A 115343-nucleotide genomic window follows, 5' to 3' on the forward strand; every position below is an offset into this window, starting at 1 on the left:
GGGCCGGGCGGGGGGATTTATCGTACCACGCAGGATTTTGAACAGGTGTTACGGGAGAAAGGCAATCGCGTCAGCTTCCATCCGTCATCCAGCGGCCATGACTATGCGGCCTGGTGTGAGGCGCTGATCCACGGAATGCGCGATTTCACTGGCTTACGACGCCAGTGAAAACCAACGGCGCCAGACGAAACGCAGGATAAAGAATTCGATGGCGCCAAGCACCAGGAACCACAGGCAGAAAAGGATGGTGTAGAGCTGGTTAAGATCGACCAGGCGGAAGGTCGCCATCATTTTCTGCGCCAGCACCAGCCCGAGCGAGGGCGCCGGTAACAGCAGGCAAGAGAGCAGAGCCATCAGCAAAATGCCCCCGGCGGTTAGCAGCGATTCTAACGGGTGTTTCATATTAATGTTAATCGTCAGTTAAAAAAGTTATTGTCGGGCATATTGTAGCGTAAAGCAATATAAACCCGATATTCACTTTTTGATAAAACCAGGGTCGTGTTTCGCTAATAAATAACCGAAACAGAATAATATTCTTAAGGCGATTAAACTAATATCGGGTTATGTAAATAAATGTCTTCCTCAGGCAAATAATTTTACAAATGTATATGTGCTATATCCAATTAACGTTGCAATAACAATGGCGGCGACAATATATAACGCCAGGCGGCGTCCGCGATAAATGCCAAACATGGTGGCTCCTTGTTTAGTTCTGGTTTAGAAATATTTTGTAAAAATCAGTTCATCGAAATAATTTTAATCAGTTTTGAATAACCTGGCAGTAATTATATTGCGATAGATCAATTTAAGCCGCAAGCCTTAAAAATGAATTTATTAAAGCCAGAAAGGAATTCAGGCTTCCGTCCACCGGATATTGAAGGATATGACGTAATGACCAAGATGATGAACTCGCAGAATATACCGCCCGCAGGCGGAAATGTGCAGGGTAAGCCCTACCAGCAAACGGTAGAGCAAGTACTTGCTCACAAGCAGACTCATGCAGACGGCCTTGACCGCGCAGAGGCGAAAGCCCGTCTGAACCAGTATGGCCCGAATGCGCTGCCGGAAAAAAAGGGTAAGCCTGCGTGGCTGCGTTTTCTGGCGCATTTTAATGATGTGCTGATATATGTTCTGCTGGCCGCTGCGGTACTCACCGCTGTCATGGGGCATTGGGTCGATACGCTGGTTATTTTAGGCGTGGCGGTCATTAATGCGCTGATTGGTCATATCCAGGAAAGTAACGCTGAAAAATCCCTGCAAAGTATTCGCAATATGCTTTCCAGCGATGCGCGGGTAATTCGTAATGGCAGCCATGAAACTATTCCTACAACTGAAATAGTCCCGGGCGATATTATTGTATTACGCGCGGGCGACCGTATTCCGGCCGATATGCGTCTGATTGAGGCCCATAATTTACGCGTTGAAGAAGCTATTTTAACGGGTGAATCAACGGTTGTGGATAAACACATTCTGCCACTCGAGGGTGAATTATCGCTGGGCGACCGCACCAACCTGGTGTTTTCCGGTACCACTGTCAGCGCGGGTGGTGGCGTGGGCGTGGTTATTGCCACCGGGCAGGATACAGAGCTTGGCCATATCAATCAGATGATGGCGGGCATTGAAAAGCACCGCACCCCGCTGCTGGTGCAAATGGACAAACTGGGTAAAGCCATTTTCGCCATTATTCTGGCGATGATGGCCGCGCTGTTTGTCTTCAGCCTGGTATTGCGCGATATCCCGATGGGGGAATTGCTGCTCTCGCTGATAAGCCTTGCAGTGGCTTCGGTACCGGAAGGTTTACCGGCGATTATCTCCATTATCCTTTCCCTGGGCGTACAGGCGATGGCTCGCAAACGCGCCATTATCCGTAAGCTGCCAACGGTAGAAACCCTGGGGGCGATGACCGTGGTCTGCTCGGATAAAACCGGTACGCTGACCATGAACGAAATGACCGTTAAAGCCATTATCACGGCGGACACTTGCTATCGCGTGGACGGCAACAGCTATGAGCCCGTGGGCAACATCTATCTTGAAGGCAGCGATGAGCCGGTACAAATCCAGCCGGGCACCGTGCTGGAACAGTACCTGCGCACCATCGACCTGTGTAACGACAGCCAGCTGATTCAGGATGAACGCGGTTTGTGGGGCATCACCGGTGGGCCAACCGAAGGTGCACTGAAAGTGCTGGCGGCGAAGGCAAATCTGGAGCCAGTGATGACCACGCTGGTTAATAAGATCCCGTTTGACTCTCAGTACAAATACATGAGCACGCACCACCAGATTGGTGGCGAGGAGCAGATCCTGGTCACCGGCGCGCCGGATGTGCTTTTCGCCCTGTGCGAGCAGCAGCAGACCCGAAATGGTACGGAAGCCTTTAACCGCGCGTACTGGGAATCAGAGATGGAGCGTTACGCACGCCAGGGACTGCGAATGGTTGCTGCTGCGTTCAAACCGGCGAACGGTGAGACCGCACTGACCCATGACGACCTGAACCACGGGCTGATTTTCCTCGGTATCGCCGGGATGATGGATCCGCCACGCCCGGAAGCTATCGATGCAATCCACGCCTGCCAGCAGGCCGGGATCCGCGTGAAGATGATCACCGGCGATCATCCGCAAACGGCGATGAGCATCGGCCAGATGCTGGGGATCACCAACAGCGTGCAGGCGGTGACAGGCTATCAGCTGGAGAAAATGGACGATCAGGAGCTGGCGAATGCGGCGGTGGAATATGACATCTTCGCTCGTACCAGCCCTGAGCATAAGCTGCGGCTGGTGAAAGCCTTGCAGGACAAGGGTGAAATCGTCGGCATGACCGGTGACGGAGTCAACGATGCGCCAGCCCTGCGTCAGGCTGATGTGGGTATCGCGATGGGAATTAAAGGCACCGAAGTCACCAAAGAAGCGGCAGATATGGTGCTGACGGATGACAACTTCGCCACCATCGCCAGCTCGGTGAAAGAGGGGCGACGCGTTTACGACAACCTGAAGAAAACCATTCTGTTCATCATGCCAACCAACCTGGCACAGGGGCTGTTGATTGTGATTGCACTGCTGGCGGGGAACATCATTCCGCTGACGCCGGTTCTGATTTTGTGGATGAACATGGCCACTTCCGCCACGCTCTCCTTCGGCCTGGCTTTTGAAGCCGCGGAGCGAAACATCATGAAGCGCCCACCGCGTCAGACCGGGCAGCACGTGATGGATGCCTTTGCCGTGTGGCGTGTGGCCTTTGTTGGCACCATGATCGCCATCGCTGCATTTGCGCTGGAAGCCTGGCTGGCACCACGCGGCCACAGCGCTGAGTTCACGCGTACCGTGCTGTTGCAGATGCTGGTGTGTGCGCAGTGGGTGTACATGATCAACTGCCGTAACGCCGACGGGTTCTCCCTCAACCGTGGTCTGCTGGCGAACAAAGGTATCTGGCTGGTAACGGGCGTGCTGTTACTGCTGCAACTGGCGATTATCTACCTGCCGTTTATGCAGATGCTGTTTGGCACCGAAGCCCTGCCGCTGCGCTACTGGGCTATCACCCTGGTGATTGCAGGCGCGATGTTCTTCATCGTTGAAATCGAGAAGCGTCTGACCCGCAGGTTCCGCAAGGCTGCATAACTCAAACCTTACCCCTCACCCTGCCCTCTCCCCATAGGGGAGAGGGTGTTCAAGTTCCCTCTCCCCTATGGGGAGAGGGTTAGGGTGAGGGGAAAATACTGAGGTACTCCCATGAAATTCCCACTCCTTCTTACATTCCTCGCCTGCACCCTGCAAACTGCATTTGCTGCCGCTATTCCGGTGCGCATTGCCACCGTAGAGCAAACCGCTCACGCCGCGGAACGCCAGATCCCAGGGCGTATCGAAGCCATCCACACCGTTGAGCTGCGCGCCCGCACGGAAGGCGTTATCACTCAAACCCATTTCCGCGACGGGCAGTATGTGAAAAAAGGTGATGTGCTGTTTGAACTGGACGATGCCGAACCGCGCGCCGCGGTGCGCCTGGCACAGGCCGAGGTGAAAAGCGCCAGCGCCACGTTGCGCCAGGCGCAGCAGCAGCTGACGCGCTTTGAAAGCCTGAAAAACAGCAATGCCATCAGCCGGAATGATGTGGATAACGCCCGGATGCAACGCGATGTGGCAAGTGCTGCGCTGGAACAGGCTCAGGCGCGCTTAGAGGCACGTAACGTCACGCTGAGCTACACCCGCATCACATCGCCCATCGATGGCCGCGTGGGGCATAGCCAGTTTCATCAGGGGAGTCTGGTAAACCCGGCAAGCGGTGTGCTGGTGGAAGTGGTTCAGCTCGATCCCATTCGCATCGCTTTCGCGCTGGAAGAGGGGGCATTTGCAACCAAAGCCGGACAACATGCGGATATCAGCGCCCTGAAACAGGCCTGGCAGGCGCAAATCGATAGCAACGACCAGCGTGCGAACGGTGAACTGACCTCGGTGGACAACCGTATCGACCCACGCACCGCCAGCGTGATGCTGCGCGCTGAGTTTGCAAACCCGCGTCATCAGCTGTTGCCGGGTGGCAACGTCAATGTCTGGCTTCGCCCCTCCAGCGAGCAGGATGTTATGACCCTGCCTGCCGCCGCAGTGCAGCAAAACGGTGACGGGTACTTTACCTGGGTGGTGAATAGCGATGGGAAAGCTGAAAAACGCCCGCTGAAAATCGCCGGGCAGATGGGGCAACAGTTCCGGATCGCCTCCGGTGTGAAGCCGGGTGAGCGGGCCATCGCTGAGGGTGCACAGCGCGTGCAGCCTGGCGCCGTTGTCCAGATACTGAATTAAGGAGCCATCATGCTGACGTTTTTCATCAAACGCCCGCGTTTCGCGATGGTCATTGCGCTGGTTATCACACTGCTTGGCGCGATTGCGCTCAAAATCATCCCCGTGGAGCAGTACCCGCAAATCACGCCTCCGGTGGTGAATGTGAGCGCCTCCTGGCCTGGCGCCAGCTCGGCTGACGTGGCCGAGGCCATCGCCACACCGCTGGAAACACAGCTAAACGGCGTGGATCACATGCTCTATATGGAGTCCACCAGTTCAGATGAAGGCGCTTACAGCCTGAACATCACTTTTGCCGCCGGGACCGACCCGGATCTGGCTGCCATCGACGTGCAAAACCGCGTGGCGCAGGCCGTTGCCCAGCTGCCCGCCGAGGCACAACAAAACGGCGTGCAGGTGCGAAAACGCGCCACCAACCTGATGATGGGGGTGAGCCTTTACTCACCGGATAAGACCCACTCGCCGCTGTTTGTGAGCAACTACGCCAGCATGCAGGTGCGTGAAGCACTGGCGCGCTTGCCGGGCGTGGGGCAGGTACAGATGTTCGGCGCGCGCGACTACAGTATGCGCATCTGGTTACGCCCGGATCGCATGAACGCGCTGAACGTGACGACTGACGATATTTCCCAGGCATTGCGCGAACAAAACGTCCAGGGCGCGGCAGGCCAGGTGGGAACGCCGCCGGTCTTTAACGGCCAGCAACAGACGTTAACCATCAATGGATTAGGGCGCCTCAACCAGGCCGGGGAGTTCGGTAACATCATTATTCGTACCGGAGAACACGGCCAGCTGGTGCGCCTTCAGGATGTCGCGACCATTGAACTGGGCTCACGCAGCTACAGTTCCGGGGCGCAGCTTAACGGACATGACTCCGCCTATCTGGGCATTTACCCAACACCGTCGGCCAATGCGCTTCGTGTGGCAGAGGCCGTGCGCAGCGAGCTGGAACACCTGGCGAAACGCTTCCCGAACGATCTCACTTATGAGGTGAAGTTCGACACCACGCAGTTTGTGGCGGCCACCATCAAAGAGATAGCCGTCTCGCTTGTGCTGACCCTGCTTGCCGTGGTGGTCGTGGTATCGCTGTTTTTGCAAAGCTGGCGCGCCACGCTTATCGTCGCCCTGGCGATCCCGGTATCCCTGATTGGTACCTTCGCGGTGCTCTATACGCTGGGGTATTCCGCGAATACGCTTAGCCTGTTCGCTATTATTCTGGCGCTCACCATGGTGGTGGATGACGCCATTGTGGTGGTGGAAAGCGTTGAATCGCTGATGGCGGAAGGGCAGGGCCGGACGGCGGCCACCGCGCTGGCCTTGCGCCAGATTGCCGGGCCGGTGATTGCCACAACCCTGGTGCTGCTGGCGGTGTTTGTACCGGTTGCGCTGCTGCCGGGCATTGTTGGGGAGTTGTACCGTCAGTTTGCGGTGACGCTCTCTACCGCGGTCACCCTTTCAAGCCTGGTGGCGCTGACGCTGACGCCAGCATTGTGCGCAATGCTGTTGCGCCCACGTCCGCAGCGCCCGGCGGCGCTCTTCCGTGGGTTTAACCGTGGGCTCGACAGCACCCGCCGCGGCTATACTCGCCTGGTAAGCGTGTTTAACCGCCGTCCGCTGCTGGCGCTGGCGGCGACCGTTGCGGCGGCTGTGGTGGTGGCGTTCAGTTTTGTCTCCATGCCAAAAGGCTTCCTGCCGCAGGAAGATCAGGGCTACTTCTTTGCCAGCGTTCAGTTGCCGGAAGCTGCCTCGCTGGAGCGTACCGAAGCCGTGATGGCTGCGGCGCGAGAGCTTATTGCAGCGAACCCGGCGGTGGAGGATGTGATTCAGGTCTCCGGGTTTAACATTCTCAACGGCACCAGCGCGTCGAACGGTGGGTTTATCTCGGTCATGCTGAAAGACTGGAGCGAGCGTCCGCCGCTGGATGAGGTAATGGGTACGTTGCAGCGCCAGCTGTTTGCCTTGCCGGAGGCGACCATCATGACGTTCGCGCCGCCAACCCTTCCGGGGCTGGGCAATGCATCGGGCTTTGACCTGCGTATTCAGGCGCAGGCGGGACAAAGCCCGGCAGAGCTGGAGCAAGTCACGCGCAGTGTTCTGCTGAAAGCGAACCAGCATCCTCAGCTCAATCGTGTCTTTACCACCTGGAGCAGCAACGTGCCGCAGCTGACGCTGAGCGTCGATCGCGAACGCGCCGCGCGTCTTGATGTACCGGTTTCACGCATCTTCAGTAGCCTGCAAACCGCGTTTGGCGGCACGCGTGCCGGGGATTTCAGCGTCAACAACCGGGTCTATCACGTGGTGATGCAAAACGAGATGCAGTGGCGTGAGCGTGCGGAGCAAATCAGCGATCTGTACGTGCGCAGCAACACCGGCGAGCGGGTACGCCTCAGTAACCTGGTCACCATTACCCCGACCGTGGGCGCTCCATTTTTACAGCAGTACAACCAGTTCCCGTCGGTGTCGGTGAGCGGTTCTGCGGCGGAAGGGGTGAGTAGCAGCACCGCGATGGCGGTGATGGGGAAACTGCTGGCAGAAAACCTGCCTGCCGGGTATGACTATGCCTGGAGCGGTATGTCTTATCAGGAGCAGCAGACCGGTAACCAGGCTATTTGGATCGTGCTCGCTGCCGTGGTGATGGCGTGGCTGTTCCTGGTGGCCCAGTACGAAAGCTGGACACTGCCCGCAAGCGTAATGCTGTCGGTACTCTTTGCAATCGGCGGGGCGCTGGTGTGGCTGTGGATTGCGGGTTATGCCAATGACGTGTACGTACAGATTGGCCTGGTGTTGTTGATAGCCCTTGCCGCCAAGAACGCGATCCTGATCGTCGAGTTTGCCCGCGCGAAACGTAACGAGGGCATGGCGATTGTCGATGCGGCGCGAGAGGGGGCGTCACGCCGTTTCCGTGCGGTTATGATGACGGCGGTGTCCTTTATTATTGGCGTATTGCCGATGATGCTGGCGACCGGGGCTGGGGCGCAGAGCCGCCGGATCATTGGTACAACGGTATTCAGTGGGATGCTGGTTGCGACCCTGATCGGGATTGTCTTTATCCCAGCCCTGTTTGTACTGTTCCAGCGTCTGCGCGAGTGGGGGCACCGGCTTACGGACTAGTTGCCCAGAGTTCGCAATGTTTTTGCACCAGCGAGGTCAGCGAACCGCCATCGTTGATGAAATCCCGCATCTGCTGCGCCTCGCTTTTGCCCTGTTTTAACAGCAGGGCAATCTCCGTGATGGCGCTGGTTGCGCCAAGTTTCCCGGCCGACGCCGCAACCTGCTCCAGTAGCCACGCGATATCCTCGGCAATGGTTTTTTGTTCTCCGGTATGCACGTCGGTCAATATTCCTTCCAGCCCATAGCGACAGGCCTGGAACCGGTTAAAGCGATATAGCAGAAAATCGCGCTCCTGATGCTGGTAGGGCCGGGTAGTCAGCAGCCAGTGTGCGGTAGCCTGGATAAGCCCGGCGATATTAATGGCGTGTGAAAGCGTGAGGGGGGTATCCATCACCCGGACTTCCACCGTGCCAAAGTGCGGGCTTGGGCGAATATCCCAGTGTAAATCTTTAATGCTGTCGACGATGCTGGTGGTACTCAGGCGACGAAACAGCCCCTCGAAGGCCTGCCAGTTGTTCACCCACGGCATCGGGCCGTTATCCGGGAACCCGGAAAAGATATTGAGCCGCGATGAGGCAAAGTGGGTATCGGTGCCCTGCATATAAGGCGATGCCGCCGCCAGGGCGATAAAGTGCGGCACAAAGCGTGACAGGCCGTGCAGCAGGTAAATGGCGTCATCTCCGGTCCGGCATCCGATATGTACGTGCTGGCCAAACACCGTGGCCTGCAAAATCAGATAACCAAATCGCTCCAGCGTGATGTTGTAGCGCTCATCATCGCACACCTCCTGACGCTGCCATTTTTGAAACGGATGCGTCCCGCCACCACAAATCTGAATACGCTGGTCTGCCGCCACGCGCAGGATGCTCTGCTGCATGGCAGAAAACTGCGCAGCGGCCTGGTTAATGTCCTTGCACACGCCTGTGGCGATTTCGAGCATACTCTCGGTGATGTCGTGCTTCACTTCACCGGCGTTGATCTCATTTTTTACGGCGGCAATCAGGGCGGATGAGTCCTGGCTGAGATCGTAACCCGGCGGGTTAACCACCTGGAGTTCCAGCTCTATGCCAAGGGTGAAAGGTTCCGAAGAGTTGAAGTCAGGTAAAGGCATGAGGTGCTCCGTTGACGGGGATACGTTGAGTATAGACAACGGTATTATTGGCCCTTCGCGATCCTCTTTCGGCTGAAACGCCGAGATCGGGCATTTACCCCAAATCCCTCGCCCCAAATCGCATTGTGTTTTACACTCCACGCTGCAAAAATTGAGTTAATGAACGATCAGACAGGCGGTAACAGCGATGAACGGTACAATCACAACGTGGTTTAAAGATAAAGGCTTTGGATTTATCAAAGATGAAAACGGTGACAACCGCTATTTTCATGTGATTAAGGTCGCGAACCCTGATCTGATTAAGAAAGATGCGGCGGTGACCTTTGAGCCCACCACCAACAACAAAGGCTTGTCCGCCTACGCGGTGAAGGTGATCCCGGAAAGCCAGTACATCTACATTGCGGGCGAGCGGCTGAAACTCACCTCGATTAAGTCTTTTGTGGTGTTCAGCGAGGAAGTACCAGCCGATACCAGCATTGATAAAGAAAATGCGGTGCTGTCGGTGGGGATCCTGATGAACAACATCAAACCCAAAACTGCGGCTAAGCCGGGTGAAATGCGCACGGTGAAGAAACTGGCCATCACCACCTTCCAGAAAACGACCCACATCTTCTCGGAAGATGAGATCGATATCGAAGCCACGGTAAAAATGCTGAAATAACGCAAAGCCGACATTCTGCGGAATGTCGGCTTTTTTGCCCACCTCAGCGGGCTGCCATGTCCGATTCCTGCACATATTCCGCCAGCAGCCAGACCATATCATGCAGTAGCCTGGTGAGTTCTTTTGCCACACTGGCTGGCAACGTCCCCCCTGCAATCGCGTGTACGAGTGCCTTCGCGTAGTCCACCTGTAATGAAGCATCATGCCAGCATTCCGGCACGCAGGCGTTAAGTTTTTCGCCCGCAACCATCTGTTCAACCAGGTACGAAGGCAGGCCATTTTCGCAGTGCGCCCGCAACTGATTGAGCCCATGCAGCAGGCGTTCGCAAAGCGCCGCATGGATTTCGCGATCGTCGGTTTCAACCAGCACGCTAACAAATGCGGTACAGGCTTTGGTCAGTTCAATGGGATCCGCCGAGTCGGGAAGCGACTGGCCGAGAAGATGGTGAATAACGTTTTCCTGAGATTGCGTGTTTATCAGGGTAGGGATTGTTGTCATGTGATTTTCCTTGTAAAAAAAGCTCCTGGCCACCTAAAACGTTCCTGTGCCGGTGAGGGGTAGCGCTGACGGAGGTAGGAATACCGCACACGACAAACGGTCAGCCTTTCGGCTACTCCACCAGCGCCACCATGTCTTTCAAAGGGGGAACGCTGTCGCGGCAATTTCATTGCCGTGCCATGAAAAACGGGTTCCTACGCCCGGTTGCGGATGCACCACAACGCAGGAACTTTACGACCATGAAAAAACAAATAACAGTCTTATCCCTTGATGAAACAGGGTTACTTTTTCAGTTTGCGAGGCTCCTTCCAGAAAGGTTATCGCCCCACGGTACTACCCCATCCGGTGCTCGCCCTTAAGCATCGCCTCACGATCAAACATCCGCTGGATCACTCCGTGCGCCATAAACGCCGCGCGGTCAGACATATGTGCAATCACATCTGCATCGTGGCTCACCAGCAGATAGGTCATCCCGTGCTGTTGTTTCAGACGGTTCAGCAGGTTGAGGATTTCCGCCTGCACGGACATGTCCAGCGCGGAGGTCGGTTCATCCAGCAGCAACAGCTGCGGACGTAACAGCAAAGCTCGGGCGATCGCCACGCGCTGCCGCTGCCCGCCGGAGAGCTGGTGCGGGTAGCGTTTACCCGCATCGGCAGACAACCCAACCTGCTGCAATGCATCCGCCACTTTTTCTGTAATCTGCGTTTCGCCGTGGATTTTTAACGGCTCTGAGAGCGTGCGCGCAATGGTGTGGTTTGGGTGCAACGACGCCCACGGATCCTGAAACACCATCTGCACGTTGCGCCTCAGTGCGCCTTCAAAGCGGCGGCCTGCCTTTAATTGCTCACCCAGCACGGCAATGCTGCCGTTCCAGTCACGTTGCAGCCCCGCGAGCACCCGCAAAATGGTGGATTTCCCGCAGCCGGATTCACCGATCAGGCTGAAGGTTTCGCCTTTCTCAATAGCAAAGCTGGCTGCGGATACCGCGGTTTTTTCCCCGAAAGTGACCTGGAGCTGATTAACTTCAACGAGTGCCATTGTTCGCCTCCTTCCATGGCTGAGTGCGATCGAGCGTAGGCAGCATCTGGCCGAACGTGCTGGCGTCAGGACGGCAGGTCCAGAGCGTGCGCGTATACGGGTGAGTGGCTTGCGGCAACTGATTTGCTGCCATCTCATCGACTTTTTCACCCTGATACATCACCAGCACGCGGTCGCAATGCTCTGCCACCAGCGGCAGGTCGTGGCTAATCAGTAGCATCGCCATCTGACGCTCTTCGCACTGCTGCACCAGAAGCTCGAGGATCTGGTTACGCAGGCGGGCGTCCAGCGCCGAGGTGGGTTCATCGGCAATCAGTACCTGCGGGTTGTTAATCAGCGCGATGGCAATCATCACGCGTTGCCCCATACCGCCCGAAAGCTCGCCGGGATAGCGCGTCAGCACATTGTCGGTTAGCCCGACGGCGTGAATAATGTCGTGGATGCGAGCCAGACGCTCCGCTCTCGGCAGAGACTGATGCAGGGTTAAGGCCTCTTCAAGCTGGGCGACCACGTTTTTCACCGGGTTAAGGGCGTAACGTGGATCCTGAAGCACCATCGCAATACGGTTACCGCGCAGCGCCTGCCAGCGTTTGTTATTCAGGGTCAACAGGTCGTTGCCAAGCACGTTAAGCTGGCTTGCGCTCACGATGCCCGGCTTACGCACCAGCCCCATCAGGGCACGGGCGGACATTGATTTTCCTGAACCCGATTCCCCGACCAGCGCCAGGCGTTCATTGCCAAGCGTAAAGCTCAGGTTGTTGACCACGCGCGCGGTGGGATAGTCGATATTCAGCGCATCGACGATGACGCGTTGTTCAGTCATGTTGCGGCTCCAGTACATCGCGCAGGCCATCGCCCAGCAGGTTAAATGCCAGGCTGGCAAACAGAATCGCACCGCCCGGAATGGCGGCAATCCACCACTGGTCAAAAATGACCTGCATCCCGTCGGCAATCATGGCTCCCCATTCCGCCATAGGTGGGCGTGCGCCCAGGCCGAGGAACCCAAGCCCGGCGGCGGCCAGAATAATCCCGGCCAGATCGAGTGCCAGACGCACAATCGCAGACGGCAAACACAGCGGCAGAATGTGGCCGAACAGCAGCCGGAACCCACTGATCCCCATCATCCCGGCAGCAGCCAGATAGTCGCTGTGACGCAGGCGCTGAATTTCACTGCGTGCCTGGCGCGCATAGGCAGGCCAGGTGGTCAAAGCCAGCGCCAGCGCCCCGTTCACCAGCCCCGGGCCAAGCATGGCGACAAACGCGAAGGCGAGGATCAGCCGTGGCATCGACATCACCACATCGGTAAAGCGCATCAGCACGCGCTCCAGCCAGCCGCCGTAAAACCCGGACAAAATTCCCACCAGCAGGCCAGCGGGCAGGGTGATGACGGTGACCAGCGCAACCAGCCCCAGCGCGGGGCGTGTGCCGTAAATCAGGCGTGAAAGCAGGTCGCGGCCATAGCTATCGGTTCCCAGCCAGTGCTGGGCGTTGGGAGCCTGTAAGCGTGCGGCGGCGTCCTGCCAGTTAGGATCACGCGGTGCAAGCCATGGAGCAAACAGCGCAACAGACACCAACAGTGCGATGGCGATAAGCCCGCAAAACGCAGCAGGAGAGCGGCGCAGGCGGCGTAAAAAGAGATAAAACGGCATTAGCGCACCCTGGGATCGGTTGCCCGCACAAGCAGGTCGGTAAGGTTATTGATCAGCACAAAACAGACGCCAATGAGCAACGTGCCGCCCATCACCGCTGTGGTATCGCCCGCAAACAGCGCGGTGGTGAGATAGCGCCCGATACCCGGCCAGGAGAAGACGGTTTCAGTTAATACCGCGCCTTCCAGCATACTGGTGTAGGCGAGGGCGATAACCGTCAGCAGGGTGCTGCGAATATTCGGCAGGACGTGGCGCAGCAGAATGGTCATCTCCCCGGCGCCTTTGGCACGGGCGAGCAGAATGTACTCTTTATTCATCTCGCTCAGGCAGGCTGAACGCGTCAGGCGGGTGATGCTCGCCAGTGAGTAATAGGCCAGCAAGAGCACCGGCAGCACCAGATGGCTGATGGCATTTCTGAAGGCCTCCCGGTCACCGGAAAGCCAGGTATCGAGAAGCGCAAATCCGGTACGTGGCTCAACGGTAAACTGCCAGACATCATCCAGCCGGCCGGGGCCTGCGCTCCACTGAAGCTTCGCGTAGAACAGCGCCAGCATCAGCAGGCCGAGCCAGAAAATCGGCACCGAGTTGCCGAGCAGGGTAAGCGTGCGGATCGTCAAATCGAGCGCTGAACCGGCGTAGCGGGCGCACAGCACGCCCGCGATCACACCGAGTAAGGCACCGATAATAAGCGCCAGGGTTGCCAGCTCCAGCGTGGCGGGGAACGTATGCAACAAATCCTGCAATACCGGTTGCCCGGTGGCACTGGCAGTGCCTAAATCGCCATGAGCGAGATTTTGCACGTAATGCCAGAACTGCACGGGCAGCGGTTGATCCAGACCGAGCTGGTGGCGTACCTGATCGTAAGTAGACTGGCTGGCGTGATCGCCGACGATCTGCAAGACGCGATCGACGGGGGAAAATGCGGAGAGCGCAAACGTGATGAGCAACAGCCCGAAGAGCGTGAGTACCAGGGTCAGCAAGCCCTGAAGCACGCGCGTCACGTGGGTGGAAAGATGTGGCATGGGAAATCTCTTCATGCCGGGTGGCGGCGTCGCCTTACCCGGCCTACAAAAACCGAGAACGTAGGCCGGGTAAGCACTGGCCACCCGGCAACAAGGGCAGATTACTTCGTGACGTTGTCGTACCAGACCATATCCGCGTTCAGCCCCTGCTGATAACCCTTCACGTTATCGCGCACCACAATCTGGGTTTTACCCTGATCGATGAACACGTACGGCGAGTTATGCTGCAACTCTTCCTGCATCTTCTTGTACAGATCCAGGCGCTTCGCCGGGTCAGGCTCGGCAACCGCGGCCAGCGTGGCTTTATTCAGCTCAGGGATTTTCCAGCCGTTCAGGCCCGCCACGGTGCTGGATTTACCGTCGTTCCACGCAAAGGCACTGGCGTTAGAGTGCGCATCGAAGTAGTCCGGGATCCACAGACGGATCGCCGCCTGATGCTGCTTAGCACGTACGCGGGCATAAACCTGGCTCCCCGCCGCTGGCAGCAGATCCACCTTCACGCCGCCCTGAGCAAAACTTGCCTGCATGGACTGGGCGATGGTGATAAACGGCGGCTTGTTCTCCACGTCCAGCGTGAAGTGCGCATCCTTGATGCCCGCTTTGGCGAGGATCTCTTTTGCTTTTGCCGGATCAAATTTAAATGGATTGTCTTCCAGCGCCCCCGGCAAACCAACCGGCAGGAAGCTCTGGTGAACAAAATACTGGCCTTTCAGCAGGTCTTTGGTAATACCCTCATAATCCACCAGCCAGCGAGAAGCTTCCCAGAAGGCCGGGTTGTTCAGCAGCGGGTTCGCGCTGTTGCCGGTGTTAAACACCAGATAGTTCTGCTCGGCAGACGGAATGCTCAGTACCTTCACGCCCGCTTTACCTTCCAGCGCGCTGATCTGGTCAGCGCCCAGATCGCGGGCGACATCCGCATCACCCTGCTGGATCAGCAGGCGGCGGGAAGCCGGGTCGGGAACGTTTTTAATGATGATACTTTTAAGCTTTGGCGCGCCGCCAGGGGCGGTTTCGTTGGCTTCCAGCACGATGGCCTGATGCGGCTGGTAGACACGCATTTTAAACGCGCCGCTGCCCGCAGAGTGCATTTTCAGCCAGGCGTTGCCGAAGTCGTTATCTTTCACATTCGCGGAAACCAGTTTCTGATCAACGATAGAGGCAATTGGCGTGGAGAGGATGTTCAGCGCCACGGACGGGCTGACGTCCGCCGTCCAGTGCAGGGTGAGCGTGTGGTCATCCACTTTCTTCAGCTGGCTTTCGATGTTGCTCGCATCCCAGCCCAGCACGTTAAGAATAAACGCCGGGGATTTGTTCAGGGTCACGGCGCGGGTATACGAGAAGATCACATCTTCCGGGCGCAGCGGGTTGCCGGAGGCGAATTTCGCATCAGGCTTAAGTTTGATGGTCAGGGTTTTTGCTGCCGCATCGGCCTGCCAGCTTTCGGCCAGAATCGGGGTGATTTTTTCCGGGTTAGTGCGGTCTGGCTGCACCAGGCGCTGATACAGGCTCGGTACGGTCTGGATGCTGGAAAGTTCGTTGGCTTCAGCCGGGTCGAGACTCACAATGTCATCAAGACCTTGTGCGACAACCAGCGTGTTAGGTGGTGTGGCGGCGTTGGCAGTGGCAGAGAGCACGGCCAGTACCAGTAACGGCAGCAGTTTTTTTGTCATAGCGATCCCTGGAAAGTTATTATTGTGATTGTTTTATGCTCCGCTACGTTAGGCTGACTGACGTTTTCCGCAAAGTTTAAATTCTGCTTTGCTTATGCCTTAAGGGTATAACGCATTCATATTGGCTATTAGCCCGAACGCTTTTCCGCCGCTTTTTAACCTGCTATAACAAAATCCTTACCTTTCAAGGAGTCATCCCTGTGCCGGAAATCAATCAACATGGTCAGACCGTTAACGATACTGTTCCCGACTGGAAAGGCGCGAGCATCCTGACCCGCTCGCCGCTGGTGGGGCGCTATTGCCGTCTTGAACCGCTGGATGCAGAGCGCCATGCCGCCGATCTCTTTGATGCTTACGCCCTCGGAGATGATAGTGACTGGACGTGGCTTGCCAGTACGCAGCCCGCAACGGTTGAAGCGACCGCGCACTGGGTGCTCGGAAAAGTACTGGATGATGCGCTGGTGCCCTACGCCGTTATCGACTCACGCACCGACCGCGCAGTGGGGCTGGTGAGCTATATGGCGATTGAACGGCTGATGGGGTCGGTGGAAATCGGCCACGTGACCTGGTCGCGAAAGATGAAAGGCTCCCGGATTGGCACCGAGACGGTGTGGCTGCTGCTGAAAAATGCCTTTGAGCACGGTTATCGCCGCCTGGAGTGGAAGTGCGATTCGATGAACGTGGCATCGCGCAACGCCGCAGAGCGTCTGGGCTTTGTCTGGGAAGGGCGGCTACGACAGAAGCTGGTGCGCAAGGGGCGTAACCGCGATAGCGACATGCTTTCTATTATTGATAGCGAATGGCCAGAGCGTGACGCACAGCTGCGCGCGTGGCTGGCGCCGGAGAATTTTGACGAGGAAGGACGGCAGGTGAAACGGCTGGACGCGTTTCGCGGGTGATTTTCAGCCTGAATCACGCTCCCTTATCCCGTTCACGTGTTCTGAACGAATTATTTTCTGCGGCTATTAAGGTGAACGGAAAACTCCACCGTGCTTAACTGACAGGCATTACAACCTCGGTTGCCGTTTCGTTTTTACTTTCTCGCCAGCGCCACGGCGTGCTGCCACGCCTGCCAGCGCTGCTGCAACCGTGCATGTCGCGCCATATCCGGCGTAAATGTCACGTGTTCCGGCAGATACTGGCTAAGCTGCGCCGTCGTCAGATTCATCAACGCCTTGCGCGCCAGCAGCGCCGCACCGGTGGCGGAAAGCTCTGCCACGTCGCTACGCATCACCGGGCAGCCAAGCAGGTCGGCCTGGTACTGCATCAGCCAGTCATTTTTGGTTGGCCCACCGTCTACCATCAGCGCACTGAGCGTGAAACCCTGATGGGCACGCATCGCGGTTATCACGTCGGCAATCTGGTAGGTAATGGACTCCAGCGCGGCGCGGATCAGGTGCGCACGTTTCACGCCGCGACTTAATCCGTGGATCAACCCGCGCGCATTTTCATCCCACCAGGGCGCGCCAAGCCCGGTCAGCGCCGGAACGAAAAACACCCCCAGGGTTGAATCGACTGTGCGGGGGAGGTCATTCAGTGCCTGCGCCAGCTCCTGCGGCGGAAGTTCGCTCAACCCCGTGCTGTCGGCCATCCACGCCACCGCGTCTCCGGTGTGCGGAATATTGCCCTCAAGGCCATACACCAGCGTGTTCCCGTCGTGCCAGGCCACCGTGGTGGCAAGTGATGTTACGTCGCAATCGGCAGACATCACCGGTGCCATCACGGACGATCCCGTTCCGTAAGTGGCTTTCACGCAGCCTTCAGCTCCCAGTCCGTGAGCGAACAGCGCGGCGTGGGAATCGCCAATCATCGCCAGCACCGGAATGCCGTCAGGAATGGATGTCCAGCCCGATGTCGTGCCAAACAGGCCGCTCGACGGTTTAATAGCAGGCAGGGCTTCGCGCGGGATGCCAAATAACGCGAGCATATCCGCATCCCAGTCACCCGTTTGCAGGTTCATTAGCTGCGTGCGCGCCGCGTTGGCGTGATCGCAGTAAAAACTCTCGCCCTGCGTGAGCTGCCACAGCAGCCAGCTGTCGACGGTGCCGAGACAAATCTCGCCTTGTTCAGCACGAGCCAAACCGTCAGCAGTGTTATCCAGCAACCAGCGCATTTTGGAGGCAGAAAACAGCGGTGCCACCGGCAGGCCGGTCACGGCTTTGATCTGCGGCTCGTGGCCTTTCTCGCGCAGTACGTGGCAAAACGCAGAGGTGCGTGAACACTGCCAGCTCAGGGCCGGGGCGATGGGCCGCCCGGTTTCCCGATACCAGCCCACCACGGTTTCACGCTGGTTGCTGATGGCTAACGCCGCCACGCGTTCTGCACCAACGGCCCCGATGGCACGAGAGATGACGTCAATCGATGCTGCAAGCAGCAGCTCTGCGGATTGCTCCACCCATCCCTCATGCGGGGTCTGGATCTCCAGCGCGCGTGAGAAACGGGCCACAATAGTGCCGTTGCCATCAAAGGCCACGGCTTTTGCGTTGGTCGTGCCCTCATCGAGGGCAATAATAATATCCTTGTTCACCGACATAGCGGCCTCCGGCCTTACTGGTGGAGATAGGTCGACACGCCAAGATAGCGGGTGAACGCTTCGTTGAGGATCTCTGCACTTGAGGAGTGGTTCATGGCAACGTGATGCTCAAACCCGTTGCGGCAGATCCACGACAGCAGATTTTCCAGATGCGGAACCTGAATCACCGCTCGGCACCCGACGGTATCCAGCGGATCGTCCACCGAACGGCCTTCGCCCACGTAGGCTTTGATTTCACCGGTCAGGTCGTCAGTGCTCAGGCGGAAGTAGGTCAGCGGGCCACTTTTCAGGCGGCCGTGTACCGCGCCGCAGGTGTTCTCTTTGCCCACGGTGGTGCCGATGATGTCAGCCGTGCCCATGTGCGGTGTTTCCAGGCTGGCGGCGGCGAAGTTACCGCAGTGGAACAGTACGCACTTGTCACGATCGTCGCCGAAGTTGTTGTTCCAGTCGGCAATGGAGGCCGGGTTCAGGTTGCTGCTGGCAAGGGCATACATGGAGAGTGCACCCATTACGTCTACTTCGCAGGCGCTTGGCATCAGTTGGCCGGACATCACGCTCATGATCGAGCAAACGTTAATTCCGAGGTTTTCCTGCAATGACGTCCAGCACTGAATCGCGGTGGTGTCGATGTCGTTGGCGACAATCCATTCGCTCAGCACCACAAACAGTTTTGCCATCGTGACCAGTTTGTCCGCCGGAATGCCGCTGGCATCGGCGTTATCGAGCAACAGTCGGCGTTTTTCATCGACGCGGATATCGTCATCACGCAGCAGTTTGATGCGGGTAAAGACTTCAGACAGGTCGAGCGTTTCCACGGCAATGCCCAGCCGTTCCAGCAACTTCTCGCTGTAGCGCACGGTGTTAAAGCCCGCCGGACGCGCACCAATGGCCCCGACACGCACACCCCGCATACTGCTTACCACACGGCAAACTTGCTCAAAACGACGGAGATCCTGTTCGAAGACTTCACCGCTAAGCGCGCAGACGTGCTGGGTTGTCAGGGTAAACGGGATGCCGTACTGACGCAGGTTATTGCACAGTGAGATCTTGCCGCAGAAGCTGTCGCGGCGGGTGGCCAGGCCCATTTTGTCGAGATTATCTTCTTCGGCCTGCACCAGCACCGGCACGTTCAGACCGGAAAGACGCAGGGTTTCGGCAATCGCTTTTTCGTCGCCAAAGTTAGGCAGCAGAACCACCACGCCGTGAATGGCATCGCGATGGGCGCGGAACAGGTCGGCGCAGGCTTTTGCGTCCTGACGGGTTTCAACCCCGCCAAGCTCCGTCTGGCTCGGGTCGAGCATAATGGTGTTGATGCCAAGACGGCCAAACAGCGCGATGGCCTGTTCACGCGCTTCTGCGACCAGGTAGCTTGGGAAAAATCCCCGGTTACCGATAATTACGCCCATGGTGAGTTGTTGAGGAATTCGGGACATTGCGTTCTCTCCAGTAAGATGTTGTTTTTATTTTTCAGGATGCCTGTTTTACGTGCAGTTCCCGGGCGTGTCTGATGACGCCTGCTGCATCTATTTCGTGGCGCGCGCGCGTGGAGGCGCGGTCGGCCGCAATCGCGTATTGCCCGTCAGGGATACCTAAACGGCGTAGCGGGATAGCGCACCCGGCTTCGGCCAGCACTTCCGCCACCAGGCTGCCAACGCCACCGTTCACGTTGTGCTCTTCCACCGTCACCACGGCTTTGCACGGTTTGATGGCCGCCAGCAGCGCTTTGGTATCACAAGGACGAATAGATGGGACACTGATAACACTGGCGTCAATACCTTCTGCGGCGAGTTGTGCGGCCGCTTCCACTATTTCATGTACGGTCGAGCCCATTGCAACCAGCGCTACATCGTGGCCTGCACGTAGCACGTCGATATTGCCCGGTGCAAAACGGTAGCTTTCGTCGTGCAGTTCTGGCAGCGCTTTACCGTCAAGACGGATATAGACCGGGCCGACGTGGTCCAGGGCGTAATCGATAATCTGACGACACTCTGCCGGGCTGGATGGGGCATAAATCTCGATGTTGCCAAAACCGCGCATGATGGCGATGTCGTCAATGCTGTGGTGGGTGCTGGCGAGAGGGCCGTAGCTGGCACCGGCATTCAGGCCAAACAGTTTGACGTTGGTATTGTTGTAGCAGATATCGACTTTGATCTGCTCGTTGGCGCGGGAAATCAAAAACGGCGCGGCGTTACAGGTGACTGCAATCTTGCCGCCAATCGCCAGCCCGGCGGCGGTGCCAACCAGGGTCTGCTCGGCGATCCCGACGTTCACCAGTCGGCCAGGGAATCGCTTGATAAATGGCGATATTTTGGCAGTAGAGGTGGAATCCGCCACCACGGGAACCAGATCCACTCCTCTGTCTACCGCATCGATAAAGGCATCTACCATCACGGTGGCGAGATGTTCGCTATTACTCATCTTTCAGTTCCTCCAGCGCCAGTTCAACTTCTTCGCCTTTTGGCACACGGTGGTGCCACTCCGGGCGACCCTGAATAAAGGAGATCCCGGCGCCCTTCGTTGTGTGGGCAATCACCACGTGCGGTTTCCCGTTTGGCTGTAATCCTTCCAGCGTCGCCACCACATCGGCCATGTTATTGCCGCTGCATTCGGTCACTTCCATACCAAACGCACGCCATTTTTCATCCAGCGGATCGGTGTTGAGGATCTCTTTGGTAGAGCCCGCGAGTTGCAGGTTGTTTTTGTCGTTAATGATGACCAGGTTATCCAGCTGATAGTGGGCGGCAACCAGCGCCGCCTCCCAGTTGCTGCCTTCCGCCAGCTCGCCGTCACCGGTCACCACAAAGACCCGGCGCTTGCTGTTATTGCGTTTTGCGGCCAGAGCGATGCCCACCGCAACCGGCAGGCCGTGGCCGAGCGCACCGGTATTGAGCTCAATGCCCGGGGTTTTGTGTTTCACCGGATGGCCTGGCAGGTGAGAATCCGCGTGCTGATAAGTGGCAAGCCACTCCAGCGGGATAAAGCCCGCTTCAGCGAGCACGCAATAGTAACCGCCCACCGCATGACCTTTGGACTGGATATAGATATCGCGTTCGTCGCTGTCCTTCAGCTGCGGTGAGCAGTGGAGGATACGGAAATAGAGCGCGGTGAGCAGCTCAACCTGAGAGAGATCTGCACCGGTGTGACCACCCGCGGGACTTTCTGCATTCAGCACGATGATCCGTCGACGAATCGAGCGTGCCTTTTTTTCGAGCTCCGCAACGGAGAGCGAAAACGGATTCATAAAACACCTCCTGAATTTATAATCTGTAATGAATAATTATTCCAGCAGGGTAAGAAAGAGCCCGTCAGACGCGGGATTTTTTACGTTATTGAATATATATTCAATGCTGATTTATTATTCATAATGATAAGATATGCCCGGATTCAGGGTTTGTCTACGCCCCGATCGGGCTCTTTGCAAAAAAAGCGAAAACGATCACATTCGGATCTCTTCGGGAAAGGAGCGTTCCCTTGTTATCTATTCATCAATGAATAAAAATACAGGTATGAAATCAGGGGGAATGCCATGTCAAAGCAGGATGAACAACGGTTGCTGGTGAAGATTGCCACGCTTTACTACAGCGAAAATAAAAAACAGTCCGAGATTGCCTCGCTGCTACACCTCTCACAATCTTTTGTATCACGTGCCTTAACGCGCTGCCAGAAAGAGGGGCTGGTCAAAATCACCGTCGTCCAGCCAACCAATATCTTTGTGTCGCTGGAGAAGGCGCTGGAAGATCAGTACGGCATTCGCCAGGCCATTGTGGTGGATGTGGGGGACAACCCGACAAATGCGCAGGTAAAACACGCGATTGGCAGCGCGGCGGCGCACTATGTTGAGACGCGCCTGCGCCCTGACGATCTGGTGGGGATCTCCTCCTGGAGCAGCACCATTCGTTGCATGGTGGACGAGATGCACCCGCAGAATATCCGCGCCGCAGGGGTTATTCAGCTTCTGGGGGGGGTCGGGCCAAACGGTAACGTACAGGCGACTATCCTGACGCAACAGCTGGCAGCGCATCTGGACTGCCCGGCATGGCTGCTACCGTCGCAGAGTATTGAGCACTCCGTTGAAGAGCGTGCCCGGCTGGTGGGCAGCCCGGACGTGGCGGCGGTGGTCAGTAAATTTGCCGAAGTGGATGTGGCGATTGTCGGTATCGGCGAGCTGGAACCGTCGCAGCTGCTGAAAAACTCCGGGAACTACTACAACGAGGATATGCTCAGGCTGCTGTCTGAGCGCGGCGCGGTAGGGGATATCTGCCTGCATTACTACGATGCGCAGGGCAAACAGGTGCTGAGCCACGAAGAAGATCCGGTGATTGGCATGGAGCTTTCCCAGATCCGCGCCTGCCCGCAGGTGATTGCCCTGGCGGGTGGGCCTGAGAAGCGCAACGCCATTCGCGGGGCGCTGGAAGGGGACTATATCGATGTGTTGATCACCGATTACCCGACGGCAAGGAGTTTGTTGAAAGCAGAGGCGTAAGTTTTGCCGGGTGGCGGCTGCGCCTTACCCGGCCTACACATTTAATCGCTATTTCCCTTCCATTACCGCCTTCTGCGCAACCACCGCCGCTTTCTGCTGCATCCGGTTTTGCATCTGGTCGATAATAACCGCCACGATAATCACAATCCCTTTAATCACCATTTGCCAGAACTCGCTCACGCCCATCATCACCAGCCCATCGGCGAGGAAGCCAATCACGAAGGCACCAATCAGCGTGCCGAGGATCGTCCCGCGTCCGCCCGCCAGCGACGTTCCGCCAAGCACCACTGCGGCGATGGCGTTCATCTCAAACGCGGTACCGTTCGCCGGGTGGCTAGCCAGAAGCTGAGCCGAAACCACAATCCCGGCAATGGCCGCGCACAGGCCAGAGAGGGTATAGACCAGCACTTTCACCTGTTTCACCTTCACGCCGGAAAGCTCTGCCGCGCGCTCGTTATCGCCAATGGCGTACACGTGGCGGCCAAACGGCAGGCGGCGGGCGATATAGGCAATCACCACGGCCAGCACGATCATCATCCAGATGGCCCACGGAATGCCGAGCAGCGTGCCCGCGCCAATCTCGTCAAAGCCGGTATTGCCCAGCTGCGGATTACCGGCCAGGCCGGGGAAGGTTTGCCCGTCGGAGGTTAGCATCGCCGTACCGCGCAGCACGTACATGGTGCCCAGGGTACAGATGAACGGCGCCACGTTGTAGCGGGTGATGATCCAGCCGTTCACCGCCCCAATCAGCGCCCCAATCAGCAGCACGATGGGAACAATCACCCAGACGCTTGGGAAGATGGCAATGCCAAACATCGGCAGAACAATGCCTTTGGTGATTAGCCAGCCGGCGACCATGCCGCACAGGCCAAGCGTGGCGCCAATCGACAGGTCAATCCCGGCGGTAATGATCACGAAGGTGATCCCCAGCGCCAGGAAGGCATTGATCGCAATGTGTTTAATCATGATCACCAGGCTGCCCGCAGAGAGGAAGCCTGGCACGGTAATAGTAAAGAAGCCGACAATCAGGAACAGCGCAATAAAGGTGCGCATTTTGAGCAGCAAAAGCAGGATATTTTCCCGGGAAAGCGCAGCCCCTTTTTGTGGTGCCAGCGCGACAGACTGTGTCGTTTTCATATCAGAACCCCTGAGCACTTGCCGTTACCAGTGCCGATTCTTCGGCCCGATCGCGTACGATATCGGCGGTGAGTTTGCCGCCGGACATCACCAGAATGCGGTCAGATACCGCCATAATTTCTTTTAAATCCGACGTGGAAAAGACCACCGCAATGCCACGTTTTGAAAGCTCCACCATCATGCGGAACACGTCGGCTTTCGCCCCGACGTCGATACCGCGTGTGGGTTCGTCCAGGAACAGCACTTTCGGATCCGTCAGCAGCGAGCGGCCAATCACCACTTTTTGCTGGTTACCGCCGCTCAGCGCCTGGATTTCAACTTCAGGTGAAGAGACTTTGATAGACAGATTGCCAATGGTGGAGGCCACCACAGCCTGTTCATCCTTTTGCGAAATGGTTAACCCGCGTTGCAGGCGTCGCCACAGGCTGGCAATGGTCAGGTTGCTGGCAACCGATGAGCCGGGGAAAATCCCGGTGCGTTTGCGGTCTTCTGGCACTAGGCTCATGCCCATGCGGATGCGGTCGGCAGTCGAGAGCCGCTGCGGCACGGGTTTGCTGTCCAGCCACAGCTTGCCGAGATAGTTCCGCTGGGTGCCTAACATGCACTCGAACAGCTCGGTGCGCCCTGCGCCCATCAGGCCATAAATCCCGACGATTTCCCCCGCGTGAACCTTAAAACTGACATCGTTCACCACCGAGTTACCCGCCGCGTTAACACAGGTGATGTGCTCGGCTTCCAGCACCGGTGCGCCAAACGTCCGTCCCGGCGAGAGGAAGTTGCTCACCGGGTCGCTGCCCAGCATTTCACGTACAATCCACGGCACGTCGATATCCTCCACCCGCGCTTCGGCCTGGAATTTGCCATCACGCAGAATGGTAATCACATCCCCAATTGCCATGAGCTCTTCCAGGCGGTGCGAGATATAGATGATGGAAACGCCCTGGCGGGTCAGCTCGCGGATCACGCGGAACAGAATATCGACTTCGGTTTTGCTGAGCGCCGATGTCGGTTCATCCAGGATCAGGATGTCGGCATCTTCCGCCAGCGCTTTGGCAATTTCGATAAGCTGCTGCTGCCCGACTTTCAGGTTGCCGACCAGTTCGCGTGGGGAAATCGGCTGATCGAGCCGTTTCAGCAATGTGGCGGCGTGCGCTTCCTGTTCGCTCTCCTGGATTGGCATCAGCCCCTTTTGCCGCTCGCGGCCAAGGAAAATGTTCTCTGCCACGTTCAGGTTTTCAAACAGGTTCAGCTCCTGGTGCACCATACCGATACCCTGTGCGGCGGCATCGCGGGTATTGGCAAAATGAACCTGCTTACCGTTAAGCCACATCTCGCCGAGGCTCGGCTGCTGAACGCCCGCGAGGATTTTCATCAATGTGGATTTTCCGGCACCGTTTTCACCAATGATGACGTTCACTTTGCCGCGCCAGACGCGATAGTCGACGTTATCCAGCGCAACGGTGCCGGGAAAAAGCATCGAAATGCCGCGTGTGCGCAGAATAATGTCGTCAGTCGGGATATCGCTCATCACGGCACCTCCTGTTTCAGTTCCAGCGCCGCGGCTTCGTCAGCGTTGCCTGCGGTTATGGTGGTGGCGAAGGTCACGCTGACGTTTTTACCGTTCCAGCTGTCATCCACTTTTGGCAGATGCGTCACCGCCTCGCGGTTAAAGGCGCGAGAAAGCTGAGCAAACTGAACCTGATTGGTGAACTCTTCAAAACGGAAACCGGCCGCATCGCGAATGGCATTGCCCCGCATCACCGGGCCGCTCTGGATCTCAAACGGCTGGCCGTTAACCATCATCACCAGTTTCTGCTCACGCTCATTGCTGTTATCCACGCGCTCAATCTTGCCGGTCAGCCGGACAAAGACACTTTGCGGCGTGGAAGAGGGTGTTTTCAGCTGCGTGCTCAGCGCACTGGCATCCAGTGCGTGTTGTGACGCGGTATTCAGTACCCGTGACTGCCAGGTTTGTTGCGCGATCTGCTGGGGTGTCTGGTTGTCGAAACTCGCTTTCGCGTTCGGATCGGCAGGCATAATCGGCTTGCCGTCCGCATCCAGATCCACCACCGTGCAGGCCGTCAGCAACAGGGCGGCGCACCCGGTCAGCACAGCGCCCCATTGTTTTAACGACATAATGCCTCCGCTTATTTGCTGAGATTGAACATGCTCAGCTTGCTGGCGTTGGTGTCATCAATCAGCACGCAATCCATCAGCTGTTTCTCTTCTTTCTGCGCTTTGCCGTTTTTCAGGTAGTAATCCGCCTGTTCAACGGCCATCTGCGCCTGTTGCCAGCCTGGCTGCAACACGGTGGCTTTGATGTTGCTGTTTTTGATGATGGAATCGCGGGTGTAGTCGCTGCCGTCGAAGCCGACGACGATAACGTTGTTTTTGCCAGCGGCTTTCAGAGCGGCTTCTGCGCCCAGCGCCATGGTGTCGTTACCGGAGATCACGCCCACGATGTCGGGGTTGGTCTGCAAAATGGCTTCCATACGGGTGAAGGCTTCGGTCTGGCTCCAGTTGGCGGTTTGCTGCGCCACCATTTTCATATCGGTGTAATCATCCAGCACGTCGTGGTAACCCTGCGAGCGGACGTGGGCGTTGGTGTCGGACTGGCGTCCCAGCAGCTCAACGTACTTACCTTTGCCGTTTAGTAGCTTCGCGAACTTCTCGGCTCCCAGCTGTGCGCCCTGATAGTTGTTCGACACGATCTGGGCGACGGCGACACCGGTTTTATTGATTTCGCGATCGATAAGGAACGCCGGTACGCCTGCGGATTTGGCTTTTTCCAGCGGGCCGACGGTGGCATCTGCCCCGGCGTTATCCAGAATGATGGCCTTGGCCTTACGGGCAATGGCGGTTTCAATCAGCTGGTTTTGTTTGTTCACGTCGTCATCATGGGATGCTACCAGCACGGTGTAGCCAAGCTCTTTTGCTTTCGCTGCCGCGCCGTCGGCTTCTGCCTTGAAGAACGGGTTGTCGTGAGAAGGGGTGATTATCGCGATAAGGCCGTTATCAGCAGCAAACAACGAACCGGAAGCGGCAATCATAGAAGCAAACAGGGCGGTTTTTACAAAGGTCATCTTCATGCTTTTTCTCCACATTGAATATTTATTCAATAATGATTTATTATTCAATTTAACGATAAAGCCGCCTTTCCGAACTGTCTACGGTTTAGGCAGCTAATTTCTTAAAAGGAGAAAAGGATCACGATCCTGACGGGAAAGAGGGCGATCGGGTAAAAAAAAGCACCTGCGCAGAGGCAGGTGCTTAAAGAGGGGCGAATTGTTGACGGTGCGATCAGGCCTGAAGCTCTTTACGCACCAGCTCTGCGCCCGCGCTTAAGGCATTGAGTTTGCCTTGGGCAACCTGGCGGGATAACGGTGCCATGCCACAGTTGGTGGACGGATAGAGCTTATCGGCATCGACAAACTGAAGCGCTTTTCGCAACGTACTGGCCACTTCTTCTGGCGTTTCAACGGTATTCGTTGCCACATCAATGGCGCCGACCATCACTTTTTTGCCGCGGATCAGTTCAAGCAGATCCATTGGCACGCGGGAGTTATGGCACTCCAGCGAGATAATATCGATATTCGACGTTTGCAGTTTAGGGAAGGCTTCTTCGTACTGTCGCCACTCTGAACCCAGCGTCTTTTTCCAGTCGGTATTGGCTTTGATGCCATATCCGTAACAGATATGTACCGCCGTTTCACACTTAAGCCCTTCAACGGCGCGCTCTAACGCGGCAATGCCCCAGTCATTCACCTCATCAAAGAACACGTTAAAGGCTGGTTCATCAAACTGGATAATATCAACGCCAGCAGCTTCAAGCTCTTTGGCTTCCTGGTTGAGTATTTTGGCGAATTCCCAGGCTAACTTTTCGCGGCTCTTGTAGTGGTCGTCATAGAGCGTATCGATCATCGTCATCGGGCCTGGCAGCGCCCATTTAATTGGCTTGTTGGTGAGCTTGCGTAAGTATTTGGCATCTTCAACAAAAACCGGTTTTTGACGGGCGACTGCACCCACTACCGTCGGGACACTCGCATCGTAGCGATTACGAATTCGGACCGTCTCGCGTTTTTCAAAATCAACGCCGCTGAGGTGTTCAATAAACGTGGTAACAAAATGCTGACGTGTCTGTTCGCCATCGCTGACAATATCGATGCCAGCACGCAGTTGATCATCCAGAGACAAACGCAGGGCATCCTTTTTCCCCAGCACTAATTCTTCATTTTGCAATTTCCACGGTGACCAGAGTGTTTCTGGTTGGGCAAGCCAGGACGGTTTAGGTAAGCTGCCCGCCGTCGACGTGGGAAGTAAAATTTTCATAATGGATGACCTTTTATATTTCGTTAATCAAAGAGAGTAATTAGCAGACCATTGCTCAAGAATTGTCTTGTAAGGTTTGATAAAGTTCTCTTCTGTATATTTTCCCTGTTCAATAGCCAACTGACTCCGCTCTTCCCGGTCATAAACAATTTTGGTTAATGAATGATCCTGGTGATTCAGGTCAGGCTGATAGCATTGGCCTGCCGCAGAGTTGGCATTGTAAATTTCAGGTCGGTAAATCTTCTGGAATGTCTCCATCGTGCTGATAGTGCTGATCAGCTCAAGGTTAGAATAATCACTCAGCAAATCACCCGCAAAGAAGAACGCCAGAGGCGCTGCGCTATTTTTCGGCATGAAATAGCGAACCTGTAACCCCATTTTATTGAAGTATTGTTCAGTCAAAGAGGTACCGTCTGGCTGGTACTCCAGGCCCAGAACAGGGTGCTGTACGCCCGTCTGATGATAGGTGTCTTTACTGGATACGCTAAGGCAGATAACCGGTGACTTTTTGAAGTTGGCTTTGTATTCACTGGAGTTGACGAAATGCCTGAAGATATTCCCGTGCAGTTCGCCAAAGTTTTCAGGAATGCTGAACTGTGCCTGGTTTTTATTATGTTCGGACAGCAATACGCTAAAGTCATAATCACGGACGTAAGAAGAAAAGTTATTCCCGACAATCCCCTCAATATGTTCGTTGGTTTTTTTATCGATAATGCTGGTTTTCAATATTTCAATCGCCGGGAAAACCGTGCTGTTATCTTCGCTGCCAATATTCATTTCAACAGAGATAATATCCAGTTCAACCGAGTAGCGATCGCTTTTCGGATTATCCCAGTGCGCCAGCGTATTAAAGCGATTGTTAATCATCACTAACGTGTTGCGCAAATTCTCCTGACGATTTTTTCCTCTGGCCAGATTAGCGAAGTTGGTCGTAATACGCGTGTTTTCAGAGGGGTTATAATTTTCATCGAATGAACTGCGTTTAATCGCAAATGTAAAATTATTATTCATCGTACTTTGCATCCTGGGCTCTGAGATGAAAACGGTCCGCTTTTCTGGCTATTCCTGCGTGGGCTGAGTTACTCAGTTGCCGTTTTCATGTTATGAATTAGTTAACATGGCATAATTTATGCCAGAGCCTGTGGATGAGGAAAAGCGACTTAATTTCACTACAACATGAGTCATCTTCATGATCGGGGGTGGGCAGGGCGAGGAAGTTGAGCTTTACTCAACCAGCAGCGTGCAGACCTGGGTGTTAATCATCTTCCAGGCGAGGGTGAACGGCTTACCTTTGCTGAACGGCCCTGCGTCTTTTGCCAGCGTCAGAACGAGGGTTTTGTTATCTAGCATGACCACGCGCGCGCAGTCAAAGCCCATGTATTCCTGAACCTGAGAAAAGAGGGCTTTAAACAGGCTCTCTTTGGCGCTGAAGGCGAGCGTCAGGGCAAGGGCGAAAGGTAAGCCTGAGTGGGAAAGCACGGCCTCTTCCTCTGTATCAATCACCCCGTCTTTGATTTCGTGAGCTTCGCTTTCGGGGAGGATGGCTTCGCAATCAATACCGATAAGGGCATGTGGGTTCCGGGTTGCAATCGCCATTGCCTGCGTGCCGCTGTGGGTGATGCTGCCTGACATTCCCGCAGGCCAGAGAGGTTCTCCGCTCGCACCGATGGCCGGGATGATGCGGTCATTCAGGGCGCTGAGCGCGTGCACGGCGGCGATCCGCCCTGCCAGATGGTCGGTTTTGCGCTTGCGTCCGGCATGAGTCAGTTGGGCGTGATGGGGGAGCCAGAGTAGATCGGCATCGGTGAAGGTGCTGGGATCGAAGGTGATATGATGGACGGTGTGGTGGGCGAGAAGGAATGTGGTATGAGAAGTTTTCATGTTATTCCTTTTGAGTTTGTGCGGCCTGATGCCCTCACCCTGTGGGTTGAGGGATCCCCACAAAAAATACGAGCACGGACGGCTCCCTCTCCCTTTTGGGGAGAGGGTTGGGGTGAGGGGAAACATACGGCTGTGGTGGTTATTCCGTTCACTTTATGTTCCTTGCTACTCTGTCACCACAATACCGGTGAACGTGCCAGGGTAGCTCACCGCCGCTACCCTGGCGACCCGGGCTCCCGGCAAGAAAATCGTCGCTTCGCGAATTGTTCGCCCCATCCCTGGGGCTCACCCCTTCGGGGCCAGCGCAAGCGCTGTCCAAAATTGCTCCTGGCAATTTTGTCCTCAGCGTTTGCTCCAGGCTAATCTGGGACGGGCGGATGAAACGTCCCTGTAAAGCCGCCCTCGCCGCGCATCCATGCGCGTCGCCCCGGCCTTCCGCAAACGCTTCGGCGATTTTCAGCCGGACCATGGAGCCGCTGTAAGTCTTTTATTTCAATGGCGTAATGTCATCGCTTAGCAAAAACAAAAAACGGCAACCTCGGTTGCCGTTTTGCTTTTACCTTGCTTAGAAGTGTGTATTCACACTCATATACCAGGTACGGCCAGGTTCATTATACGTGTACGCACCCGCACCGTACATATAGGCACCCGTCGTGGTGTTACCCGTGGTCTGGGCATTACCCGCACGCCACTGACGCTTGTCAAAGACGTTATCCACGCCGCCGGTCAGGCTGACGTTTTTGGTCACGTCCCAGGTCGCACTCAGGCCAACAATGCTGTACGGGCTGACTTCATCTTTCTCAGAGCCGGTAACAGGCTGACCTTTGTAGTTGTATTTCTTCGGCTGCTGCTTGCCGTACCAGGTGAAGGTCGATTGCAGCGACACATCCTGTTGTACCTGCCAGCTCAGGGTTGAGTTCAGCGTGTACTCAGGGATGATCGACAGACGATCGCCGGTTTCCTTGTTCTTGCTTTGCAGCATGTAGGTAATGTTGTTGGTCCAGTTGATCGTATCGCTTACCGGTACGTTCAGTGAGCCTTCCAGACCTTCCACCACGGCTTTAGGAACGTTTTCCCACTGGTAGATATCGGTCTGTACTTTACCGGAAGAGGTATGGCCAATTGGCGCATAACCCGCTTCAATCTTGTCGCGGTAGTCGTTGCGGAACCATGTCACGCCCGCCTGCCAGCCGTTGTGTTTCCACTCCAGACCAATCTCTTTGTTGATGCTGGTTTCAGCTTTCAGGTCGTCGTTACCCATCATGTAACAGCCCACGCCGTCAGAGCTTGCATAACAACCCTGGCCTTTGCTGTACAACAGGTAGTTCGGGTTAGTCTGGTACAGACTTGGCGCTTTATAGGCGCGTGCGATACCCATCTTCAGGGTGAATTCATCGCCCAGACCTTGCGACAGGTTCAGGGACGGGCTCCAGTTGTTGCCCACAATGGTGTGATGATCGAAGCGCAGCGCCGGGGTCAGCATGGTGCTGTCGGTCAGCTCCATGTTGTTTTCCGCGAACAGGGAGAAGATCTCAGCCGAGGAATACGGGCTACGATCGTCGCTCATGCCCGGGATCGTACCGCCTTGCTGAGTCTGGGTGTTAGAAGTGGAATCTTTCATCCGCTGCTGGTTCCACTCAGTACCCAGGGTCAGGTTCTGGTTGACCAGGAAATCAATCGGCAGGTTGATTTCACTGTGCAGCATCACGTCAGACAGGTCGGTGTCGGTGAACTTATTGCTGTTGAACAAGCCTTCCAGACCGCCCGCCAGCCCTTCGCCCAGACGGGAGTTACGGGTGTGTTCGTACTGCGCCCAGTTGCTGGTGGTGATACCGTTATCCCAGCCGCCGTTCCAGGTCACGGCAAAGTTCTGGCGATAAATACGGTTAGTCTCTTTACCGTAGTTTTTCTTCACCAGGCCGTTGGAGCTGTTGTCGTTGTTGGTGTTCTGCGTATCGCCCGCGTAGAGGTTGTTCTGGCGGCTGTAGCCCGCTTCAAACTCCAGTGACTGCATCGGGGCAAAGTCCCAACGCACTACGCCGTTAATGTCTTTGTTTTCTACCCCTTCACGGCCTGCTGGCAGCGTGTCGGCGTAGGCACCAGTACGTTCAGATTCATGACCCTGGTTGATATCCCGCGCATCGGCCTGGGTTTTATCCAGGTTACCGTACATGCGGAAGCTGAAATCACCGCCCAGTGGGCCGCTCAGGCTGAAGTTGGTACGCTTGGTTGAACCTTCGTCCTTATGCTCTGGCGCATTCAGGTAGGTGTTCCAGGAACCATGCCACTGGTCGTCAAAATTCTTGGTGATGATGTTCACCACACCACCAGCCGCACCGTTACCGTAACGCGCTGCTGCCGGGCCACGGATAACGTCGATACGCTCGATCATTTCCGGTGGAACCCAGCCGGTATCGCCACGGGTATCACGCTCGCCACGCCAGCCCAGACGGATGGAGTTACGGCTGGTAACCGGCTTACCGTCGATCAGGATCAGGGTGTTCTCAGGGCCCATACCGCGGATATCAATCTGACGGTTGTTACCGCGCTGACCGCTGGTGGAGTTACCGGTCAGGTTAACGCCAGGCATGGTACGGATGATTTCGGCAACGTCCCGGGCGGGAGGATTTTTACGGATTTGATCGGCCGTAATGGTCGACACACCGGGTGCCTGCAAGTTCTGCTGCGCGGCGGTGATAACCATCGTGTCTTCGTGCTGCGCAGTGGTGTTGGCGGTGGTGTCGTCTGCCATTGCTGGCAACGCGACGCCGTAAATCCCTAAGTTGACCAGCAAGGCCAGGGAGTGAATCTTCTTATTCATTGTACGTCCTGCTTTTCGCGCCGCATCCCCTGACTCCGTTCCCGAAAGGGAGAGGAGGCGGCATGTTGTCACCCGCATTTGCGTAAGCAGCCCTGTCCTCGAGCGCACACAACGCGTGGCATGGTTATTTTATGAGCGCGCTTCCCACAGCGCGGGCACTACGCTATTGCAAATGCAAATAGTTATCAATAATATTATCAATAAATTTTGTCTTGTAACAAAAAAAGACACGATAAACATGAGGTTAAAAGCGTGACGGCGGTAACAACGGGAAGTGATGCCTGGTGGCAGTCGAAAAACGGCCCTGAATGGGTGCGTGAAAAGGATATGTATCACGTCACATTCTGGTGGCGTGACCCGGCAGGAACGCAGGCATCTTCGGCGGTGAAGCGCGTCTGGCTCTACATCACCGGCGTCACCGATCACCACCAGAATGCCCGCCCGCAATCCCTCGAACGTCTTCCCGGAACCGACGTCTGGCAGTGGCAGGGTGAGTTCAGCCCGCAGTGGCGCGGCAGCTACTGTTTTATCCCTTCTGAAAACGAACATGATTTTGCCGATGCGGTATTTCATGGCGAACAACCTGACCGCATGGCGCTGCGTGAAGGCTGGCGCAAGCTGCTGCCCAACGCGGTGTGCGACCCGTTGAATCCGCAGAGCTGGCGAGGCGGGCGCGGGCATCCGGTATCGGCGCTGGAAATGCCCGAAGCACCGGTTCAGCCTGGCTGGGATCATCCTGACACCCCTTACCGACAGCCGCTCTGCATCGAATGGCACAGCGACCGGCTTCGCAATCGTCGTCGCGTGTGGATTTTTACCACTGGCGATGCCAGCCCGGACAGCCCGCTGGCGGTGTTGCTCGACGGGCAGTTCTGGGCCGAAAGCCTGCCGGTATGGCCGGCACTGGCGTCACTGACGGCTGAGCGCAAATTGCCGCCGGCGGTCTATCTCCTGATCGATGTTATCGATACCGCTCATCGCAGCGCTGAGCTGCCCTGCAACCCCGATTTCTGGCTGGCGGTGCAGGAAGAGCTTCTCCCGCTGGTGAAAACCACCACGCCATTCAGTGACCGCGCCGACCGCACGGTCGTGGCGGGGCAAAGTTTTGGCGGGCTCTCTTCTCTTTATGCTGGCCTTAACTGGCCGCAGCGTTTTGGCTGCGTGCTGAGCCAGTCAGGCTCCTACTGGTGGCCGCACCGTGGTGCGCAGCAGGAAGGGCTGCTTCTCGAACAACTTAAAGCGGGTGAAAAAACCGCACGCGGTCTGCGCATTGTCCTTGAGGCCGGGCGCAACGAGCCGCTTATTTTCCGCGCAAATCAGGCGATTTACGCCGAGCTACAACATACACAGCAACCGGTTATCTGGCGTCAGGTTGACGGCGGACACGATGCGCTTTGCTGGCGCGGTGGGCTGACTCAGGGGCTGATGACCCTCTGGCAGCCGCTTATTCAATAACGGAGTCTGTATGGAATTCAGTAATCCTTTCGATAATCCGCAGGGACAGTTCGCCATTTTGTGTAACGACCAGGCGGAATTCAGCCTGTGGCCGCAACAGTGCGCACTGCCTGCCGGCTGGCGTGTGGTGTGTGAACCGCAATCCCAGGAAGCGTGCCAGCAGTGGCTGGCTGAACACTGGCATACGCTTACGCCTTCCCATTTTGCGGGAGAACGCGCATGAGTAAACATCTTCCTCTCGTCGCCGCGCAGCCGGGGATCTGGATGGCGGAGCAACTTTCCACGTTGCCGAACGCCTGGAGTGTGGCGCATTACACCGAGCTGAAAGGCGATATTGACGCGCCATTGCTGGCGAAAGCGATTGTCGCAGGCATGATGCAGGCCGACACATTACGCACGCGCTTTACAGAAGATAACGGCGAGGTGTGGCAGTGGGTGGATGATGCGATGTCGTTGCCTGAACCCTCGATCGTAAAAGCCGATTCTCACGCCGCCGCTGTGGCGCTGATGGAGGCCGATCTTCACCAGAATCTGCGCGTGGACAGCGGTCAACCGCTGGCATTTCATCAGCTGATTCTGGTGGGGGAACGCCACTGGTACTGGTATCAGCGATATCATCATTTAGTGGTGGATGGCTTCAGTTTCCCGGCTATTACCCGCCAGATCGCTGCTATTTATACGGCCTGGAAAAAGGGCGAAACTCCGCCTGCATCACCCTTTACGCCGTTTGCTGAAGTGGTGGATGAGTACCAACGCTATCGCGACAGCGAGGCGTATCAGCGCGATGGCGCATTCTGGGCAGAGCAGCGTAAGCAGCTTCCTTCTCCTGTATCGCTTTCTTCCGCGCCGTTACCGGGGCGTGCAGCCACTACCGACATTCTGCGGCTAAAAGTGGTGGCCGATAGCCACGCCTTTAGCCAGCTTTCTCAGGCGGCAGGGCAGGTGCAGCGCACCGACCTGGCACTCGCGCTGGTGGCGCTGTGGCTTGGGCGTTTGACCGGACGGCTGGACTACGCCGCCGGGTTTATCTTTATGCGCCGCATGGGTTCAGCAGCGCTCACCGCAACCGGTCCGGTGCTTAACGTTCTGCCGATGGCGGTGAATATCGCCCCGCAGGAGAGCCTGCCGGAACTGGCGCTGCGTCTTGCGAATCAGCTGAAAAAAATGCGCCGCCATCAGCGTTATGACGCCGAACAGATTGTTCGTGACAGCGGGCGTGCGGCAGGGGATGAAGCCCTGTTTGGCCCGGTGCTCAACGTCAAAGTATTTGATTACCAGCTGGATATCGACGGCGTGGCGGCCACGACCCACACGCTGGCAACGGGGCCGGTGAACGATCTGGAGCTGGCGCTGTTCCCGGACGAGCAGGGTGGGCTGAGCATTGAGATCCTTGCCAATAAACAGCGTTACGACGAGGCAACGCTCACACGTCACGTGGCGCGCCTGAACGCGATGCTGACCCAGTTTGCCGCCAACCCGGATCTGCGCTGCGGTGAAGTGGAAACCGTCTCTGAAGCAGAATATCAGCAGCTCGCGCGCATCAATGATACCGGGCTGGCCTTACCCTCTGTCACGCTTGCCCATCTGGTGGCGGAACAAGCGAGTAAAACGCCGGATGCGCCCGCGCTGGCGGATGCCCATATTGAGCTGAACTACCGCCAGATGCGCGAGCAGGTGGTGGCGCTGGCAAACATGCTGCGTGAACGCGGCGTGAAGCCGGGCGACAGCGTGGCGGTGGCCTTGCCGCGCTCGGTGTTTCTGACCCTGGCGCTGCACGGTATTGTGGAAGCGGGGGCTGCCTGGCTGCCGCTGGATACTGGCTACCCGGACGACCGTCTGCGGATGATGCTGGAAGATGCGAAACCGTCTCTGCTTATCACCACCGACGAACAGCTTCCGCGCTTTAGCGATCTGCCGATAACGTCCTTTAGTTACAACACACTGCTGCCTGTCGCGGGCCACGAACCGCTGAACCTGGCGAAGCCGGAACAGACGGCGTACATCATCTTTACCTCTGGCTCTACTGGCCGCCCGAAAGGGGTGATGGTCGGACATACCGCCATCGTCAACCGTCTGATGTGGATGCAGGATCACTATCCGCTGGACGCGCGTGATGTGGTGGCGCAAAAAACGCCGTGTAGCTTTGACGTCTCGGTGTGGGAATTCTGGTGGCCGTTTATCGCTGGCGCGAAGCTGGTAATGGCCGAGCCAGAGGCGCACCGCGATCCGCAGGCGATGCAGAGTTTCTTCGCCCAGTATGGCGTCACCACCACTCACTTTGTGCCGTCGATGCTGGCGGCATTTGTGGCCTCGCTGACGCCGGAAAATGCCGACTGTTGCAAAACGTTGAAACAGGTGTTCTGTAGCGGAGAAGCGCTGCCAGCCGAACTGTGCCGCGAGTGGGAGCAGCTTACCTGTGCGCCGCTGCATAACCTGTATGGCCCAACGGAAGCGGCTGTGGACGTGAGCTGGTATCCGGCGTTTGGCCCTGAGCTGGCGGCGGTTGACGGCAACAGCGTGCCGATTGGTTTCCCGGTATGGAATACGGGGCTGCGCATTCTGGATGCGATGATGCGCCCGGTTCCGTTTGGCGTGGCGGGCGATCTGTATCTTACCGGTATTCAGCTGGCGCAGGGCTATCTGGGGCGTCCGGACCTGACGGCGAGCCGCTTTATTGCCGACCCGTTTGCGCCGGGCGAGCGTATGTATCGCACCGGGGATGTTGCCCGCTGGCTGGATAACGGCGCGGTGGAATATTTAGGCCGCAGCGACGATCAGCTGAAAATTCGTGGTCAGCGTATCGAGCTGGGTGAAATCGACCGGGCGATGCTCTCGCTGCCGGACGTGGCGCAGGCCGTGGCGCACGCATGTGTGTTCAACCAGGCGGCGGCAACCGGCGGTGATGCCCGTCAGCTGGTGGGGTACATCGTTTCGGAGTCCGGTTTGCCGCTGGACAGGGAGGCGCTGCTGGTCGCGCTGAAAGCACAGTTGCCGCCGCATATGGTGCCGGTGGTGTTGCTGCAAATCAGCGCGCTGCCGCTCTCGGCCAACGGTAAGCTCGACCGTAAGGCGCTGCCGCTACCGGAGCTGACCAGCAAAACCTCTGGCCGTGCGCCGGAAAGCAAAACCGAAGTGGCCGTGGCGCAGGCGTTTTCCGCCTTGCTGGGCTGCGAGGTGAATGATACTGAAGCCGACTTCTTTGCGCTTGGCGGGCACTCACTGCTGGCGATGCGCCTGGCGGCACAGCTTAGCCGTGCGTTCGGGCGCAAGGTGACGCCAGGGCAGATTATGGTGGCGTCGACGGTCAGTAAGCTTAGCAGTTTGCTTGATTCGCAGATGAGCGATGAACAGGCGCAGCGTCTGGGGTATGAAACCCTGTTGCCGCTGCGTGAAAGCCAGGGTCCAACGCTGTTCTGTTTCCATCCGGCATCGGGTTTTGCCTGGCAATTTAGCGTGCTGGCGCGCTACCTCAGCCCGCGCTGGTCGATAACGGGCATTCAGTCCCCGCGCCCGGACGGGCCGATGCAGCAGTGTGCCGATCTGGATGACGTGATTGGGCATCATCTGGTGACACTGCGTGCGCAGCAGCCGCACGGACCGTACTATTTGCTGGGTTATTCTCTTGGCGGCACGCTGGCGCAGGGGATTGCCGCGCGGCTGCGTGAGCAGGGGGAAACGGTCGCATTCCTCGGCCTGCTGGATACCTGGCCGCCGGAAACGCAAAACTGGGCGGAAAAAGAGGCAAACGGCCTTGATCCTGAAGTGCTGGCGGAAATTGAGCGCGAGCGTCAGGCGTTTATCGCCGCGCAGCAGGGGCAGGGTTCCAGTGAACTGTTTACCGCCATTGAAGGCAACTACGCTGATGCCGTGCGCTTGCTGACGACGGCGCACAGTTCACGCTTTGACGGCAAAGCGACGCTGTTTGTCGCCGAGCGCACGCGAACCCAGGACCCGCATCAGGCATGGGCACCGTGGGTGGGTGAGCTTGAGGTTTACAGCCAGGATTGTGCCCACGTGGATATCATTTCACCGCAGGCGTTTGAGAAGATTGGGCCGGTATTGAAGGATATACTGGGATAGTGCAAATCTTCCCCTCACTCTAACCCTCTCCCCATAGGGGCGAGGGGATGGTTTGCTCCCTCTCCCTGTGGGAGAGGGCCGGGGTGAGGGCATCAGCCCGCACGTTTCCCCAACGGCACGACCAGCGGCGTACCCGCCACGGGATCCGCAATAATCATGCAGCGCATTCCGTAGATGCGCTCGATAAGCTCCGGCGTCACAATCTCTTTCGGCGCGCCCTGCGCCACAATCTCGCCATCCCGCAGCGCAATCAGGTGCGTAGCGTAACGGCAGGCCTGATTTAAATCATGCAGCACCGCCGCCAGGGTATAACCTTGCGTGCGGTTCAGCTCGCTTAACAACTCCAGCAGATCAATCTGGTGGCTGATATCAAGCCAGGTCGTAGGCTCGTCCAGCAGCATAATCGACGTTTCCTGCGCCAGCACCATGGCTATCCACGCACGCTGACGCTGTCCCCCGGAAAGGGTATCCACACTTTGCTGAGCGAGTCCGGTGATGCCTGTCGCCTGCATGGCGCGGTTCACTGCATCATCGTCCTCTTTACGCCAGCGGGTGAACAGCGGCTGATGGGGATAACGACCACGTGCCACCAGCTCCTGCACCGTGATATCACCAGGCGTGGTGGCGTTTTGCGCCAGCAGCCCGATGCGGCGTGCTACCTCTTTGCTGGCAAAGCGCTGGATCTGCTCGCCATCGAGGTACACGCTGCCGTGAACCGGCGTCATCAGGCGGCTCAGCGTTCGCAGCAGGGTCGATTTACCGCAGCCGTTCGGTCCGATAATCGCTGTAAAATGGCCGTCCGGGATCGCCACGGTCAAATCCTTAGCAATGATTTTTTTACCGTAGCCAAGGGTTAAGTTGTCGCCGCGCAAGCGGGTTGCTGTCTCTGTCATTTCTTGCGTGACTCCTGAACTAACAAGATGATGAGGTAAATACCACCCAGACTCACGGTTACCACACCGACCGGAAGTTGATAAGGCATAAACAGTTGCTGGGCGCACAGATCGGCCGCCAGCAACAGCAGCGAACCGCACAGCGCGGCCTGGGTTAAGCCCCAGCGCGCGGTTCCGGAAAGCCGCCGGGCAATATGTGGCGCAACCAGTGCGATAAACGAAATCGGCCCGGCAATGGCGGTGGCCGCAGCGGTCAGTAACACGGCCACCAGCATCAGCATCAGACGTGAGCGCTCGACGCTCACCCCCAGCGCGCAGGCGCTGTCGTCGCCCATCTCCAGTAAACGCATCCTGCGAACCAGCAATAGCGCGCCGATAAACATCAGCAGGATCAGCGGTGCAGCTGGCCAGGTTTTAGCCCATGTCAGACCGTTCAACGAACCGGCATACCACAGTCCTGCGGAAAGCGCGGTTTCCAGAGAGGCCTGCAATAGCAACCAGGTGTTGAAGGCCATCAGCATGGCACGCACGCCAATGCCAATGATGATCAGGCGGAAGGTGTCGATGCCGTTACGCCAGGCCAACGCCCAGATAACCAGTGACGTCAAAATCCCCCCGGCCATCGCGGTAAAGGTAATGGCCGTGAGGTGCTGACCAAACAGCACCATCGCCACCAGCACGCCGCTCCAGGCACCGGTATTCAGGCCCATCACGTCCGGGCTGCCGAGCGGGTTGCGCATCAGTGACTGGAAAATGGCCCCGCTGACACCCAGCGCCGCACCCACCAGAATGGCCATCGCGACGCGCGGCAGCCGCCATTCGGTGACCACCATGGTGATATTGCGTGGTGCGCTGCCGGTCAGGGCGTTAAAGACCTGGGAAAAATCGAGCGTCACCGCACCGCTGCGCAGGCTCCAGACCGCCAGCAACACACTGACGATAATCAGCAGGAATACGCTGGTGAGTAAACGCCGGGATGGAGCCATCATGCGCCACCTCCGCGTTTACGTCGCACAAGGAAAATCAGCACCGGTGCACCTATAAACGCGCTCACCACCGACACGCGTAGCTCGCCGGGAACCAAAAGGCGACCCACAACATCGGCGAACAACAGCAGGGCAGGCGTGGCGAGCAGCGTGACGGGTAGCGACCAGCGGTGATCGGCACCCACCAGCCAGCGTGCCATATGCGGCATCATCAGACCGATAAAGGCAATCGGGCCAACCACAGCCGTTGCGCTGCCGCACAATACGGTGATCGCCAGAAGCCCGGTTAACTGCGTGCGTGCAACCCGGTTTCCGAGCGCGGTGGCAGTGTCGCTGCCAAGACTCAGGCTGTTGAGCGAGCGGCTCATAAACAGCGCCACGGCGGCGGCAAGTGTCACCGGGATGATGACGGCCTTCAGGGTTTGAAGCGTGCGGATATCCAGCGAACCGGCCTGCCAGAAACGCAGCTGATCGTAAACGTCCGGATTGAGCAGAGCGATGCCGTTGGTTAACCCTTCCAGCACCGCCGCAAGGGCAACGCCTGCCAGCGTCAACCGTACCGGGCTGAGCTGCCCTCCGCCCTGACTGCCGGTAAATGCCACCACCAGTGATGCCGCCAGTGCGCCGCAAAAAGCCATTACCAGTTGTTCAGAGGGGGAGGTTAAACCAAACAGGGCCGCACCAAGCACGATGGCAAAACTGGCGCCGGAGTTAACCCCCAGAATGCCTGGGTCGGCCAGTGGGTTACGGGTGAGCGTTTGCATCAGCGCCCCGGCAAGACCCAGCGCGCCACCGGCGAGCAATCCGGCCAGGGTGCGGGGCAGACGGGCGTCCAGCACGATGGTGCAGTCGGCACTCTGACAGGTGCCGGAGAGCGCATCGACAATTACGGAAGCCGGCAGCGATTTCGCGCCAACCAGCAAACTGAGTGCAATCGCAAGGATCAACAGCAGCAATAAAACGGGCACGGCAATGGCGCGCACCGCGGAAGAGGAAAACGACATAGCAACGTCCATGATTTGATAATGATAGTAATTATCGTTATCTATCTTATTTGGCTATGTTAGCATGTGCCGCCATGGAATTGGTATAAAAGAAACCAGACAAGGCCTTGTAATGACCCAAAAATCCTGGCTGCTCAACCTCAGCCTGCTCAAAACACATCCGGCGTTTCGCGCCGTCTTTATCGCCCGTTTTATCTCCATTTTATCCCTCGGCCTGCTCGGCGTGGCCGTGCCGGTACAAATCCAGGCGATGACGCACTCCAGCTGGCTGGTGGGGCTTTCCGTGACCTTAACCGGCGGGGCGATGTTTATTGGCCTGATGGTTGGTGGGGTACTGGCAGACAGGTACGAGCGCAAAAAGCTGATCCTGCTGGCGCGCGGCACCTGTGGGGTGGGGTTTATCGGGTTGTGTCTGAACGCCATGCTGCCGGAGCCGTCGCTGATTGCGATTTACGCGCTGGGGCTGTGGGACGGCTTTTTTGCCTCGATTGGGGTGACTGCACTGCTGGCGGCAACGCCTGCGCTGGTCGGGCGCGAGAACCTGATGCAGGCGGGGGCGATCACCATGCTGACCGTGCGCCTGGGGTCGGTGATTTCGCCGATGGTGGGTGGCCTGCTACTGGCAACGGGCAACGTGGCGTGGAACTATGGCCTGGCGGCGGCGGGGACGTTTATCACCACCTTAACGTTGCTGCGTTTACCGGTTCTGCCACCACCGCCGCAGCAGCGTGAACACCCGCTGAAATCGCTGATGGCCGCGATCCGTTTTCTGTTCAGTAATCCACTGATTGGCGGCATCGCCCTGCTGGGCGGTTTGCTGACAATGGCGAGTGCCGTGCGCGTGCTCTACCCGGCGCTGGCAGGCGAGTGGCAAATGAGTGCGTCCGAGATTGGTGTGCTGTATGCGGCTATCCCGCTGGGTGCGGCGTGCGGCGCGCTGACCAGTGGCAACCTGGCGCAGAGCGCGCGTCCGGGGCTCATTATGCTGATAGCGACGCTGGCTTCGTTTATCGCGATTGGCTTCTTCAGCCTGATGCCGGTGTGGGCGCTGGGCGTGATTTGTCTGGTGATCTTTGGCTGGCTGAGTGCTATCAGCTCGCTGTTGCAGTACACGCTGATCCAGACGCAGACACCGGAAGGGATGCTGGGGCGTATTAATGGCCTGTGGACGGCACAGAATGTCACGGGTGATGCGATTGGCGCGGCGATCCTCGGTGGGCTTGGCGCAATGATGACCCCGATGGCATCGGCGAGCAGCAGTGGTTTTGCGCTGGCGATGGTGGGGGTAATTTTGTTGGTGTGCCTGGTGGAGTTGAGACGGTTCCGGCAGGACGTTGTGTTGAATGACAGTGCGGCCTGATGCCCTCACCCTCTCCCTCCGGGCTGAGGGTTCCCCAGTAATGTTTGTCTTTATTTAGCGATGACATTTCGCCATTGAAATAAAAGACTTACCGCGGCGCCATGGTCCGGCTGAAAATCGCCGAAGCGTTTCCTGTAGGCCGGGGCGAGGCGCATGGATGCGCCGAGAGGGCGCGACTTGCATGGACGCTGCATCGCGCCCGACCCGAAAGCCGGAAGGAATAAGCTGAGGATCACCGCGAAGCGGCGATTTTCTTGCCGGGAGCCCGGGTCGCCAGGGTGGTGGCGGTGAGCCACCCTGGCACGTTCACGTGTTATGGGGTGACAGAGTAGCAAGGAACATAAAGTGAACGGAATGACCACTACAGCCGTATGTTCCCCCTCACCCCAGCCCTCTCCCACTGGGAGAGGGAGGGAAAATGCCTACTTAAACAATGCGTTTAATCTTTCTAACACCCGCATTGCGCTGTAGTAATCCAGGCGGAACGTCTCCGTTCCCAGTGCCCAGACGCGTTTATTCTGCACCGCTGGCAGGTGCGCCAGAAGCGGATTGGCATAAATCGCGTCCACATCTTTCTGGTCACCAGCAAACAGGAACAGGCCTTCGCCGTTCAGCCCGCTCGCCAGATTTTCACCGCCTAACTGAATGATGTCATGACGCTTGCCCTGACTTTTTGAGGTCTGCAATCCGGCAGGCAATTGTGCAAGAGTAAAGCCCAACTGGTGCAGCAACTTGCCCTGCGCCGATTCCGCCGTCCACAGGTTCGCGCTGTGCGCGGCGGCGGTATAGACAATGGCGTTCACCGGCTGCGGCGGCAGCTTCATCTGTTGTTTCACCTGGGTGAGCTGTTTATCAAATTCCGCAATGCGAGCCGCGGCCTGTTTTTCCTGCCCTGTAATGGTGCCGAGCTGTGTCAGCAGTTCTTGCCAGCTTTTATCGTCGTAGTTGATGACAAGCGTCGGCGCGATGGCAGAAAGCTGTTCATAGAGGGCGAGGGCTGAATCACCGCCGGTGGCGCTAATCAGGATCAGATCCGGCATCTGAGCGGCAACGGCTTCGGCACTCGGCTCGCCAATATACAAACGCGTGAGCTTACGCTGTTTCGCGATATCTCCCCACTGACGCAAAAAGCCCTGAGCATCCGCCACGCGATTATTTGGCGTGGTCGCACCGCTGGCGATAACCGGTGCATCAATCGCCAGCAGGGAACCGGTCAGGGTCACGCTGGTTGAAACAATGCGCGTGGGTTTGCTTTCAAGCGTGTGAACGCCGTGGCTGTCGGTCACCTGACGTGGCCAGTCGGCGGCGGTGGCTGAGGTTAGTCCTAAAACAAAAAGTCCTGTTAAAAGAAGGGCGTTACGGCAAACGGCAGGGAGTTTCACAACGTGGCATCCTGTTTTTATTGAGGTTAATGCTTCTCATTTTCATGATTGCAGCGAAGGGATGCAAGCGATAGTCGCACAAGTTGTTTGCTCTGCGGTTGACACCAGGGCGTTGTGCGATTAGGTTAGCCATCGAAAATATAAATGATAATCATTATTACTGCTTTTATCATTTTGAGGAGGATGATATGGATACGTCATTGGCTGAGGACATCCAGCACACCGCGACCACGCTGCAATCAGACAGCTTTTTCTTTATGTCGCCTTATCGCAGTTTTACCACGTCAGGCTGTTTTACCCGCTTATCTGAATCCGCCGTTGGCGGTGATGATCCGGCAGGTGCTTTCCAGCAAAAAGTCGCCCAGGCTTTCCAGAAAGCGAAAGCCAGCGGGATTGCTCACCCGATTATGGTAGGCGCTATCCCGTTTGATACGCGCGAACCGTCGTCCCTGTTTATTCCGCAAAGCTGGCAGACCTTCTCTCGCCCGGCGCGTCAGCAGTCTTCACGTTATTTCTCTGATGCACAGGCGCTGACAGTCAACACCCGCACTGAAATTCCACAGCAGCCGGTCTTTGAACAGATGGTTGCGCGTGCGGCTGCGCTGACCGCCACACCGCAGGTCAACAAAGTGGTGCTGTCGCGACTGATTGATATCTCAACCGAAGAGAAAATTGACAGCGGCGCGTTGCTGGAACGGCTCATCGCGCAGAACCCGGCCAGCTTTAACTTCCACGTCCCGCTGGAAGATGGCGGTGTGTTGCTGGGCGCGAGTCCTGAGCTGCTGCTGCGTAAAGAAGGCGCGCACTTTAGCTCGCTGCCGCTGGCAGGCTCGGCGCGTCGTCAGCCGGATGATGTGCTGGACAGAGAAGCAGGCAACAAGCTGCTGGCTTCGGAAAAAGATCGCCACGAGCACGACCTGGTGACCCAGGCGATGAAAACCATTCTGACCCCACGCAGCCACCATCTGAGTATGCCGGCATCCCCGCAGCTCATCACCACCCCGACGCTGTGGCACCTGGCCACGCCGGTGGAAGGGGAGGCGCGTGAAAACGAAAACGCACTGACGCTGGCGTGTCTGTTGCACCCGACGCCTGCATTAAGCGGTTTCCCGCATCAGGCGGCAAAACAGCTGATCGCAGAGTTGGAGCCGTTCGACCGTGAACTGTTTGGCGGCATCGTGGGCTGGTGTGACAGCGAAGGCAACGGCGAGTGGGTGGTGACCATCCGTTGCGCACGCATTCACGACAAGACCGTTCGCTTGTTTGCCGGGGCGGGCATTGTTCCTGCCTCATCACCGGTTGGTGAATGGCGTGAAACCGGAGTGAAGCTCTCCACCATGCTGAACGTTTTTGGTTTGCACTAAGGAACAATTATGACTGTCCCCTTTACCCGTTGGCCGGACGAGTTTGCCCGCCGCTATCGTGAAAAAGGCTACTGGCAGGATCTGCCTCTGACCCGCATTCTGACCCACCACGCCAATAATGACGCGGTGGCCATCATCGACGGTGAGCGCCGTTATACCTACCGCCAGTTTAATGAGGCGGTGGATAACCTTGCCAGTTCGTTACAGTCCCGGGGGCTGAAACGTGGCGATACCGCGCTGGTGCAGCTGGGAAATGTCGCTGAGTTTTACATTACCTTCTTTGCGCTGTTACAGGCGGGTGTTGCGCCCGTTAACGCGCTCTTCAGCCATCAGCGCAGCGAGCTGAATGCCTATGCGATGCAGATCAAACCAGCATTGCTGATTGCCGATCGCGATCACACGCTGTTTGCCGGCGATGAGTTCCTCACCGCATTTGTGAATGAGCACCGCTCGGTGCGCGTGGTGTTGCTGCGTGGCGATAACGGCGAGCACGCACTGGACGCGGCGATTGCCCGTCCGGCGGATAATTTCATCCCCAACCCGACACCTGCCGACGAAGTGGCTTTCTTCCAGCTTTCTGGCGGAAGCACCGGCACGCCGAAGCTGATCCCGCGTACTCACAACGATTACGACTACAGCATTCGTCGCAGTAACGAGATTTGCGGTATTACCGCAGACACTCGTTATCTGAACGCGCTGCCCGCTGCGCACAACTACGCCATGAGCTCGCCGGGATCGCTTGGCATCTTTACGGCTGGTGGCTGCGTGGTGCTGGCGAACGATCCGAGCGCCACGCTCTGTTTCCCGCTGATTGAAAAACACCAGATTAACGTGACCTCGCTGGTGCCGCCTGCGGTCAGCCTGTGGCTCCAGGCGATTGCCGAAGGCGCGGGCAACGCGCAGTTGCGCTCGCTGAAGCTGTTGCAGGTGGGGGGCGCTCGCCTTTCTGCAACGCTTGCCGCACGCATTCCGGCGGAGATTGGCTGCCAGCTCCAGCAGGTATTTGGTATGGCGGAAGGGCTGGTGAACTACACCGCGCTCGACGATTCCCCGGAACGCATCATGAACACCCAGGGCCGCCCGATGTGCCCGGATGACGAAGTGTGGGTAGCCGATGAGCATGGCAACCCGCTGCCGCGCGGTGAAGTGGGGCGGCTGATGACGCGCGGGCCATATACCTTCCGTGGGTATTTCAACAGCCCGGCGCACAACGCCAGCGCCTTTGATGCCAACGGCTTTTACTGCTCCGGCGATCTGATCGCCATTGACGAGCAGGGCTACATCACCGTACAGGGGCGCGAGAAAGATCAGATCAACCGTGGTGGCGAGAAGATCGCCGCAGAAGAGATCGAAAACCTGCTGCTGCGCCACGAGTCGGTGATCCACGCGGCGCTGGTAAGCATGGAAGACAGCCTGCTGGGCGAGAAAAGCTGCGCATATCTGGTGGTGAAACAGCCGCTGCGCGCGGTAGAGGTACGTCGCTTCCTGCGCGAACAGGGCGTTGCCGAATTCAAACTGCCGGACCGCGTGGAGAGCGTTGATGCGCTTCCGTTAACGCCTGTCGGCAAAGTCGATAAGAAACAGTTGCGCCTGTGGCTCGCTGAACGCGCCCAGGGCTGAGGAACACGAACATGGCCATTCCAAAATTAACCGCTTACGCACTGCCCACTGCCGCAGACCTGCCGAACAACAAAGTGAACTGGGCGTTTGAGCCAGAGCGTGCTGCGCTGTTAATCCACGACATGCAGGAGTATTTCCTGAATTTCTGGGGTGAAAACAGTCCAATGATGGCGCAAGTGGTGGCGAACATCGCCAAAATTCGCGCTTACTGCAAAGAACATAACATTCCGGTTTACTACACCGCCCAGCCGAAAGAGCAGAGCGATGAAGACCGTGCCCTGCTGAACGACATGTGGGGGCCGGGTCTGACCCGTTCGCCGGAGCAGCAGCGTATCGTGGCGGAGCTGGCGCCAGACGAAGCCGACACCGTACTGGTGAAATGGCGTTATAGCGCATTCCACCGCTCGCCGCTGGAATTGATGCTGAAAGAAACCGGGCGTAACCAACTGCTGATCACCGGGGTTTACGCCCATATCGGCTGCATGACCACCGCCACCGATGCATTTATGCGTGACATCAAACCGTTCTTTATCGCCGATGCGCTGGCCGATTTCACCCGTGAAGAACACCTGATGTCCCTGAACTACGTGGCAGGGCGTTCCGGCCGCGTACTGATGACCGAGGAACTGCTGCCATCCATTCCGGCCTCAAAAGAGGCGTTGCGTGCGATGATTCTGCCGCTGCTGGATGAGTCCGATGAGCCAATGGATGACGAAAACCTGATCGACTACGGTCTGGATTCCGTGCGCATGATGGCGCTGGCCGCACGCTGGCGCAAAGTGCATGGCGATATCGACTTTGTGATGCTGGCGAAAAACCCAACCCTCGATGCCTGGTGGGCGCTGCTCTCCCGCGAGGTGAAGTAATGGAAGGATTCGATTTTACCGGCAAAACCGTCTGGGTGACGGGGGCAGGTAAGGGCATTGGTTACGCAACGGCTCTGGCATTTGCCGGGGCGGGCGCACAGGTGATCGGGTTCGATTTGGCGTTTCCGCTGGGGGATTACCCCTTTGCCACTGAAACCCTTAACGTGGCGGACTCCGTGCAGGTGACTGAGGTGTGCGGGCGAGTGCTCGCCTCTGTTGATCGCCTTGACGTGCTGGTCAACGCCGCCGGGATCCTGCGTATGGGCGCAACGGATCAGCTTTCGCAGGAGGACTGGCAGCAGACCTTCGCCGTGAACGTTGGCGGGGCGTTTAACCTGTTCCAGCAGACAATGGGCCAGTTTCGCCGCCAGCAGGGCGGGGTGATTGTTACCGTTGCGTCTGACGCTGCGCATACCCCGCGTATCGGCATGAGCGCGTATGGCGCGTCAAAAGCGGCGCTGAAAAGCCTGGCGCTCACCGTCGGACTGGAGCTGGCGGGTAGCGGCGTGCGCTGTAATCTGGTGTCGCCGGGTTCAACCGATACCGATATGCAGCGCACGCTGTGGAAAAGTGACGATGCAGAACAGCTGCGTATTCGCGGTTTTGGCGAGCAGTTTAAGCTTGGTATTCCGCTGGGTAAAATCGCCCGTCCGCAGGAGATTGCCAACACCATTCTGTTCCTGGCCTCCGACTATGCCAGCCATATTACCTTGCAGGATATTGTGGTGGACGGCGGCTCCACGTTGGGGGCGTGATGATCTGGAAACGTCATTTATCGCTTGAAGCACTGAACGCGACCAGCCAGAACACCATGGTGGCGCATCTGGGCATTGTCTATACCAAAATCGGTGACGACACGCTGGAGGCCGAAATGCCGGTGGATGTGCGCACTCATCAGCCGTTTGGCCTGCTGCACGGCGGGGCGTCTGCCGCACTGGCCGAAACGCTTGGCTCAATGGCCGGTTTTCTGATGACCCGCGACGGGCAGAACGTGGTGGGCACAGAACTGAATGCCACGCACCATCGCGCGGTGTCCCAGGGCAAGGTGCGCGGTGTGTGTCAGCCGCTGCATCTGGGGCGTTCCAGCCAGAGCTGGGAGATTGTGGTGTTCGACGAACAGGGACGGCGCTGCTGTACCTGTCGGTTGAGTACCATGGTGCTGGGTTAGCGCTGTTGCCGGGTGGCGGCTGCGCCTTACCCGGCCTACAGGTTTCGTAGGCCCGGTAAGCGAAGCGCCACCGGGCACGTATTACATCATCGACACGATCCGCTTTAACAAACGAATTCTCGGCTCAATCGACGCCTTATCCAGCCACTCCGCCGGGCTGTGGAATCCTGCGCCAACCGGCCCTAAGCCGTCGAGCGTAGGGATGCCCAGCGCGGCGGTGTGGTTGGCATCGCTTCCGCCGCCGACCGCCTGCCAGGTGATGGCAATGCCTTCCGCTTTTCCCGCTGCTTCCACTTGCTGCATTAGTACCTGTGTCGCTTCACTGGTGGCCATCGCCGGCTTGTGATTGACCTGCGTCAGGGTGGTCGTCACCCCGTCTAAAAAGCCTTTTTCACATAATGCGTTAAGTGCTTGATTCACCCTGTCGTACTCGTCGTTTTCCCAGAAGCGAACATCCAGCTCAGCGACGGCTGTATCCGCCACCACGTTCGCCGCACTGCCGCCGTGGATCACCCCGACGTTGAGCGTGGTTCCACGATCCCAGTTGGTCAGCGCGTTGATGGTGATAACGCTGTTCGCCAGCGCCGTAATCGCCGAGCGGCCTTTCTCCGGGTCGTTACCCGCGTGTGCCGCCACACCGCTAAAGGTGAGGTGATAGCCCGCCATTCCTTTGCGCGCTTTGACCAGCGAGCCGTCGGCGCGTGCGGCTTCGCATACCAGCACGCAGCGAGAACGTTTTGCCAGCTCGCCAATCCACTGGTGAGAATGTACCGAACCGGTCTCTTCGTCCGGGTTCATCGCCACGGCAATGGACAGGCGATTTTTGTCCGCTGCGTCAAGCCCGCGCATCGCCCACAAAATATTCAGAAGTCCGCTCTTCATATCCGACACACCGGGGCCGTACAGGCGAGAATCGTCCTCGCTCATCGGGCGCTCGGCCACGGTACCTGGCCCAAACACGGTATCAAGATGGCCGACCAGCAGCACGTCGAAGTGCGTCGTCCGGGGTTTATTGGTCACGAATACACCCGGCCCGACCTGGTTGCCTAAATCCACCTGTTCGGTGTGCCAGCCTTCCTGCTGCCAGAGTGCTTCGATAATGCCTGCAACCGTTGCCACGCCCGTAAGAGTCTGGGTGCCGCAGTCTACGTTCACCAGCGTTTTCAGTTCTTCAATGTAATGATCCAGATTCATGATGATGTCCTGTTCAGAGAATAATGCGCATCAGCAGCATGGCTAAAAAAGCGTTGATGACCGAAATGGCAATCATCAGCGGAATACGTTTGGCGCGGGTGCCGATGACCCCCAAAATGCGGCCGAGATACTGCACCTGCGACCCCATCAGGTAGATGGCGGGAGCGAGGATCGCCAGGTGCTCCCCGCTGATAATGCCTTTATCAAACAAGCCAATGGCTACGCCAATACCGCCGCCCATCGACATCCAGCCGCCAATCAGCACGGCCGCAGCCTCACCTGGCAGACCAAAAAGACCCATCAGCGGAGCGAAGATCATGCCCAGCCCTTTTAGCGCGCCGGTGATTTCAAGCGCTTTAATGATGATAAAGGCCATCACTACGTTGGGCAGGGTGCTGCTGGTGGCAATGCTCCAGCCTTTACGCGCGCCTTCGACAAACACATCGGTGATAACGGGGTTAGATTGTGGGGCACTCATACGGTGTCTCCTTTTGCCGGTTGCTGCACCAGGGCTTCTTTGCCCGTAAACGTCAGGATCAGGCGCAGCAGATTTGCGCCGACAATCTTCATGATGAACATTACGGCAATACAGGCACCGATGGAGGTCGGAACCGCCGCCGTACCGTCAACGGCAATCAGCGTAAACAGGATCGCCCCGGAGGAGAAAAAGTTGGTGATCATTGCTCCGGCGGAGAACTGGAACATGGCAAAAACGTCTTTTTCTTTTTCGCTGATTTGCCCTTCGTCGGACAAGTTGCGGGTCAGAGATGCGCCCACGTCAGTACTTTGCAGGCTGCCAATCAGCGCCAGCCCGGTAGTGCCGGGGATACCCAATAAAGGGCGTAGCAGGGGAGTTAAGAGCTTACGTGCGGCACGCAGCGCGCCGTAATGCTCCAGCACGTTGATCATCCCAAGGGCAAACATCACTGCCGGAATTAACCCCAGCGCGAACAGAAATCCGTCCATCGCGCCGCTGCCGCCGGTGCCGCGAAAGGCGCTGCTGGCGGTCGTCAGGGTGCCATCGTCCAGGCTGGCCTTGCTGACCACCTTGCCAAATGCCCCGTTGAGAGTGGTGAAATCAAAGACGCCGTACCACTCCTTTCCGCCTAACAGGCCGGAGAAGAAAACGGCAGCGAAAGCCAGCGCAAAGTACGCGCCGGGCCCAACCTTATGTTCCTGAGGTAGTGAACTGTTCATATCCTTTTCCTTGTATGCGCGGAATGCGCAGATTCATTCTGGCGAGGCTATGACCTGAAAAGATGATGCAAATCATCCCGTAAGGCGGTGGCAGGAGGAAAAAGGCAAAAGTGTGACCGCTGACAGCGCGAAAGTGATCGGCTTAACAATGTGATGTAAATGTCTGGTTTGACCACACATTATTGCGTTTCAAAGTTGTTAAATTTTGGGCGTTGTTCTAGAAACAAAATGTAACATCTCACTGTTTCACAACAACGGACAACCACTATGAACAACTCAGGGAAATACCTTACATGGGCAGTGCTCTCCGTTGTGGGAGCATTTGCCCTGGGCTATATCGCCCTCAACCGGGGGGAACAGATCAATGCGCTCTGGATAGTTGTCGCCTCCGTCTGCATTTATCTGATCGCGTATCGTTTTTATGGCCGCTATATCGCCAAAAATGTGCTGGCGGTTGACGCCACGCGCATGACACCCGCGGTCCGTCATAATGACGGGCTGGACTATGTTCCCACCGATAAGAAAGTGTTGTTCGGCCACCACTTTGCCGCTATTGCCGGGGCAGGCCCGCTGGTGGGGCCGGTGCTGGCCGCTCAGATGGGGTATTTGCCGGGGATGATTTGGATCCTGGCGGGCGTTGTGCTGGCAGGGGCGGTGCAGGACTTTATGGTGTTGTTCGTCTCTACCCGCCGCGACGGGCGGTCGCTGGGTGAACTGGTGAAAGAGGAGATGGGTGCCACCGCCGGGGTGATTGCACTGGTGGCGACCTTTATGATTATGGTGATCATTCTGGCGGTGCTGGCAATGATTGTGGTGAAAGCGCTGACCCACAGCCCGTGGGGGACGTATACCGTCGCCTTTACCATTCCGCTGGCGCTGTTTATGGGCATTTACATCCGCTATCTGCGCCCGGGGCGTATTGGCGAGGTGTCGGTGATTGGCCTGGTGTTCCTGGTGTTCGCCATTATCTCTGGTGGCTGGGTGGCGGAAAGCCCGACCTGGGCGCCGTTCTTCGACTTTACCGGCGTGCAGCTGACCTGGATGCTGGTGGGCTACGGCTTTGTGGCGGCAGTTCTGCCCGTGTGGCTGCTGCTGGCCCCGCGTGATTACCTCTCGACCTTCCTGAAAATCGGCACCATTGTTGGGCTGGCTATCGGCATTCTGATTATGCGCCCGACGCTGACCATGCCTGCGTTGACCAAATTTATTGATGGTACTGGCCCGGTCTGGACCGGCAACCTGTTCCCGTTCCTGTTTATTACCATCGCCTGTGGTGCGGTGTCTGGCTTCCACGCGCTGATTGCCTCGGGTACCACACCGAAAATGCTCGCCAATGAAAATCAGGCCTGCCTGATTGGTTACGGCGGGATGCTGATGGAATCCTTCGTGGCGATTATGGCGCTGGTATCTGCCTGTATTATCGACCCGGGCGTGTACTTTGCGATGAACAGCCCGATGGCAGTGCTGGCTCCAGCCGGAACCGTTGACGTGGTGGCATCTGCCGCGCAGGTGGTGAGCGGCTGGGGCTTTGCCATTACGCCAGATACGCTGACCAGTATTGCTAATGAAGTGGGCGAGCAGTCGATTATTTCACGTGCGGGTGGTGCGCCTACGCTGGCGGTCGGGATGGCGTACATTCTGCATGGTGCGCTTGGCGGGCTGATGGATGTGTCGTTCTGGTATCACTTCGCCATTCTGTTTGAAGCCCTGTTTATCCTGACGGCGGTGGACGCGGGTACACGTGCGGCACGCTTTATGTTGCAGGATCTGCTGGGCGTTATCTCCCCGAACCTGAAACGGACAGATTCGTTACCTGCCAACCTGCTGGCAACGGCGCTGTGTGTCCTGGCGTGGGGTTATTTCCTGCATCAGGGGGTGGTGGATCCGCTGGGCGGAATTAACACCCTGTGGCCGCTGTTTGGTATTGCCAACCAGATGCTCGCCGGGATGGCGCTGATGCTCTGTGCGGTAGTGCTGTTCAAGATGAAGCGGCAGCGTTACGCCTGGGTGGCGTTACTGCCAACCGCGTGGCTGCTGATCTGTACGCTGACCGCGGGCTGGCAGAAAGCCTTCAGCCCGGATAACAAAGTGGGCTTCCTGGCGATCGCCAACAAGTTCCAGGCGATGATCGACAGCGGTAAGATCCCGGCACAATATACGGAGTCACAGCTGTCGCAGTTGGTGTTTAACAACCGTCTGGATGCCGGGTTGACCATCTTCTTTATGGTGGTGGTCGTGGTGCTGGCGTTGTATTCTCTTAAAACCGCGCTGGCGGCGCTGAAAGAAGACAAGCCGACGGCAAAAGAGACACCGTACGAGCCAATGCCAGAAAACCTGGAAGAGATTGTGACCCAGGCGAAAGGGGCGCATTGATCCCCCTCACCCTAACCCTCTCCCCAACGGGGAGAGGGGACAAAAACGAGAAACTGACTATGTTCGACACCCTCTCTAAAGCAGGCAAATACTTAGGCCAGGCCGCCAAAATGATGATTGGCGTGCCAGATTACGATAACTACGTCGAGCATATGCGCGTCAATCATCCCGACCAGACGCCGATGACCTACGAAGAATTTTTCCGCGATCGCCAGGATGCCCGTTACGGTGGTAAGGGCGGCGCGAAGTGTTGTTAACCCTCTTTCGGTAAATAGAGGCTTATCTGTTCCTGCTTACAGCCGTAGATCGCCGCCAGTTTTTCACGGGTACGTTTTTGCGGGCGAGAGTCAATGGCCTCAAGCTGCGACACTGCGGACTGGCTTATGCCGAGTTTCTCCGCCACCTCCTGCTGTGATAACCCGCAATGGATGCGCCATGCAGCCTGCAGGCTGACGTTCTGCCAGGTCATGATGCTGCACACTTCACCGGGCAATTCAACGTCATCCAGACTATCGTGTTCGACTTCAATATCCTCCAGATCGTCGTCGGTTTCGTCATCAATCTCAGCCATCTGCAAGCACATGCGGAAGTATTCGTGATAAGGAATAACCACGTACTGCGTTTTTCCGTTATCGTCCTTAATTAGCTGAACAGCCATAGGTGGCTTTCTCCTCGTGCAGGTAAGTTGTTGATGTTCTGCGCTTGATGGCCAGAACATAACAATGGTCATCGGGATCGTCCCGAAGCGTATAGATGATGCGGTAATCGCCAACGCGAAGCCGGAAATGATTTTCTGTTGTCGATATTTTTTTGATATCGGGCCGGGGAGCCGAGCGGTCATCCAGTTCGGTAAGCTTTACCTCAATGCGGCGCTGATACCGCTCGTCAATTCTGGAAAAAGCCTTTTTTGCACCATTAGACCAGACAATCTTCATCCGTACCTCCACTGTACGCCCACACAAAATATAAGGAAATAATAAGACTATTAGATAAATTCCGAATTTCCTATAGGGCACTGTAGAACGGACAAAAAGCGCGAGAAACAGGCAAAATGTAAACCGTCGAGGCAGCTCGAAAACACCTCTGCCGGGCGACAGAGGTGTACATGAAAAATGCGATCAGGCGTTCAGACCGCCATCCACGTCCAGACCGGTGCCGGAAATTTGCCCGGCGGCAGGACTGGCCAGGAAGGTGACGGCAGCGGCGATATCGTCTGGCTGACCATAATGACCCACGGCAATCATCTGACGCTGGGCTTCAGCCTGTTCGCCGTCTTCCGGGTTCATATCGCTGTTGGTTGGGCCGGGATGCACCAGATTAACGGTAATACCGCGCGGCCCCAGATCGCGGGCCAGCCCCCGGGTGAAGGAATTGAGGGCAGATTTGGTCATGGCGTAAACGGCGATACCGGGCATTGCCACGCGGTTAGCGAGGCAACTGCCGATATTGATAATGCGTCCGCCGTCGGACATATGCACCAGCGCTTCCTGGGTGGTAAGCACCACGCCACGGATGTTGACGTTAATCATCGCGTCAATATCTGCAATCGTCAGGGCTTCCAGCGGGCCGCCGCGTGCAATCCCGGCGTTGTTGACCAGGATATCCAGGCCTCCAAGGGTACGCGCTGCGTGACTCACGGCTTCCTGAATGGCCTCGGCGCTGGCGCTGTCGGCCTGAATTGCCTCGCAGTGCCGCCCAAGCGCCTTTATCTCACTGGCGACGGCCTGGGCTTTATCAGCGGATTTTTCATACGTAATAACCACATCGGCACCGGCGCGCGCCAGCGACAGTGCAATAGCACGACCCAATCCACGGCTGGCGCCGGTGACCAACGCCTTCTTACCTGTTAAATCGATCTGCATGATGACCTCGTTGTGGGAGTGGTGAGAATCATCATTAGGTATAGACGCTTCGGCTGATTAGCGGTTGAAGGATTCCACCTTCTCAAACGCAGCGCGCAGAATTTCAGGCGTGAGAGTAACCGGTAAATAGTGAATCGACTCCACCGGACGCAGGGTGTGGGTAATCACCTTGTCCAGGTCGCTGCGATTGTTGATATCGACGTCCAGCTCACGCAACGTAGTCGGCAGGTTAAAGCGCTGATATGCGGCCACCAGTTGCGCCAGCACATCGTCCTGGCCGAGCAGGGCGCTTTGCACCAGAATGCCGTACGCCACTTTGGTGCCGTGGAGATATTTTTCGGTTTGTGGCAACACGGTTAACCCGTTATGTACTGCATGAGCGGCCGCCACCCGGGTATAGCGTTCGCCCAGACCGCCCACCATGCCGCCACCGGCGATAATGGCATCCACCACGTCGCGGAATGCCTGCGTCTCTTCGCCACGCTGCTGGTCAGCCAGCGCCTCTTCACTGCGTTCCAGCAGCACATCACGGATTGCCAGCGCGCCGTTGATCCCCAGACGTACGGTCAGCGGCAGGTTTTCCGGCTGTGGAGCCAGTACGACTGCTTCGTACCATTTCGCGAGCGTATCGCCGATGCCCGCCAGCAGGTATTCCGCAGGGGCATTCAGGATGATTTGCGGCTCCACCAGCACCAGGAAGTTGGCATCATCGAAGATTTCGAACTGCAACGCCTGGCCCGCATCGTTATACCAGACGGAAAGCGGCGTCCAGGCCGCGCAGGTGGCGGCAATGGTCGGGATCGCCACCACCGGCACACCCAGACGGCGTGCCACGGCTTTGGCGGTATCGAGCAATGCCCCGCCGCCAACGCCAATCACCACGCTTCGGTCTTCACCGGCATCATTCACCAGATGGGTAACATCCCGCTCGCTACAGTGGCCTTTAAATAACAGATGCTTTGCACCCGCGGTGTTAAAGCTCTCTGGCAGGAAAGGAAGGGCACCCTCGATGGCGCGTTCGCCGTAAATCCACACCGCACGGGAAAGCTGCTCAGGGGTAAAGAAATCATTCAGATGCGCAAGGCTTCCTGGATGAGAGAAGTAGTTTGCAGGGCCGGAAACGACGCGGATATCGGTATTACTCATGGTGTTGTCCTTAATTTTAGGAAGCGCTAACTTGATGTTATGTCTGGACATCCAGATGGCTAATAATATTTTGCTTTATCTTATGCCTTTTCTGTCGTTGTCAGTCAACCGGAGCTGTGAAAAATTCAATAAATCAAAATATTAATGAAGGATTTAACGCGGATGGTTTCCAGTCGCCTTGAGATGCGCGGTATCAGCCTGGCCTTTTCTGGCTTTCAGGCGCTGTCGCGCGTGGATTTCACGCTGATCGGCGGAACCGTACACGCGCTGACCGGTGCTAATGGTGCAGGAAAATCGACGCTGATGGCGGTGCTGTGCGGGACGCACGATCATTATGAAGGCGAGATCTGCATAAACAACCAGCCGGTGACAATCCGCGAGCCGCTCGATGCCAAACAGCTGGGCATCCATCTGGTGCAGCAGGAAGTAGATGTGGCGCTGATCCCGGGCTTAAGCATTGCTGAAAACATTATGCTCGATCAGCTGGCGCAGCCGGGACATGGCTACAACTGGCGCGCAATTCGCCAGCAGGCACGCCAGGCACTGGCGCAGCTGGATGTGACGCTGGATGTGCGCCGCTCTATCGACAGCTGCACCCTTGCCGAAAAACAGCAAATTTTGCTGGCGCGGGCGCTGTCGCACCACTGCCGTTTTTTGATCCTCGACGAACCCACCGCCCCGCTGGATACCCATGAAAGCGAGCGCCTGTTCACAGTGGTCAAACGCCTGCAACAGCAGGGTATTGGCGTGGTGTTTATCTCCCACCGTATTCACGAACTGAAAGCCATCTGCGACACCTTAACGGTGCTGCGCGACGGCAAGCTGATTGAGTCGGGCCCGATGGCGATGCTCAGCGGCGAGGAAATAGTCGAGAAAATGCTTGGCCACGAGCTGAGCGATATCTACCCGCCAGCGCGCCCTCCGCACAGCGAGGAAACGCTGCTGCGGGTTGAAGGATTGCACGATGAAGCGCTGCTGAAAGATATCTCCCTGCATTTGCGTAAGGGAGAAATCCTTGGCATTGCGGGCCTGGCGGGGGCGGGGAAAACCGAACTCTGCAAAGCGCTTTTTGGAGCCAGCAAAAGCCGCGTGACGCGTGGTGAACTGAATCATCAGCCCTGGCAGCCGCGCAGCCCGGCGGATTCGGTGCAGCGTGGTCTGGCGCTGGTGCCGGAAGAGCGGCGTAAAGAGGGCATTTTTATTGATGAACCGGTAAGCATGAACCTGGCCGTGACGGCGGATAACTCGTTTTCACGCTGGAGCCTGTTTGGTCATCGCCAGGCGTGGCGCTGGGCGGAAGAGGTAATTGCCCGCGTGGGCGTTCGGGCGCGTGGGCCGGGTCAGGTGTTGCGTCGTCTTTCCGGCGGTAACCAGCAGAAAGTCGCCATCGGCAAATGGCTGCGCAACGATGCCAGCGTACTGATTTTTGATGAACCCACCAAAGGCGTGGACGTGAAAGCCAAAACCGATCTGTTCCAGCTCATTGATGGGCTGGCGCGTGAGGGTAAAGGGGTGATTTACGCCTCAGGCGAGTTTGCCGAACTGGTGGGATTATGCGATCGCATCTGCGTGTTGTGGGATGGTCGCGTTGTGGCGGAGATCGCCGGGGCCGAGGCCCGAGAAGAGACATTACTTTATTATTCAACCGGAGGAACGGCGTCGTGAGCAAGGCCCTTTCAGTGACTGCGGCGGCGTCTGGCCGTCAGCAAATTTTTGATTTTCTTTATAAATGGGGCATGTTGCTGACTGTCGTCGCGCTGGTGGCCGTTTTTGGCCTGGCATCGGACAACTTCCTCGATCCCAACAACATCATCAATATTCTGCGCTCCATCGCCATCGTGACGGTCATCGCCATCGGGGTGTCGATTTCGCTAACCATCGGCGGGTTTGATCTCTCGGTAGGCTCGACCGCATCGCTGGCTAACGCGCTGGTCATTTCGCTGTTCGTCTGGCACGGCTTTGGCACCACCGAGTCGATTCTGATCACGCTTGCACTCTGTACCCTGGTCGGGCTGTTCAATGCCTTCCTGATTGTCATCCTGCGTATTCCGGACATGCTGGCAACGCTTGCCAGTTTGTTTGTGATCCAGGGGGTGGCGATGACCTACAGCTATGGCGGGTCGATTACTGAAAACATGGTGCTGCCAAGCGGCGACATGGCGGAAGGGACTATTCCGGCGGCGTTCAGCCTGCTGGGGCAAGTGCCGACTATTGTCATCATCATGCTGGTGGTCACCATTCTGGCTCAACTGGGGCTGTCGCTGACCACCCACGGACGCCGCATGTACGCCATTGGCGGCAACCCGGAAGCGGCACGCCTGTCGGGCATCCGCACCACGCGCTACAAGGTGGCGGCCTACGTGATTGCCTCTTTGCTGGCCGGACTCGGCGGTATTTTGCTGGCCTCGCGTATTGGCTCATCGCAGGTGAATGCAGGTGGGGGCTACCTGATGGATGCGGTGGCAGCCGCGTGGATCGGTTTCTCGCTGGCAGGCTCTGGTAAATCGAACGCACTCGGTACGCTGGTCGGGGCGGTGATCCTCGGCGTGCTGTCGAATGGCCTGGTGATGCTCTCGGTGCCGTACTACGCCATGGACATTATAAAAGGGCTGGTGCTCGCAGTGGCACTGGCGATTACTTACATACAAAAACGCTAACGACTTATAACAACACAACGGGATAACAGATGAAAAAAATCGCACTCTCTTTGGTGGCATTAGGGTTATTGACTGCATTGCCAGGCTATGCGGCCACGCCAGCGCCAGTTCCGGCAGCCATTGCAAGCCACGAAGGCCCAATCCGTATTGCCGTGATCCGTAACCTCGGCTCTGACGACAACACCACTCAGTTTGTCGCCGGTGCCATTCAGGAAGGGAAAAAGCTCGGCTTTAAGGTCAGCACCTTTTTAAGCAACGGTGATGACGCCAAATTCCAGGACTTCGTGAACCAGGCGATTAGCCAGAAGTATGACGGGATTATCCTCTCTCAGGGTCGCGATCCGTATTCGACTGCGCTGGTGAAGAAAGCAGTGGATGCCGGAATTAAAGTTTCGGTGTTTGATACTGCCGTTAACGGTGAGATCCCTGGCGTGACCGTCACCCAGCAGGATGACGCTTCTCTGACCAATCTCTCTTTCGGCCAGCTGGCGAAAGATTTCAACGGCAAGGCGAACATCGTCAAGCTGTGGGTGGCAGGCTTCCCGCCGATGGAGCGCCGCCAGGCCGCGTATAAAGAGCTGCAAAAGCAGTATCCGGATATCAAAGAGCTGGAATCCATCGGCGCAGTGTCTTCTGACGTGCAGGGCGACACGGCGAATAAAGTGGGTGCGATCCTGGCGAAATACCCGAAAGGCAAAATCGACGCCATCTGGGGAACCTGGGACGCGTTCAGCCAGGGCGCGTATAAGGCTCTGAAAGAGAATGGTCGTACCGAAATCAAACTCTACAGCATCGACATTTCTAACCAGGATTTGCAGCTGATGCGTGAATCCGGTAGCCCGTGGAAAGTGAGCGTGGCCGTCGATCCGAAGCTGATTGGCGCGACAAACGTGCGTCTGATTGCCAACAAGATTGCCGGTGAGACCACGCCTGCAACATACGATTTCAAAGCCGCGGCGATCCCGCAGGCGCTGCTGACCGCGCAGCCAGGTGCGGTGAATGTGGCGTCACTGGGCAAAATTATCCCGGGTTGGGGCCAGACCGAAGATTTTATCGCGCCGTGGTTTGCGACGCTGGAAGCGAAGGCAAAATAATGCCCGGTGGCGTCAGGTGCGCCTGATGCCCTCACCCCATCCCTCTCCCACAGGGAGAGGGAGAAAACCAAAAGGAGCTCATGGTGACCCAATTACCGCCTCCAGAGTACAGCCGCAATATGCGGCTGATTGGCCATAGCGACCAGGGTGGTCGCCCGGACGGCGTGCAGCTGATGGTGCATCGCGGTTTTGCGTATGTTGGCCATATGGTGTCGCAGGGGTTTTCGATTGTGGACGTACGCGACCCGAAAAATCCAAAAGCGGCAGGCTATGTGCCTGCGCCGCCAGGCACCTGGAATGTGCATTTGCAGGCGCATGACGACCTGTTGCTGGTGATCAACGCCCGGGATCTGTTTGCCGATGCCCGTTTCGCGGATGAAAAGGTCTACTACACCCGCCAGGTGGGGGAAACCGTCAGCGATGTGCAGGATAAAGGCTGGAGCGCCGGGCTGCGGGTGTTTGATATCTCCACGCCGGATAAACCACGTGAAATCGGCTTTTTGTCGCTGAACGGCATCGGTATTCACCGTATCTGGTATGTGGGTGGACGCTGGGCGTACGTGTCAGCGCTGATCGACGGTTTCACCGATTACATCTTCCTGACCATTGACCTGGCCGATCCGCGCAAGCCCGAAGTGGCGGGGCGCTGGTGGCTGCCGGGGATGAACCAGGCAGATGGTGAGCAACCCAACTGGCCAGAAGGTAAACGTTACGCGCTGCACCACGCGATTATCGCCGGAGACACTGCCTACGGCAGCTGGCGCGATGGCGGTCTGACGCTGCTGGATGTGAAAGACAGAACCCAGCCGAAGCTGATTAGCCATCGAAACTGGAGCCCGCCATTTGGTGGTGGTACCCACACCGCACTGCCTTTACCGGATCGCGATCTGCTGGTGGTGCTGGACGAAGCGGTGCTTGATAACCAGCAAGATGGTGAAAAGTTGATCTGGCTGTTTGATATTCGCGAGCCGTCGAATCCGGTGAGTATTTCGACCTTCCCGCAGCCGGATGAAATTGACTACGTGGCGAAAGGGGCGCATTTCGGCCCGCATAACCTGCATGAAAACCGGCCGGGCAGCTTCGTCAGTTCAACGCTGATTTTCGCCACCTATCAGAATGCGGGCGTGCGGGCGTATGACATTTCTAATCCGTATCGCCCGGTTGAAACAGGTGCCCTTGTTCCTGCGGCACCGGCAAAGATGATGGATACGCGTCCGAATCGCCCGCAGGTGATCCAGTCGTGCGATGTGTTTGTGGACACCCAGGGGATTATCTACAGCACGGATTATAACGGCGGGTTGTCGGTGATTGAGTATTTGGGATGAGTGCGGTTTGATGCCCTCACCCCGACCCTCTCCCACGGGGAGAGGGAGGAAACCTAAGGCGAAGCTGCCACCCGGCAAAAGTAATCAGCTGTACTGACGCACTCGTGCCACCAGCTCTTCCACGTTGTCGATGCGGTCAGCAATCACAATCAATGCTCTGCCTAGCGTAATGGCATGACGCAGACATTCGTGGCGCATGGCTTCATCCTGAATGGTGTCGATATCGGCCACGTGCGAAAGCCCCACGCTGCGGCGAATCAGTTCGGTGCCGCAGAAGCCGATGGCATCTTTCCACACTTTTTTCAGGAACTCAGAAGCATAGCCTGGTGCGCTCAGCGCGGCATCGCGCGTTTTCTCATGTGCCAGCGCCTGGAAGCGTTCTGCGAACGTACTCCACAATTCCTGAATATCGGTAAGGCGCTGTTCACGGGCGGCGGCGGCATCACGAATGCCCAGATGGCCTGGCAAGCCGCAGAAGTTCAGCAGCAGATTGCCGATGGCCGTACCCACGTCGAAACCGATCGGGCCGTAATAGCCAAATTCCGCATCGATAGCTTTCAGGCTACCCTCAGCCACGAAAATAGAGCCGCTATGGATATCACCGTGCAGCAAGGCTTCGGCCTGGGAGAAGAAACGGTGCTTGAGTGAGGCCACCGCGATCTTTAACTGGGCGTCGTCACGCAGGGCGGCCACGTCGTTTTCCAGCGCAGTAGGGTAGTTGTTGCGCTCGTGGATCTGGTACGGATCGTTGAAGAACAGATCTTCGGTGATCTCGCACATCTCCGGGTTAATGAACTTCGCTACCTGCGCTTTTTTATCGTGCGGGTGCAGATAAAAGTCGCTGGTGTGGAACAGCGTGTGGGCGAGATATTCCCCCAGCTGGCGCGCGGCCTGCGGGTAGAAGGTGTTTTTAATCAGCTCGCCGCGCCAGATGTTATGGCTGGAGAGATCTTCCATCACCATCACCGCCAGCTCCGGGTCGAAGTGGTGAATTTTAACGGTGTGCTGCGGGCTATGCTGGTAATGCTCAACCAGGGTTTGCGCCTCCAGACGGGCGCGGTCCAGCGTTAGCGGCCAGGACTCGCCAACACAGCGGACGTAAGGCAGGGCTTGTTTCACGATAATGCGGCTCACGCCCTGCGTATCGAAAATTTTGAAAACCAGATTGAGGTTGCCGTCGCCCACTTCCTGCGCATCCACCAGTGATGATGGGTTATCAAGGCCGCCAAACTGCTTTGCATACTCCACGGCGTCCTGGGCGGTAAAGGTACGGTATTGCGACATTGCCTGTTCCTCACTGATTTTGGTAATAAAGACATTTAGACGTCTATACATCTGGATTTCATCCTGACACAATGTGATACATCAACGCAACAGAGAATTAACGACATGCAGACATTACAGACGACCAGCCTGCGGGTGGCGGAAAATCAGCTATTTATTCTCGATCAGCAGGCGCTTCCGCAGGAGAAACGCTGGCTGGATGCTTCCACCACCGAGGCGCTGGTGGGGCATATCCACGCCCTGCGCGTGCGTGGCGCACCGCTGATTGGGCTTTCTGCAAGCCTGTTGCTGGCCCTGCTGGCTGAAAACGGCAAAAGTCGTGACGAGTTGGCTCTGGCGCTGGAGACGTTGCGTGCCTCCCGCCCGACGGCGGTTAACCTGATGAATAACCTCGACCGCATGAAGCTGGCGCTGTGGCAGGAAGATTTCGTTCCGGCGCTGGTGGCGGAAGCGCTGCGCCTGATTGACGAAGATAAACAGCTTTGCGACGCCATTGCGAAAGCCGGTAGCGCGCTGGTGAAGCCCGGCAGCCGTCTGCTGACCCACTGCAACACCGGCGGGCTGGCAACGGCTGGGGTCGGTACGGCGCTTGGGGTGATTGCTCGTGCTCATCAGGAAGGCAATGTCAGCAACGTGTGGGTGGACGAAACGCGCCCTCTGTTGCAGGGCGGTAGACTGACCGCATGGGAGCTGGGTGAGCTGGGTGTGCCGTATCAGCTGATTACCGATTCAATGGCCGCCAGCCTGATGGCAAAAGGGCAGGTGGACGCCGTGTGGGTCGGTGCAGACCGCATTGCTGCTAACGGCGACGTGGCGAATAAAATTGGCACTTACTCGCTGGCGGTACTGGCGAAATTCCACGGTATTCCGTTCTACGTGGCTGCCCCGCAAACCACGCTCGACCCGGATTGCCCGAACGGTGAAGCGATCCCAATTGAACAACGCGCTGCCAGCGAAGTGACAGGTGTGGCGGGCAGCTTCGGCGCAGTGCAGTGGGCACCGGAAAATGCGCAGGTTTACAATCCGGCGTTTGACGTCACACCTGCGTCGCTTATCAGTGGGTGGGTGCTGGATACCGGCGTAGTGATACCAGAGGACGTGGCAAAGGGGAAATTTGCCTGAGCCGGACTATTCTTTAAGGGTTTACCTTAAAGAGGACCGTAACGTGACTCTTGATCCTGATACTGACCTAAAACTGGAACGCGTGGTGGATGCGCCACGCGATCTGCTGTGGCTCTGCTGGACCACACCGGAACATATCAAAAACTTCTTCATCCCCGTCCCTCATAAAGTGACCGAATGCGACCTCGACCTGCGCGTGGGTGGGCGGTTTAACACCGTCTTTGAGGTGGATGGACAACGGATGGACAACAAGGGCGTCTTTCTGGAGATTGACCCGGGCAGGAAACTGGTCTTTACCGATGGCTATACCGAAGACTGGAAACCGGCTGAAAAACCTTTTATGACAGCAATTCTGCTGCTGGAAGATGCAGGAGAAGGCAAAACCCGCTACACCGCGATTGCACGTCATCCAACGGCGGAAATCCGTGAACAGCATGAACAGATGGGCTTCCACGAAGGGTGGGGGATTGTGCTGGATCAGCTGGTTGAGTATGTGAAATCTCTTAGACCCCCTCTCACACAGAGCTGAGAGATCCCCAGTAATGTTTGTCTTTATTCAGCGATGACATTACGCCATTGAAATAAAAGACTTACCGCGGCGCCATGGTCCGGCTGAAAATTGCCGAAGCGTTTCCTGTAGGCCGGGGCGAGGCGCATGGATGCGCCGAGAGGGCGCGACTTGCATGGACGCTTCATCGCGCCCGACCCGAAAGCCGGAAGGAATAAGCTGAGGGTCACCGCGAAGCGGCGATTTTCTTGCCGGGAGCCCGGGTCGCCAGGGTGGTGGCGGTGAGCCACCCTGGCACGTTCACGTGTTATGGGGTGACAGAGTAGCAAGGAACGTAAAGTGAACGGAATGACCACCTGAGCTGTATGTTCCCGCTCACCCCAACCCTCTCCCACAGGGAGAGGGAGCCGTACGTGCTCGTATCTTTTGTGGGGAGCACTCAAAGAGGGAGCTTAAGCATTACGCGAGTTTCGGATACCCATCCGCAATATCATCACCGGTAAACTTCGCCACCCAGCCTTCCGGGTTATCGAAAATACGGATCGCCGTAAAGTTCGGCTCTGAACCCATATCAAACCAGTGCGGCGTGCCTGCCGGCACAGAAATCAGATCGTTTTTCTCGCACAGCACCTGATATACCTCGTTGCCAATGTGCAGGCAAAACAGCCCGGCACCTTCAACAAAGAATCGCACTTCGTCTTCACCGTGGGTGTGCTCGTTCAGGAACTTCGCGCGTAGCGCTTCTTTTTGCGGGTTATCGGCGCGCAGGCTGATCACATCCCAGCTCTGATAACCTTTCTCGGCCACCAGTTTGTCGATCGCGTGCTGATAGGCGTTGATCACCGTTTCCGGCGCAGGATCGCGGCCTAAATCACGGTCGGCGACCCAGCGTTCAAAACGCACGCCTTTCGCGTTGAGCTGTTGAGCGATCTCGTCGGCATCGGTGCTGTGCCAAAGGTATTCGCTCGCGTCTTTATCAGAATAAATGGTTAATGCGCTCATGAAGGGATCTGCTCCGGGTTAATCTCGTCAAACTGGTGAACCTGATGGTGGTGGCTTGCGCCATCATCATCACCACGAATCAGTTGCAGGGTACGAAAACCTGCCTGTTCGGCGGCGTCCAGCTCCTGATGAATATCCGACAGGAACAGGATCTGCGACGGGGCAATGCCCGTTTGCGCCGCAATATTCTGATATGACTGCACTTCTCGTTTGGCACCAATGTGGGTATCAAAATAGCCGCTGAACAGATGAGTAATATCACCTTCGTCGCTGTAGCCAAATAACAGTTTCTGCGCAGCAACCGAACCTGAGGAATAAACATACAGATCAATGCCTTGCGCTTTCCATTTTTCCAGCGCAGGCAACACGTCAGGGTAGAGATGGCCGGTAAAGTCGCCATTCACGTAGCCGTCATGCCAGATGATGCCCTGAAGGGCTTTCAGCGCCGTCGATTTACGGTCTTCATCCATAAACGCAAACAGCGCTTCGGTCAGTTCGCTGGCGCTGGCGTGCGGGTTGCTGATTTCATCACGCAGGTTGTCCAGAATGGATTTGACCGGCTCGGCGTACTGCTGAGCGGTCACAAAGGCCGCCAGACGCTCACGCGCATAGGGGAACAAAACATTATGGACAAAACGGATATCGCTGGTCGTCCCTTCAATATCCGTCACAATCGCGCGAATCATACTCTCTCCAGTTGTCGTAAACGCATTTCGCATTCAAATAAGAATTCAAGGCCTTCCAGATGGCGGCGGGCTTCTGCCACGTCACGTCCCCAGCAGGTTAAGCCATGACCGCGAAGAAGAAAACCATAATTAAGCATACGTTCTTGTGCGTAATGGGCGATTCGTGAGGCGAGGGCGTCAATATCCTGGTCATTATCGAATACCGGGATGACAACGGTATCCAGATGCGTGGTCTGGCCGCTGAGGGATTTTTGCATTTCAAAACCGCTGATGTGCAGCTCGGGCGCTTTCACCAGACGCGACAAGACTGTGGCGTTTACGGTATGGACATGCAGCACGGCATTAGCCTGCGGAAACAGGCGATAGATTAATGTATGTAGCCCGGTTTCTGCCGAAGGTTTACGCCCCGATGGCGCACGGTTAGTGGCGATCTCCACTTGCAGGAAATCATCTGTGGTAAGACTGCCTTTGTCTTTACCTGATTCACTCAGCCAGCAAAGTTCATGATCATGGCGAACGGACATGTTGCCGCCGGTTGCCGGAGCCCAGCCTTTTGCCCCAATCCAGCGGCAGGCGTCAACAAGGTGTGTGAGTTGCAGGTTGTCTGTCATGTTCCTTTACCCTCTGTCTGCCAGGAATAATTATATGATATAGACGTCTAAGCGTCTTGATTGCCAAAGACTAACATCGTGTTATAGTGGCAGCAACATAAGTATTACAAGCAGGCACGACACAATGAGCAATAACGTATTGATTCCGCAGAGTAAACTCCCCAACCTTGGCACGACAATCTTTACCCAGATGAGCGCACTGGCACAGCAGCACAATGCCATTAACCTGTCGCAGGGGTTCCCGGATTTTGATGGCCCGGCGTATTTACAGGAGCGCCTGGCGTATCACGTTGCACAGGGCGCAAACCAGTACGCCCCGATGACGGGCGCACCGGCATTGCGCGAAGCCATTGCGGATAAGACTGCGGAGTTATACGGCTACAAACCTGATGCTGGCAGCGAAATCACGGTAACGGCGGGGGCGACAGAGGCGCTGTATGCCGCTATTACGGCGCTGGTGCGTACGGGCGATGAGGTTATCTGTTTTGACCCAAGCTATGACAGCTACGCCCCGGCGGTTGAGCTGTCTGGCGGCGTGGTGAAACGTGTGGCGCTCCAGCCTCCGCATTTCCGCCCGGACTGGCAGGCTTTTGCCGGATTACTGAGTGAGAAAACCCGTCTGGTGATCCTCAATACCCCGCACAACCCGTCAGCAACAGTCTGGCAAAAAGCCGACTTTGCGGCGCTGTGGCAGGCGATTTCGGAACGTGAAATCTACGTGCTGAGTGATGAAGTTTACGAACACATCTGTTTTGCCAAAGAAGGCCACGCCAGCGTCCTTGCGCATCCTGAGCTGCGCCAGCGCGCCATTGCGGTGTCCTCGTTTGGTAAAACCTATCACATGACCGGCTGGAAAGTGGGTTACTGCGTGGCTCCCGCACCGATCAGCGCTGAGCTACGCAAGGTACATCAGTATCTGACATTTGCCGTAAATACCCCGGCACAGCTGGCGCTGGCGGATATGCTAAGAGCGGAGCCAGAGCACTACCGTGAGCTGCCGGAATTCTACCGTGCGCGCCGCGACCTGTTTGTGGATGCCCTGAGTGCCAGCCGTCTGGAGATTTTACCGAGCGAAGGGACTTACTTCCTGCTGGCAGATTACAGCGCGATATCCGACCTGGACGACGTGAGTTTTTGCCAGTGGCTGACCAAAGAAGCCGGCGTGGCGGCTATTCCGTTGTCAGTATTTTGCGCCGATCCCTTCCCGCATAAACTGATTCGTCTCTGTTTTGCGAAACAGGAATCGACGCTGCTGGCGGCAGCAGAGCGTCTGAATACGCTCTGATTATTTCACCGTCCACGCTTCTGAGTAGCGACGGTCTGCAAACAGTTCCAGCAGGCCGTTGATTTGCTTCAGGCGTAACACCTCGTCGTTATCCATTCCCAGTTCCTTGCCAATTTTTTTATCGTTCCAGCCCAGCAACGCCAGTTCGCTTACCAGTTCTGACATTGCATTAATCTGGTGGCGCCCACGCGCGCGGTTATGGCGAATGGTGGCCGCCATCCGGTCAAATTTTTGCTGACGTGTTTTACGCAGGCAAGTGACCGGTAGATAACCTTTTAGCTGACGCTTCATGGCGGCCCTGTTTTTACCGATCTCATGGCGATGAAAACCGTCCACAATCTCGTAATCCTGCGGGGCATTTTCCGTCACCACGATAGGCTGAGTGAAACCGTCGAGCTCCAGCGACGTGCTGAGCAGGCGCATTTCCGGTGGTGCAACGTTGTTAGGGTTGTAATCATTCGCGGTGATGCTGTCTTGTTTAACCCACAACACGCAGTCGATGGGTTGCTCGCGAAAAGGGCTATTGTTGTGAATGGCCTGACGAAATGCATTGATGGCATCGATACACTCCGCTTCCGGTAGCGATTGCAGATAGCTTTCCATTTCAGTGATCAATCGTTGTTGCATAAGATCCCCCATTTCTGACGTTTCGATTTTATCCGTTCGCTATAGCGCTGATAATGCTTGGGTTTGTTTGGGCTAAACGAGAGTGCCCGGCACCAGTAGTCGTTATTCAGAATGACTTTGCAGACGCGCCGCCAGGAGGGGATATCTTTTGCCCCAATGTCGCCTTCCTGGGTATCGGGGATATCCTCCATTCCTCTCTTTTGATACCAGTGCAGATAAATCGCGATTTTGTTGCGGTAATGCTCAGCCGTTTTTTGCGGCATACTGTCGAGCAGCAGCATGGCGTACTCTCGCCAGCAAAGGTGATCAGGTTTGAGGATTTTGCGGTGGCCGTAAAAGTGGTTATCCTGCCCGGCGTAGATACCTCCGCTACGCGCACCGCTGACCCGTTCGCACATGGCTGCCCAGCGTTCCGGCTCGACAACATGGTAGAGCCACAGTCCCTGGCGCTGCTCAGGACCAAAAGGTTCGCAAATACGCATATAGCGTGGCGGCACGCCCGCCTGAAACATCAGGTTGTAGAGTGGGTTATAGCTATTACCTGTTTTCGCAAACCACGTCCAGATATCCGCCGTTTTCCAGTCATAGAGCGGGTAGATATACCAGGCATGTCCACCTGGCGAGGTTGTGGTCCAGGGTTTATCGTCAGCAAAGCGCTTTTTACGCGCGTTAGCGATAGTCAGAAAACGGTTGTAGGATTCATCGGCGCGAATGCCAACCATCACCGCTGCGGGGCGATGTTGGGAAAACCAGTCGGAAAACCCACGAACAAAGGCTTCAAATGTCATCCCTGGCTGATAAAAGTCAAAGTAATCGGGGTCGGTAATGGCCTCTTCAGGTGGTTGTCGTACCCAGTTTATACCTGGCTCCCAGCACTGCCATTCAGGTTGAAACTGAGACAGGGCGTTTTGCGTTGTAAGCGGTAGTGCAACCCACCAGCATTTCTCAATAACATCGGCGTATTGCTGTTTCATGTTATTCACATGCTGAATGGTGCATGTGAACTGTGCCTCCCAGTCAATAAATAACAGATGAATTTTCTTGCCCTTTTTTCGGGCCTGCTGGGCCGTTAAATGGAGCATGATCGTGGAGTCCTTCCCGCCGGAAAATGAAACGCAGACTCTGGGTAAATTATCAAAAACCCAGTTAATACGGTCCAGAGCGGCTTCAAGGACATTTTTATCTAGTGGATATTTATACATTGACATATGCAAACTCCTCCTGGATATAAAAACCGGATAGGGCGTGTCAATACAGGAAGAGAGTAATAGTAGTGAAAAATTAAGACAGGTAAATGAAAAAAAGAATTGTTTTTATGATCTATAAATGACGGTTATATTTTGGCGAGATTGTAATAGCTGTGACAATCACAGCTATTTTCAGTTATTTCTCAGTGATTTTCTCAATGAACGCGGAGAATACCGAGCTGTTCAGTGCTGAACGGTTATAAATCATGAACACTTCTGTGATGGGAAGTGTGTAAGGACCATCAATTTTTTTTAGCCTTAATACGTCTTTGTATTTTTCATACAGAACCTCAGGTACATATCCGACTAAATGTGAAGCGCTGATCATGGTGATAATTGAGGAAAGTGAGTCGCAGCGAAAACTGATGGTTTTGTTGGCATATATATGCTCAATCTTAGACTGATACGTCTTGATGCCGGGTTCGTTACTCAGGAAAAACGTGAATTTTTCTTTCTGGAGTTCCTCCACCGTGGCGGTATCTTTGATGCGCGGATGATCCTGACTGCACACAAGAATGACTTTGTATTGTGCGTAGGGAACACAGACCATCGAGCGGTTGTTTACAGGTGCCATAGAGAAGATCAAGTCTGCTTTGCGGTAAGCGAGCAGGTCTTCCGCGGAGTTCGCGGAAAGCAGCATATCATGAAGCTCAATTTCATAATTATGCTCTCTCATCAACAACTTCAATGGATATAGAAAGTTATTTGAAGTCAGAGCCTGTGGGCAATAGACGATAAAATTCTTTTTCAACTCTGAGCCGTGCATAATGTTAATGGTTTGCTCAAGCTGGTTGAGGTTTTGCTCAAGATGATGATGCAGATTGGTTCCAACAGTGGTCGGTGTGATCCCTTTACCGGAACGAATAAACAGAGGGTCGTTGAGCTGAGTGCGCAGGCGCTGGAGCGACTGACTGACTGCCGAAGGAGTGATAAAGAGTGTTTCAGCCGCCTTGCTGATACTCAGGTGCTGGTAGATACACTCGAAAATAACCAACAGGTTAAGGTCGAATTTTTTAAGATCATAAAGATTTGCCATGTTTCATCCTGAGTGAGTTGCATTGCGTTATCACATCACCGATAACTATAGAACGAAGTTAACCATTTACCATCCGTGCGGTTAAATCGCTTAATCTAACTTGAACCAAGACTAAATATATCACGAAGACAGATTAATGAAATAAAACTTCAATCTTGATTAAGATGTTTTTATCTTTAAAAGTAAAAAACAAAATGAATAAAAATGGTTTCATTTATATGTTGATACTTAAATATCACTCGTTTTTATTTTCCCAGATCATAAGTTTCACCCTTTAAGAGACGAACTGTTCGATAAAACCTATCACAGCCATAGACCAGAATGCCTCTGCGATGCATTGCCCAAAGCGTAAACGGGTGTTGTAATCAGGACGCTGTTACGACCTTGAACTAAAGGTATGTAGAGCGCAACGCAACGCCAGTGTTTCTGGCACTGAAAGTTCCTGTGGGAAGTTCAGGTATCAGGGCCGCCCACCAGGGCGGCCTTTTTACTTTGGAGTTTTTAATCATTCAGTTCACATGGTTGGTTCGTCCGGGTTGTTAGGTATGGCTGATTGATTTGATAAAGCAAACGCATTAGCCCACTCGGTAAAAGTTGGTTACCTTACATCTCAACGAAAACACGGAGGAAATACAGATGTCCTTAATTAACACCAAGATTAAACCTTTTAAAAACCAGGCGTTCAAAAACGGTGAGTTCGTAGAAGTCACCGAGAAAGATACCGAAGGCCGCTGGAGCGTCTTCTTCTTCTATCCGGCTGACTTTACCTTCGTATGCCCGACTGAACTGGGTGACGTTGCAGATCACTACGACGAATTGCAGAAACTGGGCGTGGACGTTTACTCTGTATCAACTGACACCCACTTCACCCACAAAGCATGGCACGGCAGCTCTGAAACTATCGCGAAAATCAAATACGCGATGATCGGCGACCCGACTGGCGCCCTGACCCGTAACTTCGACAACATGCGTGAAGATGAAGGCCTGGCAGACCGCGCCACCTTCGTTGTTGACCCGCAAGGTATTATCCAGGCAATCGAAGTTACCGCTGAAGGTATCGGCCGTGATGCATCTGACCTGCTGCGTAAAGTGAAAGCGGCTCAGTATGTTGCCTCTCACCCAGGCGAAGTTTGCCCGGCAAAATGGAAAGAAGGCGAAGCAACGCTGGCTCCATCTTTAGATCTGGTTGGCAAGATTTGATTCTGTAACGCCTGGCGGCGCTGCGCTTGCACAGGCCTACAACAACCGTAGGCCGGGTAAACGAAGTGCCTCCCGGCAATCCATGGGCGCACCCCGCGCCCATTTCATTCCAGCACCATGATGCAAGTTGCATTCAGGCCGCCTGTATAAGGCAGCTTGCATGATGACGTTTTAAGAGAGGGAAGAACAATGCTCGACACTAACATGAAAACCCAGCTCAAGGCCTACCTTGAGAAACTGACTAAACCTGTTGAGCTGATTGCCACGCTGGATGACAGCGCTAAATCGGCAGAGATCAAGGAACTGCTGACAGAGATCGCCGAACTGTCAGCAAAAGTGACCTTCAAAGAAGATAACAGCCTGGCAGTACGTAAACCGTCTTTCCTGATAACTAACCCAGGTTCAGACCAGGGGCCGCGCTTTGCCGGTTCCCCACTGGGGCATGAATTTACCTCACTGGTGCTGGGACTGTTGTGGACCGGTGGCCATCCGTCGAAAGAAGCGCAGGCGCTGCTGGAGCAGATCCGCGATATCGATGGTGATTTCGAATTTGAAACCTATTACTCGCTCTCCTGCCACAACTGCCCGGACGTAGTGCAGGCGTTGAACCTGATGTCGGTATTGAACCCGCGTATTAAGCACACGGCGATTGACGGCGGTACCTTCCAGAATGAAATCACCGATCGCAACGTGATGGGTGTTCCGGCGGTATATATGAATGGTCAGGAGTTCGGCCAGGGCCGTATGACACTGACGGAAATCGTTGCCAAAGTGGATACCGGCGCAGAAAAACGTGCGGCAGACGAGCTGAACAAACGTGATGCTTACGATGTGCTGATTGTTGGATCCGGCCCGGCGGGTGCAGCGGCGGCAGTTTACTCCGCACGTAAAGGCATTCGCACCGGTCTGATGGGCGAACGCTTTGGCGGCCAGGTGCTGGATACCGTGGATATCGAAAACTATATCTCCGTACCGAAAACCGAAGGCCAGAAACTGGCGGGCGCCCTGAAGGCTCACGTCAGCGATTACGAAGTGGATGTGATCGATAGCCAGAGTGCCAGCAAGCTGGTTCCGGCGGCGGTTGAAGGCGGCTTACACCAGATTGAAACCGCCTCCGGCGCGGTGCTGAAAGCACGCAGTATTATCATTGCCACCGGCGCAAAATGGCGCAACATGAATGTGCCTGGCGAAGATCAGTATCGCACCAAAGGGGTGACCTACTGCCCGCACTGCGATGGCCCACTGTTTAAGGGTAAACGTGTTGCGGTAATTGGCGGCGGTAACTCCGGCGTGGAAGCGGCAATCGACCTGGCGGGCATTGTTGAGCATGTGACGCTGCTGGAGTTTGCGCCAGAGATGAAAGCGGACCAGGTGCTTCAGGATAAAGTGCGCAGCCTGAAAAACGTCGACATCGTGCTGAATGCGCAGACCACAGAAGTGAAGGGCGATGGCAGCAAAGTGACGGGGCTGGAATACCGCGACCGCGTAAGTGGTGATGTGCATAGCGTGGCGCTGTCGGGCATTTTTGTACAGATTGGCCTGCTGCCGAACACCACCTGGTTGGAAGGGGCAATTGAGCGTAACCGCATGGGTGAAATCATCATCGACGCGAAATGCGAAACCAGCGTGAAGGGCGTATTTGCGGCGGGCGACTGCACCACCGTACCGTACAAACAGATTATCATCGCTACCGGTGAAGGCGCGAAAGCCTCTCTGAGCTCGTTTGATTATCTGATCCGTACGAAGACAGCATAATAAAAGAAAGTAAGACGACACCTGCAATACTATAAGGCCACCGAAAGGTGGCCTTTTTTTATCTGACGACCAGCACCGGGATGTGGGTATGACGGATCACGCTGGAGGCATTCGAGCCCAGCAGGTGAGTGGTAATCGATGGATTTCGTGAGCCGATGACGACCATATCCGCTTTCAGTTCGTTCGCCAGCTCATTCACGGCATCACGCACGTTGCCAAACCTGACATGCGTTTTGATGCGGGCCGGATCGATGCTGAAATGCCCCACCATGGTTTGCAAACGCGTTTCGGCTTCGTGTTGCAAATGCTCTTCGAAACGCCGCACGTCGGCAGCAAAACGATGCAGACTCAGGCTGGCGGACCCCGGTAAAACATGTAAAAGATGAATAACTCCGTTCTGCTGCGCAAGGAACTCGGCGTGGCGTACGGCCTTATCGCTTAGCTCCATCTCAAAAACATCAACTGGCATTATGATTCTCTGATACATACCCGTTTCTCCTTGTTTATAAACGCTAAAACCATTCAAGCACAAAATAATAGTGGTTTCTGATAGCTGTCTGGCACTTTTTCATGCCATACATTTATTTACTGTTTGAGAGGTTAAGCAGAAAGAGGGGTTACCAGTGACGTTCAAGATAAAGCACGGCCATGACGATAATCGCCAATAAAAACAGGAAAAACAGTACGATAGCCAGTTCTTCGAGCATGACCGTCCCCGCGGCACCAAAACAGATTAAGCGTGGATTAAGGGGGTTTTGCACGATATAAGACAAATGGGTGAATTTCGGAAAGAGGATGCGCGGGCATCCTCCGGGCAAAGCGGTGAGTCGCTTGTTCAGAAGGGATTAACGAAGGTAATCGCCGGCCGCTTCCGGCTGGTAAAGCAGTTCGAGCACTTCAAGATGCGCAGAAGTACCGCCAGGTAACTCCCAGTGGATGGTGTCGCCGGTACGCAAACCAATTAACGCTGCACCCACAGGAGCCAGAACGGAAAGCTGCGTGCTGCTGTCGGTCATTTGCGCCGGGTAAACCAGGGTGCGGGTTCGCTCTTCACCGGTGGTCAGGTCGCGGAATTTCACCTGGCTGTTCATCGTCACCACGTTATGTGGCATCGACTCAGGCGTACACATTTGCGCCCGATCCAGCTCCGCATTGAGCGCATCGGCAATCGGCAATGCTGCAAATTCTGGCTTCTCAAGAAGCCTGTCGATACGTTCTGCGTCGAGTTCATTAATGATAATAGTGGGTCTGGACATTTATTACTCCATGTCGTTAATGCTGCGTGTAACGCAGAAACCAATCCAAAAGAAAACCCTCGCCGTCTGGCAGCGAGGGTTTAACTCTCCCGATGATACTCACTGAGCACGCAAGTTTGAAGTGATGAAGGTCACATTCATCGGTCATATGAATTTTTGGCGAAAAACGTGATCACTCGCAAATTTGCATTATCCTTTTTAAGCGCCCTTATCAGGCGACTATCCGCATTCAGTGTTCCGTTGAGGAGATCTCATGAGCGATTACGACAAACTTACCTTGAAAGACGGCAGTTATTTGCATTTTAAAGACTGGGGCAGTGGGCAACCCATTGTGTTCAGTCACGGCTGGCCGCTGACGGCTGATGCCTTTGAAGATCAAATGTTGTTTCTGGGGTCAAAAGGATTTCGTGTGATTGCGCATGACCGGCGTGGCCATGGCCGTTCGGCGCAGCCGTGGGACGGGCATAATATGGATCAGTATGCTGACGACCTGGCTGAACTGACGGCACATCTTAATCTGAAAGATGCGGTGCATGTGGGTCATTCAACAGGCGGTGGGGAAGTGGCGCGTTATATTGGCCGTCATGGCACACAGCGTGTCGCGAAAGCGGTGCTGATTGGCGCGGTTACGCCGATTATGATCAAAACCGATTTCAACCCAAATGGGGTGCCGAAAGAGGTGTTTGATGGTATTCGGGAAGGCGTGGTTAACGATCGTGCGGCATTCTTCTATGAACTGACCGCCGCGTTTTACGGCTATAACCGCCCGGGCGCGAAAGAGTCAAAAGCGGTACGTGAAAGCTTTGTGGAGCAGGGACTTCAGGGATCAATTAAAGCACTGTATGACTGTATCAAAGCTTTCTCGGAAACCGACCTGCGCGGCGATCTGAAAAAGATGACCATCCCGACGCTTGTGATCCACGGTGATGACGATCAAATCGTACCGATCGATACCTGTGGCCGCGTGGCGGCGGAGATCCTGCCAGACGCGCAGCTTAAGGTTTATGCGGGCGGCTCGCACGGCATCTGCACCACTCATAAGCACCAGATTAACGACGATTTGCTGAAATTTATTCAGTCTTAATTTCTGGCGGATTGCGTTACGCTGAGTGTCCTGAAACAGGGCAATGAGCGAAGCGTAATTCGTGTCTGCCCCACCAATGAGAGAGCAACATGTATTTCTACCAACCTTCTCAGGGGCACGGCCTGCCGCATGACCCGTTGAACGCCATTATCGGCCCACGCCCGATTGGCTGGATCTCCTCTTGCAGTAAAGAGGGTCAACTGAACCTCGCGCCTTATAGCTTCTTTAACTGCTTTAACTATCGTCCGCCGATCATCGGTTTTTCCAGCAATGGCTGGAAAGACAGCGTTCGAAATATTACTGAAACCGGCGAGTTTGTCTGGAACCTGGCAACGCGTGACCTTGCCGAAGCGATGAATGAAACGTCTGCCACGCTTCCCCACGGCGAAGATGAATTTACCTTTGCAGGATTAACCCCCGTTGCCAGCCAGCTGGTGAATGCGCCACGTGTGGCGGAAAGCCCGGTGAATTTTGAGTGTCGCCTGTCGCAGTGCATTCAGCTGACGGGAGCCGATGGCACGCCGGTGGACACCTGGCTGGTGTTGGGAGAGGTGGTCGGTATTCATATTGCCGAAACGCTGCTGGAAGAGGGCATTTACCAGACTGCGAAGGCGCAACCGATTCTGCGTGCGGGCGGACCGACGGCTTACTATTCCATAAGTGACAGCCACCGCTTTGACCTGGTGCGCCCTGATGCACGCAGGGGATAAGATGTCTGATAGCCGGCTTCCTGCCGATCAGCAGTTTTTTGCCGACCTGCTTAGCGGGCTGGTGCTGAACCCGCAGCAACTGGGACGTGTCTGGTTTGCGCACTCACCCGCTTCAGCCCCGGCCGGGAGTTTCCGTCTCGAATGGCCGCGGCTTGACGTGGTGCTGCGCGGTGTTTATGGCAATCCGCTGATCCCTGAGCAAAAAGCGATCCGTCAGGGAGAGATGCTGTTTATTCCTTCTCAGGCGGTAAATATGCCGCTGTTTGAAAAGCCGGTTATGCTGTTGAGCATTGTCTTTGCACCTTCCTGGCTGGGGCTGGCGTTTCAGGCTCCCCACAATGAACAGTCGCAGCGGAAAATGGAGCTCCCTTATCCTGAAAAAGGTGAGTGTGCGGCTATGCTGATGGCGCTCACGTACCTGAGCGCGTCACCGCAGGATCAGGACATCATTCAGCCTCTGGTACTCAGCCTGCTTCACTGGTGTCGTAAAGCCGTCTCTTCACGTCCTGAGCCTGGGCTCTCGCGGGGCGATTTTCTTTATCAGAGTATTTGTAACTGGCTGCAAGATAACTATGCAGAAGTGGTTTCGCGCGAAAGCGTTGCGGCGTTGTTTAACATTTCCCCTAACCATTTGTCGCGCTTGTTTTCACAGCAGGGGACGATGAGTTTTGTCGATTACGTTCGCTGGGTACGAATGGGGAAAGCGCGCACCATCCTGCAAAAATACCATCTGCCGGTAAGCGAGGTGGCGAAGCGCTGCGGTTATCCTGACAGCGATTATTTTTCCCGACTGTTCCGACGTCAGTTTGGACTGACGCCGGGGGAGTATCGCGCGCGTTTTCAGTAGCGGTCAGAAGCTGATTTCGGCGTTCAGCAATTCCAGGAGGCTATGCGGTGAATCCGCTGCGAACAGCGCCTCACGAAATGCTTTATTGACCAGCTTACGTGCCAGTTGGGAGAAGACTTTGACGTGGTTAATCCCTTCCTGGGTACCGAGCGTCAGCATGATAACCAGCCCGACGTCACCCATATCTGACTCCCAGTCAATTGGCTTTTCCAGGCGAACGATGCTAATGCTGGAGTGTCGGATCCACTGAGACTTGGTGTGCGGAATGGCCACCCCAAACCCGACGGCCGTCGTAACAATCTCTTCGCGCTGCCAGAGATCTTCCTCCAGCTCCAGCGGGTTTTCGGTGCGGCCCTGAATAGCCAGATTACCGCACAGAAACTGGAGCACCTGCTCTTTTGAGGTGAGCGGCTCGTTGAATACGATAGTCTCCAGCGCCAGTAACGGGCGCGAGGGTTCTTCCGGGGTAAAATCACCCAGTAACGTTTCGATTTCCTCGGCACTGCGACATTCACAGGCCTTCTCTGCGAGCTCCCGGCAGGCATCGTTTTCAAGCACGCGAAGCTGTGCTTTTACCGCCGGAATACGGGGCCTGCTCATGCTGAACTCATCAATGCCCAGCCCCAGAAGAAGAGGAAGATAACGGCGTTCGCCGCCAAGCTCGCCGCATATCCCGACCCATTTTCCATGGCGGTGTGCTGCGGTGACAATCTGGCGCACCATGCGTAAAAACGATGGGGTAATCGGATTATAGAGCGGGGAAACCCGCGGGTTGTTGCGATCGACCGCGTAAAGATACTGGGTCATATCGTTTGAACCAATGCTGAAAAAATCGACCTCCTCGCAGAAGTGGTCGATGATAAAACAGACGGACGGCACTTCGACCATAATCCCCAACGGCAGGTGTGAGGTATGCCGTAGCCCTTGCGATACCAGCTCCTCACGGACTTTTTGCAACTCTTGTTTAACCCACAAAATTTGATCAAGGCTGTGCACCATTGGGATCATTAACAATGCATTGCCGCTGGCACCTGCGCGTAAAATAGCGCGAAGCTGAGTGCGAAACAGATGAACAAACTCCGGATAAATGCGTACCGCGCGATAGCCGAGGAATGGATTCTCTTCCTGCGGAATATTGAGATACGGGATCTGCTTATCGCCGCCAATATCCATGGTGCGGAAGATGACCGGTTTACCCACCGCCGAGAGCAACACCTGCTGGTAGGCTTCAAATTGTTCCTGCTCGTCCGGAGCTTTATCGCGATCCATATAGAGCATTTCAGTACGAAACAGGCCAACACCCTGCGCACCGCAGGCAAATGCGCCGGGTGCTTCCAGGGCACTGCCGATATTCGCCGCGATATCTACCGGAACGTTATCCCGGGTAAGGGCTGGCAGCCCGGCGTCTTTGATTTGCTGCTGGTGGCGAATGTCGGCAAGGCGTTGCGCTACGCTGTAGTAGTGATGAACGGCCTCGTTGGGCTCCATTATCAGTACGCTACAGATCCCGTCCAGAATCACCGGTTTTCCTGTAAAGGGTTCCAGTGAGGCCACCGTCATGCCGCTCAGCACTGGAATCGAGGCGGCGCGGGCGAGAATTAAGGTGTGCGAGGTACGGCCCGTTTTTTCCAGTACCATCCCTTTCAGGTATCGGGTATCGAGGCTTAAAAACTGGCTGGGGGTTAAATCTTCCGCCACCAGAATGGTGGGCTCGTTCATGATAAAGGCAGATGCAGACTGAAGTTCAGGCCAGGTGATGCTCAGCAGTTGTTCAGTAATGTCGCGGATATCACTGACGCGCTCGCGAAGGTAGTCGCTTGCCGAGAGCGAAAGCTTATTGCAGATCTGCTCCATGTTACGAATGATCGCCTCAGCAAGGCTCAGGCGTTCTTCATTCATCAGACGGCGGATGTTGCCACCGAACTCGTCATCCTGAATCAGCGACAGATGGGCGCTGATAATCGTTTTACTTTCGCCGCCCAGCCCGCGCAGACGCTGGTTGAGTTGTTCCGCCAGCGTGGCCAGGCTGTGTTCCAGGCGCGTAATATCTTCCGGGGATGCCGGGTTCTGGCGATAACGTTGCAGGTTATCGCTCTGCCAGCCCCGCAATGTACCGGCGCCAATACCGCTGGCCAGCGTGATGGCGTGCTGAAGCTGCGGGTTGAGCCGCACGAGAGAGCGGGGAAGGGGATGCGCAACGTGCGGCGCATCGCCAGATGGGATACTGTCGCTGTCGATAAATGCCGAATTGACGTACATCTCAAGCGCGCGTCTTGCCTGCTCTTCGTCGCTACCGCTGATTTCCAGCACGCAGCTGTCGTTAAACAAGGTGCCTGTACTGATCAGCGCCAGCGAACTTTTGCCATCGGCGTGGGTGTTGAGCCGTTTATTGATAAACCGAATATCGCTGCGCCACGCGCTACACTGCTCTTTTAACGCCCAGGCCGGACGCGCGTGCAGGCCGTTAGGGAGTGGGCAGAAAAACTCAATCGAAAGCATACTTCCTCCTGACTGCGTGAGATCAGCATCTGAAATCCGTCAGATGAGCCACGGTCTCACGGTTCATACATGCCGCCAGCGCGACAAGCAATTGATGGGTGTGGTCTATGTCTTTTTCATCGGCAATGGATGCCGCGCAATGTCCATGTCGGGTTGGGGGGCCCAGCACCACGGTCGGCACGCCAGTGCCGGACAGGTGTACCGCACCGCCGTCGGTTCCTCCGTTGCTGAACATATCTTTTTGCAACGGGATCCCTAAGGGACGCGCCACCTTTTCAATGAACGCCGTCAGTTTTGGCGGCGCAATAAGCGTCTTGTCATACAGCACCAGCATCGGCCCTGCGCCAATCTGGCGGTGATTTGCGTTGCCATAATCGAAGTTTTTTGACCAGCAGGCGGTATCGAGCACCAGCGCGATATCGGGATGAACGGCCCGGGTAGCAGTCTGCCCGCCGCGCAAGCCCACCTCCTCACTGGAACTTGCTACCAGCCAGAGCTCACAGTCGAGCGGGGCCCGGTGCAGTTCGCGCAGAAGAGTCATTAACAAGTAACAGCCCAGACGGTCATCGAAGGCTTTGCCCATCACCCGGTTGTGGGGAAGGAGGTGAAAAGGCGTATCAAAGGTGACTGAGTCGCCGGCATCAATACCACAGGCAAATACCTCTTCCGCGGAGGTTGCGCCAATATCGACGCGCAGGTTTTCGACCGAACTGCCTTTCACATCCCCATCCAGCAGTCCAGGGATTTTGACGCCAGCGCGCGTGGTGATCCGTACCGGCTGAAGTGTGCGCGCCATCATGCGCACATTGCCAATTGGCAGAACATCAATAGCCCCTTCCCGGGATATGCTGCGCACCATAAAACCGACTTCATCCATATGGGCGCAAATCATCACCTTCGGCCCGTCGCTCTGGTTAACGCGAATCAGGACAGAACCCAGGCCGTCAAACTGCACCTCTTTGTGGTACTTATGCGCTTGTGCGATCAGGATGTTGCGCACCTCCTGCTCTGAGGCGGCAATGGCATCGGCTTCGCTTAACGCGCGCAGTAATTCTCTGTCCATCAGTGTTCCCCCGTCAGCATCAGTGTTTTGTCCATGGTGTAGAGCACCTCTGCGCCCGTTTCGGTCACCAGTACTACATCCTCAATGCGTACACCGCCAAGCCCTTCAAGATAGATGCCGGGTTCGACGGTCAGCAACATGCCGGGCCGCAGGAGTGTGATATCGGTTGGGGAGAAGCGCGGGTTTTCATGGACATCTATGCCGATGGCGTGCCCGGTATTGTGACCAAACTGCGGGCCATAACCGGCGCGCTCGATGACCGAGCGTGCCGCGCTATCAATCTGATAGCAGGGAACGCCCGGGCGAATCGCATGGATTGCGGCGAGTTGTGCCTCCAGCACGGTCTGGTAGAGGGCATAAAGCGGATGATCCTCTGGACTCTGGTTTAGACCGGCGACAAGGAACGTCCTCGTCATATCCGAGCAATATCCCTGGTGTTGGGCGCCAAAATCGAGGGTGACAAACTCTCCGGCCATCAGCACTTTGTCCGATGCTTTCCCGTGCGGTAACGCGCCGCGTGCCCCGCTGGCAACGATGGTGTCGAAAGAGGGTTTATCCGCCCCCTGTTGTTTCATAAACCACTCCAGCTCGGCGGCAACGTCGCGCTCGCGCATTCCCGGCTGGATAAAGCGCCGGATATGTTGCGCGGCGCTGTCGGCAATCCGGCACGCCGCACGGATATGCGTGATTTCTTCCGCGCTTTTTATTTGCCGCAAATCGTCGAGGGAGATACTGCAAAGCGTCGCATTAAGCGCATCTCGCCACTGGCAGCCCGTGTGCCAGCTGACGTGATCGCCTTCGAAGCCGATTCTGGCGAGGTGTTCATCGGCAATAAGACGATTTATCGTGATGCTAAACGGGTTAGCGGCATCGATCAGATGCATCTGGTAGCCCGCCGTACGCGATGCGATATCGTTGTAGTAGCGAAAATCCGTAAGGATATGCGCACTCGTTCGCGTTACCAGCACGTAACCTGACCCGGTTGAAATGCCCAGATGAGGCTGTTTGTTCTGACGCGAGGAGATCAGCACGCCATCCAGTTTTTCTGCTGCCAGGCAGTCGCGAAGCCTTGTCAGTAAATCCATCTCGTTAACTCCGTTACAGCGTATCGATGGCGAGTTTTCCGCGCTTATGCATGTTATTGCGGATAGCCACTACCAGCAGGGCAGTAATAACGGCCCCCACCAGGATGCTGAGCATGTAGGCGCCCAGATTCGTGACCAGCGGCCACGCCCAGATGGCGGATTCCGGGAACCACTGAACGGCACCGAGTGCAGTCGCAGTCATTGCCCCGGCGATAGCACCCGTCATGTAAGCAGGCAGCGTAGCGAGCGGGTTTTCCAGCAGGAACGGAATTGCCCCTTCGCTGATCCCCATAAATGCGAGGAACATGGCGGTTTTCCCTTGCGGATAGAGCTGCGGGCTGAACAGACGTTTGCCGGTCAGTCGGTGGTCGATAAGCGTAGCCAGACCCAGGCCAATCGGTGGGATGACGATGGCCACGGCGCGTGAGGTAATCGGCAGCACGTGATCGGTAGTTAACCCCAGGCCGACAAAACCGGCCGCCTTGTTGATTGGCCCGCCGAGGTCAATGGCGGTTGCGGCGGCCATGCCAATGGCATACATCATCGAACCTGCCTGGCCTGCGGCGAGCAGCAGAGCGCGCATTCCGGCATTTAACCAGCCGCCAATTGGGGTGATGACGTAGTACATCGCCAGCATCACGAACAGCGCGGACAGAATAGGGATCAGGAAGGTACTTTTGAATGCCAGCAGATACTGCGGCACATTAATACGGGTGTTCAGCCATTTCACCAGATAGCCTGCCGCAATCGCAATAATCAGCGCACCAATAAAGGTGGACGGCACGGGTTTGGTGGCAAGCCAGGTGAGTTTTTCAGGATCAAAGTTCAATACCAGCGTTGGCTGGGTGGCGACCAGGCCACCAATAAACCCGGCCGGGAAGGCCAGCTTACCGCCGATAGAGTTAGCGACAAACGCCGAGAACATCGGGATCGCAAAACTAAACAGCAGCCCGCCGAACGATTCTGTCAGATACCCGAATTTTAATACGGAGAGGTTAAAACCGGTGAATTTGCCTGAGTTCAGCGCATCCATAATGCCGGTATCCGGCGGGATTTCCAGCCAGACATAGGCGATAAGTTGTGAAATGGCGAGGATCACCCCGCCCATAATCAGCGTTGGCACCATGCGGGAAATTCCCGACATAATGTGCTGTGGAAGTTCTTTCCAGAAGGTATTGCCTGTTACCGTGGGCGTTGATTTGATGGCGAGTGTACCGCCTTCATGATTTTCCGGGCGAACCGCACTGCGTTTTTTAATTGCCATGACGAAAACCCCTGAGTGTGAAGATTATTATTGTTCTGCGGCAATCAGCTCTTCGATCTCTTTCAGGGTGCCTGGCGCATTTTTGATGGCATCCTGAAGCGTGATTTCGTAAACATCGCGCGTTTCAAAACGTTCGTTATCTTCCGGGGTGATAGCGATGGCATGGATGATGATGTCGGCTTCGGCAATATCTTGCGCCGTTAAGCGATTCTGAATACCGTCCGCGCCCTGGGTTTCAATTTTGACTTCATAACCCGCTTCTACCGCGGCTTCTTCCAGTGCCTGAGCGGCCATAAAGGTATGTGCCAGTCCCATTGGGCACGCGCACAATGCAATCAGTTTTTTAGCCATGTGAAATTCCTCCAGTTGATGTCGATCCGATTATGGCGGTGAGGTTTGACCGGTGTTTATCGGATAAATGATGCAATAGCTGGAGAAATGAAGCAGGTGCGCGGAAGTGTGACGTTTATCGTCATATAACGGAAATCAATGAAATACCGGGCGAATGTCCGCCCGGTAGAAGATCAGTAGCCGACTTTATCGATAACGAACTGTTTGCCACAGTTGCCCGGGTGAGGCTGCGGCGCAAAGGATGATGCAGAGAGAGGCGCATTGATGGTGCCGGCGTTCAGCGAGAGCTGTATTTCGGTGAGATAGGCCGGATTACCGTTGCAGGTCAGTTTGACGGCTTTGATACTCTCTTTCCCCCAGCCCTTGCCGACGGCATCATCAAAATTGCTACGGTTAACGGTCTTACCGTAGTTATCCGACAGAAATTGCCCCAGCGGGCTGCTTTTCACTTCCTGGTTCATCCGCACCATGGTGCCGAAATAGGCGTCGGGGTCGAAGCCAAAGCAGACGCCATGTTTGGCATATTCGTAGCGCTCAAGACAAGAATTACCGCCAGCTCCCGGCATCACGCTATTGAGCTTAGCTGCCCCCGACAGGGATAACCCGGTTTCGGCGGCGGAACATTTACGGCTGGCTTTTACTTCCGGCATGTTGGGAATTGGGCGCGTGGCGCAGCCATAACGCATCCAGCGGCGTTCATCCACTCCGCGCGAGGCAATGGATTTTGGCAGGCCCGGCCACAGACCGTGCACGGTCAGGAAATCGGTTTTGGTCTTGCTCTCTTTTTGCAGGCGACACTCGTCCGGTTCGTTACGGTTGCGCTCGACCATGCTCTGACAAAACCCGGTTTGCCAGGAGAGCGCCAGAACGTAGCGATCGAAATCCCCGTACTGTGTTGCCTTAAGAGGCTCAGCCTGTGTGGAGAAAACGCAGAGTGCAAGCGCCAGAGCGCCAGACGGAAAAACAATATCCTTCCTGAACATTTGAATTCCTGAATGATTGAAAACGGATTATTTCTGGAAGTTATTAAAGCACAAAAAGCGCCCGCAGGCGCTTTTTTGCGGGGGAAGAACTTATCCCACCGCCGTGCCTGGTACCAGCACTTCGGTGGCAATGATGACCACGATCAGGCCAACAAGGACGGGAACAGAGGTCCGTTTCACCACTTCAAACGGCGATATTTTTGCCATCCCGGCAACCGCAACCACCACACCGGAAACCGGGGAAATGGTGCGGCCCAGGTTGGACGCCTGCAACATCGGAATGGACAGATACGCCGGGTTGATTCCGGAGGAGTGCGCCAGTTTAGGGATCATCTCAACAAAGGCGTAGAACGGCGCATTACCGGAACCGGTGGTCATCGCGGCCAGCATGGTCAGGACCACCAGCACCAGCATCAGGATAATGCTTGCTGAGCCGAAGGAGGTTGCAATGGAGATCAGGCTCTGGATAAAGCCGATGGTGCTCAGCCCCTGGGCAAATACGCCAGCGGCAACCAGCAGCATTACTACGCCTGCAAAGGCATCCGCCATACCGCGGTAGGCCACTTCCAGCCCGGAAAACACTTTCTGTGTATTGAAGCCACGTACAAATTCCAGCACCGCCGCCAGCAGAATACAGATCACCAGGATCGTAATGATATGCAGCTGTGGGCCCCATTTGCCGTCAAAAATCAGCACGCCAATAATCGGTGTAAAAGGCAGGATGGCGTAGAAGGTTGGCGCGGTCGTGGTGATTTCAGCCACATCCAGCATTTCGTGGCTGATGTTCTCTTTTTTGTCGAGATAGCGCTGCCAGAAAAAGTGAGCAATCGCCATGGCGATAATGGCGGCAATCGAGATAGGCAGCGTGGTTTTAAACGCAAAATCGATCAGCGACATTTCGGCGGCTTTCGCAGCCAGCACCACATCACCGGAAGTTGGCGAAAGAATAATGGCTGCCGGAGAGGCGCAAATAGCGGCCGCTGCGCCACGGCTGATCCCCACGTTGACCATGATAGGGAACAGTGTTGCCATTAACAGCACGCCAAGACCGGTGGCAGAAGAGACGGCCAGTGACATCAGGCAGGCCAGAAAATACGCGGCGATCATCAGCAGGTAAGGGGAGTTGATGAATTTCAACGGTCGGGATGCCAGCTTAACGACCATATCATTCGCGCCGATGTGGGTCATAAATGCTGCAAAACCGCACAGCATCATGATCATCATACCCAGGTCGCCGCCACGGCTCATGAGCAGGATTTTGATGTATTCGACAATGTCGGTCGCGGTATAACCCGTGCTGGTTTCGCTGGCGGGTAAGACTTTATGGCCCATTAAGGCGCTAACAATGAGCAGCGTCAGGCCGCCGACAAATAAAACCCCTGTGGCTGAGTAGCCTTTAATGATGTAGCGGGCTACACCGACAATGACAACGACTCCGATAAGGAGCTCGATAAACGTAAGCATGGTTTCCCCTGTATCCCTGCTGCCCGAGAGCACAAATAATCAATAAAAAAGAAGGATGAAATGTGCCGAATTAATGGTCTGCCATTGCTGATTAAAATCAATAAATATACTACTAAAGGAGAGAGTAACGATATTTTGCCATTGCCCTAACATTTGCATCGTGGCGATATTGACTCATTGCATCATTATTATATGTCATGGAAATGATATTGAAGTGTTAATGTATTTGAGGCTATTTATCAGGGGGTTGATAAAGAACGTAAATCTCATTAAAAGCACTTTCTATTCCTTCTTTACCCTGCATATACTCTGAGCACTTTTTTCAACCTGATGACGCCGATATGCACGCCAGCTGGACTTATCGCCTGCGCTTTTTCAAAAAACATCTGCTGATGTTTTTGATAGCCTTTGGCTGGCTGTTGATCCAGAGTCAGGTTGCTGTTGCCTCTCACGATTGTTCTATCGACCTTCGGGGTAACGTCGCGGCAATTCAGCATATGGATATGATGGCTAAACCTGGCCCTGTTCATACTGCTGATGTCTCGCCGCTGTGCGAAAAGCACTGTGTGCCCGATCAGGCGCCAAAAGATCCCGCTCAGCCTCAACTGGTGGCACTACCTGCCGCCATGACCCTTACCCTGAATACGCCAGATTGCACGGTTGTACGTCAGTCTGCCTGGTCAGTCACCCCGCCCGCAGTGGGGCCACCGGCAACCATTCGGTTTTGCCGGTTCAGAGAATGAAAAACCTGTTAATTCGTTGATTTTATTTTAATTTACGTTTAACAGGAGCTTTATCATGCGTGCTTTATTCCTTTCCGCGCTGCTTGGCGCGTCCGTCTCTTTTTCTTCTTTTGCCGTCCAGGCGAATGAGGTGTCCACTCCGGCTGCACAACGCTGGCAAGGCCATGGCGTTGTTCAGGCGTTTTCTGCACAGTCCGTCACTCTCGAACATGACGCCATTCCTGAACTGAAATGGCCTGCCATGACGATGCCCTTCACCTTGTCATCCGGTGCTGCGCTCAATGGCGCGAAACCCGGCGACCGGGTGACGTTCATCCTTGAACGTTCAGGCGACGGATTCCAGATCGTCTCGCTGACGCCACAGCGCTAAGCGAGGACTTCATGAAACAACACACACTGGGCCTGTGGCTCGGTGGGGTGATGTTCGGGTTAATCAGCTCCGCCGTACAGGCGGAGCCGTGGACGCTCGACCAAACCCTGACCGAAGCGCAACGCTATTCCGCGGAGTTATCTGCCAGCCGTAATGAAGCACAGGCGCTGGATGCGATGGCGGATTCCGCGACTCAACTACCCGACCCCAAACTGAAGTTTGGAATTGAAAACGTACCGGTGCAGGGGAACAACGACAGGCGTCTGACGCGTGAAGGCATGACCATGCAAAAAATTGGCATCATGCAGAGCTATGTCAGTTCCGAAAAACGTGAACGTAAAGCGCAAACCTTCCAGGCACAGGCGCGAGGCGTGCTGGCCAAAGGAGAGGCTATTCGCGCAGCGCTTCAGCGCGATACCGCCCAGGCCTGGCTCGAACTGGCGTTAACGCAGCAGGCGCTGAAAAAAGCGAAAGCGCTGGTCAGTGAAACCGGGCGTCAGCGTGGTGTGCAAAAGGCAAGCGTGGGGGCGGGCAGTTCTACGCCAGACAGCGTACTGGCGCTGCAAATGACTCTGAGCGCAATGCGCGATAAAGAGACGCTTGCTCAGCGTGATGTGCAACTGGCGCAAAGCCGTCTGTTTCAGCTGACGGGGCAAACCATCACCGATGTGAGCGGGCCTTTGCCGCGTTACCAGCGGCTTCCCGCCGATGAAAAAACACTGGAGGAGGGAATAGTGCAGCACCCGGAAGTGGAAGCCGCCCGCCGGGAGGCCGACACCGCGAAAGCCCGCTCCGCGCAATCGGCCATTGCCGCCATACCTGACGTGGATGTTGAGGTGTTCTACGCCCATCGCGCGGAAGGCTATGACGATATGGCTGGGGTGATGTTCAGCGTTGATTTGCCGATTTTCCAGTCCAAAAGGCAGGACAAAGATTATGCCGCGGATGTCTCCCGGTCGATGCAGGCCGTAGACCAGCTCACGCTGATTAAACGTGAGCATATCGCGCAGGTGCAGTCGCTGGTGGCGCAGTATCAGGCGGCACAAACCTTATGGCAGCGTCAGAGTGAGGAGATCCTCCCGTTACAACGGCAACGGCTGGATGTGCTGACGGCGCAGTATCGTTCGGGACAGTCCGAACTACCTGCGTTACTGGAAGCACGCCGTAGCGTGCTGGATACGGAGCTCGCGGCGAATCAGGCGGAGCGTGAGATGGCGCGTAACTGGGCGGCGATCCAATGGCTGATCCCACAGGAGCTGGCAAAATGAAAACAACGACCTTAACCGCAGTCGCGATTGCGGTGTTAGTGGCAGCCGGGGGCGGCTATTTTGTGGGGCAAAAGCAGTCTCATCAACCTGAGGCGCAGCCGCAACCCACTGAGCGTAAAGTACTTTACTGGTACGATCCCATGATGCCCGGCCAGCGTTTTGATAAGCCTGGAAAATCCCCCTTTATGGATATGCAACTGGTAGCGCGCTATGCCGATGAGGAAAAGGCAGCGGCTGGCGTTGGGATCAGCGCGCAGCAGCAACAAAATCTGGGCATGAAGACAACGAAAGCCCAGTTGCACCAGCTGAATGTCCCGTTCTCCGCTTTCGCCACGGTATCAACGGATGAACGGGGAGTGACCGTGGTTTCAGCGCCCGCCAACGGCGTGGTGAAACGGTTGTATGTCAACGCCCCGCAGCAGCAGGTGAAAGCCGGTGAAGCGCTGACGCAGCTGTGGATCCCACAATGGACCACCGCACAACAGGAATATCTGGCGGTACGTCAGCTTGGCGATGCCGGGCTGACCCGCGCCGCACGTGAGCGACTGGCGCTGCAATTTATGCCAGAGGAGGTGATCCGGGCGCTGGAACGAAGCGGCAAACCGCAAACCACGCTGACGCTTAGGGCGGCGAAAGCAGGATATGTCGTTAAGCTGGATGTGCGTGAAGGCGCGCAAATTACAGCCACGGCGCCGCTGTTTGAAATCGCCAGTCTTGATCCAGTGTGGCTGGTTATTGATTACCCGCAAACGCAGGCGCAGTCCCTGAGCGTGGGCACTGAAGTGGTTGCCACGACGCAGAGCTGGCCGGGTGAGCAATTCCACGGCACGGTCAGTGAACTACTCCCGCAGATGGAAACCACCACGCGAACGCTGAAAGCGCGCATCGTGCTGAACAACGCCGGGCAGAAATTAAAACCCGGGATGTATCTCAGCGTATCGCGCGCCCAGACAGCAGAACGCCCGCCAGTGCTTGCTGTACCTGAAGAAGCGGTCATCAACAGCGGGGAATCCACACGCCTGCTGCTGGCTACCGGGGACGGCTATTTCCGCCCGGTCAATGTCAAAACAGGGTTGACTACCCAGGGCTGGACGGAGATCACATCAGGCCTGAAAGAGGGCGATGACGTTGTCACCTCAGGGCAGTTCCTGATTGATTCAGAGGCGAATCTGCGCAGCGTGATGCCGGAGGTGACCCAATGATTGCCGCGGTGATTCGTGCTTCATTACGTAACCGGCTGCTGGTGATCCTGGCGGCACTGATTATGGCCGGGTGGGGCTGGTGGGCGGTGCAACGTGCGCCGCTGGATGCGCTTCCCGATCTTTCTGATGTGCAGGTTATTGTCAAAGCCAGCTATCCCGGCAAAGCGCCACAGGTGATAGAGGATCAGGTGACCTGGCCGCTGACCACATCGATGCTCTCTGTGCCGGGGGCTAAAACGGTGCGCGGCTTTTCCATGTTTGGTGATGCCTATGTCTACGTGCTGTTTGAAGATGGCACGGACTTGTACTGGGCTCGCTCCCGCGTGCTGGAGTATTTAAGCCAGGTGCAGTCGCAATTTCCGGCGGGAGTGAAAGTCTCGCTGGGGCCAGACGCCACCGGAGTGGGCTGGATTTACGAGTACGCCCTTGTCGATCGCAGCGGAAAACACAGCCTGGCAGACCTGCGAGCTATTCAGGACTGGACGCTGAAGTTTGAGCTTAAAACCGTGCCGAACGTGTCGGAAGTCGCCAGCATTGGCGGGATGGTGCGTCAGTATCAGATTGTGGCCGATCCCGCCAGGATGCGTGCGCTGAACATTACGCATAGCCAGCTTTCCAGCGCAGTGCAGGCGGCCAACAAAGAGAGTGGCGGCGCATTGCTGGAAATGGGTGAGGCTGAGTATATGGTGCGCACCACCGGCTATTTGCGGTCGCTGGATGATTTTCGCAACGTGGTGATCGCCAGCCGGGACGGGGTGCCAGTGCTGCTAAAAGACGTCGCGACCATTGGATTTGGCCCGGAAATTCGCCGGGGTGTCGCAGAGCTAAATGGTGAGGGCGAGGTTGCCGGTGGCGTGGTCGTGATGCGCTATGGGCAGAATGCGCTGGACACCATTCACGCAGTGAAAGCAAAGCTCAGTGAATTGCAGAAAACGTTGCCAGAAGGGGTGGAAATTGTCCCGGTCTATGACCGCTCAACCCTGATTGAAGAGTCGGTTAAGACGCTGACACATAAGCTGCTGGAAGAGTTTGCGGTCGTGGTAGTGGTATGTGCGCTGTTTTTATTCCATTTCCGTTCGGCGCTGGTGGCCATCGTCTCTTTACCGTTGGGGATCCTGGGTGCATTTGTGGTGATGCACTATCAGGGGATCAACGCGAACATCATGTCGCTTGGCGGGATCGCTATTGCTATCGGGGCGATGGTCGACGCCGCGATTGTGATGATTGAAAACATGCACAAAGTGCTGGAGCAATGGCGGCATGATAACCCGGATAAAACACCGTCGTCCGGGGATTACTGGCACCTTGCGGAGCGCGCCGCCGTGGAAGTCGGTCCGGCTCTGTTTTGCAGCCTGCTTATCATCACCTTGTCGTTCATTCCGGTGTTTTCGCTCGAGGCGCAGGAAGGGCGAATGTTTTCCCCGCTGGCGTTTACCAAAACCTGGTCAATGGCGGTGGCGGCAGGGCTTGGCATTACCCTGGTGCCGGTGCTGATGGGCTATTTTATTCGCGGCCAAATCCCTGATGAAAAAGCCAACCCCATCAACCGGGTGCTGATCCGTCTGTATGAACCTTTGTTGGATAAGGTGCTTTCATTCCCGAAAACCACGCTGATGCTGGCGTTTGCGCTTTTGGTGGCGACACTCTGGCCGTTAAGCCGCCTGGGAAGTGAGTTTATGCCACCTCTGGATGAAGGGGATTTGCTGTATATGCCATCCACGCTGCCAGGCATTTCCGCCCGCGAGGCTTCGCGGTTGTTGCAGCAAACAGATCGCCTGATTAAAAGCGTACCGGAAGTGGAAAGCGTATTTGGTAAGGCCGGAAGGGCAGAATCGGCAACCGATCCGGCGCCGCTCACCATGCTGGAAACGACTATCCACTTTAAGCCGCGTGATCAGTGGCGCCCGGGAATGACAACGCAAAAACTGGTCGAGGAGCTGGATAAAACGGTGTCCGTCCCCGGCATTGCTAACGTGTGGGTTCCCCCTATTCGTAACCGACTGGATATGTTGGCCACCGGGATCAAAAGCCCGGTAGGCATTAAGGTGAACGGCAATAACATTGCGGATATCGAGCGGGTCGCCCAGCAGATTGAACAGGTGGTGAAGCAGGTGCCAGGCGTCACTTCGGCCCTGGCGGAACGTCTGGCGGGTGGGCGCTATGTGGATATTCGTATCGACAGGCAAAAGGCTGCGCGATACGGCGTGTCCGTTGATGAACTACAAAGCATGGTTTCTACCTTAGTGGGTGGCGATAACATTGGCGAAGTCATTCAGGGGCGTGAGCGTTATCCCATCAACCTGCGCTACCCGCGAGACCTTCGTGATAATGTGGATAAACTGCGCGTCTTACCCGTGATCGCCGCGAACGGCAGCCAGATTGCGCTTGGCGAGCTGGCGGATATCGTGGTGACGGAAGGCCCGCCAATGTTGAAAAGTGAAAATGCGCGACTGTCTAACTGGATTTATGTCGACCTGCGCGGGCGAGATCTGAAGTCAGCGGTAGATGAAATGCAAAAGCGGGTGGCGGAGCAGGTTGTTTTACCGCAGGGCGTGTCTCTCTCCTGGTCCGGACAATTCGAATATCTTGAGCGGGCCACGGCGAAGCTAAAAATAGTCCTGCCAGTGACTCTCATGATTATATTTATACTGCTTTGGTTAACCTTTAAACGCGTTTCAGATGTCCTGATAATAATGGGGACATTACCGTTTGCACTTATTGGGGGCGTGTGGTTGCTGTGGCTGCTTGAATATAATCTGTCGGTGGCGGGGGCGGTAGGATTTATCGCGCTTTCCGGTGTCGCGGCAGAATTTGGCGTAATAATGGTGCTCTATTTAAATCATGCGCTGGATAAGTACCGTCTGCGGGAACCTGACGGCGGAAGTGCAATGGTTATGCGTGCTATCCATGAAGGAGCTGTGCTTCGCGTTCGCCCGAAAGTAATGACTGTTGCCACCATCATGGCAGGGCTGCTGCCGATTATGTGGGGGGGAGGCAGCGGCTCGGAGGTGATGCAACGCATCGCGGCGCCAATGATAGGCGGGATGGTGACTGCGCCATTGCTGTCAATGCTGGTTATTCCTGCGCTGTATAAATTGTTACATCGACGTTAAATATGCATCCTGTATGCGCTTATTCAGGCATACAGGACGACTCAACTTAAGAATATTCCCAGAACGAGTGGTGTTAATTAGGAATAACGCTGATGTCGTTAAGTTATCATTCAACTATTCTATGGTAAACTTTGCCTCGAATACTAAGAATGGTAATTGCATTGTGATCGTACGAAATAAGTTTTACTTGATTTTATTGTTTATTTTTGGGCAGTTAACATTTTCTTCTGTTGCTATGGCAGAAGAAGGCGCAGCGGATAAAGGCTGGTTCTCAACTTTTACGGATAACGTCGCGCAAACCTGGAAGGAGCCAGAGCACTATGATCTGTATATTCCGGCAATAACGTGGCACGCGCGTTTTGCGTATGACAAAGAAAAGACTGACAAATACAACGAGCGCCCGTGGGGTGCTGGTTTTGGTCAGTCCCGCTGGGACGAAAAAGGGAACTGGCACGGCATCTACCTGATGGCCTTTAAAGATTCCTTTAACAAGTGGGAACCGATAGGTGGCTACGGTTGGGAGAAAACCTGGCGACCATTAGCAGACGATAACTTCCACGTGGGTCTGGGCTATACCGCAGGGGTTACCGCACGCGATAACTGGAAATACATTCCTATTCCGGTGATCTTGCCGCTGGCGTCCATTGGCTATGGTCCGGCAACGTTCCAGATGACGTATATTCCAGGGACTTACAACAACGGTAACGTTTACTTCGCGTGGATGCGTTTTCAGTTTTAACTGAAAAAACTTTACATGATGGCGAAAAAACGTACTGCCTTTGAATCATAAAGGATAAAAATCCGTCAGTGAAAATTAACGCGACTTTTGTCACTTTTTATCAAAGATCCGCTGGACAAAACGTCCCACAATTGTTGTACTGATACCCGACACAGCATTTGTGTCGTTTTTTAATGTAAAGGTAATTTTGATGTCTAAGATTAAAGGTAACGTTAAGTGGTTTAATGAGTCCAAAGGATTCGGTTTCATTACTCCAGAAGATGGCAGCAAAGACGTGTTCGTACACTTCTCTGCAATCCAGACTAATGGTTTCAAAACCCTGGCTGAAGGTCAGCGCGTTGAGTTTGAAATCACTAACGGTGCCAAAGGCCCTTCTGCTGCTAACGTAATCGCTCTGTAATTCAGACGCGTCAGCAAGAATTTCAAAACCCGCTCATTGAGCGGGTTTTTTTCGTTTTAAATCAGCCAAGAAAATAAATTTTCAGAAAGCTGGCGATGATCAGCACGCTCAGCAACACCATTCCTGCGCTCATCAAACTGTCTTTCATTTCGTCACCCTCGTTCAGTATTGCAACCAGAGTGACAGAGAAAAGTTAAGCCAACATTAACGCTCCCGACGTTATTGCGGGCTGGCGGAGGAAAATAACCAAAATGCGATTGCCGTCATCGCAAATGAACCCAGCATGTTGACCGCAATGTTGGTCAATGCCCAGGTGAATCGCCCTTCCTGGAACAGGAACACCACCTCAGCGGAGAAGGTAGAGAATGTTGTCAGGCCGCCACAGAAACCGGTGGTGATCAAAACCTTCCACATCGGGTCGATATTCGTCATTCGGTTGAACCAGGCCAGCCCCATACCAATGATAAATGCGCCAATCAGGTTAGCGGCAAGGGTGCCCATAGGGATTGCCTGATGCAGCGGATTAAACCGCATACTTAAGAACCACCGCGCAACGCTTCCTGTACCACCACCGATAAAAACGGCTAAAAGTAGTTGTAACACGCTAAATACCTGCTATTTGATGTGTAAGAGCATCGAGTTTAACGCTGATGATGAGTGAGGGACAAATATGTATGTTGCGGTAGGGCAGTTTGCGGTAACGCCGCGCTGGGAAGAAAATGCGCAAAAATGCGTGGCCCTGATGGCTCAGGCGCGGCAGAAGGGGGCATCGTTGCTGGTGCTGCCTGAAGCGCTGCTGGCACGTGATGATAACGACCCGGATATGTCGGTGAAATCAGCTCAGCCGCTGGATGGCGGTTTCTTGCAGCTGTTGCTTCATGAAAGCGCCGGTAATCAACTGACCACGGTGCTGACTATCCATGTTCCGTCTTCGCCGGGAAGGGCAGTGAACACCCTTGTAGCGATTCGTGACGGTGCGATTATCGCAAGCTACGCTAAATTACATCTCTACGATGCATTCAGTATTCAGGAGTCACGCCTGGTTGACCCTGGCGATGTCATGCCGCCATTGATTAACATCAGCGACCTGAACATCGGGTTGATGACCTGCTACGATTTACGTTTTCCTGAGATGGCATTGAGCCTGGCTCTTAAAGGTGCTGATGTGTTGGTATTGCCTGCTGCGTGGGTTAAAGGCCCGCTTAAAGAGCACCACTGGGCAACGCTGCTTGCCGCCCGTGCGCTCGACACCACATGTTACATGGTGGCTGCCGGAGAGTGCGGGAATAAGAATATTGGCCAGAGCCGGGTTGTTGATCCGCTGGGGGTAACGGTCGCCGCGGCTGCGGAAGCTCCGACCTTGCTGATGACTGAGATATTTTCAGCCCGAATAGCTCTTGCGCGCCAGCAATTACCTGTTCTGCAAAATCGCCGGTTTGCGCCACCGCAATTATTCTGATGTTTTTTTCAACAGTGCTTGATTCACCTTGTTACAGATTGTTATTGTGTGCGCGCGTCAAATGACCGTTAATAAGATCAGGTTTTTTGGCGCTGAATGCAGCCTGTTTTATGTAAAGAAGGTATCTATGGGTGAGATTAGTATTACCAAACTGCTGGTGGTTGCCGCACTGGTCGTCCTGCTGTTTGGTACCAAGAAGTTACGCACGCTGGGTGGTGACCTGGGTGCAGCAATTAAAGGCTTCAAGAAAGCGATGAATGACGATGATGCGGCTGCGAAGAAAAGCGCCGAGGATGACGTCCCTGCTGAGAAGCTTTCTCACAAAGAGTAAGAGCATTGCCTGAGGGCTTGCGAAAAAAAACCGGCTCAATGGCCGGTTTTTTTATGACGTAACTGTAAATAAATATTTCTATATTATTTAACTTCTTCGCCTTTCGCCTGCATATCAGCGTGGTATGACGAGCGAACAAACGGGCCGCAGGCTGCATGGGTAAAGCCCATTGCCATTGCTTCGGCTTTCATTTCATCGAACTCATCCGGGCTAACATAACGCTGCACTGGCAGGTGATGGCGGCTAGGTTGCAGATACTGGCCCAGCGTCAGCATGGTAACGCCATGACGGCGCAGATCGCGCATCACTTCGATGATCTCGGCATTGGTTTCACCGAGGCCAACCATCAGGCCTGACTTGGTTGGGATATGCGGGTGCGCTTCTTTAAAACGCTCCAGCAGCTTCAGGGACCAGTTGTAATCTGCACCAGGGCGAACCTGACGGTAGATACGCGGTACGTTTTCCAGGTTGTGGTTGAACACATCCGGCGGCGTTGCGGTCAGGATATCCAGCGCGCGATCCATACGTCCACGGAAGTCCGGTACCAGCGTTTCGATTTTAATGTTTGGACTTTTCTCACGGATAGCAGTGATACAGTCAGCAAAGTGCTGAGCACCGCCATCACGCAGATCGTCACGGTCAACAGAGGTAATGACCACATAGCGCAGCGCCATGTCAGCAATCGTCTGAGCCAGTTTTTGCGGTTCGTTAGCGTCAGGCGCAACAGGGCGGCCATGTGCTACGTCGCAGAACGGACAGCGGCGGGTACAAATTGCACCCAGGATCATAAAGGTCGCTGTGCCGTGGTTGAAACATTCAGCAAGGTTGGGGCAAGAGGCTTCTTCACAGACAGAGTGAAGGCCATTTTTACGCATCGCCGCTTTGATCCCCTGGATACGCGAAGAGTCTGCCGGAAGTTTGATTTTCATCCATTCCGGTTTTCTTAACAGCGCTTCGCGCTCTGTAGCCACGTTTTTAACCGGGATAAGGGCCATTTTATCGGCATCGCGGTATTTAACACCGCGTTCCATCACAATGGGTTTACTCATAGCGTGCGTGTTCCAGTTGCGAATATCGAAGGAAAGCGTTTCAATTCAAGGGAATGTTGTATTTATCAACTATTTTTGAACGAACGACAGGCAGTATATCATTGAAACGGTCGATAAAGCAGCCTGCCAGGTCGCCAAATTGTAAAATAGTTGTTGTTTTGTGCCTTTTGCCCCGCACCTGGCAGGGGCTTGTACTGAATGGGGTTGTCAGAAGGCCTGACGGATGACGTTAATGACAGTCTCGAGTACCGGATCGCGCAGGCTGAGTTTGTTGTAATGCAGAGAAATTTCAACAGATTCAGTGTTCAGCTGCGGTAAGGTGATGCTCTCCAGCGGCCAGCATTTGCACAGCAGGGAGAACAGTCGGGCAGGCATAACGCAAAGCATATCGCTGCTGCTAATCAGTGACGCCATCGTAAACATATTGTAACTGCTGAAGCTCACCTGACGTTCCGGGAAAATCTCGTCTAAGCGCTGACGCAGAACGTTCATGCTTTGCCCTTCGGTCATGAACGATGAATGCTCATAGCCGCGTAAGTTCTCCAGCGTCAGGGGGTGGCTGAGCACCGGGTGATGCTGGCGACACACCAGCGTCAGGCTGTCAGCATAGAGGACGTTCTGCCCCAGTGCTCTGGCGTTAAAATTATTGCTGTCGATAATCAGGTCGGTCTGGAATTGCGAGAGCTGAATTTCAGGCTCACTGACGGGAACATTACGCAGCAGTAGCTGTGGTGCGTGTTGTTTCACCGCCTGATAGATGATGGGCATGACCAGAACGCCAACAGAAGGGGATGTACCGATGGTAATCGTTCTCTGCTTATCGTAGCTTCCGGTCAGGTCCAGCGCGCCCAGAATCGATTCCAGCCCCTGGCTGATGTACTCATGCAGGTGGGTCGCATAGGCTGTAGGCGTCACGCCCTGGCCTTTACGGATAAATAAGGGATCGGGAAATATAGCGCGCAATTTCTGAATTGACTGGCTAATTGCAGAGGGCGTGAGATTAAGAATTTTCGCAGCGTTAACGATACCCTTGTGGACATATACTGCCTCAAAAATAGTCAGTAAATTGAGATCAATATTACGTAATGTCCGAAAAATTTGCGGTTTATCTTCACTACCGGGTTCATTCAGGCGTTTTGCTGGTAAATTATTATACTCCACGCTTTCACTCCGTATTCATTCACAATATGAATGATAGTTGAAATTATTTATTATGCCTGTAGAGATTCGTAAAGTGTTTTGTAGGCGCCACTTGTTTTTCAAAAACAAACAGTTGTGTGATTATCACGCAAGCTACATGAGCCTCTCAATCAGCTCTGGCTGTGGGCTAAATAATTTATAGCGCTAATATGTGGGCGCGTTCAGGCGCTTCGAAAATATAGAATCTGCGGATTATTGTAAAGCGTAAAAGCGGGAAATAAGTGATGGCTCGTCAAATAATCAAGCCATCATGTATGATATATTAAGCAGGGATATATTCGTGAGGTGGATTGTTAAGTAGTGCTAACAAGTTGCTCAACAGTACCGGTCTAATAATATCAGGTGTGGCTGTTTCGACCCACTGACGCATTTGCGTCATTTCCATTCCGGCATATCCACATGGGTTGATGCGTAAGAACGGTGCGAGATCCATATTAATATTTAACGCCAGCCCGTGGAACGAGCAGCCCTTACGGATCCGCAGACCCAGCGAGCAGATCTTCATTTCTCCAACGTATACGCCTGGCGCATCAGCCCGGGGATGGGCATCTATGCCATATTCCGCCAGTGTGTTCACTACGGTTTGTTCCAGCAGTGTGACCAGTTCACGTACGCCAAGTTTTCTGCGTTTCAGGTTCAGCAGGACATACATTACCTGCTGGCCTGGGCCGTGATAGGTGACTTGCCCACCGCGATCGCTCTGAATAACCGGAATGTCTCCAGTCGTCAGCAGATGTTCTGCTTTGCCAGCCTGTCCCTGAGTAAACACCGGCAGATGTTCCACCAGCCAGATTTCATCAGGTGTCGTTTCATCGCGAGAATCGGTGAAATCATGCATGGCCTGGGAGACAGGCTCGTAAGGTTGCAGCCCGAGTTGGCGGACAAGAATTTTATCCTGGTACAAAACTGTGTCTCCGAAGACAAGGGAGAAAAGGTGAGGGGATTATATCACAGCGGGGAGAGGGGTTACCCGGCAAACCGGGTAACCACAGAGGGACTACAGCACCATACGAACAATTTCGATATTGCCGAGCTCTTCGTACAGCGTCTCAACCTGCTCAATGTGCGTGGCAGTGATGGTAATAGAAACCGAGTGGTAGTTGCCCTTGCTGCTTGGTTTTACTGACGGAGAGTAGTCGCCCGGCGCATGGCGCTGTACCACTTCAACCACCTGATCAACCAGCTCAGGTTTCGCCAGACCCATTACTTTGTAAGTAAATGAGGTAGGGAATTCAAGCAGTTCGTTAAGTTTGGTTTTCATGTCAGCTCCGGCGTAACGTCAAAAAATAATAACTCCCACGTCAGGTGGGAGTTATCAGGATAGTTAGTATATGGGGATCAAAATCACACTTTCAAGTGTTCAATTTTTATCCAAACCAGTGATGGAACATCAATTTAATGTAATCAATGATTTTGCCGAAGAAATTGCCTTCCGGAATTTCTTGCAACACCACCAGTGGGCGCTGATCGATGGTTTTGCCATCCAGCTGGAAGTTAATGGTGCCCACAACCTGGTTTTTCTGAAGCGGAGCATGGAGCTCAGTGCTATTCAGCACGTAGCTGGCTTTCAGATCCTTCATGCGACCGCGTGGAATGGTCAGATACAGATCTTTGTCCACGCCCAGGGAGGCACGATCGTTGTCACCAAACCAGACAGGCTCAGAAGCAAATTCTTTACCTGCTTTCAGTGGGTTCACGGTTTCGAAGAAACGGAAGCCCCAGGTCAGCAGTTTTTTGCTTTCGGTTTCACGACCTTTAAAGGTGCGGCCACCCATAACGGCAGAAATCAGGCGCATCTGGCCTTCAGTGGCAGAGGCAACCAGGTTATAACCCGCTTTATCGGTGTGACCGGTCTTGATGCCGTCTACGTTCAGGCTGTTGTCCCACAGCAGACCGTTACGGTTGGTCTGGCGGATACCGTTGAAGGTAAACTCTTTTTCTTTATAGATGGAGTATTCGTTAGGCACGTCGCGGATCAGCGCCTGACCAATCAACGCCATATCACGCGCGGAGCTGTACTGGCCATCAGCATCCAGGCCGTGAACGGTCTGGAAGTGGCTGTTTTTCAGGCCCAGAGCGGTCACGTAGCTGTTCATCAGGCCAACAAACGCGTCCTGACTACCGGCAGCAAAGTCGGCCATTGCCACGCAGGCATCGTTACCGGATTGCAGGTTGATACCACGGATCAGCTGAGATACAGGAACCTGCATTCCAGGTTTCAGGAACATCAGCGATGAACCTTTGAACACCGGGTTACCGGTCGCCCAGGCATCGTTACCGATGGTCACCAGATCGCTTTCTTTGAACTTACCGGCTTTCATTGCCTGGCCGATAACGTAGCTGGTCATCATTTTGGTCAGACTGGCCGGATCGCGGCGGGCGTCGGCATTCTGTTCTGCCAGAACTTTGCCAGAGTTGTAATCGATCAGGATGTAGGATTCCGCGTCGATTTGCGGAACGCCAGGGATCATGGTCTTGATATTCAGGTCATCGGCGTGAGCGGCAGAGAGTGCAGCTGCGCAAAGGGCCGTGGTCAGCGCCATGCGCTGCACAAAACGAGCAGAAAAAGTGGTCTTCATGGTCAGAACTACGACATCCGTGATGGAATTAAAAAAAGTGCCTTACTATAGCAAATGCTATACAGGCAGGCATCCGACTTTCAGTGCGAGTTTGTGAATGTTAGTTACACAAACCGACAATTCGGATACCGCCGATGAGTTATTTCGCAACAGCGATAAACGATTGCAATTGCGCTTCGCTTTGCAGGCGTTGTTGCAGGGCGGACGCCTGAGATTTGCTGGCAAACGGCCCCATCTGGATACGCCAGACTGCACCATTTTGCTCAACGCGTCCTGGCACGCTGAATTGCTGACTCAAACGCTGTTGATACTGTTTTGCACGCGCCTGGTCACTTACTGCACCTACCTGTACGACAAAACCACCGCTGGCAGCCGCTGGTGCAGCGACTTCCGCGCTCTGGGTTGTCGCCGGAGCTGTCACCGGGGCGGGCTGTGTTACGGGCGCAGCAACGACCGGTGCGGGTGTTGGCTCGCTACCTTCCAGTACACCCGCCGCTAAGGTTGTCGGCGCACCGAGGAAACCGCTGCTCTTCACTGGCGCGCCAGTGCTGTCATCGCTCTGCAAGGTATCATTGCTGATTGCACGGACTTCACCCTGAGGTGCAGCAGGTTCAGCCGGAGAGGATGCGCCACCCATACCACCGCTTAAGTCCGGGCGTGAAGGAAGGGCATAGGTCTGCTTGGCAACGGTTGTACAGGCTGTACCCGGGCCAGACAGCGTACCATCCTGCGCCACGATGATTGGATCGATACGCACTTTGGTGTTGTTCGACGTGTTCAGACGGTCAGCGGCAGCACGTGACAGTGAAATCACCCGGTCGTTACCGTAAGGACCGCGATCGTTGATGCGCACGACGATCATACGACCATTCGCCAGGTTTGTGATACGGGCATAGCTTGGGATCGGCAGCGTCGGGTGTGCTGCGGTGATCTGCGCGGGATCGAACGTTTCGCCCGATGCCGTCAGGTTGCTACCTGGCTCTGCATCGTAGATGGCGGCAAAACCGGCCTGGCTAAAGCGCGACGGGTCTTGCACAATTTTGTAGCTCTTGCCATCGCGCTGATAATCCTGATTTGCCGTTGCGTTCAGCGGTTCATAACTCGGATCGGCGCCGCTGATTTCAACAATCGGGCCATTACAGACCGCAGGCTGCGGCGGCGCGACGGTCGCCTGCTGCTGACCATCATCACTTGAACAGGCTGCAAGCAAACTTGCTGCGATGCAGATACCCAGCCACTGCTTACGCATTGCGATCCCCTTATTTTTATACGCTTTTGGACAACATTTTTCTGTGGGTATGGATCGACATCACGATACCAAACCCGGCCATCAACACGATCAGTGCCGAGCCCCCGTAACTGACCAGCGGCAGCGGTACGCCTACAACCGGCAGAATACCACTCACCATACCAATATTTACGAAGACATAAACGAATAAAATCAACATCAACCCGCCGGCCATCACGCGGCCAAACGTGGTTTGCGCGCGTGCCGCAATCCAGAGCCCACGCATGATAAGCAGCACGTAGAGCGCCAGCAGGATTAAGATGCCAACCAGCCCCAGCTCTTCGGCCAGTACCGCAAAGATAAAGTCGGTGTGGCGCTCTGGTAAGAATTCAAGCTGTGATTGCGTACCGTGGAGCCAGCCTTTACCGCGCAGACCGCCGGAGCCAATCGCAATCTTCGACTGAATAATATGATAGCCCGCACCCAGCGGATCGGTTTCCGGGTCGAGAAGCATCATCACGCGCTGGCGCTGGTAATCATGCATCAGGAAGAACCAGAGGATCGGGATGAAGGCGGCAATCAGCACAACCGCGATACCAATCAAACGCCAGCTCAGCCCCGACAGGAACAGCACAAACAGACCGGACAGCGCGATAAGAATCGAGGTTCCAAGGTCAGGCTGTGCGGCAACCAGTAAGGTTGGCAGGAAAATCAGCACCAGCGCGATGGCGGTGTTTTTTAATGAAGGCGGGCAGACGTCGCGGTTGATAAAGCGCGCCACCATCAGAGGCACGGCGATTTTCGCTATCTCTGACGGCTGGAAGCGGACTATGCCCAGATCCAGCCAGCGCTGCGCACCTTTGGAAATCGCACCGAAGGCATCTACCGCCACTAGCAGGACAATACAGAAAATATACAGATAAGGCGCCCAGCCTTCATAGACGCGCGGCGGGATTTGCGCCATCACGACCATAATCACCAGACCCATTGCGATCTGGCCGATTTTGCGTTCCATCATGCCGATGTCCTGGCCGCTGGCGCTCCAGATAACCAGGGCGCTATAGACCAGCAGAGCCAGCAGGATCAGCAGCATGGCAGGGTCGATGTGGATTTTATCCCACAGCGATTTTTTATTTGGATTATCCGTCATGATTATTGGTCCTCCGCCGCAGCGGATGCCGGGTTTTCAGTCGGCAATTCAGTGTTGTTGTCACCCAGCATAATATGGTCGAGGATTTGGCGCATGATCGTACCAACAGCCGGGCCAGCGCCGCCGTTCTCCAGGATCATCGCCACCGCAACCTGCGGGTTATCATAGGGGGCAAACGCCGTCATGAGCTTGTGGTCACGCAGACGCTCAGCAATTCGGTGCGCGTTATAGGTTTCGTTCGCCTTCAGGCCAAATACCTGCGCGGTACCGGATTTAGCAGCCACTTTATACGGTGCACCGGCGAAGTATTTATGGGCCGTACCGTTCGGACGGTTGGCTACGCCGTACATACCGTCTTTCGCTATTTCCCAGAAACCAGAGTGAATATCCCCAACCGGCGTTTCATGTGGCTGGTTCCACGGCACTTTCTTACCGTCTTCCACCGTGCTCATAAGCAGGTGTGGCACTTTTACCACGCCATCGTTGATGAGGATCATCATCGCTTTGTTCATCTGCAACGGCGTTGCCGTCCAGTAGCCCTGGCCGATACCCACAGGAATGGTATCACCCTGATACCACGGCTTTTTAAAGCGCTTCAGCTTCCACTCACGGGTTGGCATGTTGCCAGAGCGCTCTTCCGACAGGTCAACACCGGTGTAATGTCCGTAGCCGAACTTACTCATCCACAGTGACAGACGGTCAATCCCCATGTCATAGGCGACCTGGTAGAAGAAAGTATCCGCCGACTCTTCCAGTGATTTCGTGACGTTCAGATGACCGTGGCCCCATTTTTTCCAGTCACGGTAGCGTTTATCGGAACCCGGCAACTGCCACCAGCCAGGGTCAAACAGGCTGGTATTACGGTTAATGACGCCCGCGCTCAGAGCCGAAACAGCCACATACGGTTTAACCGTTGAGGCCGGAGGGTAAACCCCCTGGGTCGCACGGTTGACCAACGGCGTGTTCGGGTCGTTCAGCAGGCCAGAGTAGTCTTTGCTGGAGATCCCATCGACAAACAGGTTCGGGTCGTAGCTTGGCATCGACACCATCGCCAGGATGCCGCCACTGCGAGGGTCGGTGACGACAACCGCGGCACGGCTGCCTGCCAGCAGGGTTTCGATATATTGTTGCAGTTTCAGATCGAGCGTCAGGTAAACGTCGTGTCCCGCCTGCGGAGGCACTTCTTTCAGCTGGCGGATCACGCGTCCACGGTTATTGACTTCAACTTCTTCATAACCGGTCTGGCCGTGCAGGACGTCTTCGTAATAGCGCTCAATCCCCAGCTTACCGATATCGTGCGTTGCGGCGTAGTTCGCCAGCTTGCCGTCTTTATCGAGTCTGTCGACGTCTTTATCGTTAATTTTGGATACGTAGCCAATAACGTGCGTCAGGGCCGAACCGAAAGGGTAGAAGCGGCGTTTATAGCCTTTAACTTCAACACCGGGGAAGCGATACTGGTTTACCGCAAAACGCGCAACCTGGACTTCCGTCAGGTTCGTTTTTACCGGAATGGAGGTGAAACGGTGTGAACGTGCGCGCTCTTTTTTGAACGCTGCGATATCGTCATCGTTAAGGTCGACAACGCTTTTTAGCGCATCCAGCGTATCCTGCACATTGTCCACTTTCTCCGGCATCATCTCGATTTGGTAGATGGTACGGTTAAGTGCAAGCGGCGTGCCGTTACGATCGTAAATAATGCCGCGGCTTGGGGCGATGGGAACCAGTTTGATACGGTTTTCGTTGGAACGCGTCTGGTAATCGGTAAAGCGGACAATTTGCAGATTATAAAGGTTGGCGATCAGCACGCCGGTAAGCAGCAAAATCCCCGTAAAGGCGACCAGCGCCCGGCGCACAAACAGCGCGGACTCAGCCGTATAGTCGCGAAAAGAATTCTGTAGTTTCATCCGCTGCTTAATCTACCCTGGTCAGTCACTACTCGCGGTGATATGGGTGGTTGGTAGTAATGCTCCACGCGCGATACAAGCTTTCTGCCACCAGTACCCGAACAAGCGGGTGGGGGAGAGTCAGCGCGGAGAGAGACCAACTTTGTTCTGCGGCCGCTTTACAGGCAGGGGATAACCCTTCTGGCCCGCCAATCAACAGACTGACGTCACGACCATCCTGCTTCCAGCGCTCCAGCTCGTGCGCCAGTTGCGGCGTATCCCAGGGTTTACCTGGAATATCGAGGGTGACGATGCGGTTTTTGCCTGCGGCAGCCAGCATCAGTTCTCCCTCTTTCTCGAGAATACGTTTGATATCTGCGTTCTTGCCGCGCTTTCCTGCTGGGATCTCCACCAGTTCGAACGGCATATCTTTCGGGAAACGACGCAGATATTCAGTAAAACCCGTTTGTACCCAGTCTGGCATTTTTGTGCCGACGGCTACTAGCTGCAACTTCACGCATTAACCCCAGAGTTTTTCCAGCTCATACAGGCGACGGCTCTCTTCCTGTAAAACATGGACAATAACATCGCCGAGATCGACAACAACCCAGTCAGCGGTGGCTTCGCCTTCAACACCAAACGGCAACAGGCCCGCCATACGCGATTCCTGAACCACATGGTTGGCAATTGACACCACATGGCGAGTCGATGTACCGGTGCAAATGATCATGCAATCGGTGATGCTGGATTTACCCTTAACGTCGATAGCGATGATGTCCTGACCTTTCAGGTCATCAATTTTGTCGATAACAAAATCCTGGAGTGCTTTACCCTGCAAGTTTTCCCCCTGGGTGAATGAGATTGTGCAACTATGAATTCGTGGCCAGACAGTATACCTGAACTGACGCCAGTGTCGGGACAAATGTCACCGGCCGGGCTTTTGAAGGCGGGTATCATCCCACCCTCCGCCTGAGATTGCATCGCCATTTTTGTAAAACAATTTCTGTAAAGCAATGATCGGCGGGAAAGTCTGGCAGCGGAGAATATCAGCATGGTCAGGCCTGTCAAGGCAGGATAGCGAATAACAGGCTTTTTCCTGCATCATGCTTATTCTTCGGTACTTTTCTGATACAGCCCGTGCTGGTGAATATATGCCAGCACAGCCGTTGGCAGCAGGTCATCACAGGCGAGCCCTTGTTGCAGGCGTTCGCGAATAATGGTGGCTGAAATATCAAACCAGGGTGTTTCTGCCAGATAAATCTTCCCGGCAGGCTGATTATGGAGATCTTCTACATTGTCTGTCAGGTGCGCTTCCAGCCACTGCTGATGTTGTTCTTCCCGCATGGTCAGCGGATAACCCGGACGGCGGCAAACCAGCAGGTGACTGTTTTGCAGAATGGTTTCGTACTTATGCCAGTTGGGGAAATTGAGCAGAGAATCCTGGCCAATAATAAACGCCAGCGGCTGTTGCGGCCCTTTTTCGGCGCGCCATTCCTGCAACGTCTGGGATGTCCAGGAGGGCGTGTCGCGGCGCAATTCCCGCTCATCAAGCGTAAACAGCGGTTTATCCGCTATCGCCAGCGCCAGCATTTCTTTGCGCTGTTCGCTTGTGGCTTCCGGCTGAGGACGATGTGGCGGAACGTTATTTGGCATGATTATCACACGCTGCAAGCCTATCTGATTCGCCAGTATTTCCACCGGTTTTAGATGCCCGTAATGAACCGGGTCGAAGGTGCCGCCATACAGTGCCTGAAGAGAATGCATATTATCCATCGATAAAAACGTCTGCCAGCGCCTTGTGGCAAAGCAGCAGAGAAAGACTTTCCAGCTCAGCCCAGACCGACTGGCCATAATCCTGTTTTAGCGTCAGCTCGGCGCGCATCAGCAATTGTATGGCCTGGCGAAGCTGTTCATGACTCAGGCGGTTTATTGCCTCTGTGGTCATGGCGCGGCGGTTTTGCCACACGCGGTGCTTGTCGAACAGGGAACGCAGCGGCGTATGCGCAGACTGACGTTTCAGGTTAATCAGCAGTAACAGCTCGCGCTGAACCGTCCGCAGCAGGATAACCGGCTCACTGCCTTCAAGACGCAACTGCTGCAAAATATGCAGGGCGCGTTTACTCTTCGCCGACAGCAGGGCATCAACCCAGTGGAAAGGGGTAAAGTGCGCAGCATCATTCACCGCTTGCTCAACGCGCGGCAGAGTCAGTTTGCCATCGGGCCACAGCAAGGAAAGTCTGTCCAGCGCCTGTGCCAGTGCCAGCAGGTTACCCTCGTAGCAGTAGCAAAGCAGCTGATTGGCTGCATCATCCAGATGGAGATTGTGCTGTTTTGCCCGCGCGGCAACCCATTTTGGCAGATGTGCCTGTTCGGGTGTCTGACAGGTGATCAGTACGGAGTGCGCCGCGAGTTGGGTAAACCATGCCGCGTTTTCCTGGGCTTTGGTCAGCTTATTGCCGCGCACAATCAGCAGCAGGTCGCTGTGTAATAAACTCACCAGCGTCGCCAGTTGTTCATTGATGGCCGCGTTAGGGCCATTATCCGGCAGCAGGATCTGAATCGTCTGGCGCGATGCGAACAGGCTCATCGCCTGGCAAAGTGAGAAGAGGGCATTCCAGTCTGTGTTGTTATCAAGCTGGAAGGTGTGGTGTTCATCAAAGCCCTGCGCCGCCGCAGCCTGTTTGACGGCATCAAGACTTTCCTGAAGCAATAACGGATCGTTTCCGAGCAGCAGATACGCCGCGCGCAGCCCTTCATTGAGCTGCGCGCGGAGTTGTTCAGGATACAACCTGATCATCAGTTACCCATCGAGGTAGAAACCGGCAGCGCATTGGCATCCGGTTTATCGATGATATCAGCACCTTCTTTAGAAGTTGCCTCAATGCTAGGCAGTTTACGGATCAGCTGTTCTGCTGCTTTGTCGTACATTTCGTTAATGATAATTTGCTGCTCGGCGTCTTTGGCCAGCGCAGTTTGTGGGTTATCAAAGAACGAACGGTAGACCTTCGTGCTGATTGGATAAATGTCTTTACCCGGGATCAGTACAGCAGCGTTAACCGACATCACCATCTGGTACTCAGCGGTACGGCCGTCCTGGAAGATTGACGCCGTGTCTTTGCTCAGGGTCATGCCCAGAACACGCAGAGACGGTACATCCTGGCGCAGCGTTCCTTTCTCGATAAGCTCAACACCGTTCAGGCGCAGCTGGCTGCGAATTGCCCGGCTAAGCGGACCGTTCGGATCACCGGAATCGAAGATCATCGTTTTCATCTGGGCAGGCACTGCCGTGGTATTGCGCAGATGCCAGCCACAACCAGCGGTGACAAGCACCGCCAGAGATAAGAGTATTGTTGCCAGTTGTCGCACGTTTCCTCCCGCGCTTAGCCAACGACCAGATTCAGCAGTTTACCTGGTACGTAGATAACCTTACGTACGGTAACGCCCTCAAGATACTTCGCAACCAGATGTTCCTGACCCGCGCGCTCGCGAACCTGTTCTTCGGTCGCATCAACAGCCACGGTAATTTTACCGCGTACTTTGCCGTTTACCTGCACCACCACAAGCGTGGTGTTTTCCACCATGGCTGATTCGTCAGCAACCGGCCATGGCGCGTTGTCGATATCGCCTTCGCCTTTCAGTTCATGCCACAGCGTGAAGCTTGCGTGTGGTGTAAACGGGTTCAGCATCCGCACCACGGCCAGCAACGCTTCACGCATCAACGCGCGATCCTGCTCGCCTTCCTGTGGTGCTTTCGCCAGCTTGTTCATCAGTTCCATAATAGCCGCAATTGCGGTGTTGAAGGTCTGACGACGACCAATATCATCGGTCACTTTGGCAATAGTTTTATGAACATCACGACGCAGTGCCTGCTGATCTTCTGACAGTGCTGCCGCGTTCAGCGCAGGTGCATCACCCTGAGAGGTGTGCTCGTAAACCAGTTTCCAGACACGTTTCAGGAAGCGGTTAGCGCCTTCTACGCCAGATTCCTGCCACTCCAGCGTCATGTCAGCCGGGGAAGCAAACATCATAAACAGACGCACGGTATCAGCGCCATAACGCTCTACCATTTCCTGCGGATCGATGCCGTTGTTTTTGGACTTGGACATCTTGCTCATGCCGGTATACACCAGTTCATGACCTTCGCCGTCTTTGGCCTTCACAATGCGGCCTTTCTCGTCACGCTCAACAATCGCGTCTTTCGGAGAAACCCAGTTACGCTCGCCGTTCACGCCAACATAGTAGAAGGCATCTGCCAATACCATGCCCTGACACAGCAGCTGTTTTGCTGGCTCATCAGAGTTCACCAGGCCCGCATCACGCATCAGCTTATGGAAGAAGCGGAAGTAGAGCAGGTGCATGATCGCGTGTTCAATACCACCGATGTAGATGTCAACCGGCAGCCAGTAGTTAGCGGCTTTCGAGTCCAGCATCCCGTCCTGATACTGCGGGCAGGTGTAGCGCGCGTAATACCAGGAAGATTCCATGAAGGTGTCAAAGGTGTCGGTTTCACGCAGCGCAGGCTGGCCGTTCACGGTGGTTTTCGCCCACTCAGGATCGGCTTTGATCGGGCTGGTGATACCGTCCATGACCACATCTTCTGGCAGGATAACCGGCAGTTGATCTTCTGGCGTTGGCAGCACAGTGCCATCTTCCAGGGTGACCATAGGAATTGGTGCACCCCAGTAACGCTGACGGGAAACGCCCCAGTCGCGCAGACGGAAGTTCACTTTGCGCTCGCCAACACCTTTCTCTGCCAGTTTGTCGGCAATGGCGTTGAAGCCGTCTTCAAAGCTCAGACCGCTGAATTCACCAGAGTTAAACAGGGTGCCTTTTTCGGTCAGTGCCTGTTCAGACAGGTCAGGTTCAGAACCGTCAGCCGCCAGAATGACAGGCTTGATGGCCAGACCATATTTGGATGCAAACTCGTAGTCGCGCTGATCGTGGCCCGGAACGGCCATCACTGCACCTGTGCCGTACTCCATCAGAACGAAGTTTGCCGCCCAGACCGGAATCGCTTCGCCAGTCAGTGGGTGAATTGCTTTAAAGCCGGTATCAACGCCTTTTTTCTCCATCGTCGCCATGTCGGCTTCGGCCACTTTGGTTGTGCGGCATTCGTCGATGAAGGTAGCCAGTACCGGGTTATTTTCGGCAGCTTTCTGCGCCAGAGGGTGACCTGCGGCAACCGCCAGGTAGGTCGCGCCCATGAAGGTGTCCGGGCGAGTGGTGTAGACGGTCAGCGTTTGATCGTAGTTTTCAACGTTGAAGGTGATTTCCACGCCTTCAGAACGGCCGATCCAGTTACGCTGCATGGTTTTAACGGTATCAGGCCAGTGATCCAGATTATCCAGATCATTCAGCAGCTCATCAGCGTAAGCGGTGATTTTGATAAACCACTGTGGGATCTCTTTACGCTCAACTTTGGTGTCACAACGCCAGCAGCAGCCATCGATAACCTGTTCGTTCGCCAGAACGGTCTGGTCGTTCGGGCACCAGTTAACGGCAGAGGTCTTCTTGTACACCAGGCCTTTTTTGTACAGCTCGGTGAAGAATTTTTGCTCCCAGCGGTAGTATTCCGGGGTGCAGGTGGCCAGCTCGCGGCTCCAGTCGTAACCAAAGCCCAGCATTTTGAGCTGGTTTTTCATGTAGGCGATGTTGTCGTAGGTCCACGGCGCTGGCGCAGTGTTGTTTTTGACCGCGGCGCCTTCAGCAGGCAGGCCGAATGCATCCCAGCCGATAGGTTGCAGAACGTTTTTGCCCAACATGCGCTGGTAGCGTGCAATCACATCACCGATGGTGTAGTTACGCACGTGGCCCATGTGTAGTCGACCAGAAGGATAGGGAAGCATCGACAGGCAGTAATACTTCTCTTTGCTCTCGTCTTCGGTGACTTCAAAAGTGCGCTTCTCGTCCCAGTGTTGCTGGACTTTAGATTCTATCTCTTCCGGGCGGTATTGCTCTTGCATGGCAGCCAGTGGTCCTGTTTTCAATACAGCTACAAATGTAGCCAATGGATGTGGTATTTCAGATCCGCATAGCATAGCCCAAACATCCGCGTCAAAACAGCCTTTCACGCAAATGCGCTTTGCAGGAATTTACCGGGTCTGTGCTGCACCTGGCAAAGCGGCGATGAAATAAGGTCTACTATTAGAGATAGTTACTTACCCGGGAGGCAAAATGATGAACAAGGTTGCTCAATTTTACCGCGAACTGGTCGCCACACTCACGGAACGCCTGCGTAATGGTGAAAGAGATATTGATGCGCTGGTTGAACAGGCGCGAGTAAGAGTGATGCAAACGGGTGAGTTAACGCGAACCGAAGTGGATGAGGTGACGCGTGCCGTTCGGCGCGATCTGGAAGAGTTTGCGCGCAGCTATGAAGAGAGTCAGGACGAAATCACCGACAGCGTTTTTATGCGCGTGATTAAAGAGAGCCTGTGGCAGGAGCTGGTTGATATTACCGACAAAACCCAGCTGGAGTGGCGCGAGGTGTTTCAGGATCTCAACCATCATGGTGTGTACCACAGTGGTGAAGTGGTGGGGCTGGGAAATCTGGTGTGTGAGAAGTGCCATCACCACATTGCGGTTTATACGCCTGATGTGCTGCCGCGTTGCCCAAAATGCGGGCACGATCAGTTCCAGCGCCGGCCGTTTGAGCCCTAGGTAATAGCAAACGGCAACACAGTTGCCGTTTTTAGTGTTTGCTCCCTTTACCTGTGGGTTGAGGGAGCTGTCAGTGCTCGTATTTCTCTGTGTGGGTCCCTCAGCCCATGGGCATCAGGCCTCACGATAATATTTAAGTCTTTCCGCCAGCAAATCCACAAACGCTTGTCTGTCGACATCCACCATCAATGTCGTATTAGGCTTATTTCCGGTCAGCGAATAGTAATCTACCACCGTCATTCCCTGGGTGTATTTCCCTGCGGTTTCCACGCCTACCCAGCGTTCCACAGTGGTGAACATCTCAGGCTTCAAAAGCCAGGCAATGGTGCATGGGTCATGCAGCGGTGCCCCCTGGAATCCCCATTTTTCGTCTTTGTGGTACTCAAGGAAGAAGTCGAGCAGCTCAGCCACGGTTGTGGCGACAGGGTTACCAATGGCACGAAAACGCTCTGTATCTTCTGACATGATTTGTGCCCGATGGGTAACGTCCAGCCCCGCCATCACAATCGGTAAACCCGACTGGAAGACAATCTCTGCCGCTTCCGGGTCGACAAAAATGTTGAACTCCGCCGCAGGCGTCCAGTTCCCAAGCCCCATAGCCCCACCCATGATCACGATGCGGGCGATTTTCTTATGCAGTTCCGGGTGGCTGTTTAAGAGCAGCGCAACGTTGGTTTGCGGGCCGGTTGCTACCAGCGTCACGGGTTCAGCACTTTCGCGCAGCACCTTCGCCATCAGCTCAACGGCCGTGCAGTTTTGCGGCGCAAATCCTGGTTCCGGCAGTGCCGGGCCGTCAAGCCCTGATTCACCGTGCACATTGTCGGCAATGATCAGCTCGCGCATCAGCGGCTTAATCGCACCGCCTGCCACCGGAATATCCGTACGTTTTAACAGCGTGAGCATCCGCAACACGTTGCGCAGGGTTTTATCCGGGGTCTGGTTTCCGGCTGACGAGGTGACAGCTTTTAAGTCCAGTTCAGGGGAGGCAAGAGCAAGGACGAGGGCGATCGCGTCATCATGACCTGGATCGCAATCGAGAATGATTGGCAGTGCCATAGAGTTCTCCATTTTTAGCGTTATTTTGTGACAAGGGTAACGCTGCAATGTGACGCCGACGAGAAGAAGAGATGTAAAGCGTGAAGCAGTGCGCAATCCGCAGATTGCGCACTGAGAGGATTAATGCAGGATTTTGGCGAGGAAGTCTTTTGCGCGCTCAGATTTCGGGTTGGCGAAGAACTCTTCTTTCGGCGAGTCTTCTACGATCTTGCCTTCATCCATAAAGATCACGCGGTTGGCCACTTTACGGGCGAAGCCCATTTCGTGTGTCACCACCATCATCGTCATCCCTTCGTGGGCCAGTTCTACCATGACATCCAGCACCTCGTTGATCATTTCTGGATCGAGCGCAGAGGTGGGTTCATCAAAGAGCATAGCTACCGGATCCATACACAGCGCGCGGGCGATCGCCACACGCTGCTGCTGGCCGCCGGAGAGCTGCGCCGGGAATTTATCGGCATGAGCGGAAAGCCCCACGCGCTCCAGTAACTTCAGCCCTTTTTCGCGCGCGAGTTTTTTATCACGCTTAAGCACTTTTACCTGCGCCAGGGTCAGGTTTTCGATAATGGAGAGGTGCGGGAACAGCTCAAAATGCTGGAACACCATCCCGACGTGGGAGCGCAGTTGGGCCAGGTTGGTTTTCTTATCATTAACTTTGGTGCCGTTAACGAGGATCTCGCCTTGCTGCACCGGCTCCAGGCCGTTGACGGTTTTGATAAGCGTGGATTTACCGGATCCGGACGGTCCGCACACCACCACCACATCGCCTTTTTTCACTTCGGTGGAGCAGTCGGTCAGCACCTGAAAGTGCCCATACCATTTAGAAACATTTTTCAGGGAAATCATTATACAGTCCTTTTCTTCAGCCAGCTGACCAACAGCGACGCGCTTAAACTAATCACAAAATAGACCCCACCTGCGAAGAGAACCATCTCGACCTGCGTACCATCACGCTCACCGATGGTGGAAGCGGTACGGAAGAAGTCTGCCAGGCTGAGTACGTATACCAGAGAGGTATCCTGGAACAGCACGATGCCCTGAGTCAGCAGGAGTGGAACCATGGCGCGAAACGCCTGCGGCAGAATGATGAGCTGCATCGACTGCCAGTGAGTCATCCCCAGCGCCAGTGCAGCACTGGATTGCCCACGCGAAATGCTCTGGATACCGGCACGGATAATCTCTGAGTAATACGCGGCCTCGAACATGGAGAACGCCACCATCGCCGAGATCAGGCGGATGTCGGTTTTCGGTGACAGCCCCAGTACGTTCTGCAAGAAGCCTGGAACAATCAGATAAAACCACAGCAGCACCATCACCAGTGGAATGGAGCGGAAGACGTTAACGTAGGCGGTAGCAAACCAGGCGAACGGTTTAAAGCTCGACAGGCGCATGACCGCCAGCAATGTTCCCCAGACAATACCAATGACGATGGCGATGACGGTGATTTTTAAGGTAATCACCAGGCCATCCAGCAGGTATGGCATGGAAGGAACGATGGAACTCCAGTCAAAATCGTACATTATTTGCCTCCCAGATTGCCCGGCAGGCGAATTTTGCGTTCAACCAGGTTCATCACCAGCATGATGAAAGCGTTAATCAGAACATACGCGAGCGTTATTGCGGTGAAGGATTCCCACGCATGGGCGGAGTAATCCAGCAGCTTGCCTGCCTGTGCCGCCATATCAACCAGACCGATGGTGGAGGCGATGGCCGAGTTTTTTACCAGGTTCATCATCTCTGAAGTCATCGGTGGAACGATCACGCGGTAGGCGTTAGGCAGCAGCACATAACGGTAGGTTTGTGGCAGCGTCAAGCCCATCGCCAGACCAGCGTTCTTTTGTCCGCGCGGCAGGGACTGAATGGCTGCACGTACCTGCTCGCACACGCGGGCCGCGGTAAAAAGCCCCAGGCACAGCATTGAGGAGACAAAGAACTGAATGTTCGGATCCAGTTCTGACTTAAACCACATGCCAATATTTTCAGGCAGCAGTTCCGGCACAACCAGATACCAGGTAAAGAATTGCACAATCAGCGGAACGTTACGGAACAGTTCCACATACAGGGTGCCGAGGGTTGAAAGAAAGCGGTTAGGGACGGTACGCAAAATACCGAACAGCGAGCCGACAAGAAACGCGATTATCCATGCCGTTATGGATAGCGCCACAGTGACCTGAAAGCCGCTCCATAACCA

General features: G+C 55.4%; 107 protein-coding genes (2 of these 107 running past the window's edge). 40 read left to right on the forward strand and 67 right to left on the reverse strand.

What is annotated here, in order from left to right:
• On the forward strand, positions 1-168 hold the 3' portion of the coding sequence (locus F3J30_RS11455) for an alpha/beta hydrolase-fold protein (protein ID WP_166717319.1). Its footprint begins 1401 nt before the window's first position; only the last 168 of its 1569 coding nucleotides appear in the window; its start codon lies beyond the left edge, outside the window; the stop codon is at positions 166-168.
• On the opposite strand, the gene F3J30_RS11460 is transcribed toward F3J30_RS11455, so the two are convergent.
• Positions 154-402 carry a DUF1158 domain-containing protein gene (locus tag F3J30_RS11460; RefSeq protein WP_166717320.1) on the reverse strand — a complete coding sequence of 83 codons (249 nt, stop codon included), beginning with the start codon at positions 400-402 and terminating at the stop codon, positions 154-156. The genes F3J30_RS11455 and F3J30_RS11460 overlap by 15 nt on opposite strands.
• Before the next feature lie 489 nt (positions 403-891).
• Here F3J30_RS11460 and F3J30_RS11465 point away from each other — a divergent pair, with 489 nt between their 5' ends.
• From F3J30_RS11465 to F3J30_RS11475, 3 genes are all read left to right on the forward strand, one after another.
• Positions 892-3612, forward strand: a complete 2721-nt coding sequence (locus F3J30_RS11465) for a cation-transporting P-type ATPase (protein ID WP_166717321.1) — start codon at positions 892-894, stop codon at positions 3610-3612.
• Between the two features lie 111 nt (positions 3613-3723).
• On the forward strand, positions 3724-4788 hold the full coding sequence (locus F3J30_RS11470) for an efflux RND transporter periplasmic adaptor subunit (RefSeq protein ID WP_166717322.1): 1065 nt from the start codon (positions 3724-3726) through the stop codon (positions 4786-4788).
• Positions 4789-4797: 9 nt separating this feature from the next.
• The gene (locus tag F3J30_RS11475) at positions 4798-7893 is read left to right on the forward strand and encodes an efflux RND transporter permease subunit (RefSeq protein ID WP_166717323.1); all 3096 of its coding nucleotides are present in this window, start codon (positions 4798-4800) and stop codon (positions 7891-7893) included.
• On the opposite strand, the gene F3J30_RS11480 is transcribed toward F3J30_RS11475, so the two are convergent.
• Positions 7883-9004, reverse strand: a complete 1122-nt coding sequence (locus F3J30_RS11480) for a YbdK family carboxylate-amine ligase (RefSeq protein ID WP_166717324.1) — start codon at positions 9002-9004, stop codon at positions 7883-7885. The two genes, F3J30_RS11475 and F3J30_RS11480, sit on opposite strands and share 11 nt — an antisense overlap.
• 187 nt (positions 9005-9191) lie before the next feature.
• Between F3J30_RS11480 and F3J30_RS11485 the strand changes: the two genes are divergently transcribed.
• Positions 9192-9665: a cold shock domain-containing protein gene (locus tag F3J30_RS11485; RefSeq protein ID WP_014069239.1), complete on the forward strand. Its 474-nt coding sequence runs from the start codon at positions 9192-9194 to the stop codon at positions 9663-9665.
• 43 nt (positions 9666-9708) lie between these two features.
• Here the strand turns inward: F3J30_RS11485 and F3J30_RS11490 are convergent, their stop codons facing one another.
• The 6 genes from F3J30_RS11490 to F3J30_RS11515 all read right to left on the reverse strand — a co-directional run bounded on the left by F3J30_RS11490 (position 9709) and on the right by F3J30_RS11515 (position 15543).
• Entirely contained in the window at positions 9709-10164 is a 456-nt protein-coding gene (locus tag F3J30_RS11490; RefSeq protein WP_166717325.1) for a hypothetical protein, read from the reverse strand.
• Positions 10165-10497: 333 nt separating this feature from the next.
• Positions 10498-11202, reverse strand: coding sequence for an ABC transporter ATP-binding protein (locus F3J30_RS11495; RefSeq protein ID WP_166717326.1), 705 nt, complete (start codon positions 11200-11202; stop codon positions 10498-10500).
• A complete protein-coding gene (locus F3J30_RS11500) occupies positions 11189-12025 on the reverse strand; it encodes an ABC transporter ATP-binding protein (RefSeq protein WP_166717327.1) in 837 nt (278 codons plus the stop codon). The genes F3J30_RS11495 and F3J30_RS11500 overlap by 14 nt, the downstream gene beginning before the upstream one ends.
• The gene (locus F3J30_RS11505) at positions 12018-12851 is read right to left on the reverse strand and encodes an ABC transporter permease (RefSeq protein ID WP_166717328.1); all 834 of its coding nucleotides are present in this window, start codon (positions 12849-12851) and stop codon (positions 12018-12020) included. Before F3J30_RS11505 ends, F3J30_RS11500 begins: the two co-directional genes overlap by 8 nt.
• Positions 12851-13873 (reverse strand): ABC transporter permease, encoded by a 1023-nt coding sequence (locus F3J30_RS11510; protein ID WP_166717329.1) that lies wholly within the window; start codon positions 13871-13873, stop codon positions 12851-12853. The genes F3J30_RS11505 and F3J30_RS11510 overlap by 1 nt, the downstream gene beginning before the upstream one ends.
• 101 nt (positions 13874-13974) lie before the next feature.
• A complete protein-coding gene (locus tag F3J30_RS11515) occupies positions 13975-15543 on the reverse strand; it encodes an ABC transporter substrate-binding protein (protein ID WP_166717330.1) in 1569 nt (522 codons plus the stop codon).
• Between the two features lie 200 nt (positions 15544-15743).
• On the opposite strand from F3J30_RS11515, the gene F3J30_RS11520 reads away from it, so the two are divergent.
• Positions 15744-16442, forward strand: coding sequence for a GNAT family protein (locus F3J30_RS11520; protein ID WP_166717331.1), 699 nt, complete (start codon positions 15744-15746; stop codon positions 16440-16442).
• Between the two features lie 134 nt (positions 16443-16576).
• Here the strand turns inward: F3J30_RS11520 and F3J30_RS11525 are convergent, their stop codons facing one another.
• Genes F3J30_RS11525 through F3J30_RS11540 form a run of 4 tightly spaced genes read right to left on the reverse strand, consistent with a single transcriptional unit; the run spans position 16577 to position 21317 of the window.
• On the reverse strand, positions 16577-18076 hold the full coding sequence (locus F3J30_RS11525; protein WP_166717332.1) for an FGGY-family carbohydrate kinase: 1500 nt from the start codon (positions 18074-18076) through the stop codon (positions 16577-16579).
• A 14-nt stretch (positions 18077-18090) separates the two neighbouring features.
• Complete coding sequence (locus F3J30_RS11530; protein ID WP_166717333.1) at positions 18091-19509, reverse strand: L-fucose/L-arabinose isomerase family protein; 1419 nt, start codon at positions 19507-19509, stop codon at positions 18091-18093.
• A 34-nt stretch (positions 19510-19543) separates the two neighbouring features.
• Positions 19544-20494 carry a transketolase C-terminal domain-containing protein gene (locus tag F3J30_RS11535; protein ID WP_166717334.1) on the reverse strand — a complete coding sequence of 317 codons (951 nt, stop codon included), beginning with the start codon at positions 20492-20494 and terminating at the stop codon, positions 19544-19546.
• On the reverse strand, positions 20487-21317 hold the full coding sequence (locus tag F3J30_RS11540; protein WP_014069250.1) for a transketolase: 831 nt from the start codon (positions 21315-21317) through the stop codon (positions 20487-20489). Before F3J30_RS11540 ends, F3J30_RS11535 begins: the two co-directional genes overlap by 8 nt.
• Positions 21318-21602: 285 nt before the next feature.
• Here F3J30_RS11540 and F3J30_RS11545 point away from each other — a divergent pair, with 285 nt between their 5' ends.
• Positions 21603-22559, forward strand: coding sequence for a sugar-binding transcriptional regulator (locus F3J30_RS11545; RefSeq protein WP_166717335.1), 957 nt, complete (start codon positions 21603-21605; stop codon positions 22557-22559).
• Between the two features lie 48 nt (positions 22560-22607).
• On the opposite strand, the gene F3J30_RS11550 is transcribed toward F3J30_RS11545, so the two are convergent.
• The 8 genes from F3J30_RS11550 to F3J30_RS11585 form a co-directional block, all read right to left on the reverse strand.
• A complete protein-coding gene (locus F3J30_RS11550) occupies positions 22608-23696 on the reverse strand; it encodes an ABC transporter permease (protein WP_014069252.1) in 1089 nt (362 codons plus the stop codon).
• A gap of 1 nt (position 23697) precedes the next feature.
• Positions 23698-25224, reverse strand: a complete 1527-nt coding sequence (locus tag F3J30_RS11555) for a sugar ABC transporter ATP-binding protein (protein ID WP_211053222.1) — start codon at positions 25222-25224, stop codon at positions 23698-23700.
• Positions 25224-25832: a DUF2291 family protein gene (locus F3J30_RS11560; RefSeq protein ID WP_166717336.1), complete on the reverse strand. Its 609-nt coding sequence runs from the start codon at positions 25830-25832 to the stop codon at positions 25224-25226. Before F3J30_RS11560 ends, F3J30_RS11555 begins: the two co-directional genes overlap by 1 nt.
• Before the next feature lie 11 nt (positions 25833-25843).
• Complete coding sequence (locus F3J30_RS11565) at positions 25844-26785, reverse strand: D-ribose ABC transporter substrate-binding protein (RefSeq protein ID WP_166717337.1); 942 nt, start codon at positions 26783-26785, stop codon at positions 25844-25846.
• A 211-nt stretch (positions 26786-26996) separates the two neighbouring features.
• Complete coding sequence (locus tag F3J30_RS11570; RefSeq protein WP_166717338.1) at positions 26997-28025, reverse strand: methionine synthase; 1029 nt, start codon at positions 28023-28025, stop codon at positions 26997-26999.
• Between the two features lie 27 nt (positions 28026-28052).
• On the reverse strand, positions 28053-29036 hold the full coding sequence (locus F3J30_RS11575) for a DUF1852 domain-containing protein (RefSeq protein ID WP_166717339.1): 984 nt from the start codon (positions 29034-29036) through the stop codon (positions 28053-28055).
• Between the two features lie 213 nt (positions 29037-29249).
• The gene (entD, locus tag F3J30_RS11580; RefSeq protein ID WP_166717340.1) at positions 29250-29906 is read right to left on the reverse strand and encodes an enterobactin synthase subunit EntD; all 657 of its coding nucleotides are present in this window, start codon (positions 29904-29906) and stop codon (positions 29250-29252) included.
• Positions 29907-30471: 565 nt separating this feature from the next.
• Positions 30472-32727, reverse strand: coding sequence for a TonB-dependent siderophore receptor (locus F3J30_RS11585; protein ID WP_014069261.1), 2256 nt, complete (start codon positions 32725-32727; stop codon positions 30472-30474).
• 207 nt (positions 32728-32934) lie between these two features.
• Here F3J30_RS11585 and fes point away from each other — a divergent pair, with 207 nt between their 5' ends.
• Genes fes through entF form a run of 3 tightly spaced genes read left to right on the forward strand, consistent with a single transcriptional unit; the run spans position 32935 to position 38262 of the window.
• The gene (fes, locus tag F3J30_RS11590) at positions 32935-34182 is read left to right on the forward strand and encodes an enterochelin esterase (RefSeq protein WP_166717341.1); all 1248 of its coding nucleotides are present in this window, start codon (positions 32935-32937) and stop codon (positions 34180-34182) included.
• A 10-nt stretch (positions 34183-34192) separates the two neighbouring features.
• The gene (locus F3J30_RS11595) at positions 34193-34405 is read left to right on the forward strand and encodes an MbtH family NRPS accessory protein (protein WP_014069263.1); all 213 of its coding nucleotides are present in this window, start codon (positions 34193-34195) and stop codon (positions 34403-34405) included.
• A complete protein-coding gene (entF, locus tag F3J30_RS11600; protein WP_166717342.1) occupies positions 34402-38262 on the forward strand; it encodes an enterobactin non-ribosomal peptide synthetase EntF in 3861 nt (1286 codons plus the stop codon). The genes F3J30_RS11595 and entF overlap by 4 nt, the downstream gene beginning before the upstream one ends.
• Before the next feature lie 92 nt (positions 38263-38354).
• On the opposite strand, the gene fepC is transcribed toward entF, so the two are convergent.
• From fepC to fepD, 3 genes are read right to left on the reverse strand one after another with little or no spacing between them, the layout of a single operon-like run.
• Positions 38355-39155: an iron-enterobactin ABC transporter ATP-binding protein gene (fepC, locus tag F3J30_RS11605; protein ID WP_166717343.1), complete on the reverse strand. Its 801-nt coding sequence runs from the start codon at positions 39153-39155 to the stop codon at positions 38355-38357.
• Positions 39152-40144 (reverse strand): iron-enterobactin ABC transporter permease, encoded by a 993-nt coding sequence (gene fepG, locus F3J30_RS11610; RefSeq protein WP_166717344.1) that lies wholly within the window; start codon positions 40142-40144, stop codon positions 39152-39154. Before fepG ends, fepC begins: the two co-directional genes overlap by 4 nt.
• Complete coding sequence (fepD, locus tag F3J30_RS11615) at positions 40141-41145, reverse strand: Fe(3+)-siderophore ABC transporter permease (RefSeq protein WP_211053223.1); 1005 nt, start codon at positions 41143-41145, stop codon at positions 40141-40143. Before fepD ends, fepG begins: the two co-directional genes overlap by 4 nt.
• Before the next feature lie 112 nt (positions 41146-41257).
• Between fepD and entS the strand changes: the two genes are divergently transcribed.
• The gene (gene entS / locus F3J30_RS11620) at positions 41258-42505 is read left to right on the forward strand and encodes an enterobactin transporter EntS (RefSeq protein ID WP_166717346.1); all 1248 of its coding nucleotides are present in this window, start codon (positions 41258-41260) and stop codon (positions 42503-42505) included.
• 422 nt (positions 42506-42927) lie between these two features.
• On the opposite strand, the gene fepB is transcribed toward entS, so the two are convergent.
• On the reverse strand, positions 42928-43887 hold the full coding sequence (gene fepB, locus F3J30_RS11625; RefSeq protein WP_166717347.1) for a Fe2+-enterobactin ABC transporter substrate-binding protein: 960 nt from the start codon (positions 43885-43887) through the stop codon (positions 42928-42930).
• A gap of 188 nt (positions 43888-44075) precedes the next feature.
• On the opposite strand from fepB, the gene entC reads away from it, so the two are divergent.
• From entC to entH, 5 genes are read left to right on the forward strand one after another with little or no spacing between them, the layout of a single operon-like run.
• Positions 44076-45251 carry an isochorismate synthase EntC gene (gene entC, locus F3J30_RS11630; protein WP_166717348.1) on the forward strand — a complete coding sequence of 392 codons (1176 nt, stop codon included), beginning with the start codon at positions 44076-44078 and terminating at the stop codon, positions 45249-45251.
• Positions 45252-45260: 9 nt separating this feature from the next.
• Positions 45261-46871 carry a (2,3-dihydroxybenzoyl)adenylate synthase EntE gene (entE, locus tag F3J30_RS11635; protein WP_166717349.1) on the forward strand — a complete coding sequence of 537 codons (1611 nt, stop codon included), beginning with the start codon at positions 45261-45263 and terminating at the stop codon, positions 46869-46871.
• An 11-nt stretch (positions 46872-46882) separates the two neighbouring features.
• Positions 46883-47737 (forward strand): isochorismatase, encoded by an 855-nt coding sequence (locus tag F3J30_RS11640; RefSeq protein ID WP_166717350.1) that lies wholly within the window; start codon positions 46883-46885, stop codon positions 47735-47737.
• Entirely contained in the window at positions 47737-48492 is a 756-nt protein-coding gene (gene entA, locus F3J30_RS11645; protein ID WP_166717351.1) for a 2,3-dihydro-2,3-dihydroxybenzoate dehydrogenase EntA, read from the forward strand. Before F3J30_RS11640 ends, entA begins: the two co-directional genes overlap by 1 nt.
• Positions 48492-48905: a proofreading thioesterase EntH gene (gene entH, locus F3J30_RS11650; protein ID WP_166717352.1), complete on the forward strand. Its 414-nt coding sequence runs from the start codon at positions 48492-48494 to the stop codon at positions 48903-48905. Before entA ends, entH begins: the two co-directional genes overlap by 1 nt.
• Before the next feature lie 81 nt (positions 48906-48986).
• Here entH and F3J30_RS11655 read toward each other — a convergent pair whose 3' ends face one another.
• From F3J30_RS11655 to F3J30_RS11665, 3 genes are read right to left on the reverse strand one after another with little or no spacing between them, the layout of a single operon-like run.
• Positions 48987-50099 carry a M20 family metallopeptidase gene (locus tag F3J30_RS11655; RefSeq protein WP_166717353.1) on the reverse strand — a complete coding sequence of 371 codons (1113 nt, stop codon included), beginning with the start codon at positions 50097-50099 and terminating at the stop codon, positions 48987-48989.
• Positions 50100-50112: 13 nt separating this feature from the next.
• Positions 50113-50577, reverse strand: coding sequence for a YjiG family protein (locus F3J30_RS11660; RefSeq protein ID WP_014069276.1), 465 nt, complete (start codon positions 50575-50577; stop codon positions 50113-50115).
• A complete protein-coding gene (locus tag F3J30_RS11665) occupies positions 50574-51296 on the reverse strand; it encodes a nucleoside recognition domain-containing protein (RefSeq protein WP_166717354.1) in 723 nt (240 codons plus the stop codon). Before F3J30_RS11665 ends, F3J30_RS11660 begins: the two co-directional genes overlap by 4 nt.
• A gap of 267 nt (positions 51297-51563) precedes the next feature.
• Between F3J30_RS11665 and cstA the strand changes: the two genes are divergently transcribed.
• Both cstA and F3J30_RS11675 read left to right on the forward strand, forming a co-directional pair.
• Complete coding sequence (gene cstA, locus F3J30_RS11670) at positions 51564-53669, forward strand: pyruvate/proton symporter CstA (protein WP_166717355.1); 2106 nt, start codon at positions 51564-51566, stop codon at positions 53667-53669.
• 59 nt (positions 53670-53728) lie between these two features.
• Positions 53729-53926 carry a YbdD/YjiX family protein gene (locus F3J30_RS11675; protein WP_006809671.1) on the forward strand — a complete coding sequence of 66 codons (198 nt, stop codon included), beginning with the start codon at positions 53729-53731 and terminating at the stop codon, positions 53924-53926.
• Here F3J30_RS11675 and F3J30_RS11680 read toward each other — a convergent pair.
• The 4 genes from F3J30_RS11680 to F3J30_RS11695 form a co-directional block, all read right to left on the reverse strand.
• Positions 53923-54327 carry a helix-turn-helix transcriptional regulator gene (locus F3J30_RS11680; RefSeq protein ID WP_014069279.1) on the reverse strand — a complete coding sequence of 135 codons (405 nt, stop codon included), beginning with the start codon at positions 54325-54327 and terminating at the stop codon, positions 53923-53925. The two genes, F3J30_RS11675 and F3J30_RS11680, sit on opposite strands and share 4 nt — an antisense overlap.
• On the reverse strand, positions 54308-54604 hold the full coding sequence (locus F3J30_RS11685; RefSeq protein ID WP_166717356.1) for a type II toxin-antitoxin system RelE/ParE family toxin: 297 nt from the start codon (positions 54602-54604) through the stop codon (positions 54308-54310). The genes F3J30_RS11680 and F3J30_RS11685 overlap by 20 nt, the downstream gene beginning before the upstream one ends.
• Before the next feature lie 183 nt (positions 54605-54787).
• Entirely contained in the window at positions 54788-55531 is a 744-nt protein-coding gene (locus tag F3J30_RS11690; RefSeq protein ID WP_166717357.1) for a 3-oxoacyl-ACP reductase family protein, read from the reverse strand.
• 57 nt (positions 55532-55588) lie between these two features.
• On the reverse strand, positions 55589-56677 hold the full coding sequence (locus F3J30_RS11695; protein WP_166717358.1) for an oxidoreductase: 1089 nt from the start codon (positions 56675-56677) through the stop codon (positions 55589-55591).
• Between the two features lie 162 nt (positions 56678-56839).
• Between F3J30_RS11695 and F3J30_RS11700 the strand changes: the two genes are divergently transcribed.
• The 4 genes from F3J30_RS11700 to F3J30_RS11715 all read left to right on the forward strand — a co-directional run bounded on the left by F3J30_RS11700 (position 56840) and on the right by F3J30_RS11715 (position 61753).
• A complete protein-coding gene (locus F3J30_RS11700) occupies positions 56840-58342 on the forward strand; it encodes a sugar ABC transporter ATP-binding protein (protein ID WP_166717359.1) in 1503 nt (500 codons plus the stop codon).
• Entirely contained in the window at positions 58339-59334 is a 996-nt protein-coding gene (locus F3J30_RS11705; protein WP_166717360.1) for an ABC transporter permease, read from the forward strand. The genes F3J30_RS11700 and F3J30_RS11705 overlap by 4 nt, the downstream gene beginning before the upstream one ends.
• 29 nt (positions 59335-59363) lie before the next feature.
• The gene (locus F3J30_RS11710; RefSeq protein WP_014069285.1) at positions 59364-60428 is read left to right on the forward strand and encodes a sugar ABC transporter substrate-binding protein; all 1065 of its coding nucleotides are present in this window, start codon (positions 59364-59366) and stop codon (positions 60426-60428) included.
• Between the two features lie 83 nt (positions 60429-60511).
• Positions 60512-61753 carry an LVIVD repeat-containing protein gene (locus F3J30_RS11715; RefSeq protein WP_348771117.1) on the forward strand — a complete coding sequence of 414 codons (1242 nt, stop codon included), beginning with the start codon at positions 60512-60514 and terminating at the stop codon, positions 61751-61753.
• Positions 61754-61837: 84 nt separating this feature from the next.
• On the opposite strand, the gene mtnK is transcribed toward F3J30_RS11715, so the two are convergent.
• Positions 61838-63037 carry an S-methyl-5-thioribose kinase gene (mtnK, locus tag F3J30_RS11720; RefSeq protein ID WP_166717476.1) on the reverse strand — a complete coding sequence of 400 codons (1200 nt, stop codon included), beginning with the start codon at positions 63035-63037 and terminating at the stop codon, positions 61838-61840.
• Positions 63038-63142: 105 nt separating this feature from the next.
• On the opposite strand from mtnK, the gene mtnA reads away from it, so the two are divergent.
• Entirely contained in the window at positions 63143-64159 is a 1017-nt protein-coding gene (mtnA, locus tag F3J30_RS11725) for an S-methyl-5-thioribose-1-phosphate isomerase (protein ID WP_166717362.1), read from the forward strand.
• A gap of 43 nt (positions 64160-64202) precedes the next feature.
• Positions 64203-64688 (forward strand): SRPBCC family protein, encoded by a 486-nt coding sequence (locus tag F3J30_RS11730; RefSeq protein WP_166717363.1) that lies wholly within the window; start codon positions 64203-64205, stop codon positions 64686-64688.
• 438 nt (positions 64689-65126) lie between these two features.
• On the opposite strand, the gene F3J30_RS11735 is transcribed toward F3J30_RS11730, so the two are convergent.
• The 3 genes from F3J30_RS11735 to F3J30_RS11745 are packed head-to-tail and all read right to left on the reverse strand — an operon-like array spanning position 65127 to position 66966.
• Positions 65127-65669 (reverse strand): acireductone dioxygenase, encoded by a 543-nt coding sequence (locus tag F3J30_RS11735; RefSeq protein ID WP_166717364.1) that lies wholly within the window; start codon positions 65667-65669, stop codon positions 65127-65129.
• Positions 65666-66355 carry an acireductone synthase gene (gene mtnC / locus F3J30_RS11740; RefSeq protein WP_014069291.1) on the reverse strand — a complete coding sequence of 230 codons (690 nt, stop codon included), beginning with the start codon at positions 66353-66355 and terminating at the stop codon, positions 65666-65668. The genes F3J30_RS11735 and mtnC overlap by 4 nt, the downstream gene beginning before the upstream one ends.
• Complete coding sequence (locus F3J30_RS11745) at positions 66352-66966, reverse strand: methylthioribulose 1-phosphate dehydratase (protein ID WP_166717365.1); 615 nt, start codon at positions 66964-66966, stop codon at positions 66352-66354. Before F3J30_RS11745 ends, mtnC begins: the two co-directional genes overlap by 4 nt.
• Before the next feature lie 124 nt (positions 66967-67090).
• Between F3J30_RS11745 and F3J30_RS11750 the strand changes: the two genes are divergently transcribed.
• On the forward strand, positions 67091-68251 hold the full coding sequence (locus F3J30_RS11750) for a pyridoxal phosphate-dependent aminotransferase (protein WP_166717366.1): 1161 nt from the start codon (positions 67091-67093) through the stop codon (positions 68249-68251).
• On the opposite strand, the gene F3J30_RS11755 is transcribed toward F3J30_RS11750, so the two are convergent.
• The 3 genes from F3J30_RS11755 to F3J30_RS11765 form a co-directional block, all read right to left on the reverse strand.
• Entirely contained in the window at positions 68252-68878 is a 627-nt protein-coding gene (locus F3J30_RS11755) for a ParB/RepB/Spo0J family partition protein (protein WP_166717367.1), read from the reverse strand. It lies immediately after the preceding gene.
• Entirely contained in the window at positions 68863-70086 is a 1224-nt protein-coding gene (locus F3J30_RS11760) for a phosphoadenosine phosphosulfate reductase (RefSeq protein WP_166717368.1), read from the reverse strand. Before F3J30_RS11760 ends, F3J30_RS11755 begins: the two co-directional genes overlap by 16 nt.
• A 175-nt stretch (positions 70087-70261) precedes the next feature.
• Positions 70262-71161: a LysR family transcriptional regulator gene (locus F3J30_RS11765; protein ID WP_166717369.1), complete on the reverse strand. Its 900-nt coding sequence runs from the start codon at positions 71159-71161 to the stop codon at positions 70262-70264.
• Between the two features lie 636 nt (positions 71162-71797).
• Between F3J30_RS11765 and ahpC the strand changes: the two genes are divergently transcribed.
• Positions 71798-72361: an alkyl hydroperoxide reductase subunit C gene (ahpC, locus tag F3J30_RS11770; protein WP_014069297.1), complete on the forward strand. Its 564-nt coding sequence runs from the start codon at positions 71798-71800 to the stop codon at positions 72359-72361.
• A gap of 189 nt (positions 72362-72550) precedes the next feature.
• A complete protein-coding gene (gene ahpF, locus F3J30_RS11775) occupies positions 72551-74116 on the forward strand; it encodes an alkyl hydroperoxide reductase subunit F (RefSeq protein WP_166717370.1) in 1566 nt (521 codons plus the stop codon).
• 58 nt (positions 74117-74174) lie between these two features.
• On the opposite strand, the gene uspG is transcribed toward ahpF, so the two are convergent.
• From uspG to rnk, 3 genes are all read right to left on the reverse strand, one after another.
• A complete protein-coding gene (gene uspG, locus F3J30_RS11780; protein WP_166717371.1) occupies positions 74175-74603 on the reverse strand; it encodes a universal stress protein UspG in 429 nt (142 codons plus the stop codon).
• A gap of 130 nt (positions 74604-74733) precedes the next feature.
• Positions 74734-74823, reverse strand: coding sequence for a small membrane protein YldA (gene yldA, locus F3J30_RS22705; protein ID WP_280960247.1), 90 nt, complete (start codon positions 74821-74823; stop codon positions 74734-74736).
• A gap of 138 nt (positions 74824-74961) precedes the next feature.
• Positions 74962-75372 (reverse strand): nucleoside diphosphate kinase regulator, encoded by a 411-nt coding sequence (rnk, locus tag F3J30_RS11785; RefSeq protein WP_014069300.1) that lies wholly within the window; start codon positions 75370-75372, stop codon positions 74962-74964.
• Positions 75373-75625: 253 nt separating this feature from the next.
• Here rnk and F3J30_RS11790 point away from each other — a divergent pair, with 253 nt between their 5' ends.
• From F3J30_RS11790 to F3J30_RS11800, 3 genes are all read left to right on the forward strand, one after another.
• Entirely contained in the window at positions 75626-76456 is an 831-nt protein-coding gene (locus F3J30_RS11790; RefSeq protein WP_014069301.1) for an alpha/beta hydrolase, read from the forward strand.
• A gap of 89 nt (positions 76457-76545) precedes the next feature.
• Complete coding sequence (locus tag F3J30_RS11795) at positions 76546-77166, forward strand: flavin reductase family protein (RefSeq protein ID WP_014069302.1); 621 nt, start codon at positions 76546-76548, stop codon at positions 77164-77166.
• Between the two features lies 1 nt (position 77167).
• Positions 77168-78013 carry an AraC family transcriptional regulator gene (locus F3J30_RS11800; protein ID WP_247650557.1) on the forward strand — a complete coding sequence of 282 codons (846 nt, stop codon included), beginning with the start codon at positions 77168-77170 and terminating at the stop codon, positions 78011-78013.
• Positions 78014-78016: 3 nt separating this feature from the next.
• On the opposite strand, the gene ptsP is transcribed toward F3J30_RS11800, so the two are convergent.
• From ptsP to dcuC, 7 genes are all read right to left on the reverse strand, one after another.
• Entirely contained in the window at positions 78017-80512 is a 2496-nt protein-coding gene (gene ptsP, locus F3J30_RS11805) for a phosphoenolpyruvate--protein phosphotransferase (RefSeq protein WP_166717373.1), read from the reverse strand.
• A 22-nt stretch (positions 80513-80534) separates the two neighbouring features.
• Positions 80535-81575, reverse strand: a complete 1041-nt coding sequence (gene ypdE / locus F3J30_RS11810) for an aminopeptidase (protein WP_166717374.1) — start codon at positions 81573-81575, stop codon at positions 80535-80537.
• Positions 81575-82660, reverse strand: a complete 1086-nt coding sequence (gene ypdF / locus F3J30_RS11815; RefSeq protein WP_166717375.1) for an aminopeptidase — start codon at positions 82658-82660, stop codon at positions 81575-81577. Before ypdF ends, ypdE begins: the two co-directional genes overlap by 1 nt.
• 13 nt (positions 82661-82673) lie before the next feature.
• Entirely contained in the window at positions 82674-83924 is a 1251-nt protein-coding gene (locus tag F3J30_RS11820) for a PTS fructose transporter subunit IIC (protein WP_014069307.1), read from the reverse strand.
• Between the two features lie 27 nt (positions 83925-83951).
• On the reverse strand, positions 83952-84275 hold the full coding sequence (locus tag F3J30_RS11825; protein WP_014069308.1) for a fructose PTS transporter subunit IIB: 324 nt from the start codon (positions 84273-84275) through the stop codon (positions 83952-83954).
• A gap of 173 nt (positions 84276-84448) precedes the next feature.
• Positions 84449-85258 (reverse strand): ribonuclease I, encoded by an 810-nt coding sequence (gene rna / locus F3J30_RS11830; protein WP_166717376.1) that lies wholly within the window; start codon positions 85256-85258, stop codon positions 84449-84451.
• Positions 85259-85348: 90 nt separating this feature from the next.
• On the reverse strand, positions 85349-86722 hold the full coding sequence (gene dcuC, locus F3J30_RS11835) for an anaerobic C4-dicarboxylate transporter DcuC (protein WP_014069310.1): 1374 nt from the start codon (positions 86720-86722) through the stop codon (positions 85349-85351).
• A gap of 341 nt (positions 86723-87063) precedes the next feature.
• Between dcuC and F3J30_RS11840 the strand changes: the two genes are divergently transcribed.
• The 7 genes from F3J30_RS11840 (at position 87064) to cspE (ending at position 94557) form a co-directional block, all read left to right on the forward strand.
• Positions 87064-87465, forward strand: coding sequence for a hypothetical protein (locus tag F3J30_RS11840; RefSeq protein WP_014069311.1), 402 nt, complete (start codon positions 87064-87066; stop codon positions 87463-87465).
• A gap of 55 nt (positions 87466-87520) precedes the next feature.
• Complete coding sequence (locus F3J30_RS11845) at positions 87521-87835, forward strand: copper-binding protein (protein ID WP_166717377.1); 315 nt, start codon at positions 87521-87523, stop codon at positions 87833-87835.
• 11 nt (positions 87836-87846) lie between these two features.
• Entirely contained in the window at positions 87847-89103 is a 1257-nt protein-coding gene (locus tag F3J30_RS11850; RefSeq protein WP_014069313.1) for a TolC family protein, read from the forward strand.
• Positions 89100-90305, forward strand: a complete 1206-nt coding sequence (locus tag F3J30_RS11855; protein ID WP_166717378.1) for an efflux RND transporter periplasmic adaptor subunit — start codon at positions 89100-89102, stop codon at positions 90303-90305. The genes F3J30_RS11850 and F3J30_RS11855 overlap by 4 nt, the downstream gene beginning before the upstream one ends.
• Complete coding sequence (locus F3J30_RS11860; protein WP_166717379.1) at positions 90302-93418, forward strand: efflux RND transporter permease subunit; 3117 nt, start codon at positions 90302-90304, stop codon at positions 93416-93418. Before F3J30_RS11855 ends, F3J30_RS11860 begins: the two co-directional genes overlap by 4 nt.
• Positions 93419-93581: 163 nt before the next feature.
• Positions 93582-94157 (forward strand): lipid IV(A) palmitoyltransferase PagP, encoded by a 576-nt coding sequence (gene pagP, locus F3J30_RS11865; protein ID WP_348771116.1) that lies wholly within the window; start codon positions 93582-93584, stop codon positions 94155-94157.
• A 190-nt stretch (positions 94158-94347) separates the two neighbouring features.
• Positions 94348-94557 (forward strand): transcription antiterminator/RNA stability regulator CspE, encoded by a 210-nt coding sequence (cspE, locus tag F3J30_RS11870; RefSeq protein WP_000034825.1) that lies wholly within the window; start codon positions 94348-94350, stop codon positions 94555-94557.
• Positions 94558-94776: 219 nt separating this feature from the next.
• Here cspE and crcB read toward each other — a convergent pair whose 3' ends face one another.
• Positions 94777-95160, reverse strand: a complete 384-nt coding sequence (crcB, locus tag F3J30_RS11875; protein WP_014069318.1) for a fluoride efflux transporter CrcB — start codon at positions 95158-95160, stop codon at positions 94777-94779.
• Positions 95161-95227: 67 nt separating this feature from the next.
• Here crcB and F3J30_RS11880 point away from each other — a divergent pair, with 67 nt between their 5' ends.
• A complete protein-coding gene (locus F3J30_RS11880; RefSeq protein WP_166717381.1) occupies positions 95228-96016 on the forward strand; it encodes a deaminated glutathione amidase in 789 nt (262 codons plus the stop codon).
• A 127-nt stretch (positions 96017-96143) separates the two neighbouring features.
• Positions 96144-96347 (forward strand): twin-arginine translocase subunit TatE, encoded by a 204-nt coding sequence (gene tatE, locus F3J30_RS11885; protein WP_014069320.1) that lies wholly within the window; start codon positions 96144-96146, stop codon positions 96345-96347.
• Between the two features lie 83 nt (positions 96348-96430).
• Here tatE and lipA read toward each other — a convergent pair whose 3' ends face one another.
• From lipA to leuS, 14 genes are all read right to left on the reverse strand, one after another.
• Positions 96431-97396: a lipoyl synthase gene (gene lipA, locus F3J30_RS11890; RefSeq protein WP_006809637.1), complete on the reverse strand. Its 966-nt coding sequence runs from the start codon at positions 97394-97396 to the stop codon at positions 96431-96433.
• A gap of 207 nt (positions 97397-97603) precedes the next feature.
• Complete coding sequence (locus F3J30_RS11895; RefSeq protein ID WP_014069321.1) at positions 97604-98557, reverse strand: YbeF family transcriptional regulator; 954 nt, start codon at positions 98555-98557, stop codon at positions 97604-97606.
• Positions 98558-98858: 301 nt separating this feature from the next.
• Positions 98859-99500 (reverse strand): lipoyl(octanoyl) transferase LipB, encoded by a 642-nt coding sequence (gene lipB / locus F3J30_RS11900; protein WP_166717382.1) that lies wholly within the window; start codon positions 99498-99500, stop codon positions 98859-98861.
• A gap of 93 nt (positions 99501-99593) precedes the next feature.
• Positions 99594-99857, reverse strand: a complete 264-nt coding sequence (gene ybeD / locus F3J30_RS11905) for a DUF493 family protein YbeD (RefSeq protein WP_006177135.1) — start codon at positions 99855-99857, stop codon at positions 99594-99596.
• Positions 99858-99963: 106 nt separating this feature from the next.
• Positions 99964-101175 carry a D-alanyl-D-alanine carboxypeptidase DacA gene (dacA, locus tag F3J30_RS11910; protein WP_014069323.1) on the reverse strand — a complete coding sequence of 404 codons (1212 nt, stop codon included), beginning with the start codon at positions 101173-101175 and terminating at the stop codon, positions 99964-99966.
• 139 nt (positions 101176-101314) lie between these two features.
• Positions 101315-102424 carry an endolytic peptidoglycan transglycosylase RlpA gene (gene rlpA, locus F3J30_RS11915; protein ID WP_166717383.1) on the reverse strand — a complete coding sequence of 370 codons (1110 nt, stop codon included), beginning with the start codon at positions 102422-102424 and terminating at the stop codon, positions 101315-101317.
• A 16-nt stretch (positions 102425-102440) separates the two neighbouring features.
• Positions 102441-103553, reverse strand: coding sequence for a peptidoglycan glycosyltransferase MrdB (gene mrdB / locus F3J30_RS11920; protein ID WP_014069325.1), 1113 nt, complete (start codon positions 103551-103553; stop codon positions 102441-102443).
• Between the two features lie 2 nt (positions 103554-103555).
• Positions 103556-105457 (reverse strand): peptidoglycan DD-transpeptidase MrdA, encoded by a 1902-nt coding sequence (mrdA, locus tag F3J30_RS11925; RefSeq protein ID WP_014069326.1) that lies wholly within the window; start codon positions 105455-105457, stop codon positions 103556-103558.
• A gap of 28 nt (positions 105458-105485) precedes the next feature.
• On the reverse strand, positions 105486-105953 hold the full coding sequence (gene rlmH, locus F3J30_RS11930) for a 23S rRNA (pseudouridine(1915)-N(3))-methyltransferase RlmH (RefSeq protein ID WP_014069327.1): 468 nt from the start codon (positions 105951-105953) through the stop codon (positions 105486-105488).
• A 3-nt stretch (positions 105954-105956) separates the two neighbouring features.
• Positions 105957-106274, reverse strand: a complete 318-nt coding sequence (rsfS, locus tag F3J30_RS11935) for a ribosome silencing factor (protein WP_166717384.1) — start codon at positions 106272-106274, stop codon at positions 105957-105959.
• A 269-nt stretch (positions 106275-106543) separates the two neighbouring features.
• On the reverse strand, positions 106544-107209 hold the full coding sequence (gene nadD / locus F3J30_RS11940; RefSeq protein ID WP_166717385.1) for a nicotinate-nucleotide adenylyltransferase: 666 nt from the start codon (positions 107207-107209) through the stop codon (positions 106544-106546).
• Complete coding sequence (holA, locus tag F3J30_RS11945; RefSeq protein WP_166717386.1) at positions 107202-108233, reverse strand: DNA polymerase III subunit delta; 1032 nt, start codon at positions 108231-108233, stop codon at positions 107202-107204. The genes nadD and holA overlap by 8 nt, the downstream gene beginning before the upstream one ends.
• Positions 108233-108802, reverse strand: coding sequence for an LPS assembly lipoprotein LptE (gene lptE, locus F3J30_RS11950; RefSeq protein ID WP_014069331.1), 570 nt, complete (start codon positions 108800-108802; stop codon positions 108233-108235). The genes holA and lptE overlap by 1 nt, the downstream gene beginning before the upstream one ends.
• 14 nt (positions 108803-108816) lie before the next feature.
• On the reverse strand, positions 108817-111399 hold the full coding sequence (gene leuS / locus F3J30_RS11955) for a leucine--tRNA ligase (RefSeq protein ID WP_166717387.1): 2583 nt from the start codon (positions 111397-111399) through the stop codon (positions 108817-108819).
• A gap of 214 nt (positions 111400-111613) precedes the next feature.
• On the opposite strand from leuS, the gene F3J30_RS11960 reads away from it, so the two are divergent.
• Complete coding sequence (locus F3J30_RS11960) at positions 111614-112096, forward strand: zinc ribbon-containing protein (protein ID WP_041162199.1); 483 nt, start codon at positions 111614-111616, stop codon at positions 112094-112096.
• 114 nt (positions 112097-112210) lie between these two features.
• Here F3J30_RS11960 and rihA read toward each other — a convergent pair whose 3' ends face one another.
• The 4 genes from rihA to F3J30_RS11980 form a co-directional block, all read right to left on the reverse strand.
• Positions 112211-113152, reverse strand: coding sequence for a pyrimidine-specific ribonucleoside hydrolase RihA (gene rihA / locus F3J30_RS11965; RefSeq protein WP_166717388.1), 942 nt, complete (start codon positions 113150-113152; stop codon positions 112211-112213).
• Positions 113153-113272: 120 nt separating this feature from the next.
• Positions 113273-113998, reverse strand: coding sequence for an amino acid ABC transporter ATP-binding protein (locus tag F3J30_RS11970; protein WP_014069335.1), 726 nt, complete (start codon positions 113996-113998; stop codon positions 113273-113275).
• Entirely contained in the window at positions 113998-114672 is a 675-nt protein-coding gene (gene gltK, locus F3J30_RS11975) for a glutamate/aspartate ABC transporter permease GltK (protein WP_014069336.1), read from the reverse strand. Before gltK ends, F3J30_RS11970 begins: the two co-directional genes overlap by 1 nt.
• A protein-coding gene (locus tag F3J30_RS11980) for an amino acid ABC transporter permease (RefSeq protein ID WP_014069337.1) crosses the window boundary here: on the reverse strand, positions 114672-115343 show its 3' portion. Its footprint extends 69 nt past the window's final position; the window shows 672 of its 741 coding nt (coding positions 70-741); its start codon lies off the right edge, out of view; its stop codon occupies positions 114672-114674. The genes gltK and F3J30_RS11980 overlap by 1 nt, the downstream gene beginning before the upstream one ends.

The sequence above is a fragment of the Enterobacter sp. Tr-810 genome (genome assembly GCF_011752765.1).
In the GTDB taxonomy this organism is placed as follows: Bacteria; Pseudomonadota; Gammaproteobacteria; order Enterobacterales; family Enterobacteriaceae; genus Enterobacter; species Enterobacter soli.

Coding starts and splice junctions, on each gene's coding strand:
- F3J30_RS11460 (WP_166717320.1), bottom strand. CDS start 402: ATGAAACACCCGTTAGAATCGCTGCTAACCGCCGGGGGCATTTTGCTG.
- F3J30_RS11465 (WP_166717321.1), top strand. CDS start 892: ATGACCAAGATGATGAACTCGCAGAATATACCGCCCGCAGGCGGAAAT.
- F3J30_RS11470 (WP_166717322.1), top strand. CDS start 3,724: ATGAAATTCCCACTCCTTCTTACATTCCTCGCCTGCACCCTGCAAACT.
- F3J30_RS11475 (WP_166717323.1), top strand. CDS start 4,798: ATGCTGACGTTTTTCATCAAACGCCCGCGTTTCGCGATGGTCATTGCG.
- F3J30_RS11480 (WP_166717324.1), bottom strand. CDS start 9,004: ATGCCTTTACCTGACTTCAACTCTTCGGAACCTTTCACCCTTGGCATA.
- F3J30_RS11485 (WP_014069239.1), top strand. CDS start 9,192: ATGAACGGTACAATCACAACGTGGTTTAAAGATAAAGGCTTTGGATTT.
- F3J30_RS11490 (WP_166717325.1), bottom strand. CDS start 10,164: ATGACAACAATCCCTACCCTGATAAACACGCAATCTCAGGAAAACGTT.
- F3J30_RS11495 (WP_166717326.1), bottom strand. CDS start 11,202: ATGGCACTCGTTGAAGTTAATCAGCTCCAGGTCACTTTCGGGGAAAAA.
- F3J30_RS11500 (WP_166717327.1), bottom strand. CDS start 12,025: ATGACTGAACAACGCGTCATCGTCGATGCGCTGAATATCGACTATCCC.
- F3J30_RS11505 (WP_166717328.1), bottom strand. CDS start 12,851: ATGCCGTTTTATCTCTTTTTACGCCGCCTGCGCCGCTCTCCTGCTGCG.
- F3J30_RS11510 (WP_166717329.1), bottom strand. CDS start 13,873: ATGCCACATCTTTCCACCCACGTGACGCGCGTGCTTCAGGGCTTGCTG.
- F3J30_RS11515 (WP_166717330.1), bottom strand. CDS start 15,543: ATGACAAAAAAACTGCTGCCGTTACTGGTACTGGCCGTGCTCTCTGCC.
- F3J30_RS11525 (WP_166717332.1), bottom strand. CDS start 18,076: ATGTCGGTGAACAAGGATATTATTATTGCCCTCGATGAGGGCACGACC.
- F3J30_RS11530 (WP_166717333.1), bottom strand. CDS start 19,509: ATGTCCCGAATTCCTCAACAACTCACCATGGGCGTAATTATCGGTAAC.
- F3J30_RS11535 (WP_166717334.1), bottom strand. CDS start 20,494: ATGAGTAATAGCGAACATCTCGCCACCGTGATGGTAGATGCCTTTATC.
- F3J30_RS11540 (WP_014069250.1), bottom strand. CDS start 21,317: ATGAATCCGTTTTCGCTCTCCGTTGCGGAGCTCGAAAAAAAGGCACGC.
- F3J30_RS11545 (WP_166717335.1), top strand. CDS start 21,603: ATGTCAAAGCAGGATGAACAACGGTTGCTGGTGAAGATTGCCACGCTT.
- F3J30_RS11550 (WP_014069252.1), bottom strand. CDS start 23,696: ATGAAAACGACACAGTCTGTCGCGCTGGCACCACAAAAAGGGGCTGCG.
- F3J30_RS11555 (WP_211053222.1), bottom strand. CDS start 25,224: ATGAGCGATATCCCGACTGACGACATTATTCTGCGCACACGCGGCATT.
- F3J30_RS11560 (WP_166717336.1), bottom strand. CDS start 25,832: ATGTCGTTAAAACAATGGGGCGCTGTGCTGACCGGGTGCGCCGCCCTG.
- F3J30_RS11565 (WP_166717337.1), bottom strand. CDS start 26,785: ATGAAGATGACCTTTGTAAAAACCGCCCTGTTTGCTTCTATGATTGCC.
- F3J30_RS11570 (WP_166717338.1), bottom strand. CDS start 28,025: ATGAAAATTTTACTTCCCACGTCGACGGCGGGCAGCTTACCTAAACCG.
- F3J30_RS11575 (WP_166717339.1), bottom strand. CDS start 29,036: ATGAATAATAATTTTACATTTGCGATTAAACGCAGTTCATTCGATGAA.
- entD (WP_166717340.1), bottom strand. CDS start 29,906: ATGAAAACTTCTCATACCACATTCCTTCTCGCCCACCACACCGTCCAT.
- F3J30_RS11585 (WP_014069261.1), bottom strand. CDS start 32,727: ATGAATAAGAAGATTCACTCCCTGGCCTTGCTGGTCAACTTAGGGATT.
- F3J30_RS11595 (WP_014069263.1), top strand. CDS start 34,193: ATGGAATTCAGTAATCCTTTCGATAATCCGCAGGGACAGTTCGCCATT.
- entF (WP_166717342.1), top strand. CDS start 34,402: ATGAGTAAACATCTTCCTCTCGTCGCCGCGCAGCCGGGGATCTGGATG.
- fepC (WP_166717343.1), bottom strand. CDS start 39,155: ATGACAGAGACAGCAACCCGCTTGCGCGGCGACAACTTAACCCTTGGC.
- fepG (WP_166717344.1), bottom strand. CDS start 40,144: ATGATGGCTCCATCCCGGCGTTTACTCACCAGCGTATTCCTGCTGATT.
- fepD (WP_211053223.1), bottom strand. CDS start 41,145: ATGTCGTTTTCCTCTTCCGCGGTGCGCGCCATTGCCGTGCCCGTTTTA.
- entS (WP_166717346.1), top strand. CDS start 41,258: ATGACCCAAAAATCCTGGCTGCTCAACCTCAGCCTGCTCAAAACACAT.
- entC (WP_166717348.1), top strand. CDS start 44,076: ATGGATACGTCATTGGCTGAGGACATCCAGCACACCGCGACCACGCTG.
- entE (WP_166717349.1), top strand. CDS start 45,261: ATGACTGTCCCCTTTACCCGTTGGCCGGACGAGTTTGCCCGCCGCTAT.
- F3J30_RS11640 (WP_166717350.1), top strand. CDS start 46,883: ATGGCCATTCCAAAATTAACCGCTTACGCACTGCCCACTGCCGCAGAC.
- entA (WP_166717351.1), top strand. CDS start 47,737: ATGGAAGGATTCGATTTTACCGGCAAAACCGTCTGGGTGACGGGGGCA.
- entH (WP_166717352.1), top strand. CDS start 48,492: ATGATCTGGAAACGTCATTTATCGCTTGAAGCACTGAACGCGACCAGC.
- F3J30_RS11655 (WP_166717353.1), bottom strand. CDS start 50,099: ATGAATCTGGATCATTACATTGAAGAACTGAAAACGCTGGTGAACGTA.
- F3J30_RS11660 (WP_014069276.1), bottom strand. CDS start 50,577: ATGAGTGCCCCACAATCTAACCCCGTTATCACCGATGTGTTTGTCGAA.
- F3J30_RS11665 (WP_166717354.1), bottom strand. CDS start 51,296: ATGAACAGTTCACTACCTCAGGAACATAAGGTTGGGCCCGGCGCGTAC.
- cstA (WP_166717355.1), top strand. CDS start 51,564: ATGAACAACTCAGGGAAATACCTTACATGGGCAGTGCTCTCCGTTGTG.
- F3J30_RS11675 (WP_006809671.1), top strand. CDS start 53,729: ATGTTCGACACCCTCTCTAAAGCAGGCAAATACTTAGGCCAGGCCGCC.
- F3J30_RS11680 (WP_014069279.1), bottom strand. CDS start 54,327: ATGGCTGTTCAGCTAATTAAGGACGATAACGGAAAAACGCAGTACGTG.
- F3J30_RS11685 (WP_166717356.1), bottom strand. CDS start 54,604: ATGAAGATTGTCTGGTCTAATGGTGCAAAAAAGGCTTTTTCCAGAATT.
- F3J30_RS11690 (WP_166717357.1), bottom strand. CDS start 55,531: ATGCAGATCGATTTAACAGGTAAGAAGGCGTTGGTCACCGGCGCCAGC.
- F3J30_RS11695 (WP_166717358.1), bottom strand. CDS start 56,677: ATGAGTAATACCGATATCCGCGTCGTTTCCGGCCCTGCAAACTACTTC.
- F3J30_RS11700 (WP_166717359.1), top strand. CDS start 56,840: ATGGTTTCCAGTCGCCTTGAGATGCGCGGTATCAGCCTGGCCTTTTCT.
- F3J30_RS11710 (WP_014069285.1), top strand. CDS start 59,364: ATGAAAAAAATCGCACTCTCTTTGGTGGCATTAGGGTTATTGACTGCA.
- mtnK (WP_166717476.1), bottom strand. CDS start 63,037: ATGTCGCAATACCGTACCTTTACCGCCCAGGACGCCGTGGAGTATGCA.
- mtnA (WP_166717362.1), top strand. CDS start 63,143: ATGCAGACATTACAGACGACCAGCCTGCGGGTGGCGGAAAATCAGCTA.
- F3J30_RS11735 (WP_166717364.1), bottom strand. CDS start 65,669: ATGAGCGCATTAACCATTTATTCTGATAAAGACGCGAGCGAATACCTT.
- mtnC (WP_014069291.1), bottom strand. CDS start 66,355: ATGATTCGCGCGATTGTGACGGATATTGAAGGGACGACCAGCGATATC.
- F3J30_RS11745 (WP_166717365.1), bottom strand. CDS start 66,966: ATGACAGACAACCTGCAACTCACACACCTTGTTGACGCCTGCCGCTGG.
- F3J30_RS11750 (WP_166717366.1), top strand. CDS start 67,091: ATGAGCAATAACGTATTGATTCCGCAGAGTAAACTCCCCAACCTTGGC.
- F3J30_RS11755 (WP_166717367.1), bottom strand. CDS start 68,878: ATGCAACAACGATTGATCACTGAAATGGAAAGCTATCTGCAATCGCTA.
- F3J30_RS11760 (WP_166717368.1), bottom strand. CDS start 70,086: ATGTCAATGTATAAATATCCACTAGATAAAAATGTCCTTGAAGCCGCT.
- F3J30_RS11765 (WP_166717369.1), bottom strand. CDS start 71,161: ATGGCAAATCTTTATGATCTTAAAAAATTCGACCTTAACCTGTTGGTT.
- ahpC (WP_014069297.1), top strand. CDS start 71,798: ATGTCCTTAATTAACACCAAGATTAAACCTTTTAAAAACCAGGCGTTC.
- ahpF (WP_166717370.1), top strand. CDS start 72,551: ATGCTCGACACTAACATGAAAACCCAGCTCAAGGCCTACCTTGAGAAA.
- uspG (WP_166717371.1), bottom strand. CDS start 74,603: ATGTATCAGAGAATCATAATGCCAGTTGATGTTTTTGAGATGGAGCTA.
- yldA (WP_280960247.1), bottom strand. CDS start 74,823: ATGCTCGAAGAACTGGCTATCGTACTGTTTTTCCTGTTTTTATTGGCG.
- rnk (WP_014069300.1), bottom strand. CDS start 75,372: ATGTCCAGACCCACTATTATCATTAATGAACTCGACGCAGAACGTATC.
- F3J30_RS11790 (WP_014069301.1), top strand. CDS start 75,626: ATGAGCGATTACGACAAACTTACCTTGAAAGACGGCAGTTATTTGCAT.
- F3J30_RS11795 (WP_014069302.1), top strand. CDS start 76,546: ATGTATTTCTACCAACCTTCTCAGGGGCACGGCCTGCCGCATGACCCG.
- F3J30_RS11800 (WP_247650557.1), top strand. CDS start 77,168: ATGTCTGATAGCCGGCTTCCTGCCGATCAGCAGTTTTTTGCCGACCTG.
- ptsP (WP_166717373.1), bottom strand. CDS start 80,512: ATGCTTTCGATTGAGTTTTTCTGCCCACTCCCTAACGGCCTGCACGCG.
- ypdE (WP_166717374.1), bottom strand. CDS start 81,575: ATGGACAGAGAATTACTGCGCGCGTTAAGCGAAGCCGATGCCATTGCC.
- ypdF (WP_166717375.1), bottom strand. CDS start 82,660: ATGGATTTACTGACAAGGCTTCGCGACTGCCTGGCAGCAGAAAAACTG.
- F3J30_RS11820 (WP_014069307.1), bottom strand. CDS start 83,924: ATGGCAATTAAAAAACGCAGTGCGGTTCGCCCGGAAAATCATGAAGGC.
- F3J30_RS11825 (WP_014069308.1), bottom strand. CDS start 84,275: ATGGCTAAAAAACTGATTGCATTGTGCGCGTGCCCAATGGGACTGGCA.
- rna (WP_166717376.1), bottom strand. CDS start 85,258: ATGTTCAGGAAGGATATTGTTTTTCCGTCTGGCGCTCTGGCGCTTGCA.
- dcuC (WP_014069310.1), bottom strand. CDS start 86,722: ATGCTTACGTTTATCGAGCTCCTTATCGGAGTCGTTGTCATTGTCGGT.
- F3J30_RS11840 (WP_014069311.1), top strand. CDS start 87,064: ATGCACGCCAGCTGGACTTATCGCCTGCGCTTTTTCAAAAAACATCTG.
- F3J30_RS11845 (WP_166717377.1), top strand. CDS start 87,521: ATGCGTGCTTTATTCCTTTCCGCGCTGCTTGGCGCGTCCGTCTCTTTT.
- F3J30_RS11850 (WP_014069313.1), top strand. CDS start 87,847: ATGAAACAACACACACTGGGCCTGTGGCTCGGTGGGGTGATGTTCGGG.
- F3J30_RS11855 (WP_166717378.1), top strand. CDS start 89,100: ATGAAAACAACGACCTTAACCGCAGTCGCGATTGCGGTGTTAGTGGCA.
- F3J30_RS11860 (WP_166717379.1), top strand. CDS start 90,302: ATGATTGCCGCGGTGATTCGTGCTTCATTACGTAACCGGCTGCTGGTG.
- cspE (WP_000034825.1), top strand. CDS start 94,348: ATGTCTAAGATTAAAGGTAACGTTAAGTGGTTTAATGAGTCCAAAGGA.
- F3J30_RS11880 (WP_166717381.1), top strand. CDS start 95,228: ATGTATGTTGCGGTAGGGCAGTTTGCGGTAACGCCGCGCTGGGAAGAA.
- tatE (WP_014069320.1), top strand. CDS start 96,144: ATGGGTGAGATTAGTATTACCAAACTGCTGGTGGTTGCCGCACTGGTC.
- lipA (WP_006809637.1), bottom strand. CDS start 97,396: ATGAGTAAACCCATTGTGATGGAACGCGGTGTTAAATACCGCGATGCC.
- ybeD (WP_006177135.1), bottom strand. CDS start 99,857: ATGAAAACCAAACTTAACGAACTGCTTGAATTCCCTACCTCATTTACT.
- dacA (WP_014069323.1), bottom strand. CDS start 101,175: ATGAAGACCACTTTTTCTGCTCGTTTTGTGCAGCGCATGGCGCTGACC.
- rlpA (WP_166717383.1), bottom strand. CDS start 102,424: ATGCGTAAGCAGTGGCTGGGTATCTGCATCGCAGCAAGTTTGCTTGCA.
- mrdB (WP_014069325.1), bottom strand. CDS start 103,553: ATGACGGATAATCCAAATAAAAAATCGCTGTGGGATAAAATCCACATC.
- mrdA (WP_014069326.1), bottom strand. CDS start 105,457: ATGAAACTACAGAATTCTTTTCGCGACTATACGGCTGAGTCCGCGCTG.
- nadD (WP_166717385.1), bottom strand. CDS start 107,209: ATGGATAATATGCATTCTCTTCAGGCACTGTATGGCGGCACCTTCGAC.
- holA (WP_166717386.1), bottom strand. CDS start 108,233: ATGATCAGGTTGTATCCTGAACAACTCCGCGCGCAGCTCAATGAAGGG.
- leuS (WP_166717387.1), bottom strand. CDS start 111,399: ATGCAAGAGCAATACCGCCCGGAAGAGATAGAATCTAAAGTCCAGCAA.
- F3J30_RS11960 (WP_041162199.1), top strand. CDS start 111,614: ATGAACAAGGTTGCTCAATTTTACCGCGAACTGGTCGCCACACTCACG.
- rihA (WP_166717388.1), bottom strand. CDS start 113,152: ATGGCACTGCCAATCATTCTCGATTGCGATCCAGGTCATGATGACGCG.
- F3J30_RS11970 (WP_014069335.1), bottom strand. CDS start 113,998: ATGATTTCCCTGAAAAATGTTTCTAAATGGTATGGGCACTTTCAGGTG.
- gltK (WP_014069336.1), bottom strand. CDS start 114,672: ATGTACGATTTTGACTGGAGTTCCATCGTTCCTTCCATGCCATACCTG.